Source organism: Pseudomonas sp. URIL14HWK12:I6 (assembly GCF_000514195.1).
GTDB lineage: Bacteria > Pseudomonadota > Gammaproteobacteria > Pseudomonadales > Pseudomonadaceae > Aquipseudomonas > Aquipseudomonas putida_A.
This window is the reverse complement of the sequence record NZ_AZVL01000005.1, coordinates 1-115,343: the sequence shown is the minus strand read 5'-3', so window position 1 is coordinate 115,343 and position 115,343 is coordinate 1. Positions and strand designations below refer to the sequence as shown.

104 protein-coding genes and 5 pseudogenes (1 of these 109 running past the window's edge) are annotated in these 115,343 nt (G+C 55.9%); 50 read left to right on the top strand and 59 right to left on the bottom strand.

The window, feature by feature from the left end:
* Window positions 1-110: the 5' portion of a hypothetical protein gene (locus tag H043_RS0110610; protein ID WP_256214177.1), read on the bottom strand. It extends 385 nt beyond the left edge of the window; the window shows 110 of its 495 coding nt (coding positions 1-110); its start codon is at window positions 108-110; its stop codon lies beyond the left edge, outside the window.
* Window positions 111-174: 64 nt separating this feature from the next.
* The gene (locus H043_RS0110605) at window positions 175-483 is read right to left on the bottom strand and encodes a hypothetical protein (RefSeq protein WP_027611837.1); all 309 of its coding nucleotides are present in this window, start codon (window positions 481-483) and stop codon (window positions 175-177) included.
* Window positions 484-790: 307 nt separating this feature from the next.
* On the opposite strand from H043_RS0110605, the gene H043_RS0110600 reads away from it, so the two are divergent.
* Entirely contained in the window at window positions 791-1,246 is a 456-nt protein-coding gene (locus tag H043_RS0110600; RefSeq protein ID WP_027611836.1) for a helix-turn-helix domain-containing protein, read from the top strand.
* Between the two features lie 116 nt (window positions 1,247-1,362).
* Entirely contained in the window at window positions 1,363-1,587 is a 225-nt protein-coding gene (locus H043_RS0110595; protein ID WP_027611835.1) for a hypothetical protein, read from the top strand.
* 236 nt (window positions 1,588-1,823) lie between these two features.
* On the opposite strand, the gene H043_RS30995 is transcribed toward H043_RS0110595, so the two are convergent.
* The 6 genes from H043_RS30995 to H043_RS0110570 form a co-directional block, all read right to left on the bottom strand.
* Window positions 1,824-2,246, bottom strand: a complete 423-nt coding sequence (locus H043_RS30995) for a pentapeptide repeat-containing protein (RefSeq protein ID WP_368681405.1) — start codon at window positions 2,244-2,246, stop codon at window positions 1,824-1,826.
* Between the two features lie 164 nt (window positions 2,247-2,410).
* Window positions 2,411-2,962, bottom strand: a complete 552-nt coding sequence (locus tag H043_RS30235; RefSeq protein WP_155953476.1) for a hypothetical protein — start codon at window positions 2,960-2,962, stop codon at window positions 2,411-2,413.
* A 101-nt stretch (window positions 2,963-3,063) separates the two neighbouring features.
* Entirely contained in the window at window positions 3,064-3,783 is a 720-nt protein-coding gene (locus tag H043_RS0110585; RefSeq protein ID WP_256214189.1) for a GIY-YIG nuclease family protein, read from the bottom strand.
* Between the two features lie 518 nt (window positions 3,784-4,301).
* Window positions 4,302-4,733, bottom strand: coding sequence for a hypothetical protein (locus tag H043_RS0110580; protein WP_155953475.1), 432 nt, complete (start codon window positions 4,731-4,733; stop codon window positions 4,302-4,304).
* A 140-nt stretch (window positions 4,734-4,873) separates the two neighbouring features.
* Window positions 4,874-5,716: a glutathione-dependent disulfide-bond oxidoreductase gene (yghU, locus tag H043_RS0110575; protein ID WP_027611831.1), complete on the bottom strand. Its 843-nt coding sequence runs from the start codon at window positions 5,714-5,716 to the stop codon at window positions 4,874-4,876.
* A 418-nt stretch (window positions 5,717-6,134) separates the two neighbouring features.
* Window positions 6,135-8,420 (bottom strand): hypothetical protein, encoded by a 2,286-nt coding sequence (locus H043_RS0110570; protein ID WP_027611830.1) that lies wholly within the window; start codon window positions 8,418-8,420, stop codon window positions 6,135-6,137.
* 629 nt (window positions 8,421-9,049) lie between these two features.
* Between H043_RS0110570 and H043_RS29035 the strand changes: the two genes are divergently transcribed.
* From H043_RS29035 to H043_RS29025, 3 genes are all read left to right on the top strand, one after another.
* Window positions 9,050-9,313, top strand: coding sequence for an HAD family hydrolase (locus tag H043_RS29035; protein WP_049827844.1), 264 nt, complete (start codon window positions 9,050-9,052; stop codon window positions 9,311-9,313).
* Window positions 9,314-9,555: 242 nt separating this feature from the next.
* Window positions 9,556-11,160, top strand: coding sequence for an AlkA N-terminal domain-containing protein (locus H043_RS29030; RefSeq protein ID WP_256214176.1), 1,605 nt, complete (start codon window positions 9,556-9,558; stop codon window positions 11,158-11,160).
* Window positions 11,157-11,810, top strand: coding sequence for an alpha-ketoglutarate-dependent dioxygenase AlkB (locus H043_RS29025; RefSeq protein WP_049827843.1), 654 nt, complete (start codon window positions 11,157-11,159; stop codon window positions 11,808-11,810). The genes H043_RS29030 and H043_RS29025 overlap by 4 nt, the downstream gene beginning before the upstream one ends.
* Window positions 11,811-11,949: 139 nt before the next feature.
* Here the strand turns inward: H043_RS29025 and H043_RS0110545 are convergent, their stop codons facing one another.
* The 3 genes from H043_RS0110545 to H043_RS0110535 form a co-directional block, all read right to left on the bottom strand.
* Window positions 11,950-12,408: a hypothetical protein gene (locus H043_RS0110545; RefSeq protein ID WP_027611828.1), complete on the bottom strand. Its 459-nt coding sequence runs from the start codon at window positions 12,406-12,408 to the stop codon at window positions 11,950-11,952.
* Between the two features lie 266 nt (window positions 12,409-12,674).
* On the bottom strand, window positions 12,675-13,112 hold the full coding sequence (locus tag H043_RS0110540; RefSeq protein WP_027611827.1) for a hypothetical protein: 438 nt from the start codon (window positions 13,110-13,112) through the stop codon (window positions 12,675-12,677).
* 592 nt (window positions 13,113-13,704) lie between these two features.
* Window positions 13,705-14,316, bottom strand: coding sequence for a TetR/AcrR family transcriptional regulator (locus H043_RS0110535; RefSeq protein ID WP_027611826.1), 612 nt, complete (start codon window positions 14,314-14,316; stop codon window positions 13,705-13,707).
* A gap of 209 nt (window positions 14,317-14,525) precedes the next feature.
* On the opposite strand from H043_RS0110535, the gene H043_RS0110530 reads away from it, so the two are divergent.
* From H043_RS0110530 to H043_RS29020, 3 genes are all read left to right on the top strand, one after another.
* A complete protein-coding gene (locus H043_RS0110530) occupies window positions 14,526-15,695 on the top strand; it encodes an MFS transporter (protein WP_177325618.1) in 1,170 nt (389 codons plus the stop codon).
* A 388-nt stretch (window positions 15,696-16,083) separates the two neighbouring features.
* The gene (locus H043_RS0110525) at window positions 16,084-16,491 is read left to right on the top strand and encodes a hypothetical protein (RefSeq protein ID WP_027611825.1); all 408 of its coding nucleotides are present in this window, start codon (window positions 16,084-16,086) and stop codon (window positions 16,489-16,491) included.
* 241 nt (window positions 16,492-16,732) lie between these two features.
* Window positions 16,733-16,999 carry a hypothetical protein gene (locus H043_RS29020; protein WP_049827841.1) on the top strand — a complete coding sequence of 89 codons (267 nt, stop codon included), beginning with the start codon at window positions 16,733-16,735 and terminating at the stop codon, window positions 16,997-16,999.
* Window positions 17,000-17,217: 218 nt separating this feature from the next.
* Here H043_RS29020 and H043_RS30990 read toward each other — a convergent pair whose 3' ends face one another.
* The 3 genes and pseudogenes from H043_RS30990 to H043_RS0110510 all read right to left on the bottom strand — a co-directional run bounded on the left by H043_RS30990 (window position 17,218) and on the right by H043_RS0110510 (window position 20,810).
* Window positions 17,218-17,337 (bottom strand): hypothetical protein, encoded by a 120-nt coding sequence (locus tag H043_RS30990; RefSeq protein ID WP_368681404.1) that lies wholly within the window; start codon window positions 17,335-17,337, stop codon window positions 17,218-17,220.
* Between the two features lie 38 nt (window positions 17,338-17,375).
* Window positions 17,376-17,588 (bottom strand): annotated as a pseudogene (locus tag H043_RS29695) (serine--tRNA ligase); the annotation flags it as partial.
* Between the two features lie 1,065 nt (window positions 17,589-18,653).
* Window positions 18,654-20,810 carry an AAA family ATPase gene (locus H043_RS0110510; protein ID WP_027611824.1) on the bottom strand — a complete coding sequence of 719 codons (2,157 nt, stop codon included), beginning with the start codon at window positions 20,808-20,810 and terminating at the stop codon, window positions 18,654-18,656.
* 613 nt (window positions 20,811-21,423) lie between these two features.
* Between H043_RS0110510 and H043_RS0110505 the strand changes: the two genes are divergently transcribed.
* The 4 genes from H043_RS0110505 to H043_RS0110490 all read left to right on the top strand — a co-directional run bounded on the left by H043_RS0110505 (window position 21,424) and on the right by H043_RS0110490 (window position 25,558).
* A complete protein-coding gene (locus H043_RS0110505) occupies window positions 21,424-22,671 on the top strand; it encodes an AAA family ATPase (RefSeq protein ID WP_027611823.1) in 1,248 nt (415 codons plus the stop codon).
* Window positions 22,668-23,336, top strand: a complete 669-nt coding sequence (locus H043_RS0110500) for an HNH endonuclease (RefSeq protein ID WP_027611822.1) — start codon at window positions 22,668-22,670, stop codon at window positions 23,334-23,336. Before H043_RS0110505 ends, H043_RS0110500 begins: the two co-directional genes overlap by 4 nt.
* A gap of 169 nt (window positions 23,337-23,505) precedes the next feature.
* The gene (locus tag H043_RS0110495) at window positions 23,506-25,002 is read left to right on the top strand and encodes an FRG domain-containing protein (RefSeq protein ID WP_027611821.1); all 1,497 of its coding nucleotides are present in this window, start codon (window positions 23,506-23,508) and stop codon (window positions 25,000-25,002) included.
* A gap of 301 nt (window positions 25,003-25,303) precedes the next feature.
* The gene (locus H043_RS0110490; RefSeq protein ID WP_027611820.1) at window positions 25,304-25,558 is read left to right on the top strand and encodes a type B 50S ribosomal protein L31; all 255 of its coding nucleotides are present in this window, start codon (window positions 25,304-25,306) and stop codon (window positions 25,556-25,558) included.
* 231 nt (window positions 25,559-25,789) lie between these two features.
* Here H043_RS0110490 and H043_RS0110485 read toward each other — a convergent pair whose 3' ends face one another.
* The 5 genes from H043_RS0110485 to H043_RS29010 form a co-directional block, all read right to left on the bottom strand.
* Entirely contained in the window at window positions 25,790-26,263 is a 474-nt protein-coding gene (locus H043_RS0110485; RefSeq protein ID WP_027611819.1) for a hypothetical protein, read from the bottom strand.
* Complete coding sequence (locus H043_RS29015; RefSeq protein WP_049827840.1) at window positions 26,260-27,324, bottom strand: hypothetical protein; 1,065 nt, start codon at window positions 27,322-27,324, stop codon at window positions 26,260-26,262. The genes H043_RS0110485 and H043_RS29015 overlap by 4 nt, the downstream gene beginning before the upstream one ends.
* Window positions 27,325-27,328: 4 nt before the next feature.
* Entirely contained in the window at window positions 27,329-28,138 is an 810-nt protein-coding gene (locus H043_RS0110475; RefSeq protein WP_027611817.1) for a hypothetical protein, read from the bottom strand.
* Window positions 28,135-29,040 (bottom strand): TniB family NTP-binding protein, encoded by a 906-nt coding sequence (locus H043_RS0110470; protein WP_256214175.1) that lies wholly within the window; start codon window positions 29,038-29,040, stop codon window positions 28,135-28,137. The genes H043_RS0110475 and H043_RS0110470 overlap by 4 nt, the downstream gene beginning before the upstream one ends.
* Window positions 29,041-29,209: 169 nt before the next feature.
* A complete protein-coding gene (locus H043_RS29010; protein ID WP_049827839.1) occupies window positions 29,210-30,988 on the bottom strand; it encodes a Mu transposase C-terminal domain-containing protein in 1,779 nt (592 codons plus the stop codon).
* A 770-nt stretch (window positions 30,989-31,758) separates the two neighbouring features.
* Between H043_RS29010 and H043_RS30660 the strand changes: the two are divergent.
* A pseudogene (locus tag H043_RS30660) lies at window positions 31,759-31,961 on the top strand (transposase); the annotation flags it as partial.
* A 19-nt stretch (window positions 31,962-31,980) separates the two neighbouring features.
* Window positions 31,981-32,225, top strand: a pseudogene (locus H043_RS29690) (transposase); the annotation flags it as partial.
* A 172-nt stretch (window positions 32,226-32,397) separates the two neighbouring features.
* On the opposite strand, the gene H043_RS0110460 reads toward H043_RS29690, so the two are convergent.
* The 5 genes from H043_RS0110460 to H043_RS0110440 all read right to left on the bottom strand — a co-directional run bounded on the left by H043_RS0110460 (window position 32,398) and on the right by H043_RS0110440 (window position 37,337).
* A complete protein-coding gene (locus H043_RS0110460) occupies window positions 32,398-32,868 on the bottom strand; it encodes a Mov34/MPN/PAD-1 family protein (protein WP_027611815.1) in 471 nt (156 codons plus the stop codon).
* Complete coding sequence (locus H043_RS0110455) at window positions 32,856-34,457, bottom strand: ThiF family adenylyltransferase (RefSeq protein ID WP_027611814.1); 1,602 nt, start codon at window positions 34,455-34,457, stop codon at window positions 32,856-32,858. The genes H043_RS0110460 and H043_RS0110455 overlap by 13 nt, the downstream gene beginning before the upstream one ends.
* Before the next feature lie 4 nt (window positions 34,458-34,461).
* Window positions 34,462-35,607: a cyclic GMP-AMP synthase DncV-like nucleotidyltransferase gene (locus H043_RS0110450; protein ID WP_027611813.1), complete on the bottom strand. Its 1,146-nt coding sequence runs from the start codon at window positions 35,605-35,607 to the stop codon at window positions 34,462-34,464.
* Between the two features lie 254 nt (window positions 35,608-35,861).
* Entirely contained in the window at window positions 35,862-36,554 is a 693-nt protein-coding gene (locus tag H043_RS29005; RefSeq protein ID WP_049827838.1) for a hypothetical protein, read from the bottom strand.
* A 129-nt stretch (window positions 36,555-36,683) separates the two neighbouring features.
* A complete protein-coding gene (locus tag H043_RS0110440) occupies window positions 36,684-37,337 on the bottom strand; it encodes a DCL family protein (protein WP_027611812.1) in 654 nt (217 codons plus the stop codon).
* Window positions 37,338-37,675: 338 nt separating this feature from the next.
* On the opposite strand from H043_RS0110440, the gene H043_RS0110435 reads away from it, so the two are divergent.
* Entirely contained in the window at window positions 37,676-38,368 is a 693-nt protein-coding gene (locus H043_RS0110435) for a hypothetical protein (RefSeq protein ID WP_256214174.1), read from the top strand.
* Window positions 38,369-38,697: 329 nt separating this feature from the next.
* On the opposite strand, the gene H043_RS0110425 is transcribed toward H043_RS0110435, so the two are convergent.
* The 6 genes from H043_RS0110425 to H043_RS0110400 all read right to left on the bottom strand — a co-directional run bounded on the left by H043_RS0110425 (window position 38,698) and on the right by H043_RS0110400 (window position 43,970).
* On the bottom strand, window positions 38,698-39,342 hold the full coding sequence (locus H043_RS0110425) for a dTMP kinase (protein WP_027611810.1): 645 nt from the start codon (window positions 39,340-39,342) through the stop codon (window positions 38,698-38,700).
* A gap of 356 nt (window positions 39,343-39,698) precedes the next feature.
* Window positions 39,699-40,079, bottom strand: coding sequence for a nuclear transport factor 2 family protein (locus tag H043_RS0110420; protein ID WP_027611809.1), 381 nt, complete (start codon window positions 40,077-40,079; stop codon window positions 39,699-39,701).
* Window positions 40,080-40,148: 69 nt separating this feature from the next.
* A complete protein-coding gene (locus H043_RS0110415; protein ID WP_027611808.1) occupies window positions 40,149-40,892 on the bottom strand; it encodes an SDR family oxidoreductase in 744 nt (247 codons plus the stop codon).
* A 32-nt stretch (window positions 40,893-40,924) separates the two neighbouring features.
* Window positions 40,925-42,028, bottom strand: coding sequence for an alkene reductase (locus H043_RS0110410; RefSeq protein ID WP_027611807.1), 1,104 nt, complete (start codon window positions 42,026-42,028; stop codon window positions 40,925-40,927).
* 119 nt (window positions 42,029-42,147) lie between these two features.
* Window positions 42,148-43,431 (bottom strand): cation:dicarboxylase symporter family transporter, encoded by a 1,284-nt coding sequence (locus H043_RS29000; RefSeq protein ID WP_049827837.1) that lies wholly within the window; start codon window positions 43,429-43,431, stop codon window positions 42,148-42,150.
* Window positions 43,432-43,544: 113 nt separating this feature from the next.
* Window positions 43,545-43,970, bottom strand: a complete 426-nt coding sequence (locus H043_RS0110400; RefSeq protein WP_027611806.1) for a VOC family protein — start codon at window positions 43,968-43,970, stop codon at window positions 43,545-43,547.
* Window positions 43,971-44,124: 154 nt separating this feature from the next.
* Between H043_RS0110400 and H043_RS0110395 the strand changes: the two genes are divergently transcribed.
* The gene (locus tag H043_RS0110395; protein WP_027611805.1) at window positions 44,125-45,015 is read left to right on the top strand and encodes a LysR substrate-binding domain-containing protein; all 891 of its coding nucleotides are present in this window, start codon (window positions 44,125-44,127) and stop codon (window positions 45,013-45,015) included.
* A gap of 12 nt (window positions 45,016-45,027) precedes the next feature.
* Here the strand turns inward: H043_RS0110395 and H043_RS0110390 are convergent, their stop codons facing one another.
* Entirely contained in the window at window positions 45,028-45,963 is a 936-nt protein-coding gene (locus tag H043_RS0110390; RefSeq protein ID WP_027611804.1) for a helix-turn-helix domain-containing protein, read from the bottom strand.
* Window positions 45,964-46,525: 562 nt separating this feature from the next.
* Here H043_RS0110390 and H043_RS0110385 point away from each other — a divergent pair.
* The 8 genes and pseudogenes from H043_RS0110385 (at window position 46,526) to H043_RS0110350 (ending at window position 53,397) form a co-directional block, all read left to right on the top strand.
* Complete coding sequence (locus H043_RS0110385; RefSeq protein WP_027611803.1) at window positions 46,526-47,581, top strand: phenylacetaldoxime dehydratase family protein; 1,056 nt, start codon at window positions 46,526-46,528, stop codon at window positions 47,579-47,581.
* A gap of 87 nt (window positions 47,582-47,668) precedes the next feature.
* Window positions 47,669-48,535 carry a transporter gene (locus tag H043_RS0110380; RefSeq protein WP_027611802.1) on the top strand — a complete coding sequence of 289 codons (867 nt, stop codon included), beginning with the start codon at window positions 47,669-47,671 and terminating at the stop codon, window positions 48,533-48,535.
* Window positions 48,536-48,615: 80 nt separating this feature from the next.
* Window positions 48,616-49,140 (top strand): group 1 truncated hemoglobin, encoded by a 525-nt coding sequence (locus H043_RS0110375; RefSeq protein WP_027611801.1) that lies wholly within the window; start codon window positions 48,616-48,618, stop codon window positions 49,138-49,140.
* A gap of 215 nt (window positions 49,141-49,355) precedes the next feature.
* On the top strand, window positions 49,356-50,870 hold the full coding sequence (locus H043_RS0110370; protein ID WP_027611800.1) for an amidase: 1,515 nt from the start codon (window positions 49,356-49,358) through the stop codon (window positions 50,868-50,870).
* 49 nt (window positions 50,871-50,919) lie between these two features.
* Complete coding sequence (nthA, locus tag H043_RS0110365; RefSeq protein WP_027611799.1) at window positions 50,920-51,552, top strand: nitrile hydratase subunit alpha; 633 nt, start codon at window positions 50,920-50,922, stop codon at window positions 51,550-51,552.
* Window positions 51,553-51,571: 19 nt separating this feature from the next.
* Window positions 51,572-52,225 carry a nitrile hydratase subunit beta gene (gene nthB / locus H043_RS0110360; protein WP_027611798.1) on the top strand — a complete coding sequence of 218 codons (654 nt, stop codon included), beginning with the start codon at window positions 51,572-51,574 and terminating at the stop codon, window positions 52,223-52,225.
* Window positions 52,222-52,662, top strand: a complete 441-nt coding sequence (locus H043_RS0110355; protein ID WP_027611797.1) for a nitrile hydratase accessory protein — start codon at window positions 52,222-52,224, stop codon at window positions 52,660-52,662. Before nthB ends, H043_RS0110355 begins: the two co-directional genes overlap by 4 nt.
* A gap of 57 nt (window positions 52,663-52,719) precedes the next feature.
* Window positions 52,720-53,397: pseudogene (locus tag H043_RS0110350) on the top strand (energy-coupling factor ABC transporter permease).
* A 123-nt stretch (window positions 53,398-53,520) separates the two neighbouring features.
* Here the strand turns inward: H043_RS0110350 and H043_RS0110345 are convergent.
* Together H043_RS0110345 and H043_RS0110340 are read right to left on the bottom strand one after the other, a co-directional pair.
* A complete protein-coding gene (locus H043_RS0110345) occupies window positions 53,521-56,577 on the bottom strand; it encodes an efflux RND transporter permease subunit (RefSeq protein ID WP_027611796.1) in 3,057 nt (1,018 codons plus the stop codon).
* Entirely contained in the window at window positions 56,574-57,683 is a 1,110-nt protein-coding gene (locus H043_RS0110340) for an efflux RND transporter periplasmic adaptor subunit (protein WP_027611795.1), read from the bottom strand. Before H043_RS0110340 ends, H043_RS0110345 begins: the two co-directional genes overlap by 4 nt.
* Before the next feature lie 170 nt (window positions 57,684-57,853).
* On the opposite strand from H043_RS0110340, the gene H043_RS0110335 reads away from it, so the two are divergent.
* Window positions 57,854-59,314 (top strand): efflux transporter outer membrane subunit, encoded by a 1,461-nt coding sequence (locus H043_RS0110335; protein WP_027611794.1) that lies wholly within the window; start codon window positions 57,854-57,856, stop codon window positions 59,312-59,314.
* Between the two features lie 241 nt (window positions 59,315-59,555).
* On the opposite strand, the gene H043_RS0110330 is transcribed toward H043_RS0110335, so the two are convergent.
* The 4 genes from H043_RS0110330 to H043_RS0110315 form a co-directional block, all read right to left on the bottom strand.
* Window positions 59,556-60,827: an OmpP1/FadL family transporter gene (locus tag H043_RS0110330; RefSeq protein WP_027611793.1), complete on the bottom strand. Its 1,272-nt coding sequence runs from the start codon at window positions 60,825-60,827 to the stop codon at window positions 59,556-59,558.
* 196 nt (window positions 60,828-61,023) lie between these two features.
* Window positions 61,024-61,650, bottom strand: a complete 627-nt coding sequence (locus H043_RS0110325) for a TetR/AcrR family transcriptional regulator (protein ID WP_027611792.1) — start codon at window positions 61,648-61,650, stop codon at window positions 61,024-61,026.
* 92 nt (window positions 61,651-61,742) lie between these two features.
* Window positions 61,743-62,402, bottom strand: coding sequence for a carbonic anhydrase (locus tag H043_RS0110320; RefSeq protein WP_027611791.1), 660 nt, complete (start codon window positions 62,400-62,402; stop codon window positions 61,743-61,745).
* Window positions 62,403-62,469: 67 nt separating this feature from the next.
* Complete coding sequence (locus H043_RS0110315; protein WP_027611790.1) at window positions 62,470-63,054, bottom strand: TetR/AcrR family transcriptional regulator; 585 nt, start codon at window positions 63,052-63,054, stop codon at window positions 62,470-62,472.
* 196 nt (window positions 63,055-63,250) lie between these two features.
* On the opposite strand from H043_RS0110315, the gene H043_RS0110310 reads away from it, so the two are divergent.
* The 11 genes from H043_RS0110310 to H043_RS0110255 all read left to right on the top strand — a co-directional run bounded on the left by H043_RS0110310 (window position 63,251) and on the right by H043_RS0110255 (window position 76,412).
* Window positions 63,251-63,928: a type 1 glutamine amidotransferase domain-containing protein gene (locus H043_RS0110310; protein WP_027611789.1), complete on the top strand. Its 678-nt coding sequence runs from the start codon at window positions 63,251-63,253 to the stop codon at window positions 63,926-63,928.
* Window positions 63,929-64,023: 95 nt separating this feature from the next.
* On the top strand, window positions 64,024-65,148 hold the full coding sequence (locus H043_RS0110305; protein ID WP_027611788.1) for an alkene reductase: 1,125 nt from the start codon (window positions 64,024-64,026) through the stop codon (window positions 65,146-65,148).
* 241 nt (window positions 65,149-65,389) lie between these two features.
* Entirely contained in the window at window positions 65,390-65,950 is a 561-nt protein-coding gene (folE, locus tag H043_RS0110300; protein WP_027611787.1) for a GTP cyclohydrolase I FolE, read from the top strand.
* A gap of 106 nt (window positions 65,951-66,056) precedes the next feature.
* Window positions 66,057-66,599, top strand: coding sequence for a DUF3833 domain-containing protein (locus tag H043_RS0110295; protein ID WP_027611786.1), 543 nt, complete (start codon window positions 66,057-66,059; stop codon window positions 66,597-66,599).
* 32 nt (window positions 66,600-66,631) lie between these two features.
* Entirely contained in the window at window positions 66,632-66,937 is a 306-nt protein-coding gene (locus H043_RS0110290) for a DUF6482 family protein (protein ID WP_027611785.1), read from the top strand.
* Window positions 66,938-66,951: 14 nt separating this feature from the next.
* The gene (locus H043_RS0110285) at window positions 66,952-68,490 is read left to right on the top strand and encodes a cryptochrome/photolyase family protein (protein ID WP_027611784.1); all 1,539 of its coding nucleotides are present in this window, start codon (window positions 66,952-66,954) and stop codon (window positions 68,488-68,490) included.
* Window positions 68,491-68,649: 159 nt separating this feature from the next.
* Complete coding sequence (locus H043_RS0110280) at window positions 68,650-70,839, top strand: PAS domain-containing hybrid sensor histidine kinase/response regulator (RefSeq protein ID WP_027611783.1); 2,190 nt, start codon at window positions 68,650-68,652, stop codon at window positions 70,837-70,839.
* Window positions 70,840-70,898: 59 nt separating this feature from the next.
* Window positions 70,899-71,342: a TspO/MBR family protein gene (locus H043_RS0110275; RefSeq protein ID WP_027611782.1), complete on the top strand. Its 444-nt coding sequence runs from the start codon at window positions 70,899-70,901 to the stop codon at window positions 71,340-71,342.
* Window positions 71,343-71,547: 205 nt separating this feature from the next.
* Entirely contained in the window at window positions 71,548-73,953 is a 2,406-nt protein-coding gene (locus tag H043_RS0110270; RefSeq protein ID WP_027611781.1) for a glucose/quinate/shikimate family membrane-bound PQQ-dependent dehydrogenase, read from the top strand.
* Between the two features lie 105 nt (window positions 73,954-74,058).
* On the top strand, window positions 74,059-75,345 hold the full coding sequence (locus H043_RS0110260) for a carbohydrate porin (RefSeq protein WP_027611780.1): 1,287 nt from the start codon (window positions 74,059-74,061) through the stop codon (window positions 75,343-75,345).
* Between the two features lie 164 nt (window positions 75,346-75,509).
* Window positions 75,510-76,412, top strand: coding sequence for a bestrophin family protein (locus H043_RS0110255; protein ID WP_007967141.1), 903 nt, complete (start codon window positions 75,510-75,512; stop codon window positions 76,410-76,412).
* Window positions 76,413-76,462: 50 nt separating this feature from the next.
* Here the strand turns inward: H043_RS0110255 and H043_RS0110250 are convergent, their stop codons facing one another.
* The 3 genes from H043_RS0110250 to H043_RS0110240 all read right to left on the bottom strand — a co-directional run bounded on the left by H043_RS0110250 (window position 76,463) and on the right by H043_RS0110240 (window position 78,766).
* Entirely contained in the window at window positions 76,463-76,714 is a 252-nt protein-coding gene (locus tag H043_RS0110250; RefSeq protein ID WP_027611779.1) for a hypothetical protein, read from the bottom strand.
* A gap of 142 nt (window positions 76,715-76,856) precedes the next feature.
* Window positions 76,857-77,795, bottom strand: a complete 939-nt coding sequence (locus tag H043_RS0110245) for a LysR family transcriptional regulator (RefSeq protein WP_027611778.1) — start codon at window positions 77,793-77,795, stop codon at window positions 76,857-76,859.
* The gene (locus tag H043_RS0110240; RefSeq protein WP_027611777.1) at window positions 77,792-78,766 is read right to left on the bottom strand and encodes a quinone oxidoreductase; all 975 of its coding nucleotides are present in this window, start codon (window positions 78,764-78,766) and stop codon (window positions 77,792-77,794) included. The genes H043_RS0110245 and H043_RS0110240 overlap by 4 nt, the downstream gene beginning before the upstream one ends.
* Before the next feature lie 322 nt (window positions 78,767-79,088).
* Here H043_RS0110240 and H043_RS0110235 point away from each other — a divergent pair, with 322 nt between their 5' ends.
* Window positions 79,089-79,358, top strand: a complete 270-nt coding sequence (locus H043_RS0110235) for a hypothetical protein (protein ID WP_027611776.1) — start codon at window positions 79,089-79,091, stop codon at window positions 79,356-79,358.
* Between the two features lie 156 nt (window positions 79,359-79,514).
* On the opposite strand, the gene H043_RS0110230 is transcribed toward H043_RS0110235, so the two are convergent.
* The 4 genes from H043_RS0110230 to H043_RS0110215 all read right to left on the bottom strand — a co-directional run bounded on the left by H043_RS0110230 (window position 79,515) and on the right by H043_RS0110215 (window position 84,428).
* Window positions 79,515-80,564 (bottom strand): hypothetical protein, encoded by a 1,050-nt coding sequence (locus tag H043_RS0110230; RefSeq protein WP_027611775.1) that lies wholly within the window; start codon window positions 80,562-80,564, stop codon window positions 79,515-79,517.
* Window positions 80,565-80,632: 68 nt separating this feature from the next.
* Window positions 80,633-82,126 (bottom strand): DUF1254 domain-containing protein, encoded by a 1,494-nt coding sequence (locus H043_RS0110225; RefSeq protein ID WP_027611774.1) that lies wholly within the window; start codon window positions 82,124-82,126, stop codon window positions 80,633-80,635.
* 34 nt (window positions 82,127-82,160) lie between these two features.
* The gene (locus H043_RS0110220) at window positions 82,161-83,615 is read right to left on the bottom strand and encodes a DUF1254 domain-containing protein (RefSeq protein ID WP_027611773.1); all 1,455 of its coding nucleotides are present in this window, start codon (window positions 83,613-83,615) and stop codon (window positions 82,161-82,163) included.
* Between the two features lie 381 nt (window positions 83,616-83,996).
* The gene (locus tag H043_RS0110215) at window positions 83,997-84,428 is read right to left on the bottom strand and encodes a GFA family protein (RefSeq protein ID WP_027611772.1); all 432 of its coding nucleotides are present in this window, start codon (window positions 84,426-84,428) and stop codon (window positions 83,997-83,999) included.
* A 42-nt stretch (window positions 84,429-84,470) separates the two neighbouring features.
* Here H043_RS0110215 and H043_RS0110210 point away from each other — a divergent pair, with 42 nt between their 5' ends.
* Entirely contained in the window at window positions 84,471-85,427 is a 957-nt protein-coding gene (locus H043_RS0110210; RefSeq protein WP_049827835.1) for a LysR family transcriptional regulator, read from the top strand.
* A 56-nt stretch (window positions 85,428-85,483) separates the two neighbouring features.
* On the opposite strand, the gene H043_RS0110205 is transcribed toward H043_RS0110210, so the two are convergent.
* Both H043_RS0110205 and H043_RS0110200 read right to left on the bottom strand, forming a co-directional pair.
* Entirely contained in the window at window positions 85,484-85,897 is a 414-nt protein-coding gene (locus H043_RS0110205; protein ID WP_027611770.1) for a nuclear transport factor 2 family protein, read from the bottom strand.
* 138 nt (window positions 85,898-86,035) lie between these two features.
* The gene (locus H043_RS0110200; RefSeq protein WP_027611769.1) at window positions 86,036-86,953 is read right to left on the bottom strand and encodes a LysR family transcriptional regulator; all 918 of its coding nucleotides are present in this window, start codon (window positions 86,951-86,953) and stop codon (window positions 86,036-86,038) included.
* A gap of 109 nt (window positions 86,954-87,062) precedes the next feature.
* On the opposite strand from H043_RS0110200, the gene H043_RS0110195 reads away from it, so the two are divergent.
* A complete protein-coding gene (locus H043_RS0110195; RefSeq protein ID WP_027611768.1) occupies window positions 87,063-87,815 on the top strand; it encodes an SDR family NAD(P)-dependent oxidoreductase in 753 nt (250 codons plus the stop codon).
* 130 nt (window positions 87,816-87,945) lie between these two features.
* Here H043_RS0110195 and H043_RS0110190 read toward each other — a convergent pair whose 3' ends face one another.
* Entirely contained in the window at window positions 87,946-88,617 is a 672-nt protein-coding gene (locus H043_RS0110190; RefSeq protein ID WP_027611767.1) for a lipopolysaccharide kinase InaA family protein, read from the bottom strand.
* A gap of 455 nt (window positions 88,618-89,072) precedes the next feature.
* Between H043_RS0110190 and H043_RS0110185 the strand changes: the two genes are divergently transcribed.
* Window positions 89,073-90,122: a 3-oxoacyl-[acyl-carrier-protein] synthase III C-terminal domain-containing protein gene (locus H043_RS0110185; protein ID WP_027611766.1), complete on the top strand. Its 1,050-nt coding sequence runs from the start codon at window positions 89,073-89,075 to the stop codon at window positions 90,120-90,122.
* 91 nt (window positions 90,123-90,213) lie between these two features.
* Here the strand turns inward: H043_RS0110185 and H043_RS0110180 are convergent, their stop codons facing one another.
* The 3 genes from H043_RS0110180 to H043_RS0110170 all read right to left on the bottom strand — a co-directional run bounded on the left by H043_RS0110180 (window position 90,214) and on the right by H043_RS0110170 (window position 92,803).
* The gene (locus H043_RS0110180) at window positions 90,214-91,281 is read right to left on the bottom strand and encodes an alkene reductase (protein WP_027611765.1); all 1,068 of its coding nucleotides are present in this window, start codon (window positions 91,279-91,281) and stop codon (window positions 90,214-90,216) included.
* Between the two features lie 576 nt (window positions 91,282-91,857).
* Window positions 91,858-92,241, bottom strand: a complete 384-nt coding sequence (locus H043_RS0110175) for a helix-turn-helix domain-containing protein (protein ID WP_027611764.1) — start codon at window positions 92,239-92,241, stop codon at window positions 91,858-91,860.
* Window positions 92,242-92,326: 85 nt separating this feature from the next.
* Complete coding sequence (locus H043_RS0110170; protein WP_027611763.1) at window positions 92,327-92,803, bottom strand: GNAT family N-acetyltransferase; 477 nt, start codon at window positions 92,801-92,803, stop codon at window positions 92,327-92,329.
* A 412-nt stretch (window positions 92,804-93,215) separates the two neighbouring features.
* Here H043_RS0110170 and gabP point away from each other — a divergent pair, with 412 nt between their 5' ends.
* Together gabP and H043_RS0110160 are read left to right on the top strand one after the other, a co-directional pair.
* A complete protein-coding gene (gene gabP, locus H043_RS0110165; protein WP_027611762.1) occupies window positions 93,216-94,616 on the top strand; it encodes a GABA permease in 1,401 nt (466 codons plus the stop codon).
* Between the two features lie 87 nt (window positions 94,617-94,703).
* Window positions 94,704-95,795, top strand: coding sequence for a GlxA family transcriptional regulator (locus H043_RS0110160; protein ID WP_027611761.1), 1,092 nt, complete (start codon window positions 94,704-94,706; stop codon window positions 95,793-95,795).
* Window positions 95,796-95,855: 60 nt separating this feature from the next.
* Here the strand turns inward: H043_RS0110160 and H043_RS0110155 are convergent, their stop codons facing one another.
* The 6 genes from H043_RS0110155 to H043_RS0110130 all read right to left on the bottom strand — a co-directional run bounded on the left by H043_RS0110155 (window position 95,856) and on the right by H043_RS0110130 (window position 102,727).
* The gene (locus H043_RS0110155; RefSeq protein ID WP_027611760.1) at window positions 95,856-97,715 is read right to left on the bottom strand and encodes an ABC transporter ATP-binding protein; all 1,860 of its coding nucleotides are present in this window, start codon (window positions 97,713-97,715) and stop codon (window positions 95,856-95,858) included.
* A gap of 106 nt (window positions 97,716-97,821) precedes the next feature.
* Window positions 97,822-99,432 carry a gamma-glutamyltransferase family protein gene (locus H043_RS0110150; protein WP_027611759.1) on the bottom strand — a complete coding sequence of 537 codons (1,611 nt, stop codon included), beginning with the start codon at window positions 99,430-99,432 and terminating at the stop codon, window positions 97,822-97,824.
* A gap of 170 nt (window positions 99,433-99,602) precedes the next feature.
* Window positions 99,603-100,382: an amino acid ABC transporter ATP-binding protein gene (locus H043_RS0110145; protein ID WP_027611758.1), complete on the bottom strand. Its 780-nt coding sequence runs from the start codon at window positions 100,380-100,382 to the stop codon at window positions 99,603-99,605.
* Between the two features lie 2 nt (window positions 100,383-100,384).
* Window positions 100,385-101,161 (bottom strand): amino acid ABC transporter permease, encoded by a 777-nt coding sequence (locus H043_RS0110140; protein WP_027611757.1) that lies wholly within the window; start codon window positions 101,159-101,161, stop codon window positions 100,385-100,387.
* Between the two features lie 11 nt (window positions 101,162-101,172).
* Window positions 101,173-101,979, bottom strand: coding sequence for an ABC transporter substrate-binding protein (locus tag H043_RS0110135; protein WP_027611756.1), 807 nt, complete (start codon window positions 101,977-101,979; stop codon window positions 101,173-101,175).
* A gap of 79 nt (window positions 101,980-102,058) precedes the next feature.
* Complete coding sequence (locus H043_RS0110130) at window positions 102,059-102,727, bottom strand: GntR family transcriptional regulator (protein WP_027611755.1); 669 nt, start codon at window positions 102,725-102,727, stop codon at window positions 102,059-102,061.
* A 379-nt stretch (window positions 102,728-103,106) separates the two neighbouring features.
* Between H043_RS0110130 and H043_RS0110125 the strand changes: the two genes are divergently transcribed.
* From H043_RS0110125 to H043_RS0110110, 4 genes are all read left to right on the top strand, one after another.
* Window positions 103,107-103,940 carry an oxidoreductase gene (locus tag H043_RS0110125; RefSeq protein WP_027611754.1) on the top strand — a complete coding sequence of 278 codons (834 nt, stop codon included), beginning with the start codon at window positions 103,107-103,109 and terminating at the stop codon, window positions 103,938-103,940.
* Window positions 103,941-103,965: 25 nt separating this feature from the next.
* Entirely contained in the window at window positions 103,966-104,904 is a 939-nt protein-coding gene (locus H043_RS0110120; RefSeq protein ID WP_027611753.1) for an AraC family transcriptional regulator, read from the top strand.
* 168 nt (window positions 104,905-105,072) lie between these two features.
* On the top strand, window positions 105,073-107,721 hold the full coding sequence (locus H043_RS28995) for an EAL domain-containing protein (protein ID WP_049827834.1): 2,649 nt from the start codon (window positions 105,073-105,075) through the stop codon (window positions 107,719-107,721).
* 281 nt (window positions 107,722-108,002) lie between these two features.
* Window positions 108,003-109,313 (top strand): glycosyltransferase family 39 protein, encoded by a 1,311-nt coding sequence (locus H043_RS0110110; RefSeq protein ID WP_049827833.1) that lies wholly within the window; start codon window positions 108,003-108,005, stop codon window positions 109,311-109,313.
* A gap of 191 nt (window positions 109,314-109,504) precedes the next feature.
* On the opposite strand, the gene H043_RS0110105 is transcribed toward H043_RS0110110, so the two are convergent.
* The gene (locus tag H043_RS0110105; protein WP_027611751.1) at window positions 109,505-110,152 is read right to left on the bottom strand and encodes a hydrolase; all 648 of its coding nucleotides are present in this window, start codon (window positions 110,150-110,152) and stop codon (window positions 109,505-109,507) included.
* 179 nt (window positions 110,153-110,331) lie between these two features.
* On the opposite strand from H043_RS0110105, the gene H043_RS0110100 reads away from it, so the two are divergent.
* The 3 genes from H043_RS0110100 to H043_RS0110090 all read left to right on the top strand — a co-directional run bounded on the left by H043_RS0110100 (window position 110,332) and on the right by H043_RS0110090 (window position 112,552).
* Window positions 110,332-111,249, top strand: coding sequence for a LysR family transcriptional regulator (locus H043_RS0110100; RefSeq protein WP_027611750.1), 918 nt, complete (start codon window positions 110,332-110,334; stop codon window positions 111,247-111,249).
* Window positions 111,250-111,483: 234 nt separating this feature from the next.
* Complete coding sequence (locus H043_RS0110095; RefSeq protein ID WP_027611749.1) at window positions 111,484-112,113, top strand: DUF3885 domain-containing protein; 630 nt, start codon at window positions 111,484-111,486, stop codon at window positions 112,111-112,113.
* 220 nt (window positions 112,114-112,333) lie between these two features.
* Window positions 112,334-112,552 carry a hypothetical protein gene (locus tag H043_RS0110090; RefSeq protein ID WP_027611748.1) on the top strand — a complete coding sequence of 73 codons (219 nt, stop codon included), beginning with the start codon at window positions 112,334-112,336 and terminating at the stop codon, window positions 112,550-112,552.
* 309 nt (window positions 112,553-112,861) lie between these two features.
* Here the strand turns inward: H043_RS0110090 and H043_RS0110085 are convergent, their stop codons facing one another.
* Both H043_RS0110085 and H043_RS0110080 read right to left on the bottom strand, forming a co-directional pair.
* Window positions 112,862-114,109, bottom strand: coding sequence for an MFS transporter (locus tag H043_RS0110085; protein ID WP_027611747.1), 1,248 nt, complete (start codon window positions 114,107-114,109; stop codon window positions 112,862-112,864).
* 66 nt (window positions 114,110-114,175) lie between these two features.
* Window positions 114,176-114,535, bottom strand: coding sequence for a hypothetical protein (locus H043_RS0110080; protein ID WP_027611746.1), 360 nt, complete (start codon window positions 114,533-114,535; stop codon window positions 114,176-114,178).
* A gap of 561 nt (window positions 114,536-115,096) precedes the next feature.
* Here H043_RS0110080 and H043_RS28990 point away from each other — a divergent pair.
* Window positions 115,097-115,343, top strand: a pseudogene (locus H043_RS28990) (IS30 family transposase); the annotation flags it as partial.

The following is a 115,343-nucleotide window of genomic DNA, read 5'->3' as shown; positions in this document are numbered from 1 at the left end:
TAAAACAAATCGCCGAGTAACTCGGTGTCAATACCATTCGATTTTTTCATTGCCACCCAAACCTGCTTTCCCCCTGTGATCGCCAGGCGAGGAGTCGTCACGATGTCCATTACCACGGCACCTCGAAAAGCCCTATGAGCTTGCTTCGTTGCGAGCTCACCATTCCCGAGTAAGTCAGTGATAAACACGATTCATATAAATATTGTTGCCAGGTGGAATCCAGCTCACCACGACGTAAAGACTCCCGCCGACAGTGCGGAACAACGAGTACCCGTCGATGAAAAACACCTTCACAATTCTGGATGTTCTGATACTCGCACCTTCTCTGAAACGGCCAGTGGTATCGCCATACACCGTCCCCATGAGGATCGGGGGGCTGTCGACAGCCGCCAGCAAATAAGCAGTCACTGGCATTCCGAAATTCATTTCCATTGCCGCTGCAACAGCTGCCGGTACGGATGGAACAAGCTCTTCTTCAGCCATGTCGCGATTCACCTGAGGAGTGAACCAGAGTCAAAAAACGCCTTTCTCGGTGCATCATGAAATTCCTCGCATTCATCAAATTCAAACGCCAACAGTCATGCTCAGAACACAATGGTAAGCACCTAGCGTCGACTCTATCCCGATTTCGATTTACTTCTTAATTGAAAGAGCGCACACATGGGCGGAACTGGATTTTTGTGTGGTGTGAATTCGGCAAATGAGCCACAGCCGCCACTCATATGAATATATAGATTTGAGTGGCGGATAGCAAACGCGGCATACAACTCTGTTTTTATGGAACGGAAAAATGTCTGTGCGAATCGCATTCGCCGCGGCGCTGAAGCTGCTGAGAACAGGGCGCGGTCTTAAGCAACAGGATCTGAGCGCAAGCCTCACTCAATCGCACGTGAGCCAAATTGAAAGTGGAAAAACATCGCCCAGCCTTGAGGCGATCATCGACTTGAGCGGCGCTCTGCAGCTGCACCCTGTCGCGCTAATGGCTCTGGTCTGTGCGGCGCATGAAGACGTAACTGCCGGCGATATCCTGGAGCTCGTAAAAAAAGACCTTCAGTCAAAATCACTGCTCGATATCTCCATTGCACTGGAACCTGAAGAAAAACCTCATCCGCGCGTTGCCGCTGCAGCGCTAGCACGAAAGCAGGTCCAGGCGTTGAAAGATCAAGGCTATTCACAAGCTGATATTGCACGGGAACTGGGGATGGCGGAGTCAACGGTTCGGCGTCATTGGCACCGTTTGAGTTAAGTTTTGTCCGCATGACTTGAGTATGTTCGTGCGCCTGCCACGGCACTCCAACAATCGCTCCAGGCCATCGACAAACCACTGCTATGCTTGGATCTCCATGCGAACGGAGTCGAGTTATGGCTGAGCAATATTCCCTTCCTGACGTGCTGGCAAGAATGTACGAGAACCAGTTGGCGATCGAAGCCGCGCTGATGGAGCTTGTGCTCCTGGAAGAACAGCGCGGGTCTTCAGAAGCGTGTGAAAACGCTCGAGGAGCGCTTGAAAAGATTGGTGAAAATGCTGGGCATATCAAGCAGGGCATCGCCCGATTGGGGGGATCTGCGGGCAGTTCTGAATATTGAGCTCTATTTTTTCTGGCTATGTCGCTCGAACGGAGCAGTACTCTGCAACTGCGTAACACGTCCCGGTTTGACCTATCGAACAACTCCCTTCCCTGTTGGTCATTGGTCTGTAGACAGTAGAGCTATGGCTGTAAGGACTAAAGATCTGAACAGCTGACCGCCTTGCTCGTTCAGGCTCATCACTCTCTAGCCATGACCTGTGTCATAGGGACGAAAACACGAGGCGCAGTTGAGAATCACCGTGGCTCAGGTTGATTCGGGCCAGTAGAGTTTGTCAGATGGCTCTCCAGATCAAATGAAGGGGGCACTTTCACGCTATAGGCCTCAGCCCCCTTAAGCTTCACGTCTGCCAAATCACAGTCTCTGAAATCACATCCGTTGAGCACGCTGCTTCGTAAATCTGATCCCTTGAACGACCCGTGACGAAAATTACTAGTCATCATCATCGCTCCCCGGAGTGAGCAACGATCAAAGCGTCCGTGATCCGCCGTCACTTGAAGCAAGTCCGCGCTTGTCAGGTTGCTCCGGCTAAATTGCGCCCAACTCAATTTGGAGTACTGAAATCTGGCTTTCGTCAAATTACACAAATGAAAACTGGCAAAGCTCAGATCGGAATGCGTCAACGAGACCCGCTCCAGGCGCTCCTCGCATAGGTCCAATCCTCGCAAATCATCCAAAGCCTCGGGATATGGAGCAACAACCCCAACGTTGGGCAACTGCGAAAGCAGATTGGGCCAACTGTCATCTCCATTACGCAGGGCTAGCAGAAGCTGTTTCTTTACGCGCAAACCGACCTCAGTTTTTCACCGATCTCGAAGCTCAGCTATCTCTTGCACTGATAGTTCTTGTTCTTCTGCCATTCTTCCAACTCCAAAAAGCGTCTGCCCTTCTTCACCCGGGCTCCCCTGCGAATCATCGAGGGTAATATTCTTGCATCGACTGAGCACTTGAGTTCACCGGGATAAGGTGTCCCCGTATAGCCATTGATCGTCGGAACCCGACCTTCTAAAAGGCGCTCCAGATCCCAGCCGATCATTTCACCTAACTCATAAACCCAGCCACCCGCATCGGCCCAATACATAGCACCTTGCCCCATGGGATGAGACACCACCGATGTCGGCGTGGTGCCTCGAAAGCGAGTGCCCCTTCCTCGACTTGCGTGCCTTAAAAGATCAATGCAAGTGCCTTTGAGCGGGATCCCAGTACTGAACGCTTCTGCTGGATCGACCAATGAAGTCCCATAATATCTGTCACCAATTCCAATCGGCCCCACCAACTCACCACTGGGCAATTTGGCCTTTAAATCTATCATTGGGTTGGAGCTGTCACAGGTGCAACAGGTATCGTCACAATATTGTTTTTTTCGTAGATCCATTACTAGCTCTTGAATTGGATACTGCGCTTTATCTGCGATCTGCGCCTACAGGGCCGATCGCTTCAACAGAACTGGCAGACGTTGTTTGACATCTCGCTCAGCTAATTTCGGTTGTAGCCGTGAATCCTGGTGAGCAGCACTGCTTTCCAATGGCTTTCACGCGCTGAAATTTCGCTTTTCATGGCATGAATATCGGCAATTTCCAAGATGGAAAATCGCAGGTCGTATTTACGATCAGGCGATGCCTCGATGCCGAATTCCTTTTTCAGAGCAACATTACCGCCGTGCCCGGTCGCAGCGTAGGTTCGCCATCGTCCCCAGATACCCTCCTCGCCATCGGCCTTGCCCACATAAAGTTTGCCTGTGGCACTGTCAGTGATGAGATAGACCCCCTTCACGTTAGCGAGCGCCGCGCGCCAACTTTGTACGTCATGACGAACCACAATATCCAAGTGCTCCTTGGTCAGGTTCACGGCTTTGTAGCCCGGAAAGTCGCTGACACTCAAACGCTTAGGTAGTAACTCTCTCACAACGAGATCTGCGGCCATCGTTGTGCCCAGCGGGTACGAATGTCGCTTCTTGTATGCACTGGTGAGATAAAGTCTGCCCACCCAGTCCTCTGCCGCGTCAATACGTTGCAGCTCGTAGACGTAGTGTTTGCGTGGTTTGCTGTGTTTGGTGCAACCCACCTTTCGGAAAAGCCCTGCGAAAAGCCAACTACTTGGGCGTCCTGCCTGTATGAGTGACACCACAAATTCTTTTTTGAAGTTCTGATTGGCTTGCCAGGATTGCCACCGGTCAAACCGGCCTTCAAGGAACACGTCCAATGGATGCTCCTCGCCGTTATGCCTCGCGAGATGGACCTTCGCGGTTGTGGGAGTGAACGTGGGCTCCCACATTTTGAGTAGATCGAATAGCAGCATTTTTGCTCTCTTATGCAGCTTGGAAACAACGTGCGCGCGAGCATACGGCGTCGCTGTCTCACCTAATCCAAATGTGCACTAAGTGCCGAGGTACTCCGAGAGAACCAGATGGAGGCAGGGTTGATTGAATGAACAACTTCGTGGGGTGAATCCAGGATTCGTGACAACAGCGGGTCGCGTGCTCATTCCGCTGCAAGGTCATGGAAGACCGCTTGCCGCCGTTTGTAGCGTCCTGCTGCCCAAAATATAAAATCGAGGGCCTTATGGTCGGAAACGTATCCCTCAGTGTCTCGAAATTTTGACCGGAACTGAGCTCTGACCTGCTTGAATGTCCCCTCCTCGATGATCTCGTCATAAAGTTTTTGAAGGCCTGAATAGAAGAGAAAATATTGTTCTAATCGGGCCTCAAAAGATTTCTAGGCAGGCGGCCTTTGGAAGCCGAAGATCGAGGCGACCTCAGCATCATAGATGGGTTTGCGGGCGCATACGGTCGCCGCCATTTTGGTGGCAAATGAAAACTGGAGGGAGGACTGACCTTTCAGATTTGGAAAGTCTCCCAGCTCTCTTGCGATCTCACGGAGATCGACGGTGCAGGCCGATTTCGCGATGCTCATGAGCTCAAAATAACGCCCCTTGAATTCAGCGCTAAGGCCTGCACTGTCCAACCGATAAAATGACCGATATACAAATTGAAACAGCCTGTCTTGCGCGGGATCCTCAACAGAAAAACGCTCACTGAGGAAACGATAGACCGCGATTGATTCGGCTCCAAGCTCACCCAGCACCTCAGTGGCCTGTCCTTCAACCCAGATAGGTGACTCCAATATCATTGCTGTTCCTTGCACCATTGAGGTCTTCCTGCCAAGGCCCCTGGGAGCGCTCTGTATCAGCGGCGCCTGACGTGTAACGTTCAATGTGATGTTCTCACATCGAAGCACGCTTTCAGAGCTTTAAATAGCCTCGCTTTTGTCCTATCGGCTCGCTGTATTTAGTCAAGGTCTTCCTTGGAATGGCGTTCTCGAATAAGCCCTGGCACATCATCGCTTGTGCGGTTTACTCGGATGCCACGCTGCACCGCGGGACGCTGCTCAATCGCTTTCGCCCAGCGCTCGACATTGGGGTATTCGGCGCTGTTTAGGAACTCAGCGAGACCATAGCCCCAGTCGAGAAATATCCCGCCGTACCAAGGAAAAATGGCAATGTCCGCAATCGAGTAGTCTTCGCCAAGGATGAAGGTTCGCCCCTCGAGGCGCTGATTCAAAACATCAAGCTGCCGTTTCACCTCCATCGCATAGCGGTTGATCGCATACTCGATTTTTACGGGGGCGTATTTGTAGAAATGAGCCAGGCCTCCAGGAAGATACGGCGTGCTGCCAACCTGCCAGAAAAGCCAAGACAAGCACTGGGCGCGCCCAACCGAATCCTGTGGAATAAATCGACCGAATTTTTCCGCCAGGTGCAACAGAATGGCGCCCGTTTCGAAGAGTTTGATAGGTTGCGAGCCGCTGTAGTCGATCATCGCAGCAATCTTGGAATTCGGGTTCAACTCCACGAATCCAGAGCCAAACTGATCGCCGGCGAAGATGTCGATCATCCAAGCGTCGTACTCGGCATCATGCTCGCCGGCTGCCAGCAGTTCTTCGAGCATGATGGTGATCTTGCGCCCGTTTCCCGTTCCCATCGAGTAGAGCTGAAGGGGATGCTTTCCACGGGGCAGAGGTTTCTCATGCGTAGCGCCCGCGGTCGGCCTGTTGATGTTTGCGAAGGTGCCACCATTGGGCTGATCCCACACCCAAACTGCTGGTGGGACGTATGGATTGGACTCGTTCATCGCCTACTCCTATTCGTGAATGGGTGGCGAGTGACTGCGCATGCGCCACGGTGATCGAGCTCAGATCGCTATGGGCTCGCCGAGCACGTTATCAAGTACAGAATAGCTTATAGATGACAAATCCAATCTAATCAACTTTAGTGACGCCTCGATCAGGATCTCTTTGATCGCAGATTGAGAGCATTTAGTCCGCGTCCGGTGCGGGCTGAGGTATCTCATTTGTAGCACGCTAGTGCCTAAAAACCAGTGACGGCCTTAAGACATCCTCATGGCAATCTTCGGATCTGTTTTAGCTCTACTCCTAAATGTTTTCCCACAGCCTGGGATCAATACCTGACGGTCGGGATGCTGAAACTACGCCAAGAGACTGCTCACAATTTGTGAACGAAGGACGACGCGCCTGTTCCACCGAGCTGACTTAGCGATCAAGGAGAGGGGTAAAAAGGTCACGGAGAGCGCGGTCGTCAAACTTTTCCCCGTCTCGCTTGCTTGACGACCGAATACTCGGAGAGGAGGCGTGACTGCTTCGGTCTTCAATCTCGGCCATGCGATCCTCAATGGCTGAGACAGCGCTATTTAACTCCGCTTCCGGTACACCAAAACGCGGCGCGAACTTTTTCAAGGCATCAATCCGGTCCGATAGAGAGGATTCGCTATCATCCTCACGAATGCGACTAGCGTTATCCTCGAACTCTTCGAGCACAGCCGTCTGCAAGGCCCAGGTAATGCTGTCGGGCAACCCATCTGCAGCGTCTACCGCATCCACAAGTGTGGAAAGCATGTCACTTGAACTCCACCGTATGGCGTCGGTGAGTGCCTTTTCGATGAGCCCTAGGAATTCGGTTTCATAAACGAAGGGTCGGTCATAGCCCTTACCTTTGCGCGCAGAACAGAACTTGATCAGCGCCTCCCCATCTGACCATGCACTGAAGCCCTGCTGTGGATTGCGCGCGATCTTGATGATGCTGTCGGCAAACCGCCTGTCGTCAGTGATCTCCCACCAATCCATCAGCATCTGTAGTCGCGTGGAGTTTGCGGCATCATTGTACTCAAGCGAGCGGGCGTCACCGGCTCGAGGACGCCAGTGCGGGCGCTCTTCGATCATCTCGAGCATTTCAATGCAGGCTCCAGCGATCTTCGCTTGGTCGGCCTCACTAAGACCGGACGGATGCGCGAAGTCCCAAAGACTCGACAGCCAATCAATTGAAATCGCCGTGGGTACAAGACGAATAAGCAGATCTGTGTCCAACAGGTAGGTGGAGAGATAATCTTTGAGTGAAGGATTGAGAAAAGAAACTATGGGCCCATCGAAATTGACAACATTGACGAAGCTACCTTCCAGAATACGGAGGGCTTCTTCGAAATCTTTAGGACCGTGTGCCAGGCCGTAGGCCCTGCTCATCGAGGTGTGCAGGGAATCGAAAGATAAGCGAAGCGTCATGATTGAAACCCCGTATTCTGAAAGGAAAAACATCGCCATCAGGAGATGCCGACACCGGTGATCGATGTGCGTTCGAAAAGCGGTATCCCAAATCTGGCTTGGATTGTTCAGGGCGCCGATGAAGGCAGCGGGATAATCGACGGATTCGATGTCACCAACGCGAAATGCATCGGTCATCGCCTCGATGACACGTGGGTTATAGTTCTTGTGATCAACGATTTCCGGGAGACTCTTACTCTCCAACAACGCCCGGATATGTGACTGCGGTGTCTCTGACACGAAAAGATGATTGTAGAGAATCCGCGCCTTGATACGACGAGTGTAAATGCCAACATCGAGTACGTACTTTGTCACATCCAGGCGCTGATCACCAAGATGCTCGGATACTCTACGGGCTTCCTCAAATATATAGCCCCTCGTTGTCAGAATAAAACGGGCATTCGGTGATCGGCGAATGCGGCTCATGAAGCGCGCAAGGTCAGAATCCTTATGCGCCAAAGCTTGCCTATCGAGAGCAACCTTTCCTAGAAAGTCATCGAAAAGGAAAATTTGCTTTTTGCTGTCGTTAATCGCGGCGAAGCCATCTTCCAGACTACGGATGGGAATAAGCTCCCACTCCTCGCTTAGGAAGGTGTAACAAAGCATCTCGGCCAATGTGGTTTTACCGACGCCTGGAGGCCCGGAAATGATGAGAAGTCGATGCTTTTCGAGCGTAGCCAGTGATTCGTCGAAGCTTGGGTTCGATGCATAGACGCGTACCTTCTGCTCAATGTCTTCCCGTGTGAGTGCTGCAAAGGTATGGGCTGCCGCATGTAAGACCCGTTCCAAAACCCCCACTCCCGAGAGCCAGAGTTTGATGTGCGACTTGAGGATGTCTGGGTATTTTCGCAGAAGACCATTGAGGTCTTGCGGACCGAAAATATCCGACTCAGATTTCAAACTTGGTCCTATGAGTGGAGAGAGCCTACTTTTGCTAAGCGGAGTAAACCTGCAGGAGGTTGCGAGTATGTAACGGGTGGGAGCCAACCGATCGATGGAAGAGCGCTCACGCTTCATGGCTGCCGTTAATTTGCTGAACGGTGAACCTTCATAATGCTTCGCCTGTAGAACAACATTACCGCCGGCGTTCGCGTGCCGACCATCAATACCACCATCTGGGCCTGCGCAGAATGCCTCAAAGCGAAGCCTTTCTTCTTTTCCGATGAGGTCTCGGACAAGATCCTCAAAGTCCACCGATGAGAGATTTCTGAAGTCGTAGCTCATGCTGCATTATTACTCCAATCCGCACCAAGGTCAGGTCGCTAATATTCGTCAGACAGTAGATCATTCATTTCCGCGATTCTCCGCAATGCCGTCTTAACAGCTTTCAGGTTGATTTGGGGACTTCCAATCACCTTTGCGTGAATACCGGAGATAGCCGATATCTCACTTTGCCACGTGTGCGAGCCCACAATCGAAACGCAGATTGACTGAGCCTCTTCCGGGTGAGTCTGCGTTAACGTGAAGCCGGCCACGTGCAACGTGCGCCAAAACGATTGCTCCTTCCTGCAAAATGTCAACCGTGTACTGCCGCAAACAGGCCAGGGTTGATCTCGCAAAAAACTGCGGAGAGGTCTTTAGTAAGAATGTCCTCCAGCCCACCAAGCGAAGGTGTCATGTACGTATGAGTGTCTCCTATCCCACCTGACATTGAATAACCCATGCCCCACATCCCGTTCATTGGCGTCTGATCGAGTCATGTAGCGTCACGGTCTAACGCTGACGCGTGTGGGCATAGCCAATTTGCGAATCAAAATATCTCAACTTGGATCTACGAGGGTCAAGCGCCCTGTAGCATTGACCTCCCCTATCCTGCTCGCCTTCCGAAGTCGAGTCATGTCGGTTACCCCACGATGGATACCTACGGCTTCAGCTTCGCGATTGGCGCGATGAAACCCGAGCCGTTCATGTATAGAGCAACGTGTGAGCTCTTGGGCGCGGACACCAGCGAATATTTCACGAACGATCGCGTGGCCATGATCGGTGATTCTGCGAAATGTGACCGTGACGGCCCGCGAGCATTAGGCATTCGCGGGTACCTTTTGAATCGCATGGGTGGGAAGGATTTCAGTAACCTGGTTGAGTTTTCCGATTCGATTCTTGCTGCTAACAGGTAAGTTGCGGAGGTGGCCTCGTTCGGTAGGCCGAGGGAACAAAACGGTTACTTCGCGTTTGCTTGTATCGATACACCGCACAGATGTGAAGTTGCTGTCGATCGCCATACGTTACAGCATCTGAGCAACCATTCGTTGTGGCATGTGCAGCTCAAGCCCTCCAAGAAAAGCGACCTTCGCGCACTACCGCCAACTCGCTGGGCCACATGTCCGGAAATGGCCAGTGACAGTGGTGGATGGAAGGTATGATCCACATCATGCAAACCATTCTTGACGCTTCACAAAGCAATGCTTGTTACGAAGCATTGAAGGCGCGAGACGCCCGATTCGATGGCTCATTCTTCGTGGCCGTCACCAGCACCAAAATCTATTGCCGTCCGGTGTGCCGTGTGAAAACGCCAAAGCGCGAGAATATTCGGTTTTACAGGCACGCCGCTCAAGCGGAAGCGGCAGGGTTCAGACCCTGTTTGCGGTGTCGACCGGAGTTAGCCCCGGGCGTCATGTCGTGGAGTACTGAGGACGCTTCACGCATCCTTGCTCAACAGGCCTCGCGAATGATGGACGAACTGCAGGTGTGGGGCATGACCTCATCAACACAAGACAATCCAGGGCCTGTCAGGAGCGGTTTGACGACTTACGTCGCGCAGCAACTGGGCATCAGTGATCGGCATCTGCGGCGCATCTTCGAGGCCCAGTTCGGTGTGTCCCCTCTTCAATACCTGCAAACCCGGCGGTTATTGGCAGCAAAGCAGCTGATTGCGGATACCCGACTGCCTATGACGCAGATCGCCCTTTCCAGCGGATTCTCGAGTGTGCGCCGCTTCAACGATGCATTCGTGCATCACTATGGTCTGAATCCAAGCACACTAAGGCGCAGCAAGGAGGTTCCACAGGGCCAAGGAATAACGGTCAGATTGGGCTGGAGACCTCCCTATGATGTAGCGGGGATGCTCAATTTTCTTCGACTGCGCGCGCTGTCCGCTCTTGAATGCGTAGAGGGCCAGGAATATTTTCGCACGCTACTGCTACGGCAAAGTGGTCATCACTACAAAGGATGGATGCGTGTTCGATTCGACGAAGAACACAACCTTGCCATAGTCACGGTCAGCGATTCTTTGGCATCGGTTCTCCCGACGGTGATAAACCGGGTACGCGCCGCTTTTGACCTAGATGCTGATCCACTGGCCATCAACACGGCGCTGGGTACTGACTTTCCAACCAGCGAGGGCATGCGAGTCCCCGGCACGCCAGATGGCTTTGAATTAGCGGTAAGAGCCATCCTTGGACAACAGGTTACCGTGGCGGCTGCACGCACGCTGGGCAATCGTTTTGTCGAGGAACTAGGCGAGCCCCTCGAAACGTCAGTGTCGGGATTAGATCGGCTATTTCCAACGCCAGAGGCATTGGCCACCGCCAGCTCGGATGCGCTCGGTCGGTTGGGTATAACCCGGCAACGACAGAATGCGCTGCACGCGTTGGCGCAGGCCGTGCTCGCTGGAGAATTGATACTTCAACCTGGTGTGGACGTCGCCGTCGCGTGCACGCAGTTGCGGGGGCATCCCGGCATCGGCGACTGGACGGCGCAATACATCGCCATGCGCGCGTTACGGTGGCCCGATGCATTTCCAGCAGGAGACGTCGCCTTACAAAAAGCCCTGGGTGTGAGCAATGCGAAGGCGGCTACACAAGTCGCGGAACGTTGGCGGCCATGGCGAAGTTACGCGGTTCTGCGCGCTTGGCAGGGTCTGGCCGAGGGCACCCATCCCGTGGTGCCGTATGCATGCGACAGCCTCCAAGGCACCGATCAGAACGAAAAATCCCCCTTGAAAGGAGCGATCGTAGAGCCATGAACTATCGAAACCACTCGCTGAGCCTTTTGAACGGTCAAAACGATCTGTTCGGCGATAACGAAACAGAATTTACAATCGATAGGTCTTTTCACACGGCCAAGCGAGTCGAGCTCGACGAATACTCCTGGGTGGAGATCGTGCCTGGCTGGGCATCGGGGGCGTCGGTGCTGTTTGAGCAGATGTTGGCCTCCGTGCCGTGGGCTGAGCATCAGCGCCGCATGTTCAACAAGGTGTTCCTCGAGCCGCGCATGACGGCCGCCTACCCGGATATTCGGCAGATTTCCCAAGAAGGCCTGCTAAAAGCCATGGCGGCACTCTCAGACCATTATGGCGTTCCCTACGATGGGTTATGGATGAATCTCTATCGCAGTGGACGAGACGGCACGGGCTGGCACCGTGATTATCCTTCCTGTCGGAAGCTGGAATGCATCGTTCCGGTTTTGACCCTGGGAGCCTCTCGAAAGTTTTTGATCAAGCCGATTAAGGGCGGCAGCTCTCTGACATTCATCCCCTCCTCCGGAGATCTGGTGGTGATGGGAGGACGGGCTCAACAGGATTGGGTGCATTGCGTTCCCAAAGAGCCAGGTATTCCAGATGCGCGGATCAGCGTTAACTTCATGAGCCAATCGCAGGCAGTGCGGGATTCGTAATCCTCAGCTCTCGCGCTTGACGATGCACACGCCATGCCCTGCTTATTGGCAGGTGGTTGTGAGAGGAATTAATCGGTGTGTGAACCGGCGCCATGAAACTGAGTCCTCAACTTGAGCTGGTCTTCGACGGGCTTGGCTCTCATCTGATATCTTTGAATTCGACCTGGTCTTCAGATGGATCATCGTCGAGCATCCATTGTTCAACCTCGGCCGACCAGCCAGGTTTGCAAAACTCGAGGGTTGGCCAATAGTTTTGATAGCTTTTATAGTCAAGTTCTTGGGCGATGGTCTGGTGGTTTTTATTCAAGAGATACCATGCGGAGCGCATCCTAGTGCTCCAGTTGTGCGCGCTCAGTAATATCTGAGCGGTTTCTTCTTGATAGCCGAGCATGCGCAGGCGAGATGTGAAAAAACCAATGGCAACCTGACTATATTGCGGCTGTTGGTCTACGAGCTCGTCAATCAGCTGGTAGAGCAATCCGATACCTTGGAATATCGAGATATTGGCTGACTCTTTCCCCTGAGTAACGTGTGCAACCCTAAGTACTGGGCCGTTAAGAGAAGGCGTCACGCTGACATTGATGCTGAAAATACTCACAGTTGATCCTCCATTACTTTTGTTTAGATCCACTTTAATAACTGAGAACCAGTCGATGCAAACTATTCGCGGTTGACAGCAATGCCTTTAAAGGTAGTAATACGACCGTACTTCTTCGATTTCGCGTGCTGACTGCGCTGCAAGCCCTATCGACATATGTCGTTCAGCAGGTTGTGTGGTTATCCGATTTATCTGTTTGCAAACGGCAGGCGACAGATTGCACAAGTTCTGTCAGTCTCGCCTTCAGTAGAGCAATGCTGGATAATCTAGAAGCTTCCACCCATATCGTCGCCGAGAATCCACCTTTCAAGTTTCTCTTGCCACTCGGGATTACAGAATTTATCGGTAGGCCAATAATTCTGGTAAATTTCGTAGTCAAGCTCTTGGGTTTTGGTCTTGTGAGCGTTATCCAAGACATACCATGCATAACGCATCCTGAGATTCCAGGTGTCCGCCTTCAGCAGTATCTGGACAGTTTCTTCTAGAAAACCGAAAAAGCGCAGACGAGACGTGAAGTAATCAGTGACGACCTGAGCGAGTTGTGGTTGCTGCTCAACAAGCGCGTCCGACATGCGGTATAACAAGCCGATGACTTGGAATGCTGAAACGTCCACTGACTCTTTTTTGTGTGGGGAGTGTGAAACCACGAGTTTCGTTCCATTAGGCGTTGACGTAACAATGGCATTCATAGTGAAGGTATTCATGGGTATCTCTTTTTATTATAATTGTTATATCAATATAATGCCCGCCACCCAAGCAATGCAAACTATTTGCGATTGACGCCGTATTGTTTTGACGTATAAAAGACCATGCACCTAAACAACAGTAGCCTAAAATCATTGTCACAGTCATTGATGTAATTTAAGTGCGACGCTAGCGACACGCCCTCGTTATCACCCTGAGCGCAAGCAATATCGCAACTCATGTGTTCCACCGCATGCCAAATCATTTAGATCAGAGAAGTCTTTGAAACAACATAGTGGCTGTGAAGCCAGCGATCCAGTGAGTTTCAATTAGAAAGACAATGCGGGAGTTGGCTTCCAAAACAGCCTCTTTTCAATGAGAGTAAGTCTTCATTTTTTCCGAAGCGCGATCGAAAATGACAAGTAACTCGCGTCAACACGCATTCCAAAGCGCGTATGGTGTTCCCGCTCCGCCACTACGTCAGTGAAAAGCAACGGCGTACGACACACCGTGTTGGCCTCACAACGTGCCCCCCTTCAGTACCATTGAACCGGCGGTGGGAAAACATTTATTCGAGCACGTTACGGACCCGACATTTGCGTTGATCTTTTTTCACGTGGGCACTGCCAAGCCAGCCACGCTGGGCCAGGCATTCATTGTCATGTCCACGACAGCCATCAATTCTGCACGGGTTGCTCCGCTTGCAGCCTGGACTGCCAATCCATGAACCTGCGTGCCGACGTAACGCGCCAGCCCCTCAGGAGACGCTTTTTCCGGCAACTCTCCCTTGGATCGTGCCAGTGCAAATCGATCAGTCAGCGCGACCTGACCAGCAAGGCGGGAGTGGTTCAGTTCTTGCCGAATGACACTGGACTGGTCAGTGCAAGCCAGCGCGCCCTGCACAAGCAGACATCCGTGCGTGCGGTCGTCGAGGGTCTGCTCTTCGACGCTTCCACGCAAAAAGCGTTCTACGGTTTCGGCAACCGTTGGCGCGGCAAGGGCGAACTCGATCACAGCCTTGCGCTCAAGCAGATAGCGCTCATGCACCTGGCGAAAGAGGCCTTCTTTGTTGCCAAACGCCGCATAGAGGCTGGGGGGATTGATGCCCATGGCTTGGGTCAAATCAGTCAGAGATGCGCCTTCGTAGCCCTTCTGAAGAAACACATCCAGGGCTTCTTTCAAAGCTTTATCAATGTCGAATTCTCGCGGTCTGCCGGCAGCCATCTGGAGCTTCTCCTTAATTTCTTAGTGAACAATACATAATTTTCTTGACAGTGCATAGAGCCGCGCTTGTATTGTGTAGTAATCGATACACAATCGATTTAGAGCCTGGCCACCATCTTTGCTTAAGGAAATGCTCCATGTCAGCACCGCAACCGCCGCTTGATATTTCTAGAAAAGCCACCCCACGATAGTGGCTAGCCATTGCACCCGTGGCGCTCGGCACCTTTGCGCTGGTCACAAGCGAATTTCTTCCAGTGGGTCTTTTGACGAGCGTTGCATCAGAGATGCAGGCTTCAGAAGGCATCATCGGTTTGATGATGACCATTCCTGGTCTCGTTGCAGCTGTCGCAGCTCCTGCCGTTATGCTCGTGGCAGGCAAGCTGGATCGCCGGATCATCCTGTGGGTCTTGAGTGCCATTCTGGTTCTGTCCAATCTCATCGTGGCGCTCGCGCCGAATTTACCGATGATCCTCCTGGGTCGTGTCCTGCTCGGCATCGACATCGGCGCCTTTTGGGCGATCAGCAGCGTGGTAGCCACTCGGATTGTTCCTGCCGCCTCGGTGGGAAGAGCCAATTCCATTATCTTCTCGGGCATCTCCGTAGGTGCGGTGCTGGGTGTTCCGGCAGGCGCGCTGATCGGTCACGCCTTTGGCTGGCGAGCGTCATTTGGCGTGGTGGCGGGCTTTGGCGCATTCGTCCTGGCTGCCCAGCTATGGCTGTTACCACGCCTCGCCCCGACCGAAGTAGTCAGCATGCGGCACCTCGTTGCCCTCTTTCGCATCCCGCAAGCGCGCATTGGTTTGATTGCAATCTTTGTATCCTTTGCAGGTCACTTCGGTGCATACACCTTTATGGGCGCGTTCCTTGAACACGTGACGCACGCTACGCCTGCTCTGCTCTCTTCTGTGCTTCTCGGTTACGGCATCGCCAGCTTCACCGGCAATTTCGTTGCAGGTGCCGCTGCCCAGCGCGATGCGCGCATGACGTTGGGCCTGACTACGCTAGGGCTTGATGTTGCGATGGTTCTTTTGACGATCTTTGGCAGTGCCGAAGTACCGGCAGCCGTTTTGATCATTCTCTGGGGCTTTGCCTTCGGTGCACTGCCGATTGCAACCCAAGGGTGGATGCTCAAAGCGGCCCCCCAAGAGATGGAAAGCGCCAGTGCGATGTACATCGCCGTCCTGCAACTGGGATTGGCATCGGGCGCGTTTCTCGGCGGATTCGCCGTTGACCGTATCGGCCTGATCGCGACGTTGGTCAGTGCCGGAGTTGTCTGTCTTGTAACCGCCGCGATGGTCTGGTTGTTTGGCCGCGATGAACAGGCATCGTTTGCGAACCACGCGATGTCACCTCGAAGCGCTGAAGTCGTAAAAGACTGATACGGGCAATGGGCGCAGATTTGCGTGGGTTTTGAGGTCATAAAGATGATCACAACAGCTCGGCATTATCTGCGTTCACCCTACTCCGCGGCGCAATCTTCACTGGGCATCGCTCGACACGTTACGCGCATAAATCTGCTTCATGACCGCAGGTAATTTAACGGTCGCAATCAGAAACTGTACTACTGTCTTAAAAAAACGCCTGACTTCGGACAACTTTTAAAACCTCGATAACGCTTATTTACTGGATCAGAGCCACTTATTCTCTACGGCATTAAAGTTAAACTAATTGTCAAAATGGCAATTGAAATTTTGCTTGCATAAAACAATTAAATACGGGAGCATTATTACCATCTGAAACGCCATTTTAATAAGAGCTATCCGTCATATGTCTTATTGCATTAATGTCAGCTACCTGGAAAGGGAAACCATCGCGACGGTTGAAATTTTCGGGCCCAGCGAAGAATTCAAATCGGTTCGAATTTCTCAATTTCAATGCATAGGCTGGTTGCTAGGCATATTCGATACCGCACGCAGGCGAGTACCGGCCGATGGCCTGTCGAATCCTGAGTATGAGCAGGAAGCACTGGAGCGCGTAGGCAAGCTAAGCCCCACACAGGCTGCTGAATTGCTTGCACTGAATTCACTTAACGAGCGCTTCGTTTTTGTTTGGAATGCCATTGGCTACGAGGAACAAGAGATCGCCAAAGCTATGGACTACAGAGATTTTGATAATTTTTGGCCGAGCTTTGATGCTTACAGCCAACTGTGGAGCACCAGTGCTCATTCGGCGTGATGTTTGGGTGTAAAAAGCGCGACATGGCCTTGCTGGTTTTGTGAAAGGGCGTGATTGATCACGTGAATTTCGTTAAACCAGATTGTGGCCTATTTGATTTCGCAACGAGTCTGACATATCTGAAGTTGCGCTGACTGCGCTTTATTTATCCTGGATCCCATAGAGTCATTTGAAAAAAAATTGTTGCAGCTGCCCTTGCTCCATTTTTATAATTTACTCATAACAAAAACAGGAAATAGTCATGGAACACAAATCACTCGATTACATTGAACAGTACAACGACAAACTGGGCGATTACTGCGATTGGATGATCCAGTTAGGCGCAGAGTGTGAATCCGAAATAGAAGGTTACTTTAGAGTTTATCATATTGAAACGTACCCTGGAGTCGGCAGGGAACCGAAATTTATTGGGTACTTCCCCACGAGCATGCCGCCTGAGATGCTTGCCCATTTCGCATCGGTTTGTCAGGAGTACTATGAATTGGGGAAAATGAGCATTTCAATCTGACAAAGCCAGTGGTGTGGCAGCGCCTATGAATCCTTAGATAAGCATTCACGCTGGTCATCCTTGCATTGAGAATGAAATGGCTCCAGTGACTCGATTTTGAAGGTTGCACTGTGTGATTGAATCGTAACGATGTACGCCAAAAGCCAAAAATGCTCAGCATTTTCTACATCGTCTGATGATGTGTCGACGATACCGCGCGTCACTCTAAATCACGGCGCTTACTTCGTGGCTGGTTGGCGATCACAGAGAATTCCATTCTCAGGGCGTTCGACGAGGTCTGTGACAGCAGTGGCACCGTCTTCCGTGCTGAACATCTCTATGGGTGTCCTTGAATTCAAGGCATGCAATGACGACGTCAAAAATAGATTGGCCGCTTGAGCGGAGCGATGTCTTCGCCCCTGGCTTTTGTCTGGCCAATAGATTTTGATCGGGCATTACGCCCAGTTCGCAATTTTTCAGTGCGGATCTGCACCGTCTTTCGACGCTCCTCAAGCGATCCAATGCGCACGACAACCAGGCTAAAGCCGCGGGACGCCAAGCGATCCGCCATTTCCTGAGTTTGATCACGCAACAGTTTGGGATCGAGAATTTTGTGTTTCTCACAATGCCAAAATGGCTTTGTAATTCGAGTTGAGCAAGCCACGGGGACGACTAGATCGTGAGCCCTTAAGAGCGCTCGACATTCTCGCATTCGCCACTCATATAACCATATAGATTCGTATGGCGAATGGCAAACACAGCATAGGCCCGTGTTTTAAGGGTACGGAAAAATGTCTGTGCATCGCTTTCGCTGCAGCGCTGATCTCTTGAGAACAGAGTGCAGCCCCAAATAAAGTGATCTGAGCGCACGTCTCGCGCAATCGCACGTGAACCGAATTGAAGATGGGAAAACATCGTCCAACTTTGAGACGATAATAAAGTCTTCAACTGTGCACTTACGCGCTGACGGCCTAGTCTGGGAGACTTGAGAAACGCTGACTGCCGGCTAAGGTGGTTATCGCCCTGGAAGACGAATAGCGGTCTCATTCTCGTGCTTCGCAAACGGCGCTAGCATGGGACAGGGTTCAAGCCTTGAAGGAACAAAGCCATCGGTGTGAGCAAGCTGAATGAGCCGCCTTTCCGTTGGGGGGATAGGTGATTGAAGTCCCCTGAATGCGAGCAGGAAACATCAACGCATGTTGAAAGGTTGAAGAGGTGCAGCTACCACAAAGGTACTCATTTACCGGCGCGGTAGGGAGCGCATGTGCTGGCACACGGTTTCCCACTGCCCAAGCCGGAAACGGTCATACTGGCGAACCAGAACAACTTTTCCATCTTTCATGGCATTTTCTCCATCTGTTCTCAGCGGGCCGCTGACAGCCTTTGCACTTCATGAGCAAAGCTAGCCAATGAGCGTAGGCGAGAGGGAGAGTCCTTCGGTGGTAGCTGCGGGCACAATGCTATCAGGCACTGTTGAGCTTGACCAGAGCCAGTTTGGGCGGCGGCCCGAGACCTTATAAAAAATCCAAAAATGGCGAATAACAAGTAAGTTCCACTCGAAAAAAAGCCCGGAAAGCTGCTCCTCCCGGGCTATTGACTCGCTGCGTGGAGTGCGATCAAGCCTCCCAAAAACGCAGCGAGCTGAACGAGTGGGTGCGCTCGCAGCGGCTTCGAATCAACTCATCATCTTGTCGAAATGCGACTCGAAATTCGTTTTCACAAACACCTCCCTGAACCGCGCGACGTATTGCGTGGGATCAATTTCACCGAAATCGGTCAGATTGACCGCATCCGCATGGGATTGGCGACTGATGTAACGGTACAGTGCTCGGAACTCCGGATTTTCATCGGCCAAGTCTGCGAGTACCGATCCCAGTGAATCCTGACGGTGCACAAACGAGAAATAATATTCCAGGATATTTCTCATCATGTTCGGGATCACATTGGTGGATGTGCGCCCGGCCAAGGCGTCCTTGATGGCCTGCCAGAACGATTGATAGTCGTTCTGCACTTCCTTCTCCAGCATGGTGGTGACCGAGCTGAACTGCGACTTGGTGATCCGGAACAATGCGAAAGGCGGTTCCTCATTCTTGGCTGCCGGCATCAGCTTGATCATTTCGTGAAAGAAAAACAGGTTATGCGTGAGAATGATGACTTGTTTGAATCTCGCTTTGGGGGTCAAGACCTGTCGTCTGATCAGCGAGGCAATGTCGTAGATGTAGTTGTGGGACAGGCTGGAGATTGGGTCATCGATCACGATAATCCGATTGCTTTTGAGCTTGCTGGTTTTGTCATCCAGGTCGCCGTTGCAAACCTCCAAAAAATACAAAAACGAAATCAGCGTTTTCTCACCTTCGCTCAGTGTCTTGAACACGCCATCTTTTTGGTCAGGTCGGTGTAGTCGATACTGTGGAACCTCACCCTCCTCCCTCAGTAGCTCAAAGCCCTTCAGACCCAGCACGCCGAGCCATCGGTTGATATTCCCAATGGCCTGGTCGATATTCGTGATTTTGGCGCGGCTTTCGACGATCGTTTCCTGGTGCGTTTTGATTTTGCCCAGTATCAGCCTTATTGCATCTCGCTTCGCGGCCAATTTGTCATCGTATTCACGATGCTCCTTGGTAGCTTTAACGATCATGGCATCGCAGCTGCCGCGCAAAAGGTTCCAAAAACGCTCCTTGATCTGCTCAAGATGGGTTTTCTTGTCCCTGATTTTCAGGTTTATGGCATCGATTTTGTCCTGCTCGACCTGGACTGCAGCGTTTAGATCGGCGATCAATGTGACGGTCACCGTGAGGCTAACGGGGGCCGAAGGGCTAGCCATTTTGGCTTCAATACGCTGAATATTCTGCTGCAATGCAGATTTCAAGGTGACCACGTGCGCGAGAAATGACTTGCCCTGATATTCAGGTTTATCAAGCTGAAGAAGCAACTGATCAACACCGCTCTGATAGCGGGTTTGCAGTGTTGCCAACTCCTCGATGCGAAGCTCGTACGTCTTATCGAATACCTTTTCCAGCTGCGCGTAAAAGTCATTCGGCAGCGCTTGCTGGCAGAATGGGCAGTGGTTGTCAGTTTTGTCGACAAACTTGAAGGATTGCTTGATCCAGTCCGAGTTGCCTAATTCCTGAATCAGAACCGACAGATAAGAGTCGCCAGAGCCCGCAATGGTCTCTTGGAAAATAGGCTTCGTTTCTATGTCGCCCGCATAGAATGCGAAAGACGCAATGCCCTCAAGCTCCGTGTCACTGGCGGACTGCAGCTCCGAGGCTTCTGCTGCCAATGACTCAGCAGTATCGGCCGTCGACTTGAACTTCAGCGGCACGAGTTTATCGTGCAACCGATCCTTGGTATTGATTCCGCTAAGGCAGTAGCTCAACGGGCCACTGTCATACGGCTTTTTTTGTAGCCACATCTGGTCTTTAAGCGCAGCGGAAAGCGTTTCCTGTGCCGCTTTCAATTCCTTCCCGTCAGCAATTTCCGCCTGCTGCTCCTCGCTAAGGACCTTGATCGCGTCCTCTGCTGCCTTCAGCGCAGCCTCCGCCTCAATGTTGCCTTCATTCAAGGTGAAAACACCCGGCTGGACACTGGCGTGAAAGTTTTGCTCCATGAATGTGTGGTTGTAGACCAGTATTTCCCGTTCAGCGTCGACAGGGTCTATACGGCACGAGGAGTGATCCGATGAGGTCGGATTTTGCAGAAAATTGCTGATGGTGGTTTTGCCGGTCCCGTTCTGTCCGTAGAAAATGTTGACTCGCGTCAGCGGGCCAATGGACGTGTCTACGTTGGGGTCGTAGCTTGAAACGTTGCGCAGAACAATATTCTTGATCATTGTGCTGTCCCTGCGAGGCGGATTTAGTTACAAGACATCATGTTAATTCGAGTTGTCCGCTTTGAACAGCGCCGATGATGAGACTGTGCCATCACAAATCGCCCAAGGGCTCCCCTGTATCTGCAGCGATGCATGCGCATTACTGCACCAACGAGTATCACTGACGTGATGCGCTCGCCGTGCTCGGAAATGCCCAGCTTGGCGGTCGGGCTTGCGCGTCGCCCAGTAGATCACGCTCGTGACTGAATTGAAGTTAGCCGCCCGCTGTGTTTCTGCCTTGGCTTAATTGCAGAAAAATCATCATCGGATCAAGATTTTCAAAGTGCGGAACTCGAATTAGCCGCGTTAAACTCCAATTCAAAATTGATTAATAACAATTCTCATGTGTGTCACACATGCACAGCCAAAGGCATGGCAGTTTATCTGGCAATTGAAAAAGCGCGCCCTGCCCGCTCTCAATTTGAACCAAGAAATATTCTAACTTTTTAGAAAAAAATACACCGCTATAGTGGCAAAAGGCAATCACACCATGTTAAAATTTAGATAATTCAATTCACGTCAGGACAGTGGTATTTCTTTCAACTACTTCGACGTACGACTATAAGAGAAAAGCATGGATACCCTCGAATACTCGAATTTCATTGAAAAAGTTTCAACTGATGTGATAAATGAGATCAATAAAAATCGCTACGTTTTGATGATCGGAAAAAATGGACGCGGCAAGAGCAATATTTTGGCGATGCTTGCAGAAAAACTAGCTTTCCAAAAAAAATTAGTGCTTGCATTATCGTTCTCGATTACTGATAAATTTCCATTTTCAAGCAAAGCTTATTACCAATATCTCGGTGTCAAATCGACCAGCAACTCGACACATACCAATACCATCGATAATAAAATTTTTGAAAATTTGCTCAAAGGCGCATCCATTCCGGGATTTGAAGGCCGCATCGCACAAATCTGTGAATTTTTGGAAACTTCCTATACCCTTAGTATCAAGGGTGAATGCTTAACTGGTTTTGCTGAAAGCAGTATAGATCGATACATTGCCCGGGCAGTGACGGCCAGGCGTGGGCGATCAATTTTAGATCTTGAAAGCCTGGAAACGGATCTGGCGACTCAGGAAGCTATCGACAAAATCCTGGACAAAGAAGATCTACAGCGAGATCAGATACATCTCTGCTTACGTGCGCTGGGCGCAGAAGAAGAAAACACTAAATTTGAACGGCACCTTGAACTCAGTGACCACGATACGATCAAGGCGTTTTCATTCATACCCAAGCTCCGAAAGCTTGGAATCATCAGAAATTTCTCGCTCAATATTGGTAATCACCAGACCGGAAATCTTAACTTCTTAAGCTCAGGACAGAAGCACATTTTTTTCACCTTGATTCAGGTGTGCCTGTATGTGGGTCGCAAAGCCACGTTGCTGATTGATGAACCCGAAATCAGTCTGCATCCTGACTGGCAAGCGCGCTACATCCCTTTATTGGAACAACTGTTTGGCGACGAAGACTTCAAATACGTTATCGCAACGCATTCCCCTTTTGTCGCCATCAATTGCTCTCATCTAAACACATCAATCATTTCGTTGGCGAAACAGGATGGCATGTTGACCAGCGAGCGCATCGACTCCATGAATGGCTGGAGCGTCGACATTGCCTCGGTGGATGGATTCAAGGTAGGCAGCTATCGATCGATCCAACTGGAAAAACTCTTACTGCAAGCCTGTGAGATTATCGCAGCCGACGAACCCTCAAAATTAGAAGCAAGAGCGTATATAGCGAAGCTTAAGCAATACACATTATCACCGGAAGATCCTGTACACAGCATCATTGCGGATCTGGAAGAGGTGGCTAAGTGAGTACCAAGTGGACGTGGCAAATTCGCGTGTACAAAGGGTTCTCGCTATCAGCTGCAGAGCATTCTTATATAAAAGAAGTCACCGCAGATGCTGACTTCAGTCATTTGTCTTGGGACTCTATTCAAACCAATGCGATGAAACGCATAAAAAAGAAAATTTACAATCAGCTCAAACATGAACAAAAAGGGCGCTGTGCCTATTGTGGCACTCCGATCATGCGCGAACCTGCCGATCGAGAACATATACTTCCGAAAGAAAAATACCTTAAACTGATGTTTAATCCGTATAACATTGTTTTATCCTGCATCAACTGCAATCGCAATTTAAAGGGGCGATATGATTCGCTGGCACAACACATAAATCATAAGAGAATGGCAACCTCAGGTTGTCTTTCAGCGCGTTACAACTACGAAAGTTGGCACCCTTTCTTTCATGCCCCCGAAGAGCATTTCAAGTACAGCGGCAGTGTCAGTAAAATCATAAAGTCTGATACCCCACAGGGTAACAAGCACATTGCTCTGTTTCGTCTGTCGTCACTAAAATCGATCGAAGAACGTACTGAGTTTGCACTCATTATGGAAAAGAGACAAAAAAATCGGCTGAAGCGCTTCATGAGGACAATCGATGCAGCTCTCGATTTCAGAAATGATCTGGGCGGAAAATGAGTGCCCGATCAGGCGCTATTGAATCCACGCTTCTAGCGACTTATAACCGTACTCAACACGCTTAGCGGTTATCGATCACTTGTCAGCTGAGACCTTCAGGTATCTGAATGCGCGCGTGGTGTTGACGAAGGACTACTTATCGATAGCTGAAGACCCAAGGAATACGATAGTGACGATCTTGAAAGCCGCCAACGTTGAAGAGGCTGTTGCGATTGCAACGGAACTTAAGCGCAAAGGACAATATGACTGGTTTCGAGGCCAGCTGCGCGAATGGAATCCAGCGTCGTCACTTGAGCGCAAGTTGCACCAAAACCCGGGTGCACAAATCGAAATTAAAGCGAAGCTGAATAGATTTTTCACATGGGCTCAAGCACACCCGGCGCTCGCTTACCTGTTGCAAGAAGAGAACATTGATGCACTGGTTGCCGTGCTTCAACATTACGGCGTCGCCACCTCGTATATCGACTTCACGACAGAGCCTTCCATTGCCGGCTTTTTTGCTTCTGATGCAACAACTTTGCCTGTCGAGGAAGGAAACTCAGTTATCTATTGTCTCAACACGACTCATCTCGTGGAGTTTTATAATGATCTAAAAATGGACAAAGCGTTCATGCATTTGCAAGCAATGCCCGTGACAGTAGATGTGCCGAATTTATGGCGTTTGCAATCTCAACACGGACATTTTTTGTTTGCTAACCACTCGTGGTATCAGCACTACGAGTTGGATCGAATCGTTTTTCCTTGGAGTGGTACTCCTGCATATCCTTCTCGAGATCAGATATACCCTGTCCACAAGAGTGCCCTCGAGCAGTCGCTGGATGCGTATTTTTTCAAAGAACATAGAGTCGAAAGTGAGGCTGCGCTTCGGGCGATGGCTGAAGCTGCAGGAAAGCAGAGCCTGCTCAAGCACATAGCGCTCAGCGAGCCTGAAACGTACCGAAAAGAGTCGTTTATCTCCCCTCTGGTAGCGGCTGAGCAATGGAGCGACTTCGCATTAAAAGATTGGCTCTCCTCCTCGGTTGAGCACTTTGACTCAACCGTTGGCCGCCGAATACCAGTGACACTGCGTAGTGACCCCGCAGCCCCTAGCCCTGCCGATCAAATACGCCACTCAATCAACAGTGCCTTGAGTTTGCAGCCAAAAATAAGGGCAGAGGCCGTCGAATGGAGTTTTACAGGCCTGCCCAGCGATGTGAATGAACACCTCTTCATATCCTCGACGCGTGCCGCATGGAATGGGATGCGTAACCTCCCCTTTACGGACAACGATATCGCGAGTGCCTTTTCTGCCTTGGTGATTCTTTGTGCACTTCCAGACTGCCAATCGTTCGACGGTAAGCGGGCTGACCAGGCATTTACGGGCTGGATTGCTGATGCGATTTACGTGGAGTTTGGAAACCAAGACGGTTCGTATTCCAGGGCATACTGCTCTGATAAGGGATTGTTTGAGGCCCTGGAGCCGGCATGGATGGCCAATCTACGGGAACCGGAATCGATATCGTCCATACACGGCGCATTCAAACATACCCATGATCCTCGTCTCATGTTCGACTTCAAACGCCTCGCGAATATTTTTGCCCGGCAGATAATTCCGTCTCAGCTCGCAATGAAGCGACCGGTCGTGCTGTTTAATCCTGCAAACCTAGAGGTGTTGGGCCTCCCATAGCGTATTCCGCGTGTAGAGCGGGTCTAAGCGTCTGCGTGACCGGAGTGGCAGCCGCCCACAACAAGGCTGATTTCTTAGACTGGGGTCTGCCTTCGTGTGGACTGCGTGACGCGGCTCACGAGCCCAGGCGATTTCCCAATTAATGGCCATATTCGTCTATAAGATTATTAACATCATCTAAAATGATTCTGTTTGCCGTCACAATTGCACGATGATTGCCATCAGTCGTCGGCGGATGCTCTCCAGGCCAGCGCCGATATCTTCGTCAATCTGTCATTGTCACTTGAGAACGGAGAACACCATGAAAGCAGCTACTCATCCGAACTATCGTCCAGTGTTGTTCCACGACACCGCTGCGGATGCATTTTTTCTCATCGGCTCTACCGCACACACCAACAGCACGCAAAAGCACAGTGATGGCAACACCTACCCCTATGTCGCATTGGATGTATCGAGTGCCTCTCATCCGGTGTATACGCATCAGCAACGCAAAGCGACCAGCGAAGGGCGAATTGCTGGCTTCAACAAACGTTTTGCAGGCTTTAGCGCACGCTAAGGGCCTCCGATGGATGACTTTCTTCAACTGCCAATCAGCAATCTCTAGCAGCCCCTTGATTCAAGGGGTTGCTTTTTGGAGCGTCGACTGCCTACGGTCGTTGATGCAAAGTGAGCCTCCAAAGTCGCCCTACTTTCGATTGGTTCCGTGAGCCGAAAACACACCTGGCGATGGTTGTTCGTCACCCTGCAGCGGGAATGTTCAATGCTTGTTTGGCATTGATGAAAAGCCCTAAAGGGCCTGGGCCAGCGTCTCACTATTCATTCGACGGATAGCGCATTCCAACATCTGCTTCAGCGTACCCAGCATGATGTTATAGGGATCAGCCACCTGCTCCAATTCACGTCGTTGCCAATCATAGAAATTTCGCAACCATCTCCTTTCAAAATCACCATTAGAATCCGTCCTTTTGAAGCGAACAGGGTCTGACGAATTCCTGAGAGAGTTTGTGTCAAGCTTGAAAAGATGCTTCTTATAATCCATTCGTAACGCATTGGTCCTGGAGAATAGCTCCCCACTGTCACGTTTCTCGAACGGCATCCGATGCACATTTTTGACCCGATCTGCAAAGATGATCGAATAGGACAGTATCTCACCAGTCCCCCCGTTCACTTGCAAACACACGATCACGCGATAGTTCACGTGTTCACCGGGCAAATGAACATGAAATGCCGGACGCCAGTACCACGCAAACACATACTTCATGCTATTGGCCTCCAGCCGCGGGGAATATCGGCAAGCATTGAAATGTTAAGGCTTCTGCTTTCGTAATGACGAAGCTCGTCGCCGAGCAACGTCATTAGGTTAAAATGCTCCTCCATTAGCTCCCAGATAATCCACGCTCGAGCTGGCATAAAATAACCTTCGGCGTTGGTCGAGCTTCCCTCCTCTTCCGTGATCCATCCTAAAAGCAGTCCACACAGATAAAGCGCGCTTGTTCTTGCAATAGAAGATGCACGATAAATTTCTTGGTAAAAGTTGAGATAAAAAGCATCACGGGGGTAGAAGTTAGGCCCTCCCCAACCTGAAAACGCGATTTTAGGAAAGGTATAGTGCAAGCAAGGCATCATGACCGCTCGCATCAGAGACAATATGAACCCGTCAATCTGAGCCCGCTCCAGATGATCAGATGCGCTTGCACGAAGCGTATAAATGCGCCGTTGCACGTCGAAGGCGAATGCACTTCGAAGTGGCCAGGCATTGCAAAGAAGCTCGCAATGTTGCTTGGCACCCGGCGAGTCCCAATACCAAGTAAACGCGCGTACCGGGTGGTCAAATGCCAGTGCGATTGAAACAGGAGCGTCCAGGAGAGGAGCGGCGTGCACGCTGCACAAGGGTTGCGCAAGATGCCGCCACTCTGATTTCCATGCAGGCAATCCTGTCGCTCGCACGCTCTGCGCAAGACATTGGTAACAGAAGGCTCGTCGATACCGTAAAGGCACGTAGGGGCGCTCGAAAAATGGAAACTGACACTCGAACCATTGTCGAGCGATGCCTAGGGTTTTGACGCAGTCGTCTACCCAATCGTTGGATGCCACGCCGTCGGGATCAACAAATCTGATCCTGGGTGAATCAAGGACATCACTCTGTTCAATTCCGCGAGCAGCTGAAACGTACGTTGGATGATCGAAAATGGGCGTTTCGATCTGCAGATTTATCCGATAACTCCAGGACGATAGGCTTTCTCCAGTCATGGGTGCACTGATTCCCAGCTGTTCCAGGCGCCTCGTGCCTTGAAGCAGGATTGCAGCGTTGCCATCCTGCATTGATTCAACCGTATGCGACACACTGCACCTCCCATTTCAAATCTTCCGTGGTCAGTGCCTCAAGCTTTGTCGTCGGCATTTGGTCGCAAAGGAGCGCTGCGCAATAGAGCACTTCAAGCGTTGACATCGCTTGAGCAATTTCAAGCGAGCCAATGGCAGTTGCAAAGAGATCTTCGGCGTGCTCCCGGATGTTCAGACCGTATCGAGAGTCGGCCCAGTGGCAAAACTGATCTTTCAGGTCGACCCAGTGTTGAGCCGTCAGCGAGCCGCTCAGAGAAATGTCAGCTGTTTGAACTGCATTTATTTTACAGAACAGGTTTTGCAGGGGGACTCGGCGCGTTGAAAATATGACCAGCATCTCAGCGTCGCTGAGGGCAAATTTGAGCATGTCGTCAATGATGACCTCGGCCGAATTCTTGTCGTGACTAATGATGTCTGCGTCATCAACCACAATTGTCCTGCGGCCAGTCAGTTTTACGAACTCGATCAGGCTCTTCGGCACCCGCTTAAGCCATCCGAACTCACAAGTTGGAAACACCTTCTGCTGAACTCGATCGACCAGATTCACACGGTTTAAGAATATGTCATGCCGAACAACAATCACCTTCGTAGAATGAGCGGCGATAAATGCATCCAACAAACTGGTGATGCCTGCTCCAACTGGACCTCGCACCATGGCAACGGAGCCTGCGGTTGACTTGAACAGTGACTCAAGCGCGTCATGCGCTTGAGTCCATGAATCCCAGCGAAACTGGAAGCCATGACGGCCTTCCAGCACGCTGCGAGCGATAACGCGACGTGCATCCAGATTCACGCCACGTCGCCTTCATCGGCGTCCTCAGGTTCATAGACCTGGAGCGCGTAGTTGAAGTCAGCCATGATCTCTTCGATGTTGTCGAGGTGGCGATGATTGATGTGCTCAGAACCATCCAGAATGCTGGCCATCGCAGAGGCCTGGATAATTTTGACGACGTTGTCCATGAGACCGCCACTTTTTTCCTCGATCTTCAAAACCAGCATTTGATCCTTGAAGTTCGTCGGTTTCTTCAGCGGCAAGTGATGGATGTATGTGGCCACGAAATTGCGAAATTCGGGGCCATTTTTCCAGCTGGGCAGAGAGACCAACGGATAACGCCGCTCCAATTGCGGATCGCGACGAAGCACCTTTGCAGCTTCCGGAATGCCGAAGGCAAACACTGACAATCCGTAAGTTGAACCCGAAAGGTTTTTCAACAGCGACAAGTTGATTCGTTGCTGAACCTCAGTCAGCATCAGCGCATCATGAATTTCGTCGAGCGCAATGCCCCTAATGTTCTCAGTGCGAATTTTGTATTGCATTTCTGGGGTAATATTGTCGCCTTGCCGAGCCCTTCGCCCGACGCCAAGCCCCATCTCGCTGAGGATAAGATCGCGAAGCGAATACCCATTTGGGCTCTGGTGCATGGTCACGAAAATCATCTTGTTTTCGGATGTTTGATTATCCATTTTCATCTTTTCGATCATGGCCGATTTCCCGCCTCCGGGAGGGGCAATGATCAGCATGCTGGGTGCATTGATCTTGTTCCTTGTTTTCATGGCCATCTGCATCCTCATGAAGATTTTTTGTGCGCTCGGATGATGGACCCAGAAATCATTGGCACAGGCCAAGAGCCTGCCTTCATCGGTTTTATCAAAGTGCTGTAATGCCGAAGCGTGGACGTGCGGGTACTTGGACATAAACATGCCTCATGTTTTTTAATGTTAAGAGCCTGTTCAGATGAACAGAGTTTTAAATCTATAAAGTGCATGGCGCATCACCTGTATCGATGCGCCAGTTAGATTCATGCAATAGATCGAACGAGGGGTGTTACCCCATCTTTTGATGGATGGGGAGCAGACAATGCAACTAGCGAGTGTCGCTGTCATAAAAAATTGGTTCTTCATCGAAATCAACAGCGGTGTCGCGCTGAAACAATTTGCTAATGTCGTAGACGTTGGTTTTGTCCTTTTTCTGAGATTTTGGATTGATTTTTGTTGTCGCGGTCATCTTCGTTTTCGAAGAATCATTAATCGCTTTTTTAATGGGCGTTTGGTTATGAGTGGTTGCTTGTTCTTTGTAGTCCTCCTTACCTTTCTGTGCCTTCCTTTGACGTTTCTCTTTGGTGGTTAATGCCATCTCGGCTTTTTTAACCTTGTGCGCTTCAGCAAATGACTGCGCCCCTGCCTTGCCCATCGTGCCGTCTCGAGCTCCTTTTTGTTGGCGTTGCCAACGGTACGTTTCAAAATCGATGCTTTTATTAAAGTTGTTCCTCCTGCATGGAATTTTGGTCCAAGTGCCATCCAGGTTGGCAAAAATGAAACTGAGATCGTACGGATCGTACTTGATCAGCACTTTTTCTCGGACTCGATGCTTGATCGCTGAATCGAAGTAAAACCTGCGAAACAACTCAATGCCCTCAGGAACAATCTGCTTATCATGGATCTCGGGATAAAACCGATACTTGAAGTCTTCGTGCTGCGCCGCCTCGAGCACCTTGGGTCCCGGGTATTTCGCGTAATGCTCGTTCCATGCCTCCTCAGGTGTTTTCCCCAAGGCAGAATGCTTGGAGTCGTGATAGGCGTGGAAGTGATAACAAAGGATCTCTCGCAGGCCCGTCAACGTAATGCCTGCGCGCTTCGCGCTTCTCAGATGCTTGCGCTGGACCGTGTTCGATCCCGTACTGCCAGGCAGCCCGTGAACCGTGTTGAGCATCAACTTGCCAATCAGACTTTCAATGTGACCCCCTTGGTGCTTTTGGGGGATGTCCCTGTGCTGTACATCGATACCAAAATCCTTGGCGTTCAGCACAAAGACATCGGAAATGAACTCCTTTGCGTTGTCGGTGTGAATCACCTCGGGTAAGCCATGCATCGGCAGCAAATGCCCAGGGAGTCCAAGTTTCGCGAGAAACGGATCCTTGGGTAAAACGCAGCTTTCCATCAGCATGGCCACCGAGACGGCACTGGGCGGCAGGAACGACAGGTAAAACCCTAGAACCACACGGGTGTGTAGATCCACAGCGAGGCTGATCCAAGGTCGCCCAATGATGACGTTACGATCGTTTTCATCCACGACGAGTAGATCAACGACGGTATGGTCGAACTGCACCCACTCCAGAGGCCTTGTAGTGACCTTGTACCCTGCCCTTGCCTCATACCTTTGCTTGGTCTGGTCAGTGGAGTGCGTCTCGGCGTACAACAACCGCTCGCCTTTGGCTTCAATCCAGCGTTTGACTGTGTGGTAGCTGGGTCGCAGCATCCTTCTGTTGTCCGCCTGTGCCTGGCAAGCTTTCCAAACGACTGAGACTTTCTTCGATTCCGGATAGTGCTCAAGAAACATCTCTTCGATGAGCTTTAGCACCTCTGAATTGGTCACCATCAGGCCGTCTTTGCGTCCCGGGCTATCCGTAACGATTGTCCGGTAGCTGGTAGCGCCTTCCATGCGCTTGATCAGCTGGTAAAACACCGTCTTTTTTAAGCCCAGTAGGCTCATCGCTTTCTTGGCGTTCAGATGGCCGTCTTTGTAGTCCTTTAAAATGGTGTACCGTGATGCCGCCAACTTGTGTCGCTCTACTTCGCGGACGGTACTTTTTGAGCTCAATGTAGCCTTGGCTCGCGAAATGTGTTCCTCGGTCACTTTTTTCATTGGTGATTGTCCATACAGAATGAAGTCCTTCTGACGCAGCACGCTTATTACGCACATCGGCGCTGCGATGATGGCCTTCGATCTATTGCATTAGTTTTTTTAAAGAGCGGTAGTTACACACTTCGATTGCGTCGAAGCGAAATTAGTTAATCTCATCCGAACAAAGTCCGCAATAGGCCGGCCAGGAGCGCAAAGAACTGAGAAAATAAATAGCGAATTAATTTTTCGACGTATTTATTTTTAAATGAACCCCCCTCTAGATCGGGGCTTTCAGAATTTCGAAGGCATTTTATTTTTTATTTTATTTGCACTTCAATTTGCGCGTTAATCGCCTGCGATTATAACTTCCGATTTGTCCAATCGAAGCATTGCGTGCAGGCCTGGCTGGAAACAATCGAAATTTTTGACCAATAAACTTGAAATTTTGTTTTCAAATCAAGTTAGTCGGCTAGAGTGGACGAATAATACATATATTGATGTTTGCGGAGATTTAGAGGCGTCGAATTAAAGTTATATTGACATGTATCAGGCGTTATTTGTCCTCGTCCCGGCGTTCGTGTCTGGCCTGTATGGCTTGCCACCGAACTGAGATCATTTGCCTGTGAGAGTGTGATTTGGGGTCAAAGAGCAGGCGGCAGCGTTGCTGCCGAAGAGGCGATGTGCCTAGGGCTGGATCTGGGCTTGTCTGCATCGAAACAGAGAAACACGTTAGGTTCTGTACGATAAGTCAGTGCAGGTAGAGCCGCCGTCCTGATTGACTAGTGGCCTTCTTGGCAAAGCACCAAGAACTCCACGATGCGGCCTGGGAATTGATCAAGGATCTGGTTTCCCCGGAACAGAAGATGGGTCGATCGCGAAGTGATAATTGGCTGACGCTCAATGGCCTTTTCTGATCCTCTGCTCGGGCGTTGCCTGACGTGACCTGCTGGATCGTTTATTTCTGTGAGTTACGGTGTAGCAACGGTTCCGTGACTGACTAGACGACGGCGCGTTTGAGCGATGAAGACCGGTGGCGAATACGGCAAGAACAGGCAGCACCGATCCTTGAAACGCTGCACAACTGGAAGCTGGCCAGCGTGATCTTGCGCCCTACGGATCAGCAACGGCCAAGATTCTGGATTACAGTCTTAAACGCTGGGCGCGGACGCGCTATCTGAAAAATGGAGCCGTGCCCATCGATAACGACCAGGCCGAAAACCAGATCCGGCCATGGGCAATTGTATGCTCGATCTGGTTGATGCCCCATGATGTCCACGGCCTTTGAGCCATCACATTAGGCCGTGGCTTTCCGACGCAGCAGCGCAACGAAGTGCTCATTGCCAAATCGTTGTTGGAATCAGCTGCTGGCTGCCGGCGCAATCACAGAGCCAGGCACGAACGCGCCGAGCATAAAACGCGCCGTACTAATGTCATTCCATTAGGAACTTATGACGTTTTCCGCCCGCTTGCATCAGCTCGACGTGCAAATTCTGACGTCCCACAATGACCGCCAACATCGGTCGGCGATCACTTCGATTCCTCGCCAATATCTGCCATTCGCAAAGGTCGGTACCAGACGGGCTCGGTAAATCCTGGGGATGGGTGTGCCACTCGCCCACATACCTTACCAATCCGTTACTCTCTCGCCAGCGCCTATCAGCTAACCCTTTGTGACCATGGATCATTCGTTCAAAGAAATAGCGTAACCGGCGATCTTGAAGCGTCGGTTCGCTTGCCTCAAGCACTTCAAGATGCTTGCCACGCACATGCCCCAGGAGAATCCCACCAGCTTCCGTTCCAGAGTCACTTTGGATGTGGCGCTCAAAAACATCCAGAACGCTTTGGTGGAAGTACACAAATTGATCGTCCGCGGGGCCGCGCCAAGTCGTCACGAACTGCATGCTGGACACCCTGGTCGCTTGAGAACTGTGCAATCAGCATTTGCAGCCTCATGGGCTCTGCTTAGCACTCGAGTAGATAACCCCGGCCATGCTTTGCGTCCAACCCACGCCATTACGGAGTCAAGACCAAGCGCCGCAGCCTGTATAGACACCGAGGCGGAGAAAGGCACGTAAGGCCCTTCACAACCTTGACCAGCAAACAGCGGTTCTACCCCACCCTCAACAGCTGTGAAATCACCTCGACGCTCGTAGTCACAAAGACAGCGATAACAGCCTTCAGATGCGTGACTCGAAATATACGATCGTACCGCCACCCCAGCGCCCTCAATCCATATGTGCAGAAGCGGAGTTTTTTGCGAGTGCCTTGCAGCAAGCCACTGACCTAACGCTTGCTCACCAGTGGCATCAATCAGCAGATCAAACTCTTCCAGATTGACCTCCCGTGCATCATAGGTGATGGGCCTCACATTCAAGCCTGGCATGACGCGTTTGATTTCATCAGCCAGAGAGGTCGCTTTAGGCAGGAAGCTGTTGTTTGCCCCTAACCGATGTCGACCCAGGTTGCCAGGCTCAAGAATCTGGTTATCGACCAGCATGAGCTCACCACCAGCAGTGCCAGCGCCTGCCCTAGCCAGCATCTCGCCCAGGTACCCACCAATTGTGCCGACCCCTACCATGGCTATTCGCAGGCCCGCGAGCGTAGTCTGTCCCGGAATATTGCGTTGGGTCACGAAAGCATCATCGATGCGAATCAGGTTGAGGCAAAGAATGCGCACATCGTAGATGGGCAATCGCTGATCACGAGACGATTTGCGAGGTGTCTTCAAAAGATCAAGTGTTGCGAAAGCATAGGGCATCAAGGGTGAGTCGATTACGACCACCGCAAACGCGCGACCTTGGCGATAGGCCCTGGCAATCCGTGCTTCGATTTTCCGCCGGCAAGCGTCATCAAGACCACTTTGCCACGCGAGCAGCTCTCTGACTGTCTCGGGTGGCCAAACATCTGATTTCGGCCTAGGTGCTGTTTTGGTAGTGACTCGGTCAATCGACCAAGGCAGTTCTCGCAACTTGCCTGGCAGGTGCGCAAGTTTGGCAGTAGTACGCTCGGGTTTATCGCTGACGGCAAATGCATCACCTATTTGCAGCAAAACCCCAGTGCCGGTCTCCCGCGAGTCCACATCGACAAAAAACTGTATACCCGACCAAAATGCATAAAACTCTTCAGCCAGGTCGTTCACACGCTCGCCAGCCATGATCTGATCAAGCACGCGAGCTGCCTGATCAAGTGCCGCCAAGGTCTGACCAATGGGATCAAAAATATCGACAACTGCAGTGGCATCGGCGATGTAGCACAACGAGCCTGCTGGCCCAATATGCGGTGCAACGGGAAGCAAGCGTTCCGGTACCGGCGTCAATTGCACAAGGGGGAAGCTCTGAAACGTCCTGTCGATCCGCACCAAGCACGGAATACCACCGAAGCGCGTACTCAGGCTGCCCTCAATGACCAGGTGGGAGGAGCTAGGTTGTTCCTCACAGCGCCGAAACCCATTCGACTTCAGCGCTGCAAGCAGTTGTGGAATGACGCTCATGGCGCTAGCCCGCTTTCGTGCGTTTGACAATCTCGGACGGTCCTTGCTCCGGCGCAATAGCAGCCATTGCCGCGGGCATCGGCTTGAAAACCTGATCACCGATGAGATCAGGTCGATTTGGAAAGCGCTCTCCCAGCATGGTGCGCATCCACAGGCATGCCATCTCTTTTTGTGCGCTGTCTTCAATTGAGGCTACGAGATATTTCTTGAACGTCTCGAACTTCTCTGCTGCCTCCTCGATGCCGTTTTCTCCCAGTGCATCCGTGAGATAGACCTTCGAGTCAACTGGACTCTTAACCCCTTCACGCAGCGCGTTTGGCAGGCCTGAAACCACCGCCAGAAGCGCCAGATCGTCGCGCTTGTAGTGGAACTCGAAAAGTGGGCAGGCTGCAGCCATCAGCAGAATCGAGCTTGGCCCACCTTTGTCCCACTGTTTGTCGCGAAACGCTTTGATATAGCGAATCACTCGACGTAACTGCTCTTCCTTATCTGAGATCTCAAGCTCGAACCACTCCTTCATCTTCAAGGGATCAGAAACGATCCACTTGTCTTCGCAAGCGAGCAGGATCTTGTCAGATGGAAGTTTCTTCCAGGAGTCTTGTTCCGAATTGATGGCAAGGCCCTTTAACACCCCGTAGTTTCGCGCTTCCATGCCTTCGATGATCAGCGCGTACTGATCATCGGGAATAGCATAGAGCGGTAAGTCGATATGAGCAGTGGTCGAGACTTCCACACGCATGCAGGTCGTTTTAGAGCTCAACGTCCATCCCTTTTCGTCACACATGGGTTTCAAAGCATCCCACACTGCGGCGCGGAAGTCCTGAATAGCCATGATGGGGCGATTTTCCTCGGTGATGATGCTCATCGGCAGATACACACCGTCATCGACATCCGATTGCTGAGGAGGAGTCTGGCACGGTCGGTTCAGTGTTTTGTAAGCCCACGAACCCTGGATGAAGAACTTAGGCTTGCGCTCTTTACCGTTGTAACCCCGGGCTTTCATGGCTGAGGGCAGTTTCTTGCGTAGCTCATCACGCACATCCGCCCGGGCAGAATTGATTTCCTGTTTCTCAGTCTCGACCAAGTCGAGCTCTTTCAAAAATGTGATGTGCTCGTTCGAGCTATAAAGTAGCGAACTCAGGTTTGGCATGACGCCACTCCCCCTTCGGTTAAGGCCTTCAATGGTCAACAAGCTCGGAAGACTTGCAGGGCGCCCGGCGTACAGCTGACGTCACGCCAAGCTGAATCAAACTCCGCCCCACCGACCGACCAACCTAAGCGGACGTCGATCATTCACAAAAGACAGCGAAGCGGTCGCAGCTTGGGATCCAATGATGCCATCACACCACATGTAGTGCAAATTGAAATTAGATACACAAGATATGGTATCATTATACATTGCCACTACACTTCATCCTTAGCCTCCCAGAAGCGCCACCAAGGCCGCTTCTTCTCTCGCTCGAAGGATATGTACCCCGCTGTATTCAAGCCCTGGTTCCAGTTACGGTCAGTGAAATAGACGCCCTCCATCGTCACCACATTATCCTCATCACGCACTTGAACACGGGCAGCACCGTTGTGCTGGCTGCAGTCCGAAATTTTGGGGTTGTTGGTCAGGTTTTCGTAGATGTAGTTGAGCTCGACAGTGCCGTGCTGCCAGTCACGTTGAACGCTGACGCAAACCGTACTGGATTTCGAATAGCGGTCATCGGCTTCGAATTGCATGCGCACACGGAAAAAGCGAGAGAAGATTTTGATTTTCCCCTGCTTGATGAGCTTGTCTTCTACCGATTGGTTTCCTCTCAAGCGCTCGATAGCACCCCAGTTTGACTGGAGCGATACCTTCCAGGTGCCCTCGATAGGGGGAAAGAACGTTCTGACAATCGGAAACTTGCAAAGGAAAGGGAAGATAAAGGTTTCACCCACGATCAGAAAAGCGAAACCAGCCATGCTGGATGCACTGGATAGTGCTCGGAGCAGCGCCATAGGATCGCCTATCAAAGCCAGAAGGTTGTTGTGGTTCAGCGCTGCGAAAATCGCGAGGGTAACGACCAGAAAAGCAAGTGCTGTATTTTTGATTCCTATCACTTGGTACATGCGTGCTCCTTAGGTGAGGCCCGGACAGTCAGACACTGGTCCTGCCGCCGGCTGCGTACGACATTAACACTACACTCCGAAGACCTAAGGTTCAGAATCCGGGACGATGGAAAGAAAACGGGGTCTGGATCAGGTTGCACTGAATTTCAGTCGCCCGCCCTTGGCCGCATTCGCACTTTTCAGAGACGGCTGCAAGACCGCATGCTCGCGGTGATAACGCTCAAATGCCAGTGCGACGTCTTCATCCACCAACTGCAGAGATTCTCCGCTACCGGTGGTTTCCAACGCAGTCAAATCAACTCCATGCGTCTTACAGAAGTCTCTCAGTAAGCGCCAGAAAGGACGAGAATGATCGATATGTAGGTCTCGGCGGTGCTCAACAAGCTGGCCACTGAGCGCACACACCACAGGCAGTGTGATGGACTCTCTGTATTGCTTTAGTTGAGGCTGGACGACGAATCGTAAGGCTTCACGGACCTTCCCGTCCGCAGACTGTACGACACCCGAAATGCATCGCTTGTAAGAAAACGGCTCCTCGCTACCATCCGTTCGAACGATATGAATACCCTGACCAGAGCCACGGACATTGCGGACAATTTTAAAATGGTCGATACCAAGACCCATTTTTCGCTCCGCATCTGGATGCATCGTAATGAGCAAGCGAAGTTTGTAATCCAGCACTTCATGGCTGACGCGTCCTTGAGGTGCGTCCTGTAGAAATGCCTTGAGCTTGTCCAGTAACTCCTGCTTTGTTTTGTACCCAAAATGACCGAGCCAGAACATCCTTTTCTCCTCTGCTATCCGTCGAGAGCTCTTACATTAAGCCGACTTTGTTCAAACTCAGGTGGATGGTTCGGCTCGCCACCTGCCCCACTTTTAGTGGATTTCTACATCCGTTTTTTGGCAATACGCGCTTCGTAGACTCCGGACGAAAAATCAAACACGTGATAAATTGATGGCAATGTGTCATCGCCAAACCGAGGCCGTCAAGGTTACCGAGGGCACGATATCAGGGCGCATTTGAAAGGCTTGATACGTTAAAGCACAGAGCGAATTGATGAAAATTGCCTACCAATGAAATTGGATAGCTCGCCATGTGCTTGTTCGAGAGCAGACCAACGATGGGCAGCCTCCGCAACCTGCGTAAGCGTCTTTACAGGACTTCTTTTAAAGATATGAAGACATCCAAGCGCGTCTTTCCACCCGGGCGAGAAGACTTTGCGATAGATCCACTGGGCTACAGCTCACTGGCGCACATCAAATGGGCCGTTGCATGTGAGCGCGCCGGTTACTCGATAGATCCGGCAGCGCCGGCGACCAGCGAACATCTCAAGAATCCAATTCTCTGGTTGTCGCAGGCCAATGCAATGTCGGAAGCGGCTTATGCAGTGCTCATGACCGAGCAAAGATTTGAGTCAATGCCATTGTTCATACGCGCGTCCTCAGAAAGCCAATATTGCGCGATCGCTCTCATGCTGGTGGGTTACAGCCTGGAAATCTGTCTCAAAGGGATGATCATCATGAGAGAAGGTATTGAGGGCTATGCTCTGGTCGAGAAAAAGACTCGTCACCACCGACTCTATGACCTGGCGGCGTTCGTGCCTGACCTGTCGAAAAAAGATAACGCCATATTGATTGGACTTACCCACTTCATAACCTGGGCAGGTCGGTACCCTGATCCAGGCTCTGGAAGGGAAGCTGACACTGAAAAAGTTTTCGATCTAGCAGAAAAGCACAAAATCACTGCGGGAGACGTTTTTAGTTTGTCAGCGCGAATCATGCGGCATGCCGCAACGATCACTGACCAGCTTTAAGCATGGCACCCCTATTCGAGGTATCCATCGGTTGCATGGAAGCTCAAACTTTTTATAGGAAACAGTGATGTGCGAATGGTCAAAAAACTCGGCGAGAACGGTGAAGACGTCGTTGCCGCTTTCATGAACATGATCGGCTGGAAAGCGCCTCTGCAGTAATGAATATATTGGTCTTTAGCGTGACTGATACCTCCCTGAATTAATCACCGGACATTCCCGAAAACAGGAAAATTAATGGGCGGACATTCCCGTAACATTTGCTTTCTTCACCGGAAACTCCCGGGAAAAGTCCGGTTATTGATCACAACAAGTCGGTTTAATCAATAAAATCAGAAACTTGGGAATTTCCGGTCATTTCGCGATTGGAGCAGCACCCTATAAATCTCAGAAACCACCTGCATCGTAGCGTCTTCGATTGTTCCCTCATTACGGCACAGAACCCAACCGTGCTCCTTGACTGCTTGCTCGAACATCTCCGTACACGCCATATGCTCTGCGTACTTCTGGATCACAGTGCCGCCCAATCCTCGCGATCTTGTCGCAGCCCTTGCCCATGAAATGTCCGGATTGGTGACAACGCCAACATGCAGGTCAGGCACTCGCACGTCTCGATCCAGGTTCAACTGGAGAATCTCGGCAAACGGGATGGTTCGGCGAAACGCTGCATCAGACGGATACCAGCGATCAATCAGGATAATGCTGTCCAGCGGCTGCTCCGTCAGCACGTTTCGGGAAATCCAGCGCCGACTATCAGCCAGGCGCTGGCACACAGCCCATTCCAGATCCCGGGAAGGATTTCTGACAAGCGAGTTGATCAGGGCCATGGTTTCACCCCGGAAAGGATCGCTTTTTCTCTCGCAGAGCCGGATGACTTTCTTGTTGCCGGCCCTCAGTGCCGTCGTAACGGCCTCCAACAGCGTGGTTTTGCCGGTGCCTTTGGGCCCATCCAGAGAAACAAACAGCGGAATATTCATTGTTCACATAACGATGGATTTACGGTGGGGCACTCTAACCGCATTCCTGGCATTCCAATGGCTGAATTGTCATTTCCAATGGCATGGCCCTGCCCTCACCCTACTTCACCGCCCTCCTCAGCTTGTTGCTGGAGAAATGACTGGAGACTGTTGTGGCCGTCTACGATCAGTCCTCTAACAAGCGACTCATGGTGTTCGGCAGTAGTGAGATCTTGCAGATCGAAGCTTGCAGACCAACGGATGAGCGATGACAGCGTTGTACTCAGCGGTGGGTACTGCCTTGATGTTCTTCGACATGTGTCTCTCCTTCCAGTAAGGGCGAGGCGCGACGCACCTCGCCAATTGCATTCAACGGCTTAGGCGCTTGGGTGGGTGTGGTAGATCTTGCTGACAATCGTCCACTGACCTTCAACCTTCAGCAGGTTGAAGAAGTCGGTGAAACGGAATCCTGAAACATTGTCCGTATCGACCCGGGCACTGGCTGCCGTGCCTACGATGTCGATACGAACGATCGCTGCTTGCGCTTCCGGAGACGGGCGGAACGCGTTATCGATGACGTCGTACAGGTTCTGGATCGCACCGCCGACGAGCTTGCCTTCGTCGACCCCGAACATGGTGGCCTGCTGGTTGAATGCGGGCTTCATCAAGGCGCTGTCAGCTTTGGCACCACCTTCGTTGTACTGGCTGAGCACGTCGACGATTGCGTTGTATTCCTGAACATAAGTTGGCGTGGACATAAGGTATTCCTGAGTTGGTAAATGGCTGATGAAAGCAAGGAAGGTTTACGGACGAGGCGCGGTAAACAGTCACCAGTCCTGGCGCGTCGGGGAGATGATCAAGTCGTTGACAGTGACGTTTTCCGGTTGGTTGAGCGCGTAAATCACCGCACCCGCGATATCGTCGGGGGCGATGGCAATTCGGTTGAGCGCTTGGGCAGCCTTGCGCCCTTCAGGATCACTGACCTTGTCGGCCCAGCCGGTATTGATGACACCCGGGCTGACCGTGTTGACGCGGATGCCGTGCTGCACACCGAGCTCCTTGCGCATGGACTCGGTCATGGCCTGAACGAAAAATTTTGTTGCGCTGTAAACACCGGCCGCCGGTCCGACCTGATGACCGGCAACAGAGTCCATATTGAGAATCTGCCCGGACTTGCGCTCCAGCATGAAAGGCAGCACCGCCGCCGTAGTGTTGAGGTAGCCTTTGATATTCACGTCGATCATCTTTTCCCAGTCCTGTACCGCCAGGTCGACCCAGTTGGAAAAAAGCATCAGCCCGGCGTTGTTCACCAGAATGTCTACGGCGCCGTAGGTCTCATGCGCAAATTGCGCGAGCGCTTGGGTCTGATGCGCCTGAGTCACGTCGGTGGTAAAAGCGACCACTTCGTTACCGCCCGCCCGCAACTCGGCGACAAAGCTTTCCAGACCCTGTTCATCCAGTGCAGCGGCCACTACGCGCACGCCTTGGGCGACAAGCGCGCGGGTGGTGGCGGCGCCGATGCCGGAAGACGCGCCGGTAACGATCGCTACTTTGTTATGCAGATAATTCATGCTCATTACCTCTTATCGATAAATGCCGTCGTTCAGGCGTTCGCGGTTGGCCAGTCGATGTAACCCTTGGCACCGCCGCCGTAGTAACTCTCGCGTGGCGCGATGGTGAGCTCGATCCCGCGACGCAAACGCTCCACGAGGTCGGGGTTGGCAATGAACAAACGACCAAACGCCACCGCATCGATCCGCCCCTGCGCACGACGCTCTAGCGCCATCGGCAGGTCGTAGTTGTTATTGCCAATGAATGGCCCTTCGAACTGCGCACTCAGCGCGTCCAGATCCACGCCTTCCGGGACCGTGCGGGAGGTCGCCGTGGCGCCTTCGACAAAATGCAGATAAGCCAGATTGAATTGATTGAGCTGCTGAATCAGGTAACCGTAAGTCGCCATGACATTGCTGTCGGGAGGTGTATTTCCGGCATCGGGTGTAACTGGCGAGAGGCGAATACCGACCCGATCGCTACCCCAGATCGAAATCACGGCTGCGGTGACTTCCAGCGTCAGTCGAGCCCGGTTCTCGATGGAGCCGCCATATGGGTCAGTGCGTTGATTGGTGGAATCGCGCAGGAACTGGTCAAGCAGATAGCTGTTGGCGGAATGCACTTCTACGCCATCGAAACCGGCGCGTCTGGCATTCTCTGCGGCCAGTTTGTACTGCTCGATGATTCCAGGGATCTCCGAGGTTTCCAGTGCACGAGGCATCGACACCTCGACAAAGCCTTTCTCGGTGTAAGTGCTGCCTTCGGCCTTGATCGCCGAAGGCGCTACTGGCGCTTCTCCGTTGGGTTGTAGCTCGACACTCGAAAAGCGCCCCACGTGCCACAACTGACTGACGATTTTGCCGCCCGCCGCGTGCACCGCGTCAGTGACTTTTTTCCAGCCAGCTACCTGTGCCTCCGACCAGATACCCGGGGTCATGGCGTAACCCCGCCCCTGGGGAGAAATATTGGTCGCTTCGGCGATGATCAAGCCTGCACTGGCGCGCTGGGCGTAGTAAGTCGCGTGCATTTCATTCGGTACGCCGTCTTCGGCCATTCGGCTGCGTGTCACAGGTGCCATGACAATTCGGTTAGCCAATTGGAGTGCGCCCATTTGCATGGGCGAAAAAAGGTCGGTATCAAACGTGTTAGCCGTCATAAAATCCTCGACTGAATAGACCGGTCGTCTAGTGGAAGGTTAAAAAAATACGCCCCTCTGTCAGCAGGCGTTTGCTGGTGATAGTGCTGTTTCAAAAGCTGCCATCGTGTTCACGACTGTTACCGGCAGCGTTGCACCTGGTCACACAGGTGGTCGTCTGTATGACCCGTTCGTGAGGGCTCTAGCGCGACTTTCTCCCACTTGCTGATAACCAGCGGCGCAATCGCATTGCCCAGTACATTGAGCGTGGTGGTGCCGCTGTCGATAATCCTGAAAATGCCGGCGATCAATGCCACACCTTCCAACGGAAGACCGGCAGAGGCCAAGGTGGCTGACAAGATCACGATTGCAAACCCAGGCACACCTGCGGCGCCCTTCGAGGTCAGTACCATCGTCACGACCAACAGAATCTGCTGTGACAGAGACAGGTCTATCCCATAGAGTTGCGCCACAAAAATGGTCGCCACACCGAGAAAAATCGATGCGCCATCGAGATTGAACGCATACCCCACCGGCACCACAAAACTGACGATCCGACGCGGTACGCCGTAGCTTTCCAGTTTGGTCATCAGTTGCGGCATAACGGCGGCTGAGGCGGCACTGGAAAACGCCAGAATCAACTCATTACGGAAGTAGCGGATCAACTTGAAGATGTTTTCGCCAATCAAATAACAAATGCCACCCAGTACCACTAAAGCGAACACCATCAGCGCCAGATACACCACCCCAATCAACTTGAGCAGCGGCAGCAGCGAGGCAAAACCAAACGTCGCGACGGTCGCGCCGATCATGCCAAACACCCCTATCGGCGCGTAGGCCATCACAATGGAAACCACCTTGAACATCGCATCGGAAAGGCTCTGCACGACCGCAATAAATGGCGCGCTTTGGTCTTTGGGCAAAGCATTCAATGCCAGCCCCAACAGCACGGCGAAGAACAGTACCGACAGCAACTTCGCTTCTGACATTGCCACTATCACGTTGTCTGGAACGATGTTCTGCAAAATCACCAGCGCCCCTTTGGACGGCTCAAGCGTGATCGATGCAGCACCATGCGAAAGGCCTGAAATATCGGTTCCTCGTCCTGGTTCGAAGAGGTTGGCAAAACACAGGCCTATGACGATGGCCAGCGCGGTAATCGCAAAGAAGTAGCCGAGCGACTTCACCCCCATACGGCCGAACGATTTGCTGTCACCGCCGCCCGCGATCCCCAAAATCATGCAACAGAACACGATCGGAACAACCACCATCTTCATCATCTTGATAAAGATGTCACCGAGCGGTTTGAGGATCTCCGTACTCACCCATGTCTGATAGTGCGGATGCGTATTGAAGTACCAACCTGCAAGCACGCCAAGCAATAGCCCGGCAACGATTTGCCACACCAAGGGAATACGTTTCATGTCTAGCCTTCTTGTTGGAATGAAAGGTCTGCGTCTATTCGCAGTTGCTAGAGTCATGAGCTTCCAGCTCACTTGAGATCGAATGGCACAAACGGGTTGTGCCATGCGTGTTCCTATTTAGCGAAGAGCTGGCTCATATCCTTGAACGCCTTGAATTCAAGAGCGTTGCCGCACGGGTCAAAGAGAAACATGGTGGCTTGCTCGCCTACCTGGCCTTTAAACCGAATGTACGGTTCGATCACAAACTCGGTACCAAACGACTGCAGACGTTCGGCCAGCGCCTCCCATTGTTCCCAACCCAAAATGATGCCGAAGTGCGGAACCGGGACATCGTGTCCGTCGACCGGGTTGCTGTGAACGCTCTCTTGTGAGGCTGTTTTCGGATGTTCGTGGATCACCAGTTGGTGACCATAAAAATCGAAATCGACCCATTGCGTGCTGGAGCGCCCTTCTTCAAGGCCAAAGACCTCACCGTAGAAGGTGCGCGCCGCAGCCAGGTCATAAACAGGGATCGCGAGGTGAAATGGCGAGAGGCTCATCGGAACTCCAAATATTTTTTGTTGGTTGGCGAACATTTCCACCGTCATCAGCTCTCTGGGTTCAGCCGGTGCCGGGGATGGAAAACATCCTAGGACGGAAAACCAAACATAAAAATCAATATATATTTCTCAGAAACACAATTAATATTTGTGAATGATCAAAGAACTGAAAACACTCATCGCGGTGGCGCGGGAAGGCACATTCGCCGCTGCCGGGAACAAGATCGGCCTGACGCAGGCCGCTGTCAGCGCGCAGATTCAGCGCCTGGAAACCGAACTCGGTTTTGAGATTTTCGACAGGAAAGGACGTTCGGCCCATCTCAACAAAATGGGTCACCAGATACTTCTGCAGGCGCAGGAGTTACTCAGGCTATACGACAATCTGGGTTCCACTGCGCTGGGCCAACCTACCAACATACTCATCAACATCGGTGCGATCGCATCCGTGCAACGTTCCTATTTGCCCGATGCGCTGGCGAAGTTTCACCAGCAGTGTCCGCAATGCCGCACACGTGTCATTCCAGGGCTTTCAATGGAGATGGTGAACCTCGTAGACGCCGGCGAAATCGACATGGCCATCATCATTCGTCCGCCCTTCTCTCTTCAAAGTGACCTGCGCTGGACGACGCTGGCACGAGAGCCCTACCGACTGATCGTGCCACGCGAGCTGGAGGGAGAAGACTGGTCGGAACTGCTGTCCAGCCAGCCATTCATTCGCTATGACCGATCATCTTTCGGCGGCCGGCAGGTTGATCGTTTCCTGCGACAGATGCATTTCACCTTGCAGGAAGTTTGCGAACTGGATGAACTGGAGGCCATCATCAAACTGGTGGAAAAAGGTGTAGGCATAGCGCTGGTGCCACAGACAGAGCCCCATCAGGAATGGCCCGCAGGTGTACGAGCGATCGATTTGGGACAGCACACCTTTCACCGGGATATCGGGCTGGTACATCGATCTCGACAGAGTTTCACCGAGCCTGTGCGAATTTTGGCTCAGCTTATAAGTGATCAGGCAGCTGAATGTCTTTCGCTTGAGAAGCGTTAAAGCCCGTCCATTTCACTCTCGTCGCAGAAGAGTATGGGGAGCAATGCCGAAGGTCTTGCGAAAAGCGTGGCTGAAATGAGAGAAGTCCGAGAAGCCGAAATCCAGCGCCGCCTGGGAAATGCTACGGACTTGACCACGCTCGATCGCGTCGCGGCTGGCGAACAACCGTGCCTTCCAGATTTCCGCGACCGGCGATTTCTGATGGCGGGCGAAAGCGCGCGTCACTGTGCGCGTGGAGACATGGTGAGCTTGAGCAATGCGCTCGAGTGAAAGATCCGCCTCGGTCAAATACTGGTGGATGTAATTCATGATCCGGCCATACAGGTCCAGCTCGTCATGCGTCTGCTTCAAATCCTGGAGTTCCAGGCTGACCACCAAGAGGTCGAGCAACGTGCTGGAATAACGACTGGACAGGCCTGGTTTTTGGAAGCCTGAAGCCATGCTCGCGGCCTGGCGCAACATTTCGCGTAACGGAATCACCCCTGGGCGACGATCATCCAGAACCATGGCGGTGCACTCCGCTATGCCGGGCAGCCGCTGGCTGAGCAATTGTCGCGGAATGCGCACAAGGTGGTTATCGGTACCACCGAAGCTGAATCTGAAGGGCTGGGATGCGTCATAAAGGAACAGATCGTCCGCCGCCAGCTTCGTCCGCCGGTCAGCCTGCTCCAGTTCGCCATAACCGCTGCGGGTAAAGCCCAACCACAAATCGTCATTCGGGTCGCTGCGCAGGTGCTGGGCGGTCCGCTCCCAATAATGCAAGGGTGCGGACAACGTGCAGATGTCCAATGCCCCCATGCCATGCACCTCCAGCGCCCCGTCGAAATCGCTCTGCGCCAGCAGTTTGCTGTCGGCGTCCAGGCAATGGTGACACACCACCTCCTTCCAGTAATCGAACCGTTGGGGCGCCGTGACGGCAAGCGTTGAATACTGACATGTCTGGCTCATTGCATGGATCTCGCGGCGGCGGTTCAACAAAAAAGCGTGGTAACGTTTTTTGCGAGCTCAGCAATTATCAGGCCATCTGCTCAGTCTCACGCCCAGCGCTTAGCCGCGCCGCAAGATCGCCCTCCGCACACTTGGCAGACAGTGCCTCCCCAGCACTTCCCCTGCAACTTTCCTGAGCATTTCGTCCCTTGTTTCACAAGCCCCGCACCATCACTGCGCATCGATGAGCTGGCCATTTACGGCTGTCCTTTTTAACCAAACGGTTGTCCATTCGAGCCAAGCACATCCCATCTCCCCTCGATAATTTTCACTCCACGCCGTGTCCCTCCCGACACCAATGACGAGGTGCCTCATGCAACGACGAGAACAGCAGCGACTGTCCGATTCGTCCTGGTTTTTACAGCGCTGGGACATGGCACCCGAAGAGTTCGCCAGTTACCTGGTGCAACTCGGGACCTTGGCGCTGCAACGCCGATGGCGTGGTCCTGATCGCAAAACAACAACATCCACTGGCCTGTAGAACAGCGAACCGTCCGTTTGAGACGGGAATAAAGGAGCCCCCATGGAATCTGCAATCGATAAACATCTGAAATGTCCGCGGACTTTGTCGCGTCGCGTCCACGACGAATACCAGCCACCCTTCCCCATGTTTGTGGGACGGGCTGACGAAAACGTGAAGCAAGTCGTGATGGCTTACCTCGGGGTGCAATTTCGCGAAGAACAACGCGCCGCCGCCCTGCAGGCCATACGCTACATTGACGCCAGCTTCGCCCTCGCCGATGGCCCCGGGCATTACGACCTGACCTACCACCTCGACAATCAGGGGTATGGAAACTTCATCGCCGTGGGCTACTGGCGTGATCCCATCGCCTATCACCGTTGGCTGCTTTCACCGCCGGTGGCGAATTGGTGGGGCGACGATGCGCGTCTGAGCGAGGGGCTGGGATATTTCCGCGAGGTCATGGCCCCGCGCGCCGAGCAGTTCGAAACGCTGTATGCCTTCAAAGACGATTTGCCAGGCGTCGGTGCGGTCATGGACGGCATCAGCGGCGAGATTGAAGAGCACGGCTACTGGGGTTCGGCGCGCGACCGCTTTGCCATCTCCCAGACCGACTGGATGCAGCCGACCAGTGAACTGCAAGTCATTTCAGGCGATCCGGCCAAGGGCGGCAGGGTCGTCGTACGTGGCCACGACAACCTGACGCTGATCCGCTCCGGACAAGACTGGGTCGAAGCCGGCGAGGAAGAACGCGCGCTCTATTTCAACGAGATGCTGCCGCCCCTGCAAGACGGCATGAACTTCCTGCGTGACGAGGGACAGGCGCTGGGCTGCTATAGCAACCGTTTCGTACGCAATATCGACCTCGATGGCAATCTCCTCGACATCGCCTATGACATCGGTCACTGGCGATCGCTCGACAAGCTGGAGCGCTGGGCAGAATCCCACCCCACTCACCTGCGCATTTTCACCACGTTCTTCCGCGTGATCGGCGGTCTTTCGAAGCTGCGGCTGTATCACGAGGTCTCGGTGGCGGATGGTAGCCAGCAACTGTTCGAGTACATCAACTGCCACCCGCAGACCGGGATGATGCGCGACGCACACCTGTCGCCCGCCTGACTCCATCGCTGACTCCACTTTTAGCCCTGCGCGTTGCCTGACTGGCGATAGCGGGGCTCTTTTTGCCCGAAAAAAGGATCTTCGATCATGAAACGGTTCCGCTACCTGGCACTTGCAGCCCTGCTCCCCAGTCTTTCCTCCCACGCGCTCGAGGTCGATCCTGGCGACTACGAGCCGCTCCCCGTGGGCGCGACCATCGGCGTGGTCTACTACCAGCATGCCAGCACCGACAAAGCCTATTCCAACGGGCACAAGACCAGCTCCGATTTCAACCTGACATCCGACGTCGGCATTTTGCGTCTGCTGCACGTCTACCAGTTGAGCGAGCGGCTGACCATCGAGCCGCAATTCCTGTTGCCCTTCGGCCATGTGTCAGGCGGTGGTGATGCGTCTGCGCTGGGCGACGCCAGCGGCATCGGCGACCTCATTCTTACTGCGCCACTCAAGTACCGTCTCAACGACGCCAACGACACTCTCGGTGCGACCGCTTACCTGTACGTGCCGACTGGCAACTACGACAAGGACGACGCGCTCAACCTTGGCGAGAACCGTTGGAAATTCGATCTGCAGGCCGCTTACGTCAAGCACTTCACAGAAAAGTGGGCCATCGACCTCGTGGGTGACGCCATCTGGTACGGGGACAACAACGACTACGGCGCCAGCTCTGCCCGTCGCGAGCAGGACGTTTCCTATGGCGCCCAGTTGATGGGGCGCTACATGCCCGACGAGACAACGGCGCTGGCGATCGGCTTCGGCCACAGTTGGGGCGGGGAAAACCAGGTCGATGGTGTCAACCAGGACGACAGGATGGAAACCACCAACGTCCGCGTTACGGCCAGAAAGTTTCTGACCACCAGGGACCAATTCCAGGTGCAACTTGGACGCGACCTTGCGGTGGAGAACGGCCCCAAAGAGGACTTTCGCATGAACCTGCGCTACGTCAGGGTTTTCTAGCCCCCTCCTCCGCGCAGCCCGTATCAAGCGTGCCAACCGGCTCATGAGATGCCCCTGATCTTAAACGGAGTAACCCGACAATGACCGACCAGCAACCCACCGCAGAACAACAACCTTCCCTCTACACCCGTCTTGGCGGCTATGACGCGATTTATCAGTTCGCAGGCGCCGTGTTGAGAAAAACGATGGGCCATCCCGCCATCGGCCACATCTGGGCCCATATGTCGGAATCGACGTTCCAGAAGGAACACATCAATTTTGTCGACTTCCTTTCCGAGCACTGGGGTGGCAGCGCCAAATACAGGGGCCGAGACATGGTCACCGCGCATCGCGGGATGGGGCTGACCGAGGTGCACTGGCAAGCGGTGCTCGATTGTCTGGAGGCCTGCTACGACGACTACGGCCTGGCCCCGGACCTGCGCAAGGAGGTCAATGACTTCCTCATCAAGTTCAAACCGGCGGTGATCGGCAGCCCCTCCTATCGGGATGTGGTACTCGCGCACCCGGAAATGGACCCGGCCAAAGGCATGAAGAGCGTCGGGGTTGTCTGGCCGAAACCCGGGAATTCGTTCCGAAAACCGACCACGGCCGAATCCGAAGACTGACACGCTCGGCAAAAACCGGCGCCACCGCAATACGGCGTCCCGCTCAACCAAGCGAATGTCCTTCTCAACCAAGCGCCGCTCAATGTGCGCAGATAGCTTGATACCAGCCCGGTCGCGACATCGCCAATCGTGCGCACCGTAACCGGGCCTCCCCGAGACGACGTTTGAACAGACATTGCCAACCCAGCAGGTTGGCACAGGACACAGGACACTCCATGGCCATCATCCGCCCGACGCTCGAACAAGTGCAGGATCTCGCCAGCCGCCTGCACATACAGTTGACTCCCGAGCAAGCCAGCGAATACCTGGCGCTCATGCAATCCAGTTTTGATGCCTACGATCTCGTCGATGAGTTGCCAGACTTCATCCCCCCGGTGTGCTACGAGCGCAGTGCCGGTTACCGCCCTTCAAGTACGGACAATCCGCTGAACGCCTGGTACTACAGAACCGAGGTAATGGGCGCCAGTTCGGGCAAGCTTGCCGGCAAGACGGTTGCGCTCAAGGACAATATCTCTCTGGCCGGTGTCCCGATGATGAACGGTGCCGCGCCACTGGAAGGATTCGTACCGTCGTTTGATGCCACTGTGGTGACACGTCTGCTCGACGCTGGCGCCACCATCCTCGGCAAAGCCACTTGTGAACATTACTGCCTCTCCGGTGGTAGCCATACCTCAGACCCAGCCCCTGTGCACAATCCTTATCGCCATGGATTCACCACCGGCGGCTCGTCTTCCGGCAGCGCAGCGCTGGTGGCGTCGGGTGAAGTCGACCTGGCTGTCGGTGGCGACCAGGGCGGCTCCATCCGCATTCCGGCAGCCTGGTGCGGCATTTACGGAATGAAGCCCACCTTCGGTCTGGTGCCCTATACCGGCGTCATGGCGATCGAGGCAACTTTCGACCATGTCGGCCCGATGACGAGTAACGTCCGCGATAACGCGCTGATGCTTGAAGTGATGGCTGGATCGGACGGACTCGACCCGCGCCAGAGCGCTCCCGAGGTCGATGCCTATAGCGATTATCTGGAACGAGGCGTGACCGGACTGCGGATCGGAATTCTGCAGGAAGGTTTCCAACTCGCTAACCAGGATCCGCGTATCGCAGAAAAGGTGCGCAGTGCTATCGCCCGGCTCGAGGCGTTGGGTGCGCGGGTCGAGGAAGTCTCGGTTCCCGAACACAACCTGGCGGGGGCATTGTGGAGCCCTATCGGCTGTGAAGGCCTGACCATGCAAATGATGCACGGCAACGGCGCGGGCTTTAACTGGAAAGGGCTTTACGACGTGGGCCTGCTGGACAAACAGGCCGGTTGGCGCGATCAGGCCGAAGCACTGTCACCGTCACTCAAGCTGTGCATGTTCGTGGGTCAGTTCGGTCTGGAGCGCTACCACGGTCGCTACTACGCCAAGGCCCAGAACATTGCACGCTTTGCCCGGGCCGCCTATGACCGGGCGCTGAATACCTATGACCTGCTCGTCATGCCGACCGTGCCGATCACCGCCCAGCCACTCCCTGAACCGGGCTCTTCCATCACCGAAACCGTCACGCGTGCGTTGGAGATGCTGGGCAATACCGCCGCTCAGGACATTACCGGGCACCCCGCCATGTCGATCCCTTGCGGCCTGGTGGACGGACTGCCTGTGGGGCTGATGCTTGTCGGAAAACATTATGCCGAAGGCACCCTCTATCAAGCGGCAGCGGCATTCGAGGCCTCTGTCGATTGGCGGACGTTGTAAACCGGCGCATCGCACTGAACGTGAGTAGCAAATTCAGAGGGGTCAATACATGAGCCATACGCACGAACATCATCACGATCACGATCACACCGAGCCCCCCGAGGCCATCGCCCTGCGTGTCAAGGCGCTCGAATCCCTGCTGATCGAAAAGGGTCTGGTCGACCCGACCGCCATGGATGCACTGGTGGACACTTACCAGCACAAGGTCGGCCCGCGCAACGGCGCTCAGGTGGTCGCCAAGGCCTGGTTCGATCCCGATTACAAAAAACGGCTGCTGGAAGATGCCACCGCGGCGATTGCCGAATTGGGTTTTTCCGGCGTGCAGGGCGAAGACATGGTGGTGGTGGAGAACACCGCGGCCGTGCACAACGTGACGGTCTGCACGCTGTGCTCCTGTTACCCCTGGCCAACCCTGGGTCTGCCCCCCGCCTGGTACAAATCCGCGCCCTATCGCTCACGGATAGTCATCGATCCACGCGGCGTACTGGCCGAATTCGGTTTGCTTGTTCCCGATGACAAGGAAGTGCGGGTCTGGGACAGCAGTGCCGAGTTGCGCTACCTGGTACTGCCGGAACGTCCGGCGGGCACAGACGGCTGGAGCGAGGAACGCCTGGTCGAGCTGGTGACGCGTGATGCCATGATCGGTACCGGCCTGGCCAAGACACCGGGCGACGCAGCCTGACCCCGTGAAGGAGAAAACCATGAACGGTGTACACGACTTAGGCGGTATGCACGGGTTCGGCCCGGTGCTCACCGAAGACAATGAACCGGTGTTCCATCACGACTGGGAACGCAGGATCTTTCCGCTGTTTGCCTCGCTCTTCGTCGGCGGCTACTTCAATGTCGACGAATTCCGCCATTGCATCGAACGCATGCAACCGGCGGAATACTTGCAGTCGAGTTACTACGAACACTGGCTGCACGCCTTCGAGACCTTGCTGCTGGAAAAAGGCGTGATCAGCGCTGGCGAACTGCAGGGCGCGGTCAAACCGACCTCGCCGACGCAGCCGCCAACGGTGCTCACACCAGACATCGTCGAGGCGGTGACTCTTGGCGGCGCTTCATCCAGGGCGAAAGAGCCTGTCGCCGGTCGTTTCCGGGTCGGTGACCGAGTGCGGACGAAAAATTTCAATCCAACCACCCACACCCGACTGCCACGCTACGCGCGCGGCAAGGTCGGGACCATCGAGATTGCGCACGGTGCGTTTGCCACCCCGGACACGATGGCCCACGGTCTGGGCGAACAACCGCAACAGGTCTACGCCGTGCGCTTCAGTGCGACAGAACTGTGGGGCGTGGCGCGACCGGACAGTGTCTGCATTGATCTGTGGGACAACTATCTGGAGGCCGTATGAACGCCAGCAAGCTTCACATCCCGCCCATCACCGGGCTATCTCTCGACAATGAAGGCCCAGTGTTCGACAAACCCTGGCAGGCCCAGGCTTTTTCCCTGCTGCTACACCTGCACCAAACCGGTCTATTTCCCTGGAAGGACTGGGTGCAGACATTCAGCGATGAGATCAAGGCAAGCCCGGCGCAGCCCGGAGAAAGCATCAACGACGCTTACTACCGGCAGTGGATTGCGGCCACGGAAAGGATGGTTACCGCGCTCGGTTTGACCGCTTTCGAAGACATCACCCGGCGCACCGAAGAATGGCAGCAAGCCTACGAGAACACGCCCCACGGACAACCGGTCACGCTGCTCAATGCGAGTTGCCCACCGCCCCATGGACACGAGCACGAACACCTGCCACGGCGCGAGCCGGTAGCGATAAGCCGAGCCGCAAACTGACCGCAGTCATCCGTTTTTTTACTATCGAGGTCGCGAAGCGGCCAAGGAGCATCCGTCATGCATATCGAACCTGATCTGGTGGAAGCCGGAAAACTCTGGCTGAGCTATGTCACTGCCGCAGGTGTCGGCGCCTACACCGTCAAACTCGCTGCGCAAGCCATCGGTGAGCGTGGGGTCTTTTCGCTGCTGGCTCGGACTGTCACTGCCACGGCCCTGGTCTTCAGCTTCTTCGAGCTGCTGCCGCACTATCCGGTCGGTGTTTCCGAGGTGCATCTCATCCTGGGGTCAACGCTATTTCTGCTGCTTGGCGCTGCACCTGCTGCGGCGGGTCTCGCCCTGGGGCTGCTGATTCAGGGCCTGTTCTTCGCGCCATTCGACCTGCCGCAATATGGCATGAACGTCACCACGCTACTGGTACCGCTGTGCGCAGTCGCTGCCCTGGCCAAACGCATCATTGCGCCCGACACGCCGTATGTGGAACTGAGCTACAGACAAGCGCTGGGGCTGTCGACCGCCTTTCAGGCAGGCATTGTCGCCTGGGTGGCGTTCTAGGCTTTCTACGGAAAAGGCTTCACAGCCGAAAACGCCCTGTCGATTCTGACCTTTGGCAGTGCCTACATGACCGTGATCACCCTCGAACCGCTGCTGGACCTGGCCGTACTGGCCGCGGCCAAGGCCAGCCATCGTCTGCGGGGTAGTTCGCTGCTCGAACGCCGTCTGTACCAGGCCGCCTGAGTCGACGCACTCCAGTCCGCATCAGCCTGCCCCCGAGCATTCGAAGAGCGTAATGCTCGGGGTATCAACAGCAGGAACCGCCCCGCGACTGCCGTAGCAGCCGCGAACGCTGAAGATGGCTTCCTATGGCTTACTGATCTTGAACCAGATGGAGTACATCGCCGGCAGGAACACCAGCGTCACGATGGTTCCGACGAACGTGCCGCCGATCAGTGTGTAAGCCAGCGTGCCCCAGAACACCGAGTGCGTCAGTGGAATGAACGCGAGGATGGCCGCCAGCGCAGTCAGCAGTACCGGGCGAGCACGCTGTACCGTGGCTTCGATCACGGCGTGAAACGGATCAAGTCCCTCTTGCGCGTTGTGATGGATTTGTCCAATCAGGATCAGTGTATTGCGCATCAGAATCCCCGACAGGGCGATCAACCCGACCAAGGCGTTGATACCGAACGGCTGCTGGAAGAGCAGCAGTGTCGGCACCACACCCATCAGCCCGAGCGGCGAGGTGAGGAACACCATGATCATTGCCGACACCGAACGCACCTGCAGAATGATGATCAGCAGTGTGACGGCGATCATGATCGGCAGCAGTGGCAAGATCGCTTGGCCGGCCTTGCCCGACTCCTCTATCGCCCCCGATTGCTCGATACGATAACCCTCCGGGAGCGTGTCGATGACCGGCTGCAGCGCCTTCGTGATAACACTTGAAACGTCCGGAGGCTGCAAGCCTTCGGCAATGTCGCCCCGTACAGTAATGGTCGGCGTGCGGTCACGACGCCGCAGGACGGGATCCTCCATGCGCACATCCACTGTCCCCACTTGCGACAGCGGAATCCGCTGGCCCGCCGTGCCTACCAGCGTAAAGCCTTGAATTTTTGCAGGGTCGAGCCGGATGTCCCCCGCCGCTCGCCCGGTCACTTGTACCGAACGGATGTCCTCACGAACGGCCGTGATCGGTACCCCGGCAAGCAGAAACTGCAACTGCTGCGCGACCGCACTGGAGGTCAGCCCCACCGCCTGCAAGCGGTCCTGATCCAGGGTGAAATGCAGCGCGGGTGTCAGCGGCCCCCAGTCAGTATTGACGGTTCGCATCAAGGGGCTCGCCTGCATCACGGTCTGTACCTGAGCGGCAATCTCACGCAATGTCGAGGGATCAGGCCCCATCACCCGGTAGGCGACAGGAAACGGTGAATACGGCCCAAACACCAACTGCGTCACCCTGACCCGCGCTTCTGGAGCCAGCCCTTCGGCGACGGCCTCGCGCAGACGGAGCTTGAGGACTTCCCGTGCCTCCTGACTCTGCGTCAACACCACAATCTTCGCAAAAGACGGATCAGGCAGTTCCGGCGCCATGGCCAGGTAGAAACGCGGCGCACCCTGTCCGATATAGGCCGTGACGATTTTTGCTTCAGGCTGCTTTTGCAGCCAGGCCTCGACTTTGGCGGTGGTGATACTCGTCTGCTCGATGGAGGTTCCATAGGGCATTTGCACTTCAATCAACACTTCGGGACGGTCCGAGGTGGGGAAGAACTGCTTCTTGACCAGGCTCATGCCGACAACGGCCAGGACAAACGTCGCGATCACAGTACCGGCGACCAGCCATTTGCGGGCAATGACGCGCGTCAAGATCCGGCGGAAGCGGTTGTAATTGGGCGTGTTGTAAATGGCCGCGTGACCACCTTCGACCTGTTTGATGTCCGGCAACAGCTTCACGCCCAGATAGGGGGTAAAGGCCACCGCAACCACCCATGAGGCAATCAGGGCAATGCCTACGATCCAGAACATGTTGCTGGTGTACTCGCCAGCGGTCGATTGCGCGAAGCCGTTAGGCAGAAAGCCGATAGCGGTCACCAGCGTGCCGGAAAGCATCGGTGCGGCAGTGTGACTCCAGGCATACGCGGACGCTTTGATACGGTCGTAGCCCTCCTCCATTTTCACCACCATCATCTCGATCGCAATGATGGCGTCGTCCACCAGCAGTCCAAGCGCCAGGATCAGCGACCCCAAGGTGATCCGGTCAAAGTTCTTGCCCGTTGCCGCCATCACCACAAACACCACGGCGAGCGTCAGTGGTACTGCCGCAGCCACGACAATACCGACATGCCAGCCCATGCTGAGAAAACACACCAGCATCACCACCAGCAAGGCGACGAAGAACTTGATCATGAACTCGTCGACGGCTGAACTGATATTCACCGACTGATCGGTGACCTTGCTGAGTGTCATGCCCAGTGGCATGCCTTCGTTGATCCGGGTGGTCTCCACGTCCAGTGCCGTGCCCAGGTCCAGGCCGTTCCAGCCCTCGCGCATCACCACACCCAATAACAGCGCTTCCTCACCATTGTTACGCACAAGGAAGGTGGCCGGATCTTCGTAACCCCGCTCGACCGTCGCAACGTCCGAGAGCTTCAAGGTACGTCCCTGAATCGCCAGCGGTGTGTCACGAATCTTCTGCAATTTGTCGAAGGCGCCGTCGAGACGCAGGAAGACTTCTGGCCCCTTGGTTTCAATCGAGCCGGCCGGCGTCAGCACGTTCTGATTGTTCAGCGCGGCAAAAATATCCTGCGGGGTCACCCCCAGCGTGGCCAGCCGATCATGGGAGAAAGAGACAAAGATGCGCTCGCTCTGCTCACCTATGATGTTGACCTTTTTCACGCCTGGCACATGCAACAGGCGCTGGCGCAGCGATTCGGCATCACGTACCAGCAGGCGCTGCGGCTCGCCTTTGGCTTTCAAGGCAAACAACGCAAAGGTCACATCTGCAAACTCATCGTTGACCATCGGGCCAATCACGCCGGCCGGTAGCTTGATCGACTCATCGTCGAGTTTTTTGCGCGCCTGGTAGAACTCCTCCTGCACTTGGGAGGGCGGTGTACGATCAAGCAGTGTCACCACGGTGAAGGCCAGACCCGGACGAGTGTAGGTTTCCGTGCGGTCGTACCATTTCAACTCCTGCAGGCGTTTTTCCAGCGGCTCGGCGACCTGGTCCTGCATTTCCTGCGCGGTCGCGCCCGGCCACGCCGTGATGACCGTCAGCTGCTTGACCGTAAACGGCGGGTCCTCCGCGCGCCCGAGCTGGAAAAACGCGAGGATCCCGGCGACACCGATCAGGAAGATCAGGAAGACCGTGATCGAACGCTCGCGAACGGCAAGCGCCGAAAGATTGAAGCGCCCCTGGCTCATGGACGGCTCCCGGCAACCTGGACGTCAGCCTGTTGAGCCAGTCTCACCTCCTCCCCCTCGCGCAGAAGATGTGCGCCTAAAGCGACAACTTGCTCACCGACCTTGAGTTCACCGTCGACACGCGCAATGTCATCGCTCACGCCCAATATCTGCACAGGCCGCCAGTTCACCTTGGTCGGGTTGCCAGCAATCACCCAGAGGCCGGGGCCTTTGCCTGGGTCATAAACCGCCGCCAGCGGCACTTGCAACACCTGTGCATTTGCGCGGCTGCCAGCGATCTGCAGCGTAACGGTCGAACCCAACGGCGCATTGGCCAGCGCGCCCTCCAGCACATACCGCGCCTCAAAGGTGCGCGTCATGCGATCGGCCGAATCAGACAGCAGCCGCAGCCTGGCTGTCACGGCACCCGAGGTGTTGCCATAAAGTGTGGCCTGCGCGGTCGAACCTGCCGCCGGACGTAGCGTCTCGGGCAGGTGCACGATGGCTTCGCGCTGCCCTGCCCGCGCCAGTCGAACCACGGCTTGCCCGGGGCTCACCACTTGTCCTGGCTCGGCGAGCGTCTCCACCACCACGCCATCGGAATCAGCAAGCAACACCGCATAACCGGACGCATTGCGAGCGACATCAGCCTGCGCTTGCGCCGCGCTCAACTGAGCTTTGGCGGTATCTGCGGCGGCTTTGATCTGATCGTAGGCCGAGGCCGAGATGGCGCCGGCGGCGACCAGGTCGTGATACCGGGCCTCGTCATCCGCGGTCTGTATGGCTCGCGCCCGGGCGGCCATGACCGACTCTTGCTGCGCCCGCGCCTGCAGCCCGAGATCAATCGGGTCGAGACGCATCAGTGGTTGACCTCGTTTGACCGTCTGGCCTGTGTCAACCAGGCGCTCGAGTATTTTGCCCGAGACCCGAAAACCAAGGTCAGCCTCGACGCGGGCGATCACCACCCCAGTGAAAGCACGTGAAGCCTCGGACGCCGCCGAAACCGCAGCGGACCTCACCAACGGGGCATGCGTACGGGGATCGTCAACGACGGATGAGTCGCCACACGCCGTCAGGACGAGCGGCAACAGACAAACGGCAATCGGTACAGCTAGAGGCCGGCGCATAGGTTCCGTTACTCAAGAATAGGACATGCCGGCATTTTCATTAAGGTGACCATTAATGTCAACGGTCACACATTTTCAGTGTATGGCGCATACGGACAAGATATCGTTGACCTTAAAGCCGTGACCGTAATTTAATATGGTCACTTATCATCTTCGTCGCAGGTACCTCAATGCCTCCTGTTCGCCCTATCACGCTTTTGGTGGCCGCCAGTTTGATGGCAGGCTGCGCGGTCGGTCCCGACTATCAACGGCCTGCCCTCGCGCTTCCCGATCGTTACCTGAGTCAGCCAGCAGCCGAACAGACGCCGGCAACGGCGCCGGCCCGGCTGGTCAACTGGTGGGAGAGTTTTAACGATCCCGTGTTGACCGGTTTCGTCACCCAGGCGCTGGAACAGAACCTCGATCTGGCACAAGCAGCGGCGCGGGTCACACAGGCACGGGCAGGATTAGGGGCCGCAAATGCCGCTCTGTTGCCCTCGGGGAGCATTGATGGCCAGGCCGCACGCGCCTATCAATCCGTCGAGACGCCGCTCGGCCAGGTGTTGAACTCAACGCCTGGCTATGATCGCTACGGAAGTTCCTACGAGCTCAACCTCAATGCCGGCTGGGAGATTGATGTCTTTGGCGGGTTGAGACGCGAGCGCGAAGCCGCACTCGCCGAATACCAGGCCTCCGAGGCGGGCGCGACCGCCACACGCCTGGCCATTGCAGCGCAGACGGCCGATATCTACATCACCCTCCGTGGGTTGCAGGCGCGACTGGAGATTGCCAACCGTCAAGTCGAAACCCAGCTGGGACTGCTGGAGAAGGTCCGCCTGCTCTACGGCAAGGGCCTCGCTGCCCGCTATCAGGTTCAACAGACTGAGGGCGCGCTGGCGCAAGTCCAGGCGAGCGTGCCAGTGCTGCAGACCGGCCTGGATGCCGCCATGAATGCACTGGACGTGATGCTCGGCACCCCGCCGGGGACTCACCGCACGCAACTGGCCGGTACGGCGAGCATTCCTGTTGTGCCGCCGATAAACGCCTCGGGAACGCCGGCCGATCTGCTACGTCGCCGGCCGGATCTGATCGTCGCCGAGCGCCGCCTGGCAGCCTCCAATGCACGCATCGGCGTGGCGATTGCCGAGTACTACCCGAAACTTTCGCTCAGCGCATTGCTCGGTAGCGCCACGGCTGTTTCCGGCGGCAACCTGTTCACCGGTGGCGCCAGTCAGTCAGCGGCGGTCCTTGGGTTGCGCTGGAGACTTTTTGACGTAGGCCGGATAAACGCGCAGATCGATCAGGCCAAAGGACAGGAAGCCGAAGCGCTGGCCGCTTATCGTCAGTCGGTGTTACGCGCCACTGAGGATGTCGAAAATGCCTTCTCCGCCCTGGTGAACCGCAACCTTCAGGCCACCACGCTCGCGGGAGGCGAGGCTTCTCTGACCCAGGCTCGCCAATCGTCTTTTATTGCCTACGGAAAAGGCACCGCGAGCCTGATTGATGTGCTCCACGCCGACGAAACGTTGCTCCAGGCTTCCGATGCCCGTGCGCAAGCGCGGACAGAATCGGCGCGGGCTGCGGTCGCCGCATTCAAAGCGCTCGGCGGCGGCTGGCAAGTTCCCGAAACCCTGCCTGTTGCGTCGCGATGAAGCTCGCCAGCTTTGCAAAGAATTTGGCTCGACAGTACGCAGCAAAAGGTCGATCGCGGTTTTGACGTGGGTCACGCCACGGCGTTTTCATCAGAGCCTGATGGCCAAAGTCATGGGGGTTTGACCTACAAAAAAAGGGCCAACCTCTCTGCGAGAATCGGCCCGATCAACATGCCCTTGCGCGTGTGGGGTCGGGAGGCAGCACGCACTCCCGGCCCCACATTGTGAGTACAGCCCTCAGCTAAAAACGGTAGCTGACAGACGTACCGAGCCCGCTCGCACTGTTCTTGTACCTGGCGCTGTAGGCACCTCTGGATGGCGAGCTGTCGTTGACCTTCACGCTCTCCTCCCAGAGGTAGGAATAAGCGAAGTCGATGGTGACATTTTCCACCGGCGTCCAGCCCGCACCGAAGCTGATAACCTTTCGGTCGCCCGTAGGAATACGGGGGCCGCGATGGGTATTGTTGGCGGGTGATTGATCTACCGAAAACCCGCTACGCAACACCCACTGGCTATTCAATTGATAGGCGGTACCGATGGCGTGTGCCCACGTGTCATGCCAGTTCTGCTCTTCGCTGATCGTCCCCAATTGACCGCTCAGCAACGGCGGCAGGCCGCTGTTTTCGATCGTCAGCTCCTTGAAGCGACTCCAGCGCGTCCAGGTGCTACCGACGTAGAGCGTCCAGTCGTTATTGAATTGATGCGTGGCTGAAAAATCCACCGACTCCGGCGTATCCACATCCAGCGATGCGTCATAACTGCGGCCGCTGACGCCCAGCACGCTGAAGATGCCATCAGTGACCTTGGTTTTCGCATCCAGGTGGTAACTGACTTTGGAGTGATAAGTCAGCCCCAGGCGGGTCTGATCTGTCGCCTGCACCAGCACACCGGCGTTGAAGCCCAGCGCGGTGTCATCGCCCGTGCTTTTGAGCTTGCCGTCATTGCGCCCCGGGGTTAATGGATTGGGCACCATGCCCGATATCTCTCCACCGATACGGTTGATGGTCGGACCGAAACCGATCGAGACTTTTTCGTTAAAAGCGTAACTGATGGTCGGTTGGAAAGTCAGCGTGGTGACTTCGCTCTTGTTGGCGTAATAGCGTCCGGCAAACCCACTGCCGTAGTCGGTGATCAACCCGAAAGGTACATAAAACCCGACGCCGAATGCCCAGTGCTCATCGATGGGTTTGACGTAATAGCCCATCGGTACGGTGGTCGCGGGCACCATGTCGCCATCCTCCTTGCCGCCGAACGTACTGCGAGTCCGGCTGATATCGGACTTGGCGAACAATGTCGCCGCCCCCACGCTGACCTGCTCTTGTTTAAGCCGCGCCATGCCCGCCGGGTTGCCGTAGATCGTACTGGCGTCTTCGGCCGATGAAGATCGCCCGGCAAACCCGGACCCCATCCCGCTGATGCTTTGTTCGTTGAGTGCAAAGCCACCGGCCAGCACATTGGAAGACGCAAGCACGACGGCCAGGCCCACGGGGCTCTTGAGCATTGTTTTTTTCATTATCGGGACTCTATGGAGATCACTGGAATAGAACATCGAACTACAGCGAAGCCATATTATCCATGTGACCAATTCAGTCAATGGTCACGAAGGGCGAAATGTTGCGCCCTCCCGGCACTCATTGGCCGGGAACGGAAACGTCATGTGGGGGATGTGGTTTTGACTCGAATCGACTGACAGATTTGGCCAGCGACAGTCAGGGCATGAGGCTGCGCAGGATGAGGTTGGAGGTCAGCGTGGGCGCTTGCTCGATGAAATCCAGATTGTGCTGCAACAGCAAGGGGTTGACGAAAGGTCGCAGCGCCAGATCGATCGCCTCGACAGTCTCGTCCAGTGGAGTCTTGCGCTCGAACTCCCCCGCTTCTCGTCCTTGCCGCACGATGTCGACAATAAAGTCTTTGATCTGTGCTTCATACACCTGGGCACTGTGCCAACGCTCCGAAGCGGAAAACGCCGCGATGTCGTAAAGCTTGCGGTCGTTGAAGAACAGGTTCACACCCGTGGCAATGACGGTTTTTACCAATCTGCGCAAACGCTCGGTCGCCGAAAGAGATTCTTCGTTAACGGCCTGTTCGACGGCTGCAACGATTTGCCCCAGACAACTGGCGCAAATGGCTTCGCCAATCGCCTGTTTCGAGTCAAAAAATTTATAGATGTACGCCTTGGAAAAACCGATGGCCTTGGCCAGGTCGGAAACCGTGGTTTTCGCGTAGCCATACTGGCTGAAGTGTTCATTGGCCGCGGCGACAATCTGGTCACGAATGTCGTGCTCGGCCGGGCCACGAGTGTTTGGCGAGGAGGCAGATATTGATAGCTGATTCATGACAGCAGCTTACTCATCCTATGGCGGGCTGACAACTTGTGACCACACAGGAATAAGGTCACAAGTCTGGCGATTTCAGATGAGGCCAGCCGTTACATCTGCTTGCCGTTACGCGCAGTGATCGCCACGGTAGTCGGCGAATCAGCCAAGGGAACAAAGCGTCGGGTTGAACCATCCAGCGCATCGATGCACCCCGCCTCGATGTCGTAGACCCATCCGTGCAGATTCATGCGCCCTTGCTCGAGCGCGAGGGCCACGGAGGGATGCGTGCGCAGGTTCGCCAATTGCGCGATCACATTTTCCCGGACCAGACCATCGAGCTTCGCGCGCGGTGTGTCGAATTCATGCGCCGCGTTGATCGCTTTCGCAGCGTCCGCGTGACGCAGCCAATTGGCGACCGCAGGAAGATGATCCAGACAGGTGCAGCGCGATATCGCGCCCATCGCTCCGCAGTCCGAGTGCCCGCAGATCACGATGTCCTGTACGCCGAGCACGGCGACAGCATATTCGACGGTAGCCGACACGCCACCGGGTTCGGGACCATACGACGGCACAATGTTGCCGGCGTTGCGGATCACGAATAGTTCACCGGGTTCGCGCTGTGTAAGAAGCTCAGGCACTACACGACTGTCCGAGCAAGTAACGAATAACGCCTTCGGATTTTGTGAGGTCGCGAGTTGCTTGAACAGCTCGACACGTTGCGGATATACCTCACGCTGAAAGCGCAGAAAGCCGTCGATAATGTCACGCATGAAGTTCTCCAAATCCTGATGCCGGATGCTTGCAAAAGTACTCGATATGAAAGGGTCGTAGGTGTTTTCAGCGCTGCAATAGCCGCTTCGTCATCACCATCGACGTCTGCAGCGACTGCCCCGTGCGCTGCAGTTTGTTCAACAGACTCGCCCCCAACCACAGTTGATAGAGCGTTTCTGCCAGTTGCCGAGCGTCGGTCTCTGGCAAACTTTTATCCAACTGCCCTTCTTCCAGGCACGTCGTGATGCGCGCAACGATGCGCTCGGCGCCGTCGCGCAAGGTCAGGCGCATCGACTCGGACAGGTCGGCGACTTCCGCGCTCAACTTGACCACCAGGCATTCATCGCCATGACCTTCCAGGGTGCAGCGGTTCTGCCAGCCCTGCCAGTAATCCATCAGCCGCTCATAAGCACTGAGCCCAGGCAGAGTCAGGCGTCGCTCCATATCTGCCAGGTAGCCGACAAAGTAATCCTCCAGCAGCGCCTGGCCGTAGAGTTCCTTGGATTTGAAGTAGTGATAGAACGAGCCCTTGGGCACACCGGCGGTCTGCAGGATCTCGCTCAGGCCCACGCTGGTGAAGCCCTTTTCGGCCATCATGCGGTGGCCGGTGTCGAGCAGGTGTTGGCGGGTATCGTCGTAGGTCGGTTTCATGGGGCGCAAAATACCAAACATTAGACCAGTCGTATATTTCTGATGAGCAGGAGTTTGCCACAGTGATGGCTCGGAAACACGGGCGTAAAAATTTACTAGACGACCGGTCTAATATGAATCTATTCTGTGCCCGTCACTCCTTCCGAGGTGTCGCAGACGAACTCGTCGAGGACACCAGACCAACACAGGGCGCTCTATGAAAATCTTGATGGTTCTGACTTCCCACGATCAACTTGGCAACACTGGCAAGAAAACCGGCTTCTGGCTCGAAGAGTTCGCAGCTCCCTACTACGCCTTCAAGGATGCCGGTGCGCAGATCACCCTGGTATCGCCGGCCGGCGGCCAGCCACCGCTCGATCCGAAAAGCGATGAGCCCGATGCACAAACCGCTGAAACCGACCGCTTCCGCAAGGATCCTGCCGCTCAGCAGGCGCTGGCCAATACCGGGCGCCTGGCGGATGTCAGCGCTGAGGATTTCGATGCCGTGTTTTATCCCGGTGGCCATGGCCCGCTGTGGGATCTGGCTGAAGACCAACACTCGATCACGTTGATCGAAGCCTTCGACCGCAGCAACAAACCTCATGGGTTCGTCTGCCATGCGCCGGGCGTTCTGCGTCACGTGGTGGCTGCCGATGGCAAACCGTTGATTCAAGGCCGGGACGTCACCGGTTTCACCAATGCCGAAGAAGCCGCTGTGGGCCTGACCGATGTCGTGCCGTTCCTGATCGAAGACGAATTCCAGCGTCTCGGCGGCCGCTACTCCAAGGTCGCTGACTGGCAGGTTCACGTGGTGACCGATGGCCAACTGGTGACGGGTCAAAACCCTGCCAGCTCGGCAGCCGTCGCCGAAAAACTGCTGAAGCTTTTGGCCTGAGCCCTCCAGCGTCCAGACACCGTGCGCATCCCGCACGGTGTTTTTTTTACCGCATTACTAGTCGACTGGTCTAATAAGACCAAAACAGGAATCACATGAAAAACAGCCCTTACTTCACCCCCGTCAAACTGGGCCTGCACACCCTGAAGAACCGCATCGTCCTGCCGCCCCTCACCCGCCAGCGCAGCACACAACCGGGCAATGTCGCCAACGCATTGATGGCCGAGTATTACCAGCAACGCGCCGGCGCCGGTCTGCTGGTCACCGAAGGCACGCAGATCGAGCCTCGCGGTCAGGGCTACGCCTGGACTCCCGGCATTCACACCCCTGAGCAAATTGCCGGATGGCGCACAGTCACCGAAGCGGTGCATGCACAGGACGGCGTGATTTTCGCCCAGCTTTGGCACGTCGGCCGTGTGTCCCACACCGCGCTGCAACCCGGTGGCGCGGCCCCGGTTTCAGCGTCTGCCATCGCCACCGAGCGGGTCAGCGTGTTCATCGAAACTGCGCCGGGCGCCGGCGAACTGGTTACACCATCCGCGCCGCGAGCGCTGAGCACCGATGAGGTACAGGAACTGGTTCAGCTCTATATACAGGCGGCGCGCAATGCGATGGACGCCGGCTTCGACGGAATCGAACTGCACTGCGCCAACGGCTATCTGGTGAACCAGTTCATTTCTGCCCACAGCAATGTGCGCACCGATCAGTACGGTGGCTCGCTGCACAACCGCATGCGCTTTCTGCGCGAAGTGGTGTCGGGTGTCGCCGAGTGCATCGGTAAAGAGAAAGTCGGCGTGCGTTTCGCGCCGCTGTTCACCACCACCGATGAAGCGCGCACCTATCTGGGCATGGTCGAAGAGGACCCGCACACCACTTACATCGAAGCGATCAAAGTGCTTGAGGATGTGGGCATCGCCTACCTGTCCATCGCCGAAGCGGACTGGGACGACGCGCCCGCGATGCCGCAAACCTTCCGCCGTGCAGTGCGCGATACCTTCAGTGGCGCGATCATTTATGCCGGGCGCTACAACGCAGAATCCGGTGCGCAATTGCTTGAATCGGGACTGGCGGATCTGGTGGCTTTCGGTCGTCCGTTCATGGCCAACCCGGACCTGCCGGCGCGCATCGCCAATGACTGGCCGCTCAATCCACTGAATCCCGCGACGGTCTACGGCGGCAATGCCGAAGGCTATGTGGATTACCCGACCTACAGCGAATAATTCCGCGAATTCGCACAGCGCTCCCACTCACCGGGAGCGCTTCCTCTTCTCCCCCGCTATACCCGCAACCTCGCGCGCTGCGCTGCGAGGTTTTCGCATCTGCACAAAAAAGATTGCCGATTGATTGTCAGGTTTATTTTTTCAGCCTATCTTGAATAAAACCTATACAAAGCACTTCTTTACGTACAACTCTTCCGCTACGGATTGGCCCCCACGCACAGCACTGCCGCGAGCACCCTGAATGAACCCACTACTAGCCAGCCATTACCGCGAAATCCTCGTCGGTGTCGGTGAAAATCCCGAACGCGAAGGTCTGCTCGACACACCCAAACGTGCGGCCAAAGCGATGCAGTATCTGTGCAACGGCTACTCGATGAGCCTGGAAGACGTCACCAACGGTGCTCTGTTCGAATCGCAAAGCGATGAGATGGTCATCGTCAGTGACATCGAGCTCTATTCCTTGTGCGAGCACCATATGCTGCCTTTCATCGGCAAGGCACACGTGGCGTACATCCCCACCGGCAGGGTGCTGGGACTGTCGAAAGTAGCGCGCGTGGTGGACATGTTCGCCCGCCGTCTGCAGATCCAGGAAAACCTCACCCGGCAAATCGCCGAGGCGATCCAGCAGATCACCGATGCCGCCGGCGTGGCCGTGGTCATTGAAGCCAGGCACATGTGCATGATGATGCGCGGCGTCGAAAAGCAGAATTCGATCATGACCTCTTCGGTGATGCTCGGTGCTTTTCGCGACAGTTCTACGACGCGTCAGGAGTTCCTGCAATTGATCGGGCGGCGAAGTTGATTTCCGACCTTCGACAGGCGCGATAAACCTGTACACGATAAATCCACTGTACAAGCACGATATTCCCAACTTCACCCCCATACCTGTGCACTCAGGGAGAACGGCAATGGCCCGACTTGTGCTCTTACTGGCTCTGGCACTCGGCGTTGCAAGCTGCGGCAGCGTGGATGTCAGCCACTATGCCGATCAGCAACCGGCGCTGGATCTGCAACGCTTTTTCAGCAAACCCGTGAAAGCCTGGGGGATGTTTCAGAAGCGCTCCGGGGAAGTGGTCAAGCGCTTTGAGGTCAACATCGTCAGCCATCGTGAAGGCGACAACCTGATTCTCGATGAGCGCTTCTTGTACAGCGACGGCACGCGCCAACGCCGCGTCTGGACCCTGACGCCCGAGGGCCAGGGGCGCTGGCGCGGGCGTGCGGGTGATGTGGTGGGTGTCGCTACAGGTCAGGTCGCAGGCAATGCTCTGCACTGGCGTTATCGCCTGAATCTGCCGGTTGATGGCTCAACCTATGAAATGAGCATGGACGACTGGATGTACCAGATGGACGAGGACACGCTGATCAACCGCACCCGCATGTCCAAACTCGGGGTTGAAGTCGGCCAGGTGACCTTGTTCTTCCGTCGCCAGAGCGCGGGAGAAAATCAATGAACAGTGCTGAATTGATAGGCAAGGAGTGAAGCATGAATCTGCAAACCCTGACCGAACGTGCGGCCAACAGCGAAATACGTGAGCTGGAGCTGCTGTCGCTTGAAGGTGGTTTTTATCTGGCCCGCATCCGTCTGGATCACGGCCAGTTCACCTTGCTCGACGATGCAGCCAAACCGATGCATCTGCGCTCGATCACCCATCTGCGTGACCTGCTGCAGACTGTGCCGGCGTTCCCCTGCGTGCTGGTGCAGCAATGCGTGCACGACGAAATGTGCGGGCGTGATAGCGGGCCCGTCGAAGAGCTGCGGATTCCGTTTTCGTTGGCCACATCGCTATGAAACGGATGCTGTGAATGAACCAGAACCGTCGGTTGTGCCTGGTGCTGGGCGATCAGTTGTCCTTCGATCTGGCTTCATTGCAGACGCTCGATAGCGAGCGCGACACTGTGCTGCTGGTCGAGGTCATGGAAGAAGCCAGCCATGTGCCGCACCACCCGCAAAAGATTGCCCTGATCTTCAGTGCCATGCGCCATTTCGCCCAGGCCCTGCGAGACCAGGGCGTTCGTGTCGAATACGTGACCCTGGATGATCCGCACAACAGCGGCTCGGTGCCGGGGGAATTACGCCGCGGGCAACAGCGGTTGCAGGTCGAGGAAGTGCACGTCACCGAGTGCGGGGATTGGCGCCTGGAGCAATCGATCAGGGACTGTGGCTTGCCCCTCCATTGGCACGCGGATACGCGTTTTCTGTGCAGTCGCGCCGAGTTCGCCGCCTGGGCCGCCGGCAAAAAGCAGTTGCGCATGGAGTTCTTCTATCGCGAGATGCGCCGCAAGAGTCGCCTGCTGCTCAATGGCGACGGCACGCCGGTGGGCGGCGCGTGGAATTTCGATGCAGAGAACCGCAAGTCCCTGCCCAAAGGCGTGAAAGCCCCCTATCCGATCCGTTTCGGTAATGACGCCATCACCCGCGATGTGCTCGCCCTGGTGAGGGCACGCTTCAGTCAGCACTATGGCGCACTCGAGGACTTCAACTACCCGGTCACCCATGCCGACGCGCAGGCGCTGTGGGAGTATTTTCTGGACTATGGCCTGGCAGGTTTCGGCGATTATCAGGACGCCATGGCCAGTGACGAACCGTTCCTGTTTCATGCGCGCATCAGTGCCGCGCTCAATATTGGCCTGCTGGATTTGCGGCAGTTGTGCAGTGATGTCGAGTCCGCCTATTGGGCCGGCAGGATTGCCCTGAATGCCGCTGAAGGCTTCATTCGGCAACTGATCGGCTGGCGGGAATATGTGCGCGGCGTGTACTGGCTGAAAATGCCGGACTACGCACTCGGTAATGTATTCGGCAACGACCGGCCACTGCCTGAGTTCTACTGGACCGGCGCTACGCAGATGAACTGCATGCGCCAGGCTATCGGCCAGAGTCTGCAGCACGCCTACGCGCACCACATTCAGCGGCTGATGGTCACCGGCAATTTTGCCCTGCTCGCCGGCATCGCGCCGAGCCAGATCTGTGAGTGGTACCTGGCAATCTATATGGACGCCTTCGACTGGGTCGAGCTGCCCAACACCTTGGGCATGGTCATGCATGCCGATGGCGGTTACCTCGGTTCCAAACCCTATTGCGCCAGTGGCCAATACATCAATCGCATGTCCGACTACTGCCGAAGCTGCGCCTACAAGGTCAGCGAAAATACCGCGGACAATGCCTGCCCGTTCAATGCGTTGTACTGGCATTTTCTGATGCGCCACGGCGAACAACTGCGCGGCAATCAGCGCATGGCGATGATGTACAAGAACCTCGACCGCATGCCGCCAGCCAGACAGGAGGCGCTGTGGCAACGCGGGCAGAACCTGTTGGCGCGCCTGGATAACGGCGAATCGATCTGAAATGAGCGCTCGCTTGCGCGGATGGTGAAACTTAAGCACAGCGCGCCCGGTCAACGGATGATCGGCGCTCAAGTCCCCTGCGAGCGCGACGTTCACTGCTCGCGTTGTGCCTACGCGCTCTATGAAGCCAGCCCCTGAACATTCAATAAAGCAGGTCACATGGATACCCTTGAACACCTTAGTCGCGAAGCGCTTGAGTCAGAGGTAAGGCGATTGCGCGCGGCGCTTCAGAGCACCCTGGTCGACACGCAGGACGTTGACCTCGATCGCGACATGGCGGCGCAACTGCAAGCCAGTCGGGATGCGCTCGCCCGCAGCGAGGCACGCTTCATCACCATTCTGGAAACCATCGAGTCGGCGTTCGCCATCGTCAAGGTCAAATTCGACGCCGAGGATAAACCCGTCGATTACTACTTCGTCGAAGCCAACCCGGCGTTCGAACACCAGTGCGGGGTCAACCTGCGCGGCAAATGGGTGACCGAGTTCGCGCCGAATCTGGAAAGCTTCTGGTTCGAAACCTACGGCCATGTGGCCAAAACCGGAGAGCCGGCGAACTTCGAAAATTACGCCAACACCTTCGAACGCTGGTTCGACGTGCGCGCGGTGCGTGTCGGCGATCCGGCCGACCGGCAGATCGCGATCCTGTTCAACGACGTCACCCAGCGGCGCGACGCCGAGGAGCGTTTGCGTGCCAGTGAAGCGCTGGCGCGGGAGAACGTCGAGCGTGTGCAACTGGCGCTCGCCGCCGGTGCGATCATCGGCACCTGGCACTGGGACCTGCTCACCGACCGTTTTGCCGTGGACGAAGCGTTCGCCCGGGTGTTTGACCTCGACCCGGCGCTGGGCCGCGAAGGGCTGAGCCTCGAACAAGTCATGGTGACCGTGCATCCCGAAGACCAGGATGGACTGACCACCGCGATCAACGAAGCCATCGGCCGTGGTGGCGCCTACTCCCACCAGTACCGTGTGCGCCGCACAGACGGCAAATATCAGTGGATCGAGGCCAACGGCCGTGTTGAGTGTGCCGATGATGGAACGCCGCTGCGCTTTCCCGGCGTGCTGATCGATGTCGAGGAACGGCGCAATGTCGAAGCGGAGCGCGACCGCGCCATCGCCGCGTTGCGCGCGCTCAACGATACGCTGGAGCAGCGCGTGTCATCGCGCACTTCAGAGCTGATGCAAGCCGAAGAAAAACTGCGGCAGTCGCAGAAAATGGAAGCCGTCGGCCAACTGACCGGGGGCCTGGCGCATGACTTCAACAATTTGCTGGCCGGCATTTCCGGCGCGCTGGAGTTGATGGGCGCGCGCATCAGCCAGGGCCGGCTGAATGAGGTCGACAAGTACATGGTGACCGCCCAGGGCGCGGTCAAGCGAGCCGCCGCCCTGACCCACCGTCTGCTGGCGTTTTCCAGACGCCAGACCCTCGATCCGCGGCCAACCGATGTCAACACGCTGATGACCGGCATGACCGAACTGATCCAGCGTACGGTCGGCCCCAGCATCGTCCTGGAAACCCGCGCCGCACCGGGGCTCTGGCCAACGCTGGTGGACGCCAGCCAGTTGGAGAACGCCCTGCTCAACCTGTGCATCAACGCGCGCGATGCGATGCCCGATGGCGGGCGCATCACCATCGAAACGGCCAACCGCACGCTGGACTGCGAGACCGCGCGCACTCTGGACATGCCCGAGGGCGAATACCTGTGCCTGTGCGTGACCGATACCGGCACCGGCATGACTGCCGATGTGATCGCCAAGGCCTTCGACCCGTTCTTCACCACCAAACCGCTGGGCCAGGGCACCGGGTTGGGGCTGTCGATGATCTACGGTTTCGCCAAGCAGTCCGGCGGCCAGGTGCGCGTGCATTCGCAGGTCGGCCAGGGCACCGAGATGTGCATTTACCTGCCGCGCTACCATGGCGAGCCCGTGCCGAATCAGGATCACAAGGACAACACGCCGGCAGCCTTGCCCAAGTCTGGCGAGACAATTCTGGTGGTGGACGACGAGCCTACGGTGCGTGCGCTGCTGACTGACGTGCTCGGCGATCTCGGCTACACCTTGATAGAGGCCGCTGACAGTGTGGTCGGGCTGAAGATGTTGCGCTCGGACATACACATCGACTTGCTGATCACCGACGTCGGCTTGCCGGGTGGCATGAATGGTCGGCAACTGGCCGATGCCGGCCGGGAAATCCGCCAGAACCTGAAGACCCTGTTCATCACCGGGTACGCAGAAAACGCGGTGATTGGCGCCGGTCAATTGGGCCCGGACATGCAGGTGCTGACCAAGCCGTTTGCCGTCGACACGCTGGTGGCGCGGGTCAGCGACCTGATGGCGATGAAATCCGAATGAGCGACCGTTGCGGCGCTGTAATCCCAGAGAGAGTGGCTGCGGCCAAGGAGTGAAAAATGGTGACGTTTCTGATTTTTCTGATCGCGTGCGGCGCTGCGGCGACTACCGGGGTGATTTTCAAGCCCGGGCCATGGTACGAAGGGCTCAATAAACCCGGATTCACCCCGCCCAATTGGGCGTTTCCGGTGGCCTGGACAATAATCTATCTATTGCTGGCCTGGGCCGGTTATCGCTTGAGCCTGATTCCTGGCAGTCAGACGGTACTGGCGCTATGGGCCGCGCAGATTGCCTTAAACACGTTGTGGACGCCGGTGTTCTTCGGCGCGCATCAGGTGGCCGCCGCCATGGTGATTCTGCTGCTGTTGTGGCTGGTGGTCGCGGTGATGGTGTTTATGGCGTTGCGCCTGGATTTGATCACCGGGTTGATCCTGTTTCCTTATCTGGCCTGGTTGTGTGTGGCGGCGGCGTTGAATTTCTCGATTCTGCGCAATAACCGTGGTTGATGACGGCAGCTGTCATAACTCCCATTTTTCTGACAAAAAGGCTCTTTTTCAGGCATTCAAAATATCTTTCCAGGCCCTTGAAAGCGCAGGTCCCCGCTCAGGACGGGGATTTCGCAATGAACAACAGTTCATTACTGAATTAGTGATTTAACTAGGTAGTTACCTATCTATATAATGCACGCCTCATTTCAACGGGACATTCAACGTGAAGCAGAGTCAACGCCTCTCGGGCATATCAAAATTCATTCTGGTCGGGCTGGGGGTGATCATCGCCCTGCTCGGCCTGGCACTTGCGGCTGGCGGAGTGAAGCTGGTCAGCCTGGGAGGGTCGTGGTACTTCCTCGTGGGCGGTCTGGTGATGGCCGTTTCCGGTCTGCTGATCGCTCGCTTCAAGACGGCCGGCGCCTGGCTGTTTGCAGCGTTTCTGGTGGGGACAGCGATCTGGGCGGTGAGCGATGCCGGGCTGGTGTTCTGGCCGGTGTTCTCGCGTCTGTTCATGTTCAGCGCCGTGGGTCTGGCGGTGACGCTGGTCTACCCGCTGCTCAAACGTGCCAACGGTGGTGTTCCAGGTCGCGGTGCCTACGGCCTCGCGGCAGTGTTGGCAATCGCCCTGGCGGTGGCTGCCGGCAACATGTTCGTTGCGCACCCGACTGTCGCCGCGACCGGCACTGGCCCGGGCCTGACCCCGGTTGAGCCAGACAAGGCGCAAAAAGACTGGGCGCACTATGGCAACACCGAGGGCGGCAGCCGCTTTGCCGCGCTGGATCAGATCAACCGCAATAACGTCGACAAGCTGAAAGTGGCGTGGACCTACCACACCGGTGACGTCGCCGAAAGCGATGGCAACGGTGCCGAAGACCAGCTCACGCCGCTGCAGATCGGTAACAAAGTGTTCATCTGCACCCCGCACAACAACCTGATCGCGCTGGATGCCGACACCGGCAAAGAGCTGTGGAAGAACGCGATCAACGCCCAGTCGAAAGTCTGGCAGCGTTGCCGTGGCATGGCCTATTTCGATGCGACGAAAAGCATCGCTCAACCAAGCAATTCGAGCATCATCGAAGCCAAACCGGCGCCGGCCGCCAATTGCCAGCGCCGTCTGCTGACCAACACCATCGACGCCCGCCTGATCGCGGTCGATGCCGACACCGGCGAGTTCTGCCAGGGTTTCGGCAACAACGGTCAGGTTGATCTGAAGGCCGGTCTCGGTGACGTGCCGGACAGCTACTACCAGCTCTCCTCCGCGCCGTTGATGGCCGGTACCACTGTGGTGGTCGGCGGTCGTGTAGCCGACAACGTACAAACCGACATGCCGGGCGGCGTGATCCGTGGTTTTGACGTAATCACCGGCGCCATGCGCTGGGCCTTCGACCCAGGCAACCCGCAGGACAAACAGGCACCGGCCGACGGCAGCACGTATGTGCGCAGCACGCCCAACAGCTGGGCGCCGATGTCCTACGATCCGGCAACCAACACCGTGTTCCTGCCAATGGGCAGCTCGTCCACTGACATCTATGGTGTCGAGCGCAGCAAACTCGATCACACCTACGGCGCCTCGATCCTCGCGCTGGACGCCACCACCGGTGATGAACGCTGGGTATTCCAGACCGTACACAACGATCTCTGGGACTTCGACCTGCCGATGCAGCCGAGCCTGATCGACTTCACCAAGGACGGCAAAACCGTTCCGGCGCTGGTCATCGGCACCAAGGCCGGGCAGATTTACGTGCTCGATCGTGCCACCGGCAAACCGTTGACCGAGGTTAAAGAAGTCCCGGTCAAAGCCGCGAACATCCCGAACGAACCGTACTCGCCAACCCAGCCAAAATCGGTGGGCATGCCACAGATCGGTGCGCAGCATCTGACTGAGTCGGACATGTGGGGCGCTACCCCGTACGACCAGTTGCTGTGCCGGATCGATTTCAAATCGATGCGTTACGACGGCCTGTACACCGCGCCGGGCACCGACAAATCCCTGAGCTTCCCGGGTTCGCTGGGCGGCATGAACTGGGGCAGCATCTCCACTGACCCGGTGCACGGCTTCATCTTCGTCAACGACATGCGCCTGGGTCTGTGGATTCAGATGATCCCGTCGCAGAACAAGGCGCAGGCCTCGTCCGGTGGCGAAGCGCTGAACACCGGCATGGGCGCGGTACCGCTCAAAGGAACGCCTTACGCGGTCAACAAAAACCGCTTCCTGTCGGTGGCCGGCATTCCTTGCCAGGCACCGCCGTTCGGCACCCTGACCGCGATCGACATGAAAACCCAGAAAGTTGCCTGGCAGGTTCCGGTCGGTACCGTTGAAGACACCGGTCCGCTGGGCATCCGCATGCACCTGCCGATCAAGATCGGTCTGCCGACCCTCGGCGGCACCCTGTCGACCCAAGGTGGCCTGATCTTCATCGCCGGTACCCAGGACTTCTACCTGCGCGCCTTCAACAGCGGCAACGGTGAAGAGGTGTGGAAAGCGCGCCTGCCGGTTGGCAGTCAGGGCGGCCCGATGACCTACGTTTCGCCGAAGACCGGCAAGCAGTACATCGTCATCACCGCCGGTGGTGCTCGTCAGTCGACCGATCGCGGCGACTACGTGATGGCTTACGCCTTGCCGTAAACCGCAGCGCCCGTGCTGAACACGGGCGCTTTCTTTTTGCGCGCGGCACCTGAGGGTGCCGCGCCGCTTTCCGATATCGCTACAGCTTTGAGCAGGAAGATCTCCATGTTTGGTTTTACTCGTAACGGCTGGGTCAACGGCGTGCTGTTGGGCCTGACCTGCACCACCCTGCCCGCCTTCGCCGATACCGATTCGAACCTGTTGACCCGCAACACCCTGACCGGTGACTGGGGTGGCCTGCGCCACCAGATGGACGAAGACGGGATCAAGTTCACCGGCGATTACACCGGCGAAATGGCTTACAACGCCGACGGCGGCCTGCACCGCTCCGGTCGTTATTCGCAGAACATCAAGCTCGGCGCGCAGTTCGACCTGAGCAAGTTGTATGGCGTAGAGAACGCCGGCAAGGTTCAGCTGACCATCAACGACCGCCGCGGCAACAGCGCCTCCGAAGATCTGGTTGGCAACCGTCTGCCGATCCAGGAAAACTACGGCGGCCTCTACACCCGCCTGACCGAACTGAGCTATGAGCGCAGTCTGTTCACCCCGGCGCTTAACGTGAAGCTGGGCTACATGGCCATGGGCAACGACCTCGGCGGCCTCGACAGCGGCATTCTGTGCAACTTCATGAACGCCGGTTTCTGCGGCCATCCGCTGAACATGTCCGGCGGCAGCGGCTGGACCAACTACCCGAACGCACACCTGGGCGTGCGGGTGAAATACGACTTGTCGCCGTCCTGGCAACTGCGCGTAGCGGCGTTCAACGTCGATCCGGAAAGCAACGGCAACTCCAGCCGCGCCTGGCATCTGGGCCCGAAACACACCACCGGCACCGTGGTGCCGATCGAACTGGTTTACAAGCACGCGGGCCAATTGCCTGGCGAATACAAGCTCGGTTACTACTACGACAGCTCCGACGTGAAACGCATCGGCAGCGACAAGGAAGTCTCCGGCCGTGGCGGTCACTACCTGCTGATCGATCAGGCCGTATGGAGTTCGCCAACGTCCGAGGGCCGCAGCCTGCATGCGTTCGGCCAATACTCGGCGGCCAGCGAAGCGGCTTCGCCATTCAGCAAGTGGTACGGCACCGGTCTGGTGCTGTACAAACCGTTCGAAGGTCGCCCGCGTGACACCGTCGCTCTGGGCTATGGCCGCGCCGTGCCTAACCCGCGCAGCCGCGACGTGCAACAGGACGCCGCCATGGCCAACGGCACGCAGTTCCCGAACCTGGACAGTGGCGAGCAGTTGATCGAACTCGGCTACGGCTACCAGGCCACGCCTTGGCTGACGCTGCGCCCGAACATGCAATACATCATTGAACCGGGCGCGTTTTCCGGGCAGGACATCGACAATGCGTTGGTGTTTGGCTTGCAGGTGAAAGCTTCGCTCTGACTTCTGGCAGAACTGCAGGTAATAAAAAACCCGGCGTAATGACCGGGTTTTTTATTGCATGAAAATTGTCGTAACCAAGAAGCTCACTCGACACCGAACCTTTACCCCCGAACCAGCGTCGGAGCTAGGGCGTTAACGCTTACCGCTCGCCACGAGGTTTCCGTTTGAAAGCAGCCATCGTCAAAAAATACCGTTTGATCATCAAGACCATGGGCTACGTGGGCTGGTCGCTGTTCTGGTTGTTGCTCTGGGACATCGCCGTCACCGTCGACTTCATGTTGTTCCTGAACGCCAAGATCAACCTGCCGCTGATGCCGCTGACGCTGCTCGGTTCAGCGCTGGTGGTGCTGATCAGTTTCCGCAACAGCAGCGCCTACAACCGTTGGTGGGAGGCGCGCACGCTGTGGGGCATGATGATCAACAGCTCGCGCAGCTTCGCCCGGCAGGTGCTGACGCTGCTGGATGATCCCGACAACGAAGTGAACCCGGTGAAGGCGACGCTGTTGCGCCGCCATGTGGCGTACGTCAATTGCCTCGCCGCGCATCTGCAGGGTCAGCCTTGCCCGGAGGAAGTCCGCGCGTTCATCCCGGCGGATGAGTTCGCCCGCAGCGGCACCACCAACAACTTTGCCAACGACATCCTCACCGGTTCCGCGGCGTTGCTGGCCAGGGAATACAAGGCCGGGCGCCTGGACAGCATTCGGCTGGCACGGCTGGAATCGACGATGGTCGATCTGTCCAACAGCCAGGGCGGGATGGAACGGATCGCCAATACTCCGCTGCCCTACCCCTACGTGTATTTCCCGCGCCTGTTTATCTCGCTGTTCTGCCTGATTGTGCCGGTGGGGCTGGTGGAATCGCTGGGTTGGTTCACCCCGCTGGCCTCGACGGTGGTGGGCTTCATGCTGCTGGCCATCGAACGCATCGGTACTGACCTGCAAAGCCCGTTTCGCCATAGCGAGCACCAAATCCAGATGGAAGCACTGTGCGAAACCATCGAGAAAAACCTGCAGTCGATGCAGCGTGATTCGTTGGGGGATGCGCGCAGGGTTGAAGAAACGGCTTGAAGAACGATCTGAGGGATGCCAGGGCGTAAAGCCCTGGCGAGTCGCAGGTATTACTTGTTCTTTTTCGCCGGCTTGTCAGCCTTCTTTGCATCCTTGGCCTTTTCCGGCTTGCTATCGGCTTTTTTCGCCGACTTTTTCGGTTCGGCGTCTTTCTTCGTGTCTTTCTTGTCGGAAGACTTGGAAAGCGCAGAAGCTGCCGCCGATTTCTTTTCCGGCGAAGACTTTTTGTCTTTCAAGTCCTTGCTGGCTTTCGAAGCATCGTCTTTTTTGCTTTTTTTCTCGTCTTTAGCCACGTTTACCACCTCTCGGAATGTGCCGGTATTGGCACCGGGCCTGTGCGAATGAACACAAGCTGATCGTTAGGCGTGGGCGTTCGGGCGGGGTTCAGATTATTTAGAGTTGGAGAGCGTTTAACCAAGAGGCCAGCAATTTTTGAAGTGGATTTCAATCAGGCCGGCAAATAGCCCATGGAGGCGCAGGGGTAAACTTTGACTCGATCCACTGTTTGAAAGCTATTACCACGGCGCTGGGAAACTTGGCTGACGGCCTGACCAGGTAAACCCCACCAGCGGTGTCGAGTTGCCAGTCCGGAAGAACGTGAAGCAATTTTCCTGCAGCAATGTCATGGCGCATCAGCCATTCGCCTGCGCCGAGTATCCCTGAATCAGCGCAAGCGGCGGCAAGTAACGATTCGCTGTCGTTGGCCGTGAGGTTTCCTTTTGGCGCGACTGTTTGCAACTCGCTGCCGCGAAAAAGCCTCCATTGCGGAAAAGACGCAAGGCCACTAAAGCGAAGGCAATTGTGCTTGATCAGGTCGTGTGGATGGTCGGGCATGCCATGCTTTTCTATGTAAGCGGGCGAAGCGCCGAGGATCCGGCGGTGGTCACTTAACCGTTTGGCGATCAGTCGGTTGTCTTCCAGTTCTCCGATTCGGATCGCAGCGTCGAATCCTTCGTCAATGATGTCCACAAGGCGTTCGCTATAGTCTGCGAGGATCGAAACGTGCGGATGTTCCTTGAGAAACTCCGGCAACATCGGACCAAGCCAGCGCCGTCCCATGGCTGCCGGCAGTGCAAGCCGCAACGTTCCTCGAACTTCGCTGGCACCTTGCGTCGCCTGCTGTTGCGCTTCATTCATCAGGTTGATGGCCGAGCGCAGATGCTGCTCAAGCTTGGCACCTACTGGCGTAATTCGAACCTGACGGGTTGAACGCTCGACGAGACGCACACCGAGGCGCTTTTCCATGGCGGCCAGTCGTTTCGATACGACGGTTGGGTGTCGCTGCAGGAGCCGACCTGCAGCGACAAACGAGCCTTGGGAGGCAACTGCCAGAAACGCAGCGATTTCGTCACTGTGCTGACTATTCAGAACATCAAGATTCATGGTTTTAGAATGATCGCCCCCGATGACTGCCCCGACTCCAATGCCGTATGCGCCTGCGATGCATCTTTCAGAGCGTAGCTGGCCCAAATCCTGGGCTTGATAATACCTGCGCCTATGGCGGCCAGCACATCCTGCGCCCGTTCCTGGTACTCACAGGCACTGGCGGTGTGTGCTGCCAGTGAAGGACGTGTGAGGAACAGCGAGCCTTTAGCATTGAGCGTCGACAGTTCTACAGCCGAGGGCGCACCTGACGAGGCCCCGAACGAAACCATCAGCCCGCGTGGCCGGAGACTATCCAAAGACGCCTGGAAAGACGCACGGCCAATAGGGTCGTAGACCACGTCAACCTTTCTGCCCTGGGTAAGACGGCTGACCTCAGACGCCAGGTTGTCGGCATTGAATACCAACACCTCATCACAACCGGATCTCAGCGCTTTTTCGACGCTGGCCAGTTTTGAAACCACACCAATCACTGTCGCCCCCAAGTGCTTGGCCCATGGCACCATGATTTCCCCCAATCCTCCAGCCACGCCATAGATGAGAACTGTGGTGCCCTGTGCCACTGGATAGGTGGTTTTTAACAGGTACTGCGCAGTGATGCCTTTGAACATGACAGCTGCGGCATCATCGAACGACAAGGCGTCGGGTATCTTCACCAGTCGCTCGGCTGGATAAAGTCGGGCCGAAGCATATGAGCCAATGGGCCCAGTAGCATAAGCGACCCTATCACCAACGTGCACATTGCTGACGCCCTCACCCACGGTGACGACTCGCCCGGCCCCCTCCAATCCGAGTCCGGATGGCAGCGCAACAGGCACCGCACCCTTGCGTTGAGTCACATCGAGGAAGTTGACCCCGATGGCGTCCTGTTCAATCCAGACCTCACCTGGCCCGGGCAATTGTTCGCTCAACGTTTCCAGACTCAACACATCAGGCGCGCCGAACTGATTAAAGCGGATAGCGGATACCATGGTCGTTTCCTCTAAGGTCAGAAGTCTTCCAAACAGATGCCGCTAGTGTGAGAACTGACTTGCCGACGAACAAGACGGGCTGACTGCACGACATTAATGCATGATTTTCAGCAATAACATCATGGAATGGAGCGCTGCATCAGTTGCGGCGCTGTAAATGCCAACGGTTCAAAACTGTCAATAGCACAGTTGTGCGACTGTTCCGCAGATAGCGCGGTGATAGGCTTTTCTGGCGTCACATTACGCGAATGCCCGATCTGTTCAGAAGGCAGGTCGGGGCCAATGTTTAAGCCCGCTGTCAGCTAACTGAAAGGATTCGAACATGAAAAAGTCCATGACTACCCTGGCCATTTCCGCGACGCTCGCTCTCGCCGCAACGGCCACAAACGCTGCCGTTCATCCAACGACCATCACTGCTCCTCAGACGGTCAAGCAAGTGACAGCCTCGATTGACACGCCTTTCTCAACACAACAGAAAGCTGGAGAAATCCAGACGGCCAGCCTGGCCAGAAGCTGCTCTGATGAGCGCTATTCCTGGTGGGAATTCAGTGGCTGGGAAATAATCGCCTGCCTCGGAAGCGGTCAGTGGTAATTATTCAAACGAGTCTGGTGCGTGACTTATGTGCTGAGCACGCACCAGCGCCTGTTGTAGCCAAGCGACAGTCCTTACTCTCGGCGATTGAGCGCCCTGCCCCACAAACCCTCTGCTCTGATGCCCCCGCATGCACGCCCCGGCTTGGGGTAATCCTCAAAACATAAAGGTAGGTATGACCGGAATGAACGACAGCCGGAAATTCCAGCGGCTGCTGATCAGGTCATCCGGATGAATCGCCGAGTACTGAATTTCCCCGGAGATCCTCACCGGCAACTTGCCGAAATTAAAAATTCGCCCAGCGCCGATACCGATGGGAAACGTGACTTTGTTGCCGCCCTCGGCCTTCCAGTTGACCGTGACGTTGGGGGTCATGCCGATGCGCCACTGTTCCGGCCCGGGAATCGCCCGCTGAATGAAATACTGCACATTGGTCAGGCTGACGTCCTTGCGCTTGCTATCACCGCCAACCGACCACCAGTGCTGCGGGAACACGCCAAGGGTCCAGTCCGGACCGAGGTACGCGGCGACGAACGCCGGGCCCAGCGAGTATTTGCCCGTACCGAGCACGTCTTCTTCGGCGGTCGGGAACATCGCAGTCGGGCCGACCCCCCAGACCATCTTGCCACCCCCGTCAAAGCGGATCGGCTCCTTGGGCGAAAACACACCGACGTAGGCCAGGTCGCCGAAACCGCTGGTGCGGTCGAACGGGTCCTGCACGACCGAGGTGAAGTCACCGCGATCGTGCAGAATCTCGTTGGGACCCATGCCAATCAGGTTACCGGCCTTGCGGTTGACCGGGGCGCTGACGTAGCTGATCGGCAGGCGGTTGATCAGGTTCCAGTCTTCGCCAAGAGAGATCGGAAAGGTCGGCATGAAACTGTATTTACCGAGCATCCGTGTGCCGTTGCTGTGCGGACCTTTGAGCGCGGTGTAATCGTACTGGTTGAAAAGCAGAACAAGGTTGCCCACCGGGTTGTCCATCAGTCTGGATATCTGTTCGGTGGACGGTTCGCAGCCGGCCTTGACCACTTCTTTCAGGTCAATGTCGAAGTCCTGTTGTAGCTGTTGGCATTTTTCCGGATCGACCCTGGCCCCTGCAACTGACGGGGAACCCAGTTTCGGCAGAGGGCTGGCGGCACAGGCCAAGCCACTGAGCACAGCCCCGCAGAGTGTCAGACTTGATCGAATCCTTATCGATTGCATCGATTTGCCCTCCATTTCACCAGGCGTACTGAAGGCGCAGGGTCCAATTGTTCACGTCTGGGGAGCTTCTATTGTTTGATCAGATCACTTGGCTTCCAGCTCTGGTCAAAAAACGCCTGCTTCGGCCCATACAACCGCACGATCACCAGGAAGCCTTTCTCCGGTACGGTCTTGATCCAGTTCTTGCCCTCGCCCGGCGATGTCGGCCCGAAGTAGATGTCGGTGGAGCCGTCGCTGTTCTGCGCCGGTTTATCCATTTGATTGAGGGACGGGAACGGCTGGCCATTGTCCAGACCTGACGCGGTCAGGTTGTCGTAGGCGGTGACCGACCAGAACAACGCCGCCGGGACATTGGCCGGGAGGTTGAGCTTGTAGGTCTGGGCGCCGTCGAGGAACTTGCCCTCGGCGTCGCGGGTTGTCGCGGGATACTTGGCGCCGGCACCGACCATGTTCATGACCATGCCGGGGCTGTCGGAATAGGCCGAGGTGAAGAACGCCACACGTTGTTCAAGATTGGTGAAACTGCCGCTGGATTGAAACTCGGTATTCTCTCCGGCAAAGGTGTTCACGTATTGGCGATCCTTGTAGTACAGACCGCCCGGCTCTTTGTACAGCAAGTGGCTGGTCACCACCTTGCTCATCTTGAACGCGGTGCGCGCGGCGTCATCCAGCAGCTTGCGTCGTTCGGCATCCGGGGCAAAGGGCTTGCCCTTCTCGATGCCCAGGGTGTGCAGGAAGCCGCGCATGTCCATGTCCGCCGGATCGACGGCTTCGGCGTCGATGAAACGCGAGAGCATGTCGAAGTAGCGACCGTCTTCGGGGAACAGCATGTTGATCGGTGCGCCGGTGGCGTCGGGGAATTGCATCGGCAGCGCCGAGTCCTTCTTGCCCAGCGGATAAATCTTCGTACGCTCGACTTCGGCTACCGGCACGCTGAGGTCTTTCGGATCCTTGAAAAAGGTGCGCCAGAACAGGAACACGTTGTTGGTGCGCGAGCGATAGACGAATCCCTCGGTCGGCTCCGGCCCTGTGTAATCAGGCGGGAGCAGCACATAGGTGCCGCCCTTGCCCTTGTCGGGACCCGCCAGGCCAACGTCACCGCGCCAGGTTCTGCCGTCGATGGTCGGCCCGACAATCGGGCGCTGGAAGAAATCATCGAACATGCCCTGCACGCCGGGCGGTGCTTCGACCACCAGCGGGCCGTACTTTGCCAGATCCAGATAGCTCATGGCGTAGACCAGATCGGAGTTTGGCGTGGTCACCAAGGTCTTGGCGTTGATGCGCTTTTTCCAGGTCGGCAAGATGTTGTAGCCCGCGCCGAACTGCTTCTCCGACGCTTCCTTCATCGACCAGATATTGATCGCCGGCAAGGCCCACAGATACGACTGCACGGCGCGCTGGAACACCAGCTCCTCGATCAGGCTGCGTGCGGTCGCTTCGGTCGGGAAGCCTTTTTCAAAAGGCTGATTGGCCAGTTCTTCATAACGCGTCGCGGCATCGGCGAGGCCGCTTAGGGAGAGGCTTACGGCCAAGGCCATCAGTGAGGTGCGCAAACGGTTCATCGGCTGTCCTTATGAACACAGTTGGAAAATCGGTTCAGTTGACCTTGACCACCGCCGGTGGCGTCCACTGGCCATTCATCGCGGCCGCTTCCGGCCAGTAGGCGCGAACATAGAGCGAGAAGTCCGCGCCCTTCGGCGCCGGGAGCCAGTTGCTTTCCTTGTTCGCCCCTGGTGAGTCACTCTGCACGTAGAGCGTCAGCGAGCCATCGGCGTTGGTCTTGAGCGACTTGTTCTTGGTGCCGAGGGAATAGCGGCCCAACGAGTTTTCGGCGAAGAAATGCTGCTGGTTGTACAGCGTCAGCGACCAGAAACCCTTGACCGGCGGCAGTGCGCCTTTGGGGAAGGTCACGCTGTAGCGCTGGGCGCCGTTGAGTCGCACGCCGGACTCGTCCAGATCCTGATAGAAGTACTTGGTCTCGATCTGTTTGTTGACGAAGATGTTTGACCGGGCAACCGCCGTGCGCAGGAAGTAATCAGTGCCAAACGCTGCGCCGTTATCGATGGTGCTCCAGTGATTGGGCAATTGCTTCCCGTAGTTGCGGAACTGCAACAACGGCTTGACCACGTCTGCATCAGACTTTTGCGTCTCGTCGATCATGGCTTTTTTCAGCTCGGGATCGCGCTGGGCGATTTGTGCCAGCACCGCCAATTGCGCATAGCGCGCCTCTTCTCCCGGCAGCGGTTTGGCGTCCTTGAGAATCGCCGGCAACTCATCGAAGAACTTTTCCGGGAGCACCCAACGCGTTTCCTCGTCACCCGAGGCCTCGGCGGGGAATTTCGGCGACTGGCTCCAGTCACGCTGCTTGAGTTTGCCGTCGTATTTGGACAGCGGGTACATGTCGATGCCCGACAGATAGTGCTGAATAGCCTTGCGATCTTCGGCCGTATCGTCCTGGAAGACCCGCGGAATCACGAAACCGGTGTTGGTCTTTGCACGAAACACCTGGGCGATGCCCTCAGGCACCTTGCCGTTCCAGTCCGGCCCCACCAACAGATAGAAGCCCGGTTTGGTGGCGTACATCTTTCCTAGCTCGGCGAAGCTGTCGGAGCGCAGGTCCACCACCTGATAAACCCAAAACCGGTCGCCAAAGTCCGGGACCTGCAAAACCACCGGTTCGATATCCAGCGCAATGCTGCCCGCACCGTAGACCACATCCTGGTTCGGACAAGCCACCAGGCGTTCCCCCGGTGAAATGTAGTCGGTGAGCATCGACAGATGGTTGATCGGCGCCACGGGCACGATGCCCCCCATCAAGCCGGCCTGCGGCAGATCCTTGAATTTCAGGCGACGGTTGTAAATATTGGCCATCGGCCAACCCCAGAAATACGCCTCCCGCGCCATCATCCGTACGTAGGTTTCGGTCACCTTCACATCGGCTTCGGGGCCGGATATTTGTACTACTGGCGAGGTCTGTGCCTGCACGGCAACCGCGCCGAGCAATACCGCGGTAGCGAACAGACCGCTGGCGAATAAAGGTGTTTTATTCATACGGAAGGCATCCTTGCTTGGGACGGTTTTTCGGCAAACGAATCTACTGATGGAAGATTGTTCGTTAGAAAAACCTAGCAGAGGAAATGAGATCGGCCAGAAAAGGTATGAAAAATTAAGATCCTATTTCCATTTCTGATAACTGCTCCTCAGCTCTTGGCCGACATTCCAAGCTGAGGGCAAGAACTCTGATAAGGATCGCGACGGAAGAAAGGCATCACAGTGCTCCTGCAGCTGTAATGGCCCAGAGCAAGCGTTTTTTGACCAGCGCTGGAGTACGCATGATTTGATTCGATCAATAGAGATGAAGTGTGTTGCCCCCTTATCCAAGGGGCAACGTACAAGCGTTGGTGAGTATTGTTAAGCCACCATCTTGCTTCTTTACCCGAGTGCGCTGGCAAACGCCTGGGGCGTCGGGCTCTCCTCCCATTGTGCAACGCATTGCGGCAGAACCAGCCAAGGTTGTTTGCGTCGCGTCCAGATATGCGCCACCGGCGTGAAGCGCTCCGAACCTTCCAATACGCCGCCCCGCACCACACGCATGCCGGGCGCGGCGCTGGTCTCGTTGAACAGTCGGGTATGGCACTCGCCGCAGGCATATTGCGTGGAGGTATGCCCTTGGTGCTCGTGTGCAAAGGTCGCTGTTTCGCCCGTCACCTGCACTGCCGAAGCCGCGCATAGCATATGCAGGCCGAACGCGCTGCCGCTCCAACGCTGGCAGTTCAGACAATGACAGGCATACAGCGGTGGCAGTTGCTGCGCCTCGATTTCGATGCTGACCTGTCCACATAGACACTGACCGGTGAATCTCATGCGTTGACTCCTTACAATGACGCCCGGATAAGTTCGGCGCGCATGATCCCTTTTCACTCGCCCGAGCAGAAGAGCAAAAAAGGAGCAGCTGTTGGTCAAGAATGTATGAGCGGTCTTGAGTGGGAAAGCCAGCAGGTGTTCCTTGCGGTGCTGCGCTCTGGCAGCCTGAGCGGTGCTTCGAAGTTGCTGGGGATTGCGCAGGCCACCGCCCGCCGACGCCTCGATCATCTTGAACAGACACTCGGCTTGAGCCTGTTCACCCGCACGCCCTCAGGCCTGACACCTACAAGTGGGGCGCAGCGCCTCATCGATCATGTCGAAGCCATGGACCTCGCCGCGCAAGCCTTCAACCGGGCGGCCAGCGCTGAAACGTCAGTGGACCACGGCACGGTGCGGCTGACCTGTGGCGAATTGCTGGGGGTTGAGGTGTTGCCCGCTTTACTGCGGAACTTCCATTACAACCATCCTGGATTGAAGCTCGAACTGAGCATCGGCGACGCACTGGAAGACATCGCCAGGCTGCAATCGGATATAGCTGTACGCCTGATGCGTCCAATGGAGGCCGATATCGCGGTGCGGCGGGTCGGCAGCTTGCGGATCGGCATCCATGCCAGTGCCGAGTGCCTGGAGCGTTATGGTGAGCCCGTCAGCCTGACGTCGCTGCGCCAGCGGCCGCTGATCGGGCCAGACCGTCGCTCAGCTGACTTGCGTCGCTTGGTCGAAGCCGGGCTGTGTGAAGCCGATCAGCATTTCGCGATTGCCACGGATCACCACCTTGCGCAACTGGCTGCATTGAAAGCGGGATTGGGCTTCGGTCTTTGCCCGATACCTATCGCCAGAAATCATGGGCTGATTCACGTATTGCCAGACAGCTTCGGCTTCGAGGTCGAAGTGTGGATCGCGATGCACAGTGACTTGCGCAAAATCAAACGGATCGCCAAGGCGTTCGAAGTGGTGGGTGAGGAACTGCATCATTATCTGCGCTCGAACGCCCCCTGAGGGAAGTGATCCATGCCAGCACCAGTCCCTGCCCGCCATACCGGGATAATCGCGATTTATTGATCTCGCTCTGAATCAACCGGCGCGAACGCTTTGGCAGCGGCCACGGTATCCAGAGATTCGCGCAGCAGCTGAATCCTGCCGTCTTTGGCCACCAGGCGGCCGGCGTACATTTGCTGGTAGATGCGCCCAGTGGCAGGCACCAAGGCCTCTACACTGTATTCGGCAAACGCCTGGTCGGGTGTTTCGATCAGAAAATGAACGTTGCGAAATTTGAAGTCCGGCACTTTACCGAGCAATGAGCCGATGAAATTCTCAATGGCGGCGGGGCCTTGCACACGGTGGGGTATGCCCAGCGACTCCAGGTAGGGCAACTCCAGCACGCCATCCTCCGCGAAAAGTGCTGCCGCCAGGTGCGGCGTCTGGATGGCATCCAGGTAGTTTTGAAGTAATTCCACGGCATTTTTCATGACGACTTTCTCCTAAACGCATAAGGGATGGGCACGCTGCAGGTGCTGACCTGATCACGTTAGGAGATCCCTTTGATTTCAAAAATAGACGTTAATGAAAATCATCGTTTCATAATTGAAAGCCACATCCGCAACGTCTCATGACGGCCATCGCCATTCAGGCTGGCTTAGATGTTCGGCAAAAAAGTCCGACAGCGCTTTGATTTTCACTGGCCGTGTACGCGCCGAGGGGGTGACGAAATACAAACCGCCACGGGCCATGCTCCATTCCGGTAGCACCACGACCAAGCGTCCGTCTTTCAAGTATTCGCTGGCGATAAATTCCGGCAGTTCGGCGATGGCCTGGCCCTCAAGCAACACCGGCAATAACGCATCCGAGTTGGTCACTCTTAATGGACCGCTGGGCACCACGTCTTCTTCGCTGCCGTCTTTATGGGTGAACCGCCACACTTGGCTGCGGGCCCGGTAGGCATAACTCAGGCACGTGCGGGACGCGAGTTCGCGGGGGTGGCAAGGATGGCCATAAGCGTCCAGATAAGCCGGCGAGGCGACCAGGTATTGAGTGACGGCACACAGGCGCCTTGCAACCAGCGAGGAATCCGGTAATACGGCGATGCGTAACGCCGCATCAAAGCCCTCGGCGATCAGGTCAACCGAGGCATCCGAAAGGTGCAGGTCAATCGACAGCTCGGGATACTGGCGCAGCAACTGCGGCATCAGTGGTGCCACCCAACGCAAGCCAAACGACATGGGTATCGCCAAGCGTACTTGGCCGCGGGGCTGGACCGATAAATCCTGAGCCTCGCTTTCCACCTCTTCAGCCTGCCGATAAATCTCACCCGCCTTGGCCGCCATGCTCGCGCCGAATTCGGTGAGTGCCAGTTGCCGCGAGGTGCGGTTGAACAAGCGCCCGCCCAGACGCTCCTCCAACCGTGCGACAGCTCGCGATACCGTCGGCACCGACACGCTCATGACCCGTGCCGCACCAGCGAACGAGCCCTCTTCGGCTACCTTGGCAAACATCGCCAACCCTTCGAAATCCGGAAGTCTGCTCATTTCATTTCTGCAACGATAGGTTTCAGACAATTCTATTTTGAAAGTTTTTTCCCGTCGATAAGCTTCTCCCACACCGCAACTCACTCATTCGAAATACGGGAGAAACACCATGACTGACAAACTCGAAGGCAAAATTGCATTGGTTACCGGCGGCACCTCAGGCATCGGTCTGTCCACTGCCAAACGCTTCGCTCAGGAAGGCGCTCACGTCTATATCACGGGCCGTCGTCAAGCCGAACTGGACGCCGCTGTCGCCGCGGTTGGCAACGCCACCGGCGTTCAGGTGGATTCCGCCAACCTTGATCAGTTGGACGCGTTGTATCGCCAGATTGGCGCAACCCACGGCCGAATCGATGTGCTGTTCGCCAATGCGGGTGGTGGATCGATGCTGCCACTGGGTGACATCACTGAACAGCAGTACGACGACACCTTCAATCGCAACGTAAAAGGCGTGCTGTTCACTGTGCAAAAGGCACTGCCACTGCTGGCCCAAAAAGCCTCGGTGATTCTCACCGGCTCTACGGCGGGCAGCTCGGGCACCGCCGCCTTCAGTGTTTACGCCGCGTCCAAAGCCGCCGTGCGTTCATTTGCCCGCAACTGGATTCTGGACTTGAAAGACCGCCAGGTGCGCATCAACACCATCAGCCCCGGCGCCACCCGCACGCCTGGCCTGGTTGAATTGGCCGGCCCAGATTCCGCTCAGCAGCAGGGCTTGCTCGACTACATGGCTTCGCTGATCCCCATGGGGCGTGTCGGTGAAGCTGACGAAATTGCCAGCGCCGCGTTGTTCCTGGCCTCCGATGACGCCAGTTTCGTTAACGGTATCGAGCTGTTTGTTGACGGTGGCCAGGCGCAAATCTGAGCAGCCAGCGGGCGATTGTCGCGGTCGCCCGCCACCCCACGCCTGAGTGTGTGCATTACCAACCCGGACGGCGTTCGCTGGTGCTATTGTCAGGCGCAGATTGAGCGGGTGTCACTGCCGCACAATCTTTTTACAGGGTTCTGCCAACGGCTTGCTCGTAGCAGGAAAGGAAATGCCGCCACTGCGACTCATCCCAGAAGGAATGCCGTCTGAGTTGAGGAATGTCGTGACGCGCCGCGCCCATTGCCGTAGCACGACCGCGAGACTTCTCCAGGTCAAGCAGCGCCAGTTCGAAATCGAAGTCTGTGTCGGTAATCGACGCCTTGATAAAGATGTGTTTGGAGCGCATGCAACCGTGCTGCCATTTGCCCGAATGCATCCGCGCCAGCATTTGCGCCAAACGTTCAAGAAGTCGCAGATGTTGCTCTGTGGTCAACAGGCTTGCAGCGCCCTGGCTATACCAGGTATCCAGATCGATGAAGCCGCCCAGGTCTTTGGTAACCAAGACACCCTGCCATACGCCGTCGACTTTTCTCGCGCCATAAAATACCGGTCTTGGCGCATTCACGCCCAGCTCTTCGAGTCTTGAAAGGGCAACGCCTTCACGCAATGCGGTCGGTCGGCCAGTGGGGTAACGGAGACTGCGGAACAAATAGCCGGTCTGGCGCTTTACGAAAAACGTCTTGTCACCTTGAACAATCAGCTGGACACCGCTGGTGCCGCTGCGGCGCACATTCGGCGGTTCCACCCACGACCCGGAAGTACCCCACCAGAAATCAAATTCATCGCCTGCCCTGCCCATTGTGCGCTCCATTTATTGTAGAAATCGTTTCGTGCGACGTTTGCATGAGGGTCGCAACAGCAGCTCAGTCTGTTGGTGGACGTTAATAGTTCCCTCGGTTTTCGAGGATTTTAGGGCCAGCTTGGGGCTTTTACGCAACCACGTGACGAAAATTGGCTATTGAGGGGTGTTTATCCCTTCTGGTGTGTCCTTTTCGCCGATAGCTGACGACATCAAACACAGATGCCAACCGCGTCGCGAGGGTCCGCCCGACTGTTTTTTCGATTAACTTGAAAGCCGTTAAATTGACCCAGGTCATGATTCAATTCAATTGAGGCAAATAACGAGCAACGTCCTTGATCCGCATTTTCTTTGTGCTAAAAGTATTGCCGCCAGTGGCTCCTTACAGGGATGAGTAAGGGTTTGCTCATCCGCAGCCATTGCCCACGGATGCATACTTTCAACAAGGAAGTCATATGAAAATAGTTGGGCTGTCCGGGATTCTCCCGTCACGCATTATCAGCAATCAAGACGTTATAAACCTGGTCGAGGAACACTCTAAAGATACCTTCCAGGAAGACTTGCCAAAAACCTTGAAGACCATCAGCAAGTTGCTTGAAAAAAGCGGCAGCGGCACGCGTCACTGGCTGGGCGCCGACGAAACGCCGATGCAACTGATGGAGACTGCATTCAACTCCGCGCTCGCCCAGGCCAATATCGACAAGACCGATCTGGATCTGTTGATCTATCCGAACGTCACGCGAGGCTTCATCGAGCCGGCCAACAGTACGTTCATCGCCAAGGCGCTGGGCCTGAGCTGCAGAAACTTTGATGTGGTGGACGCCTGCAACGGTTGGGTGACCGCCATGGATGTCATCAACAGTAAAATGCAGGCCGGCGAGATTCGCTATGCGGCAATCGTCAATATGGAATTTGGCATGTCTGCTGGCGGGCCGGTGATGCCCAAGAACTTCTCTTTGCAGTCGTCGGCGGAACTGGCTTACAAGTTTCCGAGTTTTACCATTGGCGAAGCCGTCACGGTCACCATCCTCAGTCATGAGGCCCCCGGCAACTTCAAGTTCTCGTACATCAACCGGCCGGACTTGAGTGACTTGTCGACCATCTCTCTGCCGGATTGGAAACTGTTCTGCAATGAGGAGGATATTCCACGTATTTCACCGACCGGCGGGCAATATCAATTCAACTCCTACGCGGCAGCCTTGCATGAAGATGGCCGCAATGAAGCGATAAAAGTCTTCAATCTGCAAAACATCTCTGCAGCAGATGTTCATAAAGTGTTTATTCATACCGGTTCGCCAAAGATGTGGGAGCACATTGGGCAACTGATCGGTATTGATCACAAGCTGCACCACGTCGGGCATAAGACCGGAAATATCATTACCGCGTCCATCCCCTACGGTATCTTCGATGCCATGAGTCGGGGCGAAGCCGAGACCGGGCAGTTTTGCATGGGTTGGGCAGGCAGTGGCGGGATGGTCTTCTCTGCGTTGTCATTTACTCTGTAAGGCCTGAAGCAACTTGCCGTCGTGAGGCGGCAAGTTGCTCGTCCATGATCAAACTGTTGGTCGGTACCAAACGAAAATCGCGCTTCGATCTCTAGGCCAGCGGCGGGTAGTCGGTATAGCCCTCTTCCGAACCACTGTAAAAAGTGGAGGCATCCGCAGTAGCCAGCGGCGCATCAAGGAAGAAGCGTTCCGGCAGATCAGGGTTGCTGATGAACAGTGTGCCAAATGTGACTGCATCGGCCAGGCCGGTTTGCAGGGCCTGTTCCGCGGACTTCCGATCATAACCAACATTCAACACGAAAATTCCTGAGAACCGCTTGCGAGCCCCGGGCGCCAAGGGTTTCGCGCCTTCCGGCAGAGTCCCCGGTTCCATGAAATGCAGAATTCCAACGTTTCTACTTTCCAGCGCTTCTACCGCGTACATGTAGGTCTGCTCGAGATTGGAGTCGCCCATGTCATTGTACGGAATGCGCGGCGACAGCCTGATCGAGATACGGGCCGGTCCGAAGACTCTGATCGCGGCGTCCGTGGCTTCAAGCAAGAACCTCGCCCGCTTCTCAATGGTACCGCCGTACTCGTCGGTGCGTTTGTTTGAGCCGTCTTCCAGAAACTGCGCGGGCAGATAACCATTGGCACCGTGTATCTCTACACCATCAAAGCCCGCATCTTTCGCGGCCTGTGCAGCTTTTTCGTAGTCCGCAATGGTGGACTTGATTTCATCAATGGTCAGTTCGCGTGGGGTCACCGAGGGTTTGATGCCTTCTGGCGTGAACGCCTGGCTATTGAAGGGGACTGACGATGGCGCGACCGGGAGTTCTCCACCATGAAAATCAGGATGAGATGCTCTACCGGTGTGCCAAAGCTGGGCGAAAATGAGGCCACCGGCTTCATGAACTGCCTGAGTTACCTTCTTCCAGCCCGCAATCTGTTCAGGCGTATAGATCCCTGGGGTATTCGTCCAGCCGACGGCCTGGGCGCTGATCTGGCTGCCTTCGGTAAAAATAAGGCCCGCCGATGCGCGCTGTGCGTAATAGGTCGCAGTCAATTCGTTGGCCACCTGATCCTTGGATCGACCTCTTGTCATCGGCGCCATGAACACCCGATTTCTGAAAGTGAGCTCTTCGTTGTTCAAGGGGGTTAGAAGCTTAAAATTTCCCATACTTTCCTCAGAATAAATTTATTGAATGTCCGCCCGTGCCTAACGATTTCTCAAGTGCGGCTCGACCAAAGAAATGCTTCTGTCGGATGCTCGATTGGCTGGCTGCGAGCCGCCGGCAAGAGTGGCGAACGAAGGGTTTGGTTCGGACCGCTTCCCTCAAGTAAGGAAAATCGACAAGGTATCAATAATAAACCTGGCGTCAATTAGGCACCGCTCGTACACCTGGTAGGTCTGAGGATACCTACCGTCAGGAAATGGTCGGCGGCGTAGGGGCTGGCGAGCCGTATACAGGGGCCTCGCGCGCAAGAGCAGGACGCTCTGCGTTCATGATCGAACGGCCTGAGCAATCGATGTGAAGGTTCGGTTGAAGCAGGTATCGAGATTGATTGCCCGCGGTTGAAAGGCAAAAACCAGCGCACTGCCAACAACAAAAAGTGTTGGCAGAGTTTCATGCTTACCAGATCGCGCTGGTTCGATTGAGATCTTCGATGTTTTTCAAGCCATCGGATGACAAGTCCCGAAGCGCAGCATGGGCGGCCGACAACGCGTTCACGTAATCCAGTGAAGCAACCTTCCCTACGTACTGGTTGGTCCGATTGCAGCGGCGTCGAACTTCTGCCGGGCAGCATCAACCTCCGGCAACTTGGCGAGCGTCCATTCATGCAGTGCTCGAAAAGGTTGTTGCAGCGTGCGGCCCAGCGGCGTGATTTGGTACTGCACCGCGACTGGCGAAAGCGAAATCACCTCGCGCGATACCAGGCCGTTGCGCTCCAGCCGGCGCAGACATTGCGTGAGCGCTTTTTGGGTGACGCCTTGCAGGCGACGACGGATCGCGTTGAAACGTTGCGGACCGTCATCAAGCACGGCTAATACCATCATCGACCATTTATCAGCGATCTGCTCGAATAAAGCCCGGCTAGGGCAGTCGGACGAGAAGCACAGCGGTTCGAGTTCAAGCATGGCGGTTTCCTTCTGTATACCTTGGCGCTCTAAGGCGCGAGATTGACGCCAAGTTTACTGGATATACCGAGCCTGAGAACGCTTTCTACCATTGTTTTGCCGGAACACTCTGACGCACATAATAATTGTCGAATTCACTGCTTTCGGTGAATTGGAAGCCATGACGGGTATAAAAGCGATTCGAAGCACTTTCTTTGAGAGCGCCAACTTTAACAGGGAGCGCAGCCGCATCCGCCTCTTTGAAAATCTGAGTGAGAACAGCAGCCCCTACACCTGATCCTTGCGCGCTCGGTCTCACATACAAGTGGTCGAGCAAGAGTTCATTGTGGTGATGCTTGACCACTACAAAACCAACCCTCTCTCCAGATACCTCGATATAGCGTGTGTTGCGAGCGTCAAAACCGCCAAGAAACCGCTCTCGCGCACGCACCGGATCAAATCGCCCGACACGCTCCAGACTTTCGCGCATGGCCTCAATTCGAATGGCTACAAGATTTTCCAGGTCGCTTGGTTGAGCCGGGACCAAAATGACTGGGAAATTTTGATTGGGTGCGACGGGCATAGGTTGTGCTCTATTTACCATCCTGGAAGGCCAGTATAGAGAGCCTGACTTGTGGGGCCCAGTTTGGCTTCACCGTCGAATTCAGGCACCCATCTCAAAAACGAACATGACCTGGTCAATCTGGATTTTGATTGCCAGAGCCTTGCGTGACCGACAGGTCTCCAATACGACCTCACGGTATTCACATGTCGATATCAGACACGATCATGGCGCAATCAGGCTATTGAATCGGCAGCAAGGCCGGCTAAGGTGCCGTGTCTTCCTATCAAAACAATCCCGGTCAGATCATGGGGTTGATAAGAACTGCGGCGGTTGGACGGGCTTCTCTCGGGAGTTCAGCAGGCAACGATGGTGACCGATCGTATGCCCGTTCAATTGCTTAAATGTCGATCAGCAGAGAATAAAAATACCGATGATCAGCCCGAACTCCATGGATTCGAGTAGCCAATTGGCGCAGGGCTTCAAGCCTCGTCACGTCACAATGCTGTCCATCGCCGGGATTATCGGCGCCGGTTTGTTCGTCGGTTCAGGACACGCGATTGCCGCAGCAGGGCCGGCGGTGCTTCTCGCCTATCTGTTTTCAGGTTTGCTCGTCGTGCTGGTCATGCGCATGCTCGGCGAGATGGCGGTGGCCAATCCGGACACCGGTTCGTTCTCCACCTACGCCGACCAGGCCATCGGCCGCTGGGCCGGTTTTACCATCGGTTGGCTGTACTGGTGGTTCTGGGTGTTGGTGATTCCCATCGAAGCACTGGCGGCCGGGCATGTGCTGCACCAATGGTTTCCGCAGGTCGATGCCTGGCTGTTCGCGTTGGGATCGATCATTGCGCTGGTGGTGACCAACCTGTTCAGCGTGTCCAAGTATGGTGAGTTCGAGTTCTGGTTCGCCATGGCCAAGGTCGTGGCGATCATCGGCTTTATCGGGGTCGGATTTGCCGTATTGATGGGCTGGGTGCCCGACCGCGAAGTCAGCGGGTTGAGCGGCCTGATGGCCGAGCACGGCGGATTTGCACCCAACGGTTTGTCGGCGGTGGTCGGCGCTTTCATCACGATCATGTTCAGCTTCATCGGTACGGAAGCGGTGACCATCGCAGCCGCCGAATCGAATAACCCGGCGCAGAACATTGCCAAGGCTACCCGCTCGGTGATCTGGCGCATCGGCGTGTTCTACCTGCTGTCGATCTTCGTGGTCATCTCCGTAGTGCCCTGGAATGATCCGCTGCTGGCCTCGGTGGGCTCGTATCAGCGCGCCCTGGAAATCATGAACATTCCAAACGCCAAGTTCATGGTCGACGTTGTCGTGCTGATCGCCGTGGCCAGTTGCATGAACTCCTCGATCTACATTGCCTCGCGCATGCTGTACTCGCTGGGCCGTCGCGGCGATGCACCGAAAACGCTGAAGACCACTTCCGCGGCCGGTGTGCCACGCGCCGCCGTGATCGCCAGCACCGTGCTGGGTGCGTCGATCACTGTGTGGAGCTACTTCATGCCCGCCGGGCTGTTCGAGTTCCTGCTGGCCAGTTCCGGGGCGATTGCCTTGCTGGTGTACCTGGCGATTGCGGTGTCGCAGCTGCGCATGCGGCGGATATTGCAACAGCGCAAGGTCGAGCTGACCTTCCGCATGTGGCTGTTTCCATGGCTGACGTGGCTGGTGATCGGCTTCATCTGCGCGGCGCTGGCGGTCATGATGATTACTCCGCAGCACCGCACCGAAGTCACCACCACCATTGGCCTGGCGCTGGCAATCTCCTTTATCGGCCTGATGACGTCGCGTCACCCTGCCCCGGCGGCACGCGCAACCTCAGTGGGCTAGGCGTTCACGCCGAAGCTGATGTTCCCTTGGCAAAGGCCGGGGGAAAGACCGACGCCTGCATCTCAGACCGATTCCTGTGAGGACATGATGTCATCGACCCCCTCCGTGGCCGACGGGACGACCCAATCCGTCGGGTTTCTGCTGTTGGATAAATTCACCCTCATGTCGCTGGCATCCGCCGTCGAACCACTGCGCATGGCCAATCAATTGTCGGGGCGAACGCTGTATCGCTGGCATACCTTCAGCGCCAATGGTGCGGCTGTTTGGGCCAGCGACGGGGTCCCGATCACGCCGGATGGCTCGTGGAGCAACCCCGGCGTGGCGGACACGGTAATTGTTTGCGGCGGGGTCGGCATCCAGAGCGTGATCACCCGCGAGCACACATCCTGGTTGCAAGCCCTGGCCCGGCAATCCAGACGCTTGGGCGGTGTGTGCACCGGTAGCTGGGCACTCGCCAAAGCCGGATTGCTTGATGGCTATGAGTGCAGCGTGCATTGGGAATTTCTGGCGGCCATGCAGGAAGCTTTTCCACGCGTCAACGTCAGCACCAGCCTCTTCACCCTTGACCGCAACCGCTTTACCAGTTCCGGAGGAACAGCGCCGCTGGACATGATGCTGCACCTGATCGCCCGTGATCATGGTCGTGAGTTATCAGCCGCCATTTCGGAGATGTTTGTATACGAGCGCATCCGCAACGAGCAGGACCATCAACGCGTGCCGCTCAAGCATGTGGTCGGTACGCGTCAACCCAAGCTGCAAGAAGTCGTTGCGTTGATGGAGGCCAATCTTGAGGAGCCGATCGAGCTGGACAGCCTTGCCGAATACGTCGATCTGTCACGCCGACAGCTGGAGCGGTTGTTCCAGAAATACCTGCAATGCACGCCGTCACGCTACTACTTGAGGTTGCGGCTGATTCGCGCGCGACAACTGCTCAAGCAAACCTCGCTGTCGATCGTGGAACTGGCGTATGTCTGCGGATTTGCCTCCACACCGCATTTCTCAAAATGCTATCGCGAGCACTTTGGGGTGCCGCCGAGCGACGAGCGCTCTGGTTCTGCAATGAGTCGTAAACGGATAACGCCGCCGTCATCGATTAACACACTGACAACGTTCGATCAGGCGAGAAACGAATCGACGTTTGCCAGTGTTCGAATGATGGCGAGTGCCGATCTGGCTTGAATGCACCAAGGCAAATCGGCCGACAACCCACAAGATGCCCCGGCCATGTGCCCTGCCCGCTTACGCCTGATCCAATGCCTCCACCACGCCTTTGTCTTCCCCCAGAAACCCGCCGCTCTGATGCGCCCACAGCCGCGCATACACGCCGTTCTTCTCTAGCAGCTCCGAATGGGTGCCCTGCTCGATGATGCGCCCGTCATCCATGACAATCAGCCGATCCATCGCCGCAATCGTCGACAGTCGATGCGCGATCGCGATCACGGTCTTGCCCTGCATCATGTCATCAAGGCTTTCCTGAATCGCTACTTCGACTTCCGAGTCCAGTGCACTGGTGGCTTCATCGAGCAGCAGGATCGGCGCGTTCTTCAGCATCACCCGGGCGATCGCCACCCGTTGCCGCTGGCCGCCGGACAGCTTGATCCCGCGTTCACCTACCAGAGTGTCGTAGCCGGTATGGCCCTGACGGTCGCTGAGTAGGCTGATGAACTCGTCAGCCTGCGCATTGGCAGCGGCGCGGCGGATCTGTGCGTCGGTGGCATCGGGCCGGCCGTAGGCAATGTTGTCGCGAATCGAACGGTGCAGCAGCGAAGTGTCCTGGGTGACCATACCGATCGCGCTGCGCAGGCTGTCCTGGGTCACGTGCGCAATGTTCTGGCCATCGATACGAATCTCGCCGCTGTCTACGTCATAGAAACGCAGCAGCAGGTTGATCAGCGTCGATTTACCCGCACCGGAGCGCCCTACCAGACCGATTTTTTCACCGGGCCGAATGCTCAGGCTCAGGCCATCGAGCACCTGACGCTCGCCACCGTAGTTGAACTTGACCTTGTCGAACGCCACCGCGCCGCCAGAAGTGACCAGCACGCCGGCATCCGGCGCGTCTTGCACTTTGGTGCCTTGGGTCAGCGTCGCCATGCCGTCCTGGACGGTACCGATGCTTTCGAACAGCGAAGTCATCTGCCACATGATCCAGTTCGACATGCCGTTGATCCGCAACGCCATGGCGGTGATCGCCGCCACCGCACCGGCGCCGACGTCGCCCTGGTGCCACAGCCACAGCGCATAGCCGCCGGCGGACATGATCAATGCCACCACCAAGGCCTGATTGACGATCTCGAACAGACTGACCAGACGCATCTGGCGAAAACCGGTCTGCTTGAAATCTTCCATCGCCGCCCGCGCAAAATGTGCTTCGCGGTTGGAGTGGGAGAACAGCTTCACCGTGGTGATGTTGGTGTACGCGTCGGCGATACGCCCGGTCATCATCGAGCGCGCATTGGCCTGTTCCTGACCGACCTTGCCCAGACGCGGCACGAAGTACCACATGGCCAGACCGAACAGCACGACCCAAGCAAGGAACGGCAGCATCAGCTTCAGCGCAAAACCGCCGGCCAGGGCAATGATCGCGATGAAGTACACGCCGATCCCCGGCAAAATCTCGATCATGGTGAACAGCACGTCGCGTACAGCGAGCGCCGTCTGCATGACCTTGGTCGTGACCCGGCCGGAAAACTCATCGGAGAAAAACGAAAGGCTTTGCCGCAGCATCAGCCGATGGAAATCCCAGCGCAGGCGCAGCGGCAGGTTAATCGCCAGAATCTGGTGCTGGACCATGGTGCGCAACGCCACCAGCCCGACACTGAGCACCATGACAATGCCCATGCCCCACAACACGCGGCTTTCTTGCACCGCCGCTTCGCCGCCGGCCTGCCACGTCGAGAGCAAATCGACGACCTGGCCGAGGAAGGAAAACAGCCAGGCTTCATAGACCGATACGGCAGCACTGAGCAACGCCAGTGCGAGGATGTAGCCGCGAGCACCCCGAGTGCAGGCCCAGAGAAATTTAGCCAGACCGTTGGGTGGCGGTGGCACCTCGTCAGGCGGGAAAGGGTCGAGTCTTCGTTCAAACACACGAAGCATGATGTTCTCCTGAACGTTCAAGTCAGGGAGATTCTGCCACCGATTGGATCCCGGGAGGTCTTTGTGAAAAAGTGTGTGCTCCCGACCTGACGAGTGCCTGCCGTCTCTACCAGACTGCGATATGCGAATCCGCCCGCGGCTCAGTCCCGCCACACAGCACACCCGTCACTGGATCACGCAGAATAATCTGTCCTCTGCCGTAATCCGTCAGGTCACTGGCGATCTGCACCTCGTGCCCGCAACGCGCCAACGCATTGGCCAGATCCCGTGAAGCGCCCTGCTCGATGCCGACCTTCATGCCACCCAGCCATTGCCAGCGCGGCGCGTCCAGTGCCGACTGCGGGTTAAGGCCGAAATCCACCAGGTTCATCACCATCTGCACATGCCCCTGCGGCTGCATGTAGCCGCCCATCACACCGAACGGGCCCAACGCCTGACCGTCCTTGGTGAGGAAGCCGGGAATGATCGTGTGAAAGGTCTTTTTCCCCGGCGCCAACGCGTTGGCATGCTCGGGATCCAGGCTGAATTCCTGGCCACGGTTCTGCAGGGCGATGCCGCTGTCCGGCAGCACCACGCCTGAGCCGAAGCCGTGATAATTGCTCTGGATGAACGACACCATATTGCCCTGCCCGTCCGCCGTGGCCAGGTACACCGTGCCACTGGCATGGGGATCGCCCGGTTTCGGCGGTTGCGCTTGTTCGCCGACCTGAGCGCGGCGGCGGGCGCTGTATTCGTCGCTCAACAGATCGGCCACGGCCACGCGCATGTGCAGCGGATCGGTGATGTAGTGCAGGCCATCGCTGTAGGCGAGCTTCATCGCCTCCAGTTGCCGGTGCCAGGTCTGCTGGCTGTCACGGTGATCGAAGTCGAAGCCTTCAAGAATCTTCAGCGCCATCAGCGCAACCAGGCCTTGCCCGCTCGGTGGAATTTCCCAGACATCCACGCCACGGTAATTGACGTGAATCGGCTCGACCCATTGCGCGCGGTAATGCTCCAGATCCGTGGCGCGCAGATAGCCGCCGGTAGCTCGTGAATGCGCATCCAGGCGTTGCGCCAGTGCGCCGCGATACAAACTCTCGCAACGAGTACTGGCCAACTCCTCAAGGGTTCGCGCCTGCGCCGGGTTACGGAAAATCTCTCCGGCCTGGGGCGCGCGACCGTCAATCAAAAACGTATCGAACCAGGCCTGCAGCACCTCATCACGATGCGGGCCGAACTCATCCAACGCGATCTGCCATTGATGGGCAACCACCGGCGACAAGGGAAAACCGTCTCTGGCCAGACTGATCGCCGGTTGCAGCAAATCGGCGAACGGCAACACGCCAAAGCGTTGCGACAGCTCGGCCCAGGCCGATGGGCAACCGGGCACCGTCACTGGCGTCCAGCCATACAACGGCATTTGCTCATGGCCGGCCGTCTTCACCGCTTCGATGCTTAGACCGGCCGGGGCATGGCCGTTGGCATTGAGGCCATGCAGCTGATCCTTGAACCAGACCAGCGCAAACGCATCACCGCCCAGGCCGCAGCCAGTAGGCTCGACCACGGTCAGTGCCGCCGCCGTGGCGATGGCCGCGTCGATTGCATTTCCACCCTTCTGCAGCATCTCGATGCCGGCCTGCGCGGCAAGTGGCTGAGACGCAGCGACCATGCCACGACGGGCGAAGACGCTTTGGCGTTGCGATGGATAGGGATATTCGTGAGCAGAGAATTTCAACATGGCAAAGGCTCTTCAAATCAGCAATTCATTGGCCGGACTTGATCCGGTTCCCTTCGCGGGTGATCAGGCGCTGGATGTTTTCCGACGGTCTTCTCGAAGATCTGCAACGTGTCGGGGCTGCGGCGCCGCGAACAAGCTCGATAAACGCATCGTCAATATCCTTGTGAAATTCACAGCACGCGGCTGAGAAAGGCCTGGGTACGGGGATGGGTGGGCCGGCTGAAAATCTGCTCCGGCGGGCCTTGTTCGATCAGCTCACCTTGATCGAGCACCACCACCCGGTCAGCCACCTCGCGGGCAAAGCCCATTTCATGGGTGACCACGACCATGGTCATGCCCTCCTCGGCCAGCTCCTTCATCACCTGCAGAACCTCGCCGACGGTTTCCGGGTCGAGCGCGCTGGTGGGTTCGTCGAACAACATCGCCTGGGGTTTCATCGCCAGCGCTCGGGCGATCGCCACCCGTTGCTGCTGGCCGCCGGAAAGCATCGAGGGGTAATGCCCGGCCTTGTCCGCCAGACCGACTCGCTTGAGCAAGGCTCGCGCCTGCTCCAGCGCAGCCTGGCGTGGCACACCCAACACCTGAATCGGTGCTTCGATGATGTTTTCCAGCGCGGTCATGTGCGGGAACAGGTTGAAGCGCTGGAACACCATGCCAATGTCCCGGCGTTGGCGAGCGATGTTGCGTTCCGAGTCGCGCACCAGACTGCCGTCCGCCCGGGTGCGATAACCCATGGGCTGGCCGTTGACCCGGATCTCTCCGCCCTGAATGTCTTCAAGCAGATTGATGCAGCGGATAAACGTGGTTTTGCCCGAACCCGAGGCGCCGATCAGCACCACCACTTCACCGCGTCGCACTTGCAGCGAGATGCCTTTGAGAATCTGCAGATCACCGAAGGCCTTGTGAATGTTCAGCGCCTCGATGATCAGCTCGTCACTTTGCTGCACCATGATCAACGTCCCCTCAGCAGTTTAAGAGTGCTGCGACCGAACATCCGGCTGGAGGCCGGCGGCGGCGAAGAAGGTCTGTCGGACTGGCCGAAGCGGTTCTCCAGCCAGCGCTGAAAGAAGCCCCACAGCGTGGTAAGCAACAGGAAATAGATCGCCACCACCAGGTACAACTCGAACACCCGAAAAGTCGCCGAGGTGACCATCTGCGTGCTGAGCAACAGCTCTTGCACGCCGATCACGCTGACCAGTGTGGTGTTTTTCAGCATCACGTTGAACTCGTTGCCCAGCGGCGGCACGATCACCCGGAACGCCTGCGGCAGCACGATGCGGCGCATCAGTTTGGCGAAGGTCATGCCCAGCGAACGGCCGGCCTCGTACTGGCCCTTGTCTACGGCGCCGATCCCGGCGCGGATGATCTCGGCCATGTACGCGCCTTCGTTGAGGCCCAGAGCAATGATTGCCGCCTGAATGTTGCCGGGCACCACCAGCCCGAACAGCTCGATGTCTTCGAAGCGAAAAATCCCGCCCGCCGCCAGCGCGGTGTAGAGAAAGACGATTTGTACCAGCAGCGGCGTGCCGCGCATCAGCCACACATAAAAACGCACCGGCAGATGCAGTAAAGGGTTCTTCGATAAGCGCAACAATGCGGCGGCCAGCCCCAGCACACAGCCTAGCAACATCGCCAGCACGCTGATCAGGCACGTCAGCCACAGGCCGGTGAGGTACACGCCGCTTGGCTGCAACAGGTACTGCCAGAACACATCCCAATTGAAGTTCATCAACGCTTACCTCAATCGAGTGTGTCGCTGGAGACGTGCCACTTGTTCAAGAGCTGGTTGTAGCTGCCGTCGCTGCGCATGTCGGAAATGATCTGCTGCACGGCGGCGCTCAGTTGTGGATCGTCCTTGCGAATGCCCAGCCCGGTGAGGATCCGGCTGAAGGCTGGCACGCCTTCCTCGAACAGGTCCGGGGCCATCGCCGCGTAATAGCCGGCGGTTTCCACCGTGGTGCCGTAAGCGTCGACCTGATTGATGCGCAGGGCCTGGAAGGCATCGGTATCGGTGTTGTAGACCACCAGTTTCATCGGCGGCTTGCCGGCCTTGCTCAGGCTTTCATTTTCGGTGTCGAGCAGGGTCTTGATGGTCGAACCGTTCAGCACCGCGATCTTGTGCCCGCTGAGATCCGCAAGGGTTTTCAGCGCCTTCGGATTGCCCTTGGGCACCACCACCGCCTGGCTGGAATACATGTAGTTGACGATGTCGATCACCTCACGGCGCTCGGGCTTGTCGAACAACTGGTCGACGATCATGTCGCACTGTCTGGCGAGCAAGGCCGGGAGCAATCCGGAGAATGGAATCACCCGCCAATCGACCTTCTTGTCGCCCAGACGCTTGGCGATTTCCAGGCCGAGGTCGACGGTCAGTCCTTTGGGCTTTTGCGCTTCATCGAAAGACACCAGCGGCGGTGAATCCATGCCCGAGCAATAGGTGAGTTTGTCGACCTTGACCAGACGCTCCGGCACCGTGGGTGCGGCAAGCGCCCACTGTGTACAGAGTCCGAGGGATATTGCAGCCAATAACAGGCGAGACGTATGCATGACCAGACACTCCAGTTCGGTTAGTAACGGGGCAGTACTCAAAGTCAAAACATCGGCGGACTCGTGTTCCGCTCTGTGGTTATTTTTCCGATTGCAAAAATTTGATCAGTTCGGGGACGGTGCCTTCGATGTGCTCGCGCACCACGGCTTCGGCCTTGCTGGCGTCGCCGGCGCGAATTGCATCGAGGATCATCTGGTGTTCCTGGCGCGCACTCAGGGGCTTTTCGATGTGCTGCAGCCAAAGGCGCATGGGGGCTTCGATCACTGAGTAGAGGGCGCCGATCTGCTTGAGCAGCCGTGGGCGATCGCTGAGGCTGCACAGGTATTCATGGAACTTGCGATGGCGGCTGACCCATGCCGCACTCTCCTCGCGGTAGTCGTCCATTTCATCGAGCAGCCGCTCCAGCGCGGTCAACTGACGCTCGCTGATCTTGGGCACGGCGATGCGAATCGCCAGCCCTTCCAGGGCGCTGCGCATTTCGAACACTTCATGCATTTGCTCGACATCCAGACCGCTGACCACCGCGCCGCGGTTAGGCCGCAGCGTCACCAGGCCCTGCGCATCGAGGCGGCGAAAAGCTTCGCGCACCGGCATGCGGCTCATGCCGATTTCACTGGCGATGTCCTCGGCGATCAACCGGTCGCCCTTGCGATAACGACCACCGCAAATGCCTTCCAACAGAAAGTTGTAGGCCTCTTCCTCGGCGGTCATCGGTTGACGCTGGTCGTAGGCGGGAGCGAATTGCATGGCAGCACCTTTTGTCTTTTTGTATCCAATTATCCACGGATACAAAAAAGCACGATGCATGCCAGATTTCACATGTGCAGCCCAAGCTTTTGATTTGCATGATTTAAGCGGCAAAACGGCGATAAGACCCTGCCGTGCAAGACTCGAGCGGTGCTACCCGATCGCCCATGGCGAGCACCGCAAAGGTGCAGATTGGTAGCTGAGTAACACTCAACTGAATGGCAGCGCCGCTCCAGGAGCGACGCTTTTTTGTGGGCTGAAGGACAACTTCCTTTGCGGGCCTGCCTATAGAAATAGGCAATCCTCCCAGACAAACCGGCATACCCCTGCCACGCCGCGCTGCCTACCATGTCGTTTCACCTATCTGTCGGAGCTTGCCATGCACAGCAGCAAAACCTTATTCATCACCGGTGTCAGCAGCGGCTTTGGCAGCGCGCTCGCGCAAGAAGCGATCAACGCCGGTCACCGGGTGATCGGTACCGTGCGCAACGAGGCCGATCTGAAGTCGTTCGAGGCCTTGTCAGCGGATCGGGCACACGGGGTGTTGCTCGACGTCACCGATTTCGAACGCATCGACGGGGTGATCGCCGACGTCGACGCCACACTGGGTCCGGTCGATGTACTGGTGAACAACGCCGGTTACGGTCATGAGGGCATTTTCGAGGAGTCACCACTAGCAGAGATGCGGCGACAGTTCGACGTCAACGTGTTCGGCGCGGCAGCGATGATCAAGGCGTTCGTGCCGTATTTCCGGCAACGGCGCGCCGGGCGCATTCTGAATATCACCTCGATGGGCGGCACCATCACCATGCCCGGTATTGCCTATTACTGCTCGAGCAAGTTTGCCCTCGAAGGGCTCTCCGATACGCTGAGCAAGGAATTGCAGCCGTTCAACATTTTTGTCACGGCGGTGGCACCTGGCTCGTTTCGTACCGATTGGGCCGGGCGTTCGATGCAGCGCACGGCGCGCAGCATTGCCGACTATGACGCCAGCTTCGACCCGGTGCGCAAGGCCCGCGAAGAGAAAAGCGGCAAGCAGTTGGGCGATCCGCGCAAGGCTGCACAGGCCATGCTGCAACTGATCGCCAGCGCCGCACCGCCCGCGCACTTGCTATTGGGCAGCGATGCGCTGAATCTGGTGCGCGATAAACTGCAACGCAGTCTCAGCGACATCGAGCAATGGGAAACCCTGACCCGCTCCACCGATGGCTGAGTCCCCGGCGAAGAGATCAATGCCCATGAGTCCATCCGATCCGTATACCGCACGCATGGTGCAGTTGCTTGAACAGCTCGCGCCGCTGGAGGGTTACAACCTCAGTGCGCTGGAGGACGTGCGGTTTCTGCGTTCTAATCGGCCGCTGAGCAACACCCCGGTGCTGTATGACCCGGGCATCGTGATTCTCTGTCAGGGGCGCAAGCGCGGCTATCTGGGCGATGACGTCTACGTCTATGACGCCCAGCATTATCTGGTGGTATCGGTGCCGGTGCCGTTCACCATGGAAACCGAGGCGAGTGCGGCTGAGCCGATGCTGGCGGTGTATATGCGCCTCGACCTGCAATTGGCCAGCGAGTTGATGCTGCAGGTCGACGAGGTGTTCGGCCCCAGCGACGCTTCGCCAAAGGGCATGTACGCCTCGCCGATGGATGATCCATTGCGCGCCTCGACCCTGCGTTTGCTCGAAGCGATGAGCGATCCGGGCGACGCGCAGATCCTCGGACCGGCACTGGTTCGGGAGATCTACTACCGGATCCTGACCGGTGCCCAGGGCGGTTCGATGCGTGCGGCGCTCCAGCAGCAAGGGCATTTCGGCAAGGTCAGCCGGGCGATCCGGCGGATTCACAGCAGCTATGAGCAACGCCTGGATGTCGAGTCCCTCGCCGAGGAAGCCGGGATGAGCGTTCCGAGCTTCCATGTGCATTTTCGCAACGTCACCGACTCATCGCCGATGCAATACCTCAAAGCCACGCGCCTGCATCAGGCGCGTTTGCTGATGCTGCGTGGCGCCATACCGGCCGCGACGGCGGCGTTCAACGTCGGTTATGAAAGCGCCTCGCAGTTCAGCCGCGAGTTCAAGCGATTCTTCGGGCGCACGCCGCTGGCTGAGGTCGCGTGGATGAAGGCCACGTATGCCCTGCCCCAGTCCGCCACGCCCTCCCTGTACGTGTCTTCGCACTGAGCACCAATCGCTCTCGGCCATCGCATGCCCGTCGCAGTCTCAAGGCAAAATCCCCGCGCATTCACTACGCTTGAGAAATCCGCCTCGGTGCAAGCCCGGCAAACACATTGAACATTGCACGCGGGCCGCTGTTCCAGATGATTCAGACAGAGAATCAAGGACGAACATATGGATGTCTTCGCTCCCGCTGCGCCTGTTCCGCCTCAGCAAAGCGCAATCACCCGCCGCCTGGCGTTCGCGGTAGGCACGCTGTTTATCGTCGGGGTGATTGCCGCTATCGGCACCCTGCTCGGCATTGCCGCTCGCCTGGATCGCGAGGATGTCGAGCAGAACCGTTTCTACATGGCCCGCGCTCTGGAAAACCGCATCAGCACCTCAAAGAGCTACATCACCAGTTACGCTGACTGGACCACCGCCTATGAGCACCTGCACACCCAAGTCGATACCGACTGGGCGTACACCCAACAGAACATCGGCAAGACCCTGTTCACCACTGACGGTTATGACGGCGTGTTCGTGCTGGATCGGCAGCGCACCAAATACGCCGTGGTGCAGGGACAGCAGGAAGACGCGGACATCGCGCACTGGCTCGCGGTGCCTGCCGCGTCGTTGATTGATCAGGTGCAAAACCAGTCCGAGCTGACTGTGCCTGTCAGCACCTACTCGCTGTTCGACGGCTGGCCGGCGCTGGTCACGGCGGCGGCCATTCTGCCCAACGATGAGCGCCCGGTGGGCGATCCGCAACAGACGTCGGTGCTGGTATTCGTCGACAAGCTGACACCGGCCAAACTGCAAGCGCTTGGCGTGGCCTATGGCCTGAACAACCTGACTCTGATGCCGGATGAACAGCTCACCGGGGAGCAACCACGCGTGCCGCTGGACAGTACCGGTTTCAGCATGACGGCAGATCTGAAGCGCCCCGGGCAGCAATTGTTGTGGTCATTGCTGCCAACGCTCGGCGGTGTGCTGGCCGTGCTGATGCTGTTGACCGCCTATTTCCTGCGTCACGCCGTGCGATCGTCGACCTACGTCGATCAGAGTTTCAGCACGTTGAAGACCTCGAATCAGGCGCTGGAGGCGGCCAACCACGCGCTGGAAGCCAGTGAAGAACGCTTTCGCGCCGTGGCCGAAGCCGCATCGGACTGGATCTGGGAAGTCGACAACCAGCTGCGCCTGACCTATCTCTCGGCGCGCTTCAGCGAGGTGACCGGTTATCCGCAAACCGAGTGGCTGGGGCAAGGCATCGGGCAACTGGTGTCCTGCGATACTACGCCGCTGGAGCTGTGGCTGAAAAAACTCACCGAAGACAGCAATGCCAGCGACCTGCGCTGCACCTACCGCGATCACGCCGGGCAGCAACGCCACTGTCGGCTCTCAGCGCGGCCGATCATCGAGAAACAAAGCGTGGTCGGCTATCGCGGCACCGCCAGTGACATCACCGACGAAGTCGCTGCCCATGCGCAGATCCAGCACCTGTCGATGCACGACGCCTTGACCGGCCTGCCCAATCGCAATCAGTTGTCGCGTTATCTGGATGACGCGCTGCTGCTCAAAGAGCATGCCCCGCCACTGTCGTTGCTGGTGATCGATCTGGACAACTTCAAGCCGATCAACGACTCGCTCGGCCATCCGGCCGGTGATGCGGTGTTGCAGGAAGTCGCCAGTCGCCTGCGCGAATGCACCCGTGAGCTCGACATCGTCGCGCGCCTGGGCGGTGACGAATTCGTCGTGGTGCTCAATGGTATGGACACTCGGCAAGAGGTCGACCGCTTTTGTACCCGGCTGGTCGAGAGCCTGCATCAACCGATGGTATTCGAGCACCATCCGCTGCACGTCGGGGCCAGCATCGGCATCGCCCTGAGCCGCCGTCAGGGTTTCGTGCCCAGCGAGTTGATCCGTTGCGCCGACATCGCGCTGTATCAGGCCAAGTCCGAGGGCAAGAACACCTGGTGCTATTTCGAAGCGCACATGAACGACCAGATCCAGACCCGCCGGCAAATGGAAAGCGATTTGCGTGGCGCGTTGAAGAACGACGAATTCATCCTGCATTACCAGCCGCGCTACACCGTCGACGGCAAGCACATCGTCTCGGTCGAGGCATTGGTGCGCTGGCAGCATCCGACCAAGGGCCTGCTGGGGCCGGACGTGTTCATCGGCCTGGCGGAACAGACCGACCTGATCGTGGCGCTGGGCCGCTGGGTATTGCGTGAAGCCTGTGAAACCGCACTGAGCTGGCCGTCGGACATTCTGCTCTCGGTCAATCTGTCGCCGGCGCAGTTTGCCCTCAGCGATGTCGTCGAAGACGTGCGCGAAGCGCTGATCCAGACCCGTTTCCCGGCCAGTCGCCTGGAACTGGAAATCACCGAAAACGTGATGCTCGTCGACACCGACGGTGCGCTGGCCACGATGAATGCGCTGAAGCAACTCGGGGTGCGGCTGAACATGGACGACTTCGGCACCGGCTATTCGTCCCTCGGCTACCTGCGCGCCTACCCGTTTGACGGGATCAAGATCGACAAGCGCTTCATCGCCTCGATCAGCAACGGCGCCAACGATCGCGCCGTGGTGCAGGCGATCATCGGCCTGGGCAAAGCCATGGGCCTGACCGTCACCGCCGAAGGCGTGGAAACCGAGGAGCAACTGGAGATTCTCGGCAAGGATCAATGCAACGAGGTGCAGGGCTACTTCATGAGCCGGCCGATCGACAAGGGCGCGTTTGCGCAATTGTTGAAAAGCGCCAGGGCCGTGCCGGCAGATCATCCGTTGTCAACAATCAGTAATGAAATGCAGAAAGCCCGGCTCGACACGCTTCGTTAATGAGGTTTTCTTTCTGACTTTAATTAGTTTTGTTCAGGGTGTGTTTAGGGCCGTCATGCTGGAATAGTCCTTGCCGTGGGTTAGGGTCGAATTCAATCTCGCGAAAATCACAACTTCACTTGCGGCTTTATCTGGCTTCCAGAATTGCGGGCGAAAAGAACAACTGCAGCAAGGGATTAACGATGGATCGATATGAGGCCCCGCTTGTTGTAGAACGCACTTGGCGGGCAGTGTTGTTGAAAGGACTGATTACAAGAAATCCATGCCTGAGCATTTTTTTCATGACACTGGCCGTGTTCATGGCAATGCAGTACAAACCCGCTGTCCTGAACTACACAACACGTTTTGTCGACTTTGCCGAGTACATGTTGCTGCACGGCATCACACTGTTCCCGATTGCCGACGACCTCAAGCCTTATCCCGACTATACGGTTCTCAATACCCTGTTGGTCTATCTGGTTTCCTTGCCGTTCGGCCGGGTGTCCATTCTTTCAATGGGTTTTCCATCCTGCGTGGCCGCGTCGCTGATGCTGGTATTCATTTATCGGCTGGGCGCGTTGCACAGCAAGAAATGGGGCGCGTATGGCGTTCTTTTCAGCCTGCTCACCTGGGCTTTTCTTGACGGCGTCAACTCACTGGCACTGGATATCTATCCGGCGCTGTTAACGGTGATGTGCTTCTACTTTGCCTATGCGGCCGATATAAAAAAGGACCCGCGTCGCCTTGCATTGCTGTACCTCGGCCTGGCACTGGGTTTCGCCTTTCGTGGGCCTATTGGCTTGATCGGGCCCGCGACTGTCATTGGCGCTTATTACTTGCTGAGCCGGCAGTGGCGCATGTTGCTGCTATTTTCATTGCTCTCGGGCGTAATTCTGACTGTTGGCGTTGCGCTGCTGGCATGGGCCGCCTACTTGCAAGGGGGGCAAGCGTTCCTTGAGGAAGTGCTGAACATGCAAGGCATCGGACGCTTCGGTTCCGACCACGCGCCACGCTATTACTTCTACTTCTCCGCAGGCCTGTTTACCTACGGCATCACGGTGTTTTACGCCATTAATGTAATTCTCAAGAAGTACAAACTGTTCTTCCGCTCGACCCGCGATAAAGACATCGACCTGCTGCTGTATCTGAGCGGGTGGCTGTTGGTGCTGCTGGTGCTGTTCACTATTCCCAGTTCGAAGAAAGCGCGCTACATCCTCGCAATCACCCCGGCCATTTCGCTGCTGGCCGCTTACCTCTTCGTCAGCAAGGAAGCCGCCTTGATCCGCGCCAAAAACGGCCTGCTGAACTTCTGCCTGAAGTTGCCCATGCTGGGGTTGGGGATGCTGGTGGCGGTGCTGGTCTACAACAACTTCGCCGATGTTCCGTTACAGCCCAACTACCTGGGCGTAACCTTGGGATTATCTGCGCTGCTGAGCTTCTACCATGGCAAACACCAGTACTTCGCCGAGCATCCCTATCGCGAGTTCATGACGCTGTCGTTTGGCGTAGCGGCATTTCTGATACTGGATATGTTTTTCTTCAACCCGATCACCTACCACCTGGAACTCATGATCGAACCCACACCGAAGTTTCTGCCGTATTGGTTTTGGTGAAGCCTCTTCCTGATTCATGAGTAAGCGACACGACTGTCCAGTATTCACATGTTGATATCTGACAGAGTCATGACGCATTCAGGGTACTGAATCGGCGGCAGGGCCCTGCGCAAAAGCAGTCGTTTGCAGCAGGAAAAAAATAAAGGTGCCGCCCGCTTTCGCGAGCGACACCTTCATCCACTGCCCGCTAATCAAGCCTTGTTGTCCGCTTCTTCCAGCGCTTTTTCAGCGTTGAACCCGTCGAAGTTCTCGAATACGCCCAGAAAGCCCGGTACGGTTACTTCTCGCGCCCAGTCGCGCTGTAGTTCGCAGTACATTTGCACCCGGCTGATGAGCTTCGCCCCCGCCTGTTCCATTCTGCGCAACGCCGCCTCGTGCGCGGCGAGCGATGTGCCGCCGACCGCATCGACCGGCACATAAACGTCATAACCTTCCTGGATCGCGTCGAGCACCGGGAATGTCAGGCACGCTTCGGTCCAGAGTGCAGTCATGATCAGCTTTTTGCGCCCGAGCGCCTTGACTGCCTGCTTGAATTGCGTGTCCTCCCAACTGTTGATCGATGTGCGGTCGTAGGTCGGAAGATGGCCGAGCACCTGTTGCAGCTCCTGGATCGGCGGCTTGTTGCGGCCGGTCGCGACATTGACTGTCGAGTGGATGATCGGAAGGTTGTAGTTGACCGCCGCCTTCGCGACGCTGGTTATGTTGAAGACGAGTTCATCACGCGGCATCGAGCGGATCGAAGAAACCTGAACCGGCTGATAATCGATGATGATCAACGCCGAGTTTTCCGGGGTCAGTAGCTGATCGGTATGGGGGTTGCGGAGAGTCTCGCTTGCCATTGGCAAATCCTTTTCATGGGTGACGCACGTTTGTGAATCAGGCCGGAGCCTGTGCGGGTGATGGGTTCCGAGACACGTGCGAATGACGCCATGCCCGGAAAATCCATTGTGCTGTTCCCATGTTCGACGCAGTAGTAGCATTGCGCGACGTGCTGTGTCGCGAAAAGAGGAACGCAAGCGTGGATATCGAAGAACTGCAGACCTTCGTGGAAGTGGCTGATGCCGGGGGCATTTCGCAGGCGGCTCTGCGTCTTGGCGTGTCGAAATCGATCGTCAGCCGCCGCCTGGCTCGGCTTGAAACCGAATTGGGTGTGCAATTGCTGGCACGCTCCACTCGCGGGGCGGCGCTTACCGAGGCCGGTGCGACGTTCCGGGACTACGCCGCCAGGGTTTGCACCGAGATCGACATCGCCAAGGAAACGATCCTGCCCGCCGGCGCCCTCCGCGGCCGCTTGCGCGTGGCCGTGCCGCTGTCGTTCGGCCAGAGTCACTTCGCCCCGATGCTGGCAGAAATGGCGCGTCGGCATCCGCAGCTGCACATCCAGACCTGTTACAGCGATCGCTTCGTTGACCTCATTGCCGAGGGCTACGATTGCGCCATCCGGGTGGGCTATATGCAGGACTCCAATCTGATCGCCAGACGGATTGGCCCGGTCTACGCCAAGCTCGTCGCGAGCCCCGCCTACATCAACGCGCATGGAGAACCCCAGACGCCGGATGAACTGATTGCCCATCAGGCGCTCATGCAGGGCACCGAAGCCTGGCAATTCATGGATGGCGACAAAGTCATCACGGTTCGTCCGCAAGGCCGCTTCAAAGCCGACAACGGCATCGCCCTGGTCGCCGCCGCGACCGCAGGCCTGGGTGTCGCCTACCTGCCCGACTGCCTCACCCATGAACACGTGGCATCCGGCGCACTGGTGCCGATCATGACAAACCATCCTCCCCCTCCGGCCGGTGCCTACATCCTCCGCCCGCCGGGTCCGCACCCTGCGCGCAAAATTCGTGTGCTCACTGAACTGCTGATCGAGTTCTTCGGCGAAACGCCACACCTGGCGGTGCAGCCGCTGTCACATCAGGATGATGCGCTGGCATGAGGTTGGGCTAAGCGAGAGCGACAGACATTCCTCTTTATCTGCCATTCGCGCAGGGCCGCTATGGGAAAGCGGTCACTCGCGAGTGTCGTCTTCCGACCGGAAGCTGCCCGTAGGCACAGACAGCAATCGGCCAATAAAGGACGATCGCGGTTTAGCTCAGATCTAACGTATACAGTAATATCCGTCTGCACCGCCCAAGCTATGGAGTCGGGCTATTAGCCATGAAGGGATCAAGTGAATCTACAAGTTGAAATTGAAAGGATCTTCGAGGGTAAAGCATTTGCCAGGCCACTTTTCTATACCTATCCAGGAGGTCTGCGTTTTGAGCTCTCTGAAACTGGCGGAGTGATTGAGCAATTTCTAACAGCACTACGAAAATCAGCAAAGATCTGCAGCGATATCTTCCTTGATGACGCGACGCTTGTTGCTTGTCTGCGCGTTCATTCTGGCATCAACCGATTTGCTCATCGGCCCCTGATTCGCGCTCTTCGATCTGCAGACATTAACATACCCACGGAATGCTCAGTCTGGAGTGAGGAAATAGATCCGGAGGAATGGTTTTGCGAAAAAGAGCCGGAGTATTGGATCAACATCGCCTTTGAAGCACCCGCCACCCTGCTTCAAACATTTCTTTGGTGTGCCTTGGCTAGGGACTTTTCCGCAATTCAGCCTAAACCCAACTGCATTTTGTACCTCTTCAATTTGAAGAAACATGTCATGGTTTTCCCCTACGACGACAGAGGTATGGATGTGGTCGGCCCCAACAAAAATCTGCTTTTACAGCTGTATCGTCTCCATCATACATACCTGCTGGATTACGACCGACACACGATGGACACCACATTTTCAGGGCCTGCGTACTAGCCTTATTGCTCACATTGGAGCTGAAACCATGCCCACAGCCCACATGGAAACCGTCTCCTTTGTGTCGTTTGCTGCCTGTCACGAAGGGCAGGAACCTGTCCAGAGTGTGTAAAAACTCCAAAGCCAGCTCGGATGATTAAAAATCGCCCCCAAACACGCATTGCCGCATCTGTCCTGCGTCAGTAGGATTCGGTCATCGCTGACATAAATGGATGTGTACATGGAAAGCATGCCGAGACTGGAAATTGAGCGCGCTGCGTATCAAGAGTTTTTAACTCTTTGGGAACGCGGTGTATTCGATAATCAGCGCTTAGGCCAAGCGTTCTATAACCATTTTCGGCTTCATCGTCTGAGCGACCAAACGCGCCTGTTCGGTCTCTATGAAACTGACGGAGACAAGGCCATAACCGCGATCTCCCGCCTGTTCCAAATCAGATAACTTCGACCCCGCGTTTCGCGAGAGCAGGGTCAGCCTTGAAGACCGAGAGGGGATCAAGCGTTTTTACACACTCTGGGCCAGAAGCGGACGTATTGGCATCTGTGTAGTATCTGCCTCTCTTCCAACCTATATGAGGTGCCCGACGCCTAGTCGACACCCCCATCCCTACAAGAGCTGTCCTAGACCTGCAATACGCCCTTTACTCGATGGAGCGCCTATCACGGTAAGGTCATGTTTGTATGACGCACACGAGCAACCACAATCCCTTGATATTTTACAATAAACCCTTCCATTTACCTGAAGCCTATATCATGTAGCCATAACTGCCGCGAGCTTGGGATGTTTATTTTGATAATACAGCTCCACCTCAGCATCATTCTCCAGGAATTGCCATACCTCTTTTGAACGCATGGAGTATAAAACGATAACTGCAAACACTCCCAGATACAGCCATACCAGACTCGCCGTGCCGAATTTAGACATGATTGCGCCAGTTATCACGAATGAAACCGAGCTTCCCAACTGACTAATAACCAACGTGGACGCCATCAATCTTACGCGTGCACCCGAAGGTATAGACATAACTCTTTTATCCATTCCGATCAAGGTAATACAAGCACTGGCCGCCCCCGCGAAAAATAGCCAAGGAATCAATAGCCAAACTTCGTCGCTTTGCGTCGTCGCGCAAAGTGAAAAAGTCAGCAACGACCAACATCCAAGATACTTTTTGCGCTGATTTTGTCTTTTAGCAATAATTGGGCTCAAAATTAACAAGCCTGCAATAGCTCCACTCGCGAAGACAGCATTCAACAGGCCTGCACTGCCTTCCGCAAGATTGCGAGTATGTGTAAGTGTTGGAACCAGCATCGGCACGATCGCCGTGACGGTCAAACCAAGTAGCAGCCCAGAACAGGTCAAAAATTGTTCTGGCGGAAGAATGCATTTAAGTTTAAGCCCAAGAAATATTTCATTAATACGATGTGATGTTGATCTCGGCTTTGTGGGGGCTTCACTTATCGGTAGAGCCATTGCTATTACTACGGCTACCAGTCCCAGTATTGAAGAAAAAAGTAGCGAGATGTCCAATGAATACACCGCAATTACAATGCCCGCTAACAAAGGCCCCGCAACCCTACCCACGGTAACAACGATACGCCGAATGCGAAATGCAGCACTCGTTTGATGTTTATCAACAGTTTCAGCAGGATAGATGCCAAAAAGAGGCTGGACCACTCCAAATGCTGCTACAGCAATAACGTCGATGAGAATCAGGGCGTCAAGCGAATACCAGTTAGAGGCAAATAGGTACCGCAATGCACTGGCAAACAAGATTACAATACAACCTGCCTTAAGAGCAGTACTACGGCGCATCGACTCAACGCGTGGTGCAAAGCACAACATTGAAATTATCGCTGCGAATGCGAGTGCTGTTTCGTAGACAGCCAGTTCAAACAGGCTGCCCCGCTGTACAATAATCAGAGGCAGCGTTGTGTTCCAACATCCGAGGTAGATCCAGAGCAATAACTCCAGGTATAGATACGTTCGGAATGTACTCAATTCATAATTTCCTTCTTCGTATGGGGGCCGCTATAGCTCCCTGCCATGGCGACCCCTTCACACGAATCAGCCTGCTACAAAATGATTGACTTTAAAGCTTTCTGCGCTCACACCAAACTTAGAAAAGAGGTGGCCGTGCATTCTATTCTTGTATATATCTCGATTCTTTTCGAAATACTCTCGATCATACCATCTTACGCCGAAAAACATGGTCAACCCCCTTACCACAGTCGCAAGCTGCCAATCGTAGAAAACGGCCTCAACCGGTCGAGCACCCAATCGCTCATCAGACTCCATTACCGCGACAATGCATAGATCCAGTTCTTCCTTGCTTGAAAAAGCAACCTCACAGTTGGTCAGAGCAACTATTGGCTTATCCAGGTTTCGTTCATTGCCGATGACAACTTCGTACGTTTGAGATTCCATTCTTGCTAGCCTCTACGTATTTGATGGGTGATTAACACGCTTACTTTCAGAAGCTTCCAATCCGAGAAGCGGATTGGTCCAACATGGAAACTCTCGGAAGAGATCACTAGAGATATGGCAAGCAGAACAAATACGAAATCACAGTCGTCCGCGAGAGCTACCCTGTCAAATCTACAATTTTGGGGGAAGAGCGTGAGACGACAACTGCTCAATACGAAGTAGCAACCCTTAAACACGAACCGTAGCAGAGTGTGTTTCACATTCCAGTTGAGCGCCCTGATAATTAATGTTCAACCAAACTGCGCTGTCAAACTATTTTTTATGCACAATTTTGGCAAATAAATCACGACCAACGGAGCCTTTAATTGTGGAGATGTGGCTGCAACAGCATCAAAAAGGAGCGCATATGAATTATTTGGTGCACCTCCATAAAGCAAAAAAAGTGTGCAGAAATAATAGTTAGAGACTGACAAACATCCTTTGAATGACCCCTTCTGGCTGTGGATTCAACCGGTCGACGCAACACGACTAAATTCTGTGTAAGCAGAAGGAGTGTTGCAGATGAAGCAGAGACCTCGGATCTATTACACCGAAAGCCAGAAAAAACTGATGTGGGATCACTGGCAGAAAGGCGACTCTCTCCAGCACATCGCCCAACTATTTGATCGAAACCATTCATCGATACAGCGCATCTTGGCGGAAACAGGCGGTATCAGACCCGCTGTACGCCGCAGATCCAGATTGGCGCTGACGTTGGCTGAGCGTGAAGAGATTTCGCGTGCCGTGGTGGCAGGTAACTCGATCCGTT

Coding starts and splice junctions, on each gene's coding strand:
- H043_RS0110440 (WP_027611812.1), bottom strand. CDS start 37,337: ATGTTCTGGCTCGGTCATTTTGGGTACAAAACAAAGCAGGAGTTACTG.
- nthB (WP_027611798.1), top strand. CDS start 51,572: ATGAACGGTGTACACGACTTAGGCGGTATGCACGGGTTCGGCCCGGTG.
- H043_RS29010 (WP_049827839.1), bottom strand. CDS start 30,988: ATGAAAAAAGTGACCGAGGAACACATTTCGCGAGCCAAGGCTACATTG.
- H043_RS0110595 (WP_027611835.1), top strand. CDS start 1,363: ATGGCTGAGCAATATTCCCTTCCTGACGTGCTGGCAAGAATGTACGAG.
- H043_RS0110505 (WP_027611823.1), top strand. CDS start 21,424: ATGGATACCCTCGAATACTCGAATTTCATTGAAAAAGTTTCAACTGAT.
- H043_RS0110605 (WP_027611837.1), bottom strand. CDS start 483: ATGGCTGAAGAAGAGCTTGTTCCATCCGTACCGGCAGCTGTTGCAGCG.
- H043_RS0110510 (WP_027611824.1), bottom strand. CDS start 20,810: ATGATCAAGAATATTGTTCTGCGCAACGTTTCAAGCTACGACCCCAAC.
- H043_RS0110325 (WP_027611792.1), bottom strand. CDS start 61,650: ATGAATCAGCTATCAATATCTGCCTCCTCGCCAAACACTCGTGGCCCG.
- H043_RS0110195 (WP_027611768.1), top strand. CDS start 87,063: ATGACTGACAAACTCGAAGGCAAAATTGCATTGGTTACCGGCGGCACC.
- H043_RS0110385 (WP_027611803.1), top strand. CDS start 46,526: ATGGAATCTGCAATCGATAAACATCTGAAATGTCCGCGGACTTTGTCG.
- H043_RS0110240 (WP_027611777.1), bottom strand. CDS start 78,766: ATGGTATCCGCTATCCGCTTTAATCAGTTCGGCGCGCCTGATGTGTTG.
- H043_RS29025 (WP_049827843.1), top strand. CDS start 11,157: ATGAACTATCGAAACCACTCGCTGAGCCTTTTGAACGGTCAAAACGAT.
- H043_RS0110260 (WP_027611780.1), top strand. CDS start 74,059: ATGTTTGGTTTTACTCGTAACGGCTGGGTCAACGGCGTGCTGTTGGGC.
- H043_RS0110355 (WP_027611797.1), top strand. CDS start 52,222: ATGAACGCCAGCAAGCTTCACATCCCGCCCATCACCGGGCTATCTCTC.
- H043_RS0110135 (WP_027611756.1), bottom strand. CDS start 101,979: ATGCATACGTCTCGCCTGTTATTGGCTGCAATATCCCTCGGACTCTGT.
- H043_RS0110285 (WP_027611784.1), top strand. CDS start 66,952: ATGAACCAGAACCGTCGGTTGTGCCTGGTGCTGGGCGATCAGTTGTCC.
- H043_RS0110425 (WP_027611810.1), bottom strand. CDS start 39,342: ATGAATATTCCGCTGTTTGTTTCTCTGGATGGGCCCAAAGGCACCGGC.
- folE (WP_027611787.1), top strand. CDS start 65,390: ATGAACCCACTACTAGCCAGCCATTACCGCGAAATCCTCGTCGGTGTC.
- H043_RS0110105 (WP_027611751.1), bottom strand. CDS start 110,152: ATGGCAAGCGAGACTCTCCGCAACCCCCATACCGATCAGCTACTGACC.
- H043_RS0110130 (WP_027611755.1), bottom strand. CDS start 102,727: ATGCAATTCGCTCCCGCCTACGACCAGCGTCAACCGATGACCGCCGAG.
- H043_RS29005 (WP_049827838.1), bottom strand. CDS start 36,554: ATGTACCAAGTGATAGGAATCAAAAATACAGCACTTGCTTTTCTGGTC.
- H043_RS0110080 (WP_027611746.1), bottom strand. CDS start 114,535: ATGGAATCTCAAACGTACGAAGTTGTCATCGGCAATGAACGAAACCTG.
- H043_RS29000 (WP_049827837.1), bottom strand. CDS start 43,431: ATGAAACGTATTCCCTTGGTGTGGCAAATCGTTGCCGGGCTATTGCTT.
- H043_RS0110450 (WP_027611813.1), bottom strand. CDS start 35,607: ATGCCAAACCTGAGTTCGCTACTTTATAGCTCGAACGAGCACATCACA.
- H043_RS0110220 (WP_027611773.1), bottom strand. CDS start 83,615: ATGAATAAAACACCTTTATTCGCCAGCGGTCTGTTCGCTACCGCGGTA.
- H043_RS0110155 (WP_027611760.1), bottom strand. CDS start 97,715: ATGCTTCGTGTGTTTGAACGAAGACTCGACCCTTTCCCGCCTGACGAG.
- yghU (WP_027611831.1), bottom strand. CDS start 5,716: ATGAACGAGTCCAATCCATACGTCCCACCAGCAGTTTGGGTGTGGGAT.
- H043_RS0110190 (WP_027611767.1), bottom strand. CDS start 88,617: ATGGGCAGGGCAGGCGATGAATTTGATTTCTGGTGGGGTACTTCCGGG.
- H043_RS0110395 (WP_027611805.1), top strand. CDS start 44,125: ATGATCAAAGAACTGAAAACACTCATCGCGGTGGCGCGGGAAGGCACA.
- H043_RS0110290 (WP_027611785.1), top strand. CDS start 66,632: ATGAATCTGCAAACCCTGACCGAACGTGCGGCCAACAGCGAAATACGT.
- H043_RS30235 (WP_155953476.1), bottom strand. CDS start 2,962: ATGGATCTACGAAAAAAACAATATTGTGACGATACCTGTTGCACCTGT.
- H043_RS0110230 (WP_027611775.1), bottom strand. CDS start 80,564: ATGCAATCGATAAGGATTCGATCAAGTCTGACACTCTGCGGGGCTGTG.
- nthA (WP_027611799.1), top strand. CDS start 50,920: ATGAGCCATACGCACGAACATCATCACGATCACGATCACACCGAGCCC.
- H043_RS0110490 (WP_027611820.1), top strand. CDS start 25,304: ATGAAAGCAGCTACTCATCCGAACTATCGTCCAGTGTTGTTCCACGAC.
- H043_RS0110160 (WP_027611761.1), top strand. CDS start 94,704: ATGTCATCGACCCCCTCCGTGGCCGACGGGACGACCCAATCCGTCGGG.
- H043_RS0110090 (WP_027611748.1), top strand. CDS start 112,334: ATGGAAAGCATGCCGAGACTGGAAATTGAGCGCGCTGCGTATCAAGAG.
- H043_RS0110345 (WP_027611796.1), bottom strand. CDS start 56,577: ATGAGCCAGGGGCGCTTCAATCTTTCGGCGCTTGCCGTTCGCGAGCGT.
- H043_RS0110330 (WP_027611793.1), bottom strand. CDS start 60,827: ATGAAAAAAACAATGCTCAAGAGCCCCGTGGGCCTGGCCGTCGTGCTT.
- H043_RS0110175 (WP_027611764.1), bottom strand. CDS start 92,241: ATGCTTGAACTCGAACCGCTGTGCTTCTCGTCCGACTGCCCTAGCCGG.
- H043_RS0110305 (WP_027611788.1), top strand. CDS start 64,024: ATGAAAAACAGCCCTTACTTCACCCCCGTCAAACTGGGCCTGCACACC.
- H043_RS0110125 (WP_027611754.1), top strand. CDS start 103,107: ATGCACAGCAGCAAAACCTTATTCATCACCGGTGTCAGCAGCGGCTTT.
- H043_RS0110145 (WP_027611758.1), bottom strand. CDS start 100,382: ATGGTGCAGCAAAGTGACGAGCTGATCATCGAGGCGCTGAACATTCAC.
- H043_RS0110205 (WP_027611770.1), bottom strand. CDS start 85,897: ATGAAAAATGCCGTGGAATTACTTCAAAACTACCTGGATGCCATCCAG.
- H043_RS0110470 (WP_256214175.1), bottom strand. CDS start 29,040: ATGTCCAAGTACCCGCACGTCCACGCTTCGGCATTACAGCACTTTGAT.
- H043_RS0110410 (WP_027611807.1), bottom strand. CDS start 42,028: ATGACGGCTAACACGTTTGATACCGACCTTTTTTCGCCCATGCAAATG.
- H043_RS0110310 (WP_027611789.1), top strand. CDS start 63,251: ATGAAAATCTTGATGGTTCTGACTTCCCACGATCAACTTGGCAACACT.
- H043_RS0110280 (WP_027611783.1), top strand. CDS start 68,650: ATGGATACCCTTGAACACCTTAGTCGCGAAGCGCTTGAGTCAGAGGTA.
- H043_RS0110435 (WP_256214174.1), top strand. CDS start 37,676: ATGGGCAGCCTCCGCAACCTGCGTAAGCGTCTTTACAGGACTTCTTTT.
- H043_RS0110150 (WP_027611759.1), bottom strand. CDS start 99,432: ATGTTGAAATTCTCTGCTCACGAATATCCCTATCCATCGCAACGCCAA.
- H043_RS0110335 (WP_027611794.1), top strand. CDS start 57,854: ATGCCTCCTGTTCGCCCTATCACGCTTTTGGTGGCCGCCAGTTTGATG.
- gabP (WP_027611762.1), top strand. CDS start 93,216: ATGATCAGCCCGAACTCCATGGATTCGAGTAGCCAATTGGCGCAGGGC.
- H043_RS0110570 (WP_027611830.1), bottom strand. CDS start 8,420: ATGAGCTACGACTTCAGAAATCTCTCATCGGTGGACTTTGAGGATCTT.
- H043_RS0110540 (WP_027611827.1), bottom strand. CDS start 13,112: ATGAATACCTTCACTATGAATGCCATTGTTACGTCAACGCCTAATGGA.
- H043_RS29030 (WP_256214176.1), top strand. CDS start 9,556: ATGATCCACATCATGCAAACCATTCTTGACGCTTCACAAAGCAATGCT.
- H043_RS0110215 (WP_027611772.1), bottom strand. CDS start 84,428: ATGAGATTCACCGGTCAGTGTCTATGTGGACAGGTCAGCATCGAAATC.
- H043_RS0110525 (WP_027611825.1), top strand. CDS start 16,084: ATGTCTTATTGCATTAATGTCAGCTACCTGGAAAGGGAAACCATCGCG.
- H043_RS0110120 (WP_027611753.1), top strand. CDS start 103,966: ATGAGTCCATCCGATCCGTATACCGCACGCATGGTGCAGTTGCTTGAA.
- H043_RS0110180 (WP_027611765.1), bottom strand. CDS start 91,281: ATGGGAAATTTTAAGCTTCTAACCCCCTTGAACAACGAAGAGCTCACT.
- H043_RS0110110 (WP_049827833.1), top strand. CDS start 108,003: ATGACACTGGCCGTGTTCATGGCAATGCAGTACAAACCCGCTGTCCTG.
- H043_RS0110200 (WP_027611769.1), bottom strand. CDS start 86,953: ATGAGCAGACTTCCGGATTTCGAAGGGTTGGCGATGTTTGCCAAGGTA.
- H043_RS29020 (WP_049827841.1), top strand. CDS start 16,733: ATGGAACACAAATCACTCGATTACATTGAACAGTACAACGACAAACTG.
- H043_RS0110245 (WP_027611778.1), bottom strand. CDS start 77,795: ATGAATCTTGATGTTCTGAATAGTCAGCACAGTGACGAAATCGCTGCG.
- H043_RS29035 (WP_049827844.1), top strand. CDS start 9,050: ATGGATACCTACGGCTTCAGCTTCGCGATTGGCGCGATGAAACCCGAG.
- H043_RS0110235 (WP_027611776.1), top strand. CDS start 79,089: ATGAAAAAGTCCATGACTACCCTGGCCATTTCCGCGACGCTCGCTCTC.
- H043_RS0110390 (WP_027611804.1), bottom strand. CDS start 45,963: ATGAGCCAGACATGTCAGTATTCAACGCTTGCCGTCACGGCGCCCCAA.
- H043_RS0110380 (WP_027611802.1), top strand. CDS start 47,669: ATGAAACGGTTCCGCTACCTGGCACTTGCAGCCCTGCTCCCCAGTCTT.
- H043_RS0110210 (WP_049827835.1), top strand. CDS start 84,471: ATGATCCCTTTTCACTCGCCCGAGCAGAAGAGCAAAAAAGGAGCAGCT.
- H043_RS0110170 (WP_027611763.1), bottom strand. CDS start 92,803: ATGCCCGTCGCACCCAATCAAAATTTCCCAGTCATTTTGGTCCCGGCT.
- H043_RS0110140 (WP_027611757.1), bottom strand. CDS start 101,161: ATGAACTTCAATTGGGATGTGTTCTGGCAGTACCTGTTGCAGCCAAGC.
- H043_RS0110460 (WP_027611815.1), bottom strand. CDS start 32,868: ATGCAGTTCGTGACGACTTGGCGCGGCCCCGCGGACGATCAATTTGTG.
- H043_RS0110320 (WP_027611791.1), bottom strand. CDS start 62,402: ATGCGTGACATTATCGACGGCTTTCTGCGCTTTCAGCGTGAGGTATAT.
- H043_RS0110420 (WP_027611809.1), bottom strand. CDS start 40,079: ATGTCCACGCCAACTTATGTTCAGGAATACAACGCAATCGTCGACGTG.
- H043_RS0110535 (WP_027611826.1), bottom strand. CDS start 14,316: ATGGCTGCCGGCAGACCGCGAGAATTCGACATTGATAAAGCTTTGAAA.
- H043_RS0110600 (WP_027611836.1), top strand. CDS start 791: ATGTCTGTGCGAATCGCATTCGCCGCGGCGCTGAAGCTGCTGAGAACA.
- H043_RS0110225 (WP_027611774.1), bottom strand. CDS start 82,126: ATGAACCGTTTGCGCACCTCACTGATGGCCTTGGCCGTAAGCCTCTCC.
- H043_RS0110185 (WP_027611766.1), top strand. CDS start 89,073: ATGAAAATAGTTGGGCTGTCCGGGATTCTCCCGTCACGCATTATCAGC.
- H043_RS0110415 (WP_027611808.1), bottom strand. CDS start 40,892: ATGAATTATCTGCATAACAAAGTAGCGATCGTTACCGGCGCGTCTTCC.
- H043_RS0110315 (WP_027611790.1), bottom strand. CDS start 63,054: ATGAAACCGACCTACGACGATACCCGCCAACACCTGCTCGACACCGGC.
- H043_RS0110400 (WP_027611806.1), bottom strand. CDS start 43,970: ATGAGCCTCTCGCCATTTCACCTCGCGATCCCTGTTTATGACCTGGCT.
- H043_RS0110370 (WP_027611800.1), top strand. CDS start 49,356: ATGGCCATCATCCGCCCGACGCTCGAACAAGTGCAGGATCTCGCCAGC.
- H043_RS0110340 (WP_027611795.1), bottom strand. CDS start 57,683: ATGCGCCGGCCTCTAGCTGTACCGATTGCCGTTTGTCTGTTGCCGCTC.
- H043_RS0110295 (WP_027611786.1), top strand. CDS start 66,057: ATGGCCCGACTTGTGCTCTTACTGGCTCTGGCACTCGGCGTTGCAAGC.
- H043_RS29015 (WP_049827840.1), bottom strand. CDS start 27,324: ATGCAGGATGGCAACGCTGCAATCCTGCTTCAAGGCACGAGGCGCCTG.
- H043_RS0110485 (WP_027611819.1), bottom strand. CDS start 26,263: ATGAAGTATGTGTTTGCGTGGTACTGGCGTCCGGCATTTCATGTTCAT.
- H043_RS0110580 (WP_155953475.1), bottom strand. CDS start 4,733: ATGGTGCAAGGAACAGCAATGATATTGGAGTCACCTATCTGGGTTGAA.
- H043_RS28995 (WP_049827834.1), top strand. CDS start 105,073: ATGGATGTCTTCGCTCCCGCTGCGCCTGTTCCGCCTCAGCAAAGCGCA.
- H043_RS0110375 (WP_027611801.1), top strand. CDS start 48,616: ATGACCGACCAGCAACCCACCGCAGAACAACAACCTTCCCTCTACACC.
- H043_RS0110455 (WP_027611814.1), bottom strand. CDS start 34,457: ATGAGCGTCATTCCACAACTGCTTGCAGCGCTGAAGTCGAATGGGTTT.